The following is a 110,017-nucleotide window of genomic DNA, read 5'->3' on the forward strand; positions in this document are numbered from 1 at the left end:
CGAACAACTCGAGATGCAGCCTGAGGACCTCGAGACGGACCTTGAACAGGATCGTGCAAAGGCGGATGCCGCCGCTTCCAGGACCACGGTCACGGCATTCGAACGCGGCCGCCCGGCCCGCAAGCCGTTCCCGGATCATCTGCCCCGTGAGCGCGTGGTGGTCGAGGCCCCGACCTGCTGCACCCGGCTCGTGGATCTGCGCGCATCGTGAAGATGGGCGAGGACATCACCGAGGCGCTGGAGGTGATTCCCCGGCAGTGGAAGGTGATCCAGACCGTCCGCGAGAAGTTCACCTGCCGCGACTGCGAGAAGATCAGCCAGCCGCCGGCACCGTTCCATCCGACACCGCGGGGCTGGGCCGGTCCCAATCTGCTGGCCATGGTGCTGTTCGAGATCGAGCCATGGGAACGCCACTGGTCCGAGGGACCACGGCGAGGCGGCCAGCACCAACCCCTGAACAGACAGGCCGAACGCTACGCGAAGGAGGGCGTCGAGATCAGCCTGTCCACCCTCGCCGATCAGGTCGGCTGCAACCCCTCCACGATCTGATCCGTGCCCATGTTCTCGGGGCGGAACGATTGCATGCCGATGACACAACCGTGCCGCTGATGGCCAGGGGTGGCACGCAGACTGCCCGGCTCCGGACCTGTCTACGTGACGACCGGCCCTTTGCAGGCGGGGCGCCGCCAGCGGCGCTCTATTACTTCTCCACTGATCGCAGGATGGACCATCCGACCCGGCATCTGGACGGCTGGACCGGCATTCTGCAGGCCGATGCCTGCGGCGGATACAACGGCGTCTACGACACGGCCCGCAAACCCGCGCCCGTGCGCAGCGCATTGTGCTGGTCACATGCCCGCCGCAAGTTCTTCGAACTGGCCGACATCAAGGCCACAGCCCGCAAGGGCAGAAGGCAGCCGAGGAGAGCTCGCCCATCGCGCTGGAAACGGTCAGACGCTTCGACACCATCTTCGACGCCGAGCGCGAGATCACCGGCCTGAGCGCCGAGACCCGTCATGATGTCCGTCAGCGCATCCTGCGCCCGATGGTCCAGGAGCTGCATGATTGGCTGCGGACCGAACGCGGCAGGATGTCGAAGCACAATCCGGTCGCCAAGGCCATCAACTACATGTTCGAGGAGCACGGCCGCTGGGAAGCCTTCACTCGCTTCCTCGATGACGGCCACATCTGCCTTACCGACAATGCCGCCGAACGTGCTCTGCGCGATATCGCCCTCGGCCGGAAGGCCTGGCTCTTCGCCGGTTCTCCCCGGGGCGGCGCCGCGCCGCTTTCATGTATTCCCTGATCGTCACCGCGAAAATGAACGACGTCGATCCTCAAGCCTGGCTGGCTGATGTCCTGGCACGACTGGCAGACACGCCTCTGTCTCGCCTGCCAGAATTACTGCCTTGGAACTGGAAGCGCGAAATTACCGCAAAAGCTGCTGTCTGCAATACCGACATTCTAGCGCCGCCAAAATTGCTGCTGGCTTCCAAGTTTAGCCTCATCCGCGCGACACTTTAACAACAACGTGGCGATTCTGTATCGACCCAGTGGAAATCTGCTCATGCTACAAGGAGTAAAACGTAGCGATGAGGGGACCATTGGAAGACGCCGTCAAACGGCCAAGCGCAAGTCGGCGCTGGTCATCGAGATCGTTCAGGACAAGACGACAGTGGCGGAAGCCGTCGCGGCTATGATCTTTCCCATCCGAGATCGAGGGGTGGGTCGATGATGCGTCGTGGCATGGAGAATGCGTTGCGGGCGAACCCGCTCGATGTCCGGCAGGAATACGAGAAGCAGCTGCGCGGCCTGCAGGAGGCCTACGGCGAGGCCATGCTGGAACTGCTTGCGCGAAAAAAGTTGGCGGACGGGATCCGAGTGTCGCTGGTGAATCTCTGCGCATGGTTCGGCGTGCCGCGACGGACCGTCGACTACAAGCCGACCAAGGCCGCCCCGAAGATCAATCCTGGCTTCGCCGAGCCGATCAAAGCCATGATCGAGGAGAACCCCTCCTTCGGCTACCGCACGGTGGCGTTCCTGCTGGGCTTCAACAAGAACACCGTGCAGCGGATCTTCCAATTGAAGCACTGGCAGGTCCACAAACGCCCCATCGGCATGCGGCCCCGCAGCCGAGCGCTGCCATCAGTCGCCACGGCGCTGAACGAGCGCTGGTCGACCGATCTCTGCCGGATCTGGGCCGGCAAGGACGGGTGGACCTCGTGGCCCTGGTCATCGACTGTCACGCGCATGAACTTCTCGGCTGGCACCTGTCGCGCACCGGCAAGGTGACCACGGCTGCCAGCGCGCTGGAGCACGTCCTGATCAGCCGTTTTGGCACCCTCGGCCGCGTCAATCACGAGTTCCTGTTGCGGTCGGACAATGGCCTGGTTTTTGCCAGTCGCCACTACACGGCTTTGGTCCGAAACTACGGCCTGAAGCAGGAGTTCATCACCCCGCATCGTCCGCAGCAGAACGGCATGGTCGAACGCGTCATCCGGACGCTGAAAGAGCAGTGCGTGCATCGCCATCGCTTCGAAAGCATCCAGCACGCCGCCCACGTCATCGGTGACTGGATCCGGTTCTACAACAACCGCCGTCCGCGTCACCGGCCCGACCCTGACCGACCTGTTCAAAGCTTGGGAAAAGGACGCCAGGTCCAAGGGTGCTGCGACCACCACCCTCCGGAACCTCCGGCAGAAGCTGGGAAACCTGTTCGCCTTCATAGGCCATGACCGGATCGGGACATGACCCCGCAAGACATCGCGACATGGACCGACCACCTGCGGGACGAACGGGGACTGACCAACCTGTTCGAGGCGTGGAAGAAGGATGCCGAGGTTTCTGCCAAAACCGTCCGGGACTTCCTGGACCTCGGCCCTTCCATCGCGCCGGTCGTCGGCTCCACGTTTCCCGGCGGCACCACCTTCCGCTAGGTGCATCTGGCCTGCGAGCTTCTGCACGAATCCGGGCTGATGACTTCGCTGAGCCCGGCCAAGTTGAATCCCCTCCTAGACGAGCGCACTGATGGGTGGACCTTGTCGGCTCGCCGATAGGGCGCAAGGTCTTCGACCAGCCGATGCGCAGCTGCTGACCTGACAAGCCTTGCCAATCGCCGCACCGCCCGCTAGCCAATCGGGCAGCGCGGGCGTGGCGGAATGGTAGACGCATGGGACTTAAACTCCCTGGGGCGCAAGCCTGTGCGGGTTCAAGTCCCGCCGCCCGCACCAGCCGTGCCGCAAAGGCCCTCACGCCGGGACCGCAGGCAGCCATTCCCGGGGAATGGCCACCCGCGACCGCTGAGAAAGGGCAAGGAAAGGTGCACCGGTTCACCCTTCCTTTCACCCGGAACGCCCTCACCACCACGCTTGGGCCATCCGGGGGCTGCTGCCCTTTCACGGCCAGAACTGCTTATCCCGGCGCGCGATTCGCCGCAAATATCAACCGCCCGCGTTTTTAAACAAATCTCCTTGGTTCACCCGCCGGGCTCGGCTAGGTTCGCGCCGAAATCGAACCCAGGAGAACGTCATGGCGCAGCGCCTGCACCTCGTCTTCGGCGGCGAGCTCGTCGATCCGGCCCGCACCGAATTCCGCGATACCAAGGACATCCATATCGTCGGCGTCTTCCCCGACTACGCCCAAGCCCATGCCGCCTGGAAGGCCGAGGCGCAACGCACCGTCGACAGCGCCCATACCCGCTATTTCATCGCCCACCTGCACCGGCTGCGCGACGAGGAACGCGAGGTCAGCCCGACCGAGGAACTGGGAGCCTAGGGCCCGGGGCGCGCGCGGCTGATGCTGCCCTCGCAGGCGACCGCCTCGCTGGCGCTGTGGCTGCATCTGCGCCGCCGCGCCGCGCTTGGCACCGGACCGGCCCCGGCACTGGAGCCGCCCCCGGGCCAGGGGCCGCTGCTGATCGTCCACCTGTCCGAACGCGCCGAGGAGCCGGCACCGGCCGCTGCCATGGTGCGCGCCATCCTGGCGCGCCGGCCCGGGCTGCGGCTGGCCTTTACCGGCGCGGCGCCGCCGCCCGGGGCGCTGCCGCCGGACCTGCCGGCCATCCACCTGCCCCGCCCCGCCGATCCGGCCAGCGCCCAGCACCTGGTCGAGGCGCTGGCGCCGCGCGCGCTGCTGATCCTGGGCGACCAGTTGCCGGCCTCGCTGATCACCGCCATGGCCGAGGCCCGGCTGCCGGTGATCCTGGCCGAGGCGCGGTTGGTCGCCTATACGCGGCGCGGCTCGTGGCGCGGTGCGATCAATCGCGGGCTGATGCGGCGCGTGACCCGCATCCTGGCCCCCGACCTGACCGCCGGCGCCGCCGCGCGGCAGCTGGGCGCGCGCCCGGACCGGATCGAGCTGACCGGCCCGGTGACCGAGACCCGCCCCCCGCTGGCCGCCAACGAGGCCGAGCGCCGGGCGCTGGCGCATATCCTGGCCGGCCGGCCGATCTGGCTTGCCGCCTGCCCGACCCTGCCCGAAGCCAAGGCCGCGCTGGCCGCGCATCAGGCGACGCTGCACCACAACCACCGCGCGCTGCTGATCCTCGCCGGCCTGCCGGGGTCGCTGATCCCCGAGATCCTGGCCGAGGTCGAGGCGCTCGGCCTCGCCGCCATCCTGCGCTCCGAGGACGACGACCCCTCGCCCGACGACCATGTGCTGATCGCCGAGGACGACCACGAGATGGGCCTGTGGTACCGTCTGGCGCCGGTCTGCTTCATGGGCGGCACGCTGCTCAACGGCCCCGGCAGTCCGCCGCGCCATCCGTTCGAGCCGGCAGCCCTGGGTTCGGCCATCATCCACGGCCCGATCACCGATCCGCACGGGCCGGAATGGGTGCAGCTGGACGGCGCCTCGGCGGCGCGGCTCGTCACCGATGCGCCCGCGCTGTCGCGGGCGGTGGCCGATCTCTCGGCCCCGGACCAGGCGGCGATGCTGGCCGGCAACGCCTGGTCGGTCAGCACCGGCGGCGCCGCCGTGCTGCGCCGCATCGCCGACACCGTCATCGAGGCGATGGAGAACGGGGCATGAGCCGCCGCGCCCCCGATTTCTGGTTCCGCCCGCCGGGCACGCTGGCCCGGGCGCTGGCACCGCTCGGCGCGCTCTATGCCGCCGCCACCGCCCGCCGGCTGGCGCGCGGGCCCCGCGAACGCCTGCCCGTGCCGGTGATCTGCGTCGGCAACCTGAACGCCGGCGGCACCGGCAAGACCCCGACCACGATCATGCTGGCCCAACTGCTGCAATCGCGCGGGGTGGCGGTGCATGTCGTCTCGCGCGGCTATGGCGGGACCGAGAAAGGCCCGCTTCGGGTCGAGGAAAGCCGCCACAGCGCCGCCCAGGTCGGCGATGAGCCGCTGCTGATGGCGGCCTTCGCGCCGGTCTGGGTCGCGGCAGACCGGCGCGAGGGCGCGCGGGCGGCCGTGGCCGCGGGGGCGCAGGCGATCCTGCTCGACGACGGCTTCCAGGATCCGGCGCTGGCGCATGACCTGGCCCTGGTGGTGGTCGATGCGGCCAAAGGGTTCGGCAACGGGCTGTGCCTGCCGGCCGGTCCGCTGCGCGAGCCGGTCGCGCGCGGCCTCGCCCGGGCCGACCTGCTTCTGTCGATCGGCCCGCCCGCCGCGCAGACCGGCTTTGCCGCCCGGCTGCACGCTCGGGTCCCGCATCTGACCGGCGCGCTCGCGCCGCTGCAGACCGGCATGGACTGGCAGGGCCAGCGCGTCATGGCCTTCGCCGGCATCGGCCACCCCGAGAAATTCTTCGCCACCCTGCGCGACCTTGGCGCCGATCTGGTCCGCGCCGAGGCGCTCGAGGATCACCAGCCCTTCACCCCGCAACTGCTGACCCGGCTCGAGGCCGAATCGCGGCTGGTCGGGGCGCAGATGGTGACGACGGAAAAGGACGCCGCCCGGCTGCCGCGCAGCTTCCGGCCCAAGGTGCTGGCGCTGCCGGTGCGGCTGCAACTGGACGACCCCGCGCCGCTGCTCGTCCGGCTGGCAAGCCTCGGCCTGTAAGAAGGCCCCGAAGGCGACAACGCCCCGGAGCCTTCGGCTTTCTCTGTTTTTCAAATACCCTGCGGCGCTGCCGCCAGGCGCTCAGCCCTTGGCGGCCAGCTTGGCGTCGATGATCTTCTTCATCTCGTCCCAGGGCTGGTTCGAGACCTTCTCGCCGTCGATGACGAAGCTGGGCGTGCCCTCGACCTTGTCGGCGGTGGCATGGGTCTGGAAGGTGGTCACCAGGTCCGCGACCTTCTGCTTGTCGTTCCAGCAGGTGTCCATCTGCTCGGGCGTCATGCCGGCCTTGGCGCCGACCTTGCGCAGGTTGGCCGAGATGGCGTCCATGGTCTTGCCATCCAGCCAGGTCTTCTGCTCGCTCATCAACAGGTCCGCGACGGCGTAATACCTGTCGTCGCCGCCGCAGCGGGCCAGGATCCCGGCCCAAAGCCCGACCGCATCGAAATAGACGTCGCGCTGGATGAACTTCACCTTGCCGGTGTCGATGTATTCCGCCTTGAGCTTGGGCAGGTTCTCGTCATGGAAGGCGGCGCAATGCGGGCAGGTGAAGCTCGCATATTCGACGATGGTGACCGGGGCATCGGCCTGGCCCAGCACGATGTCGGACAGCACCTTGCCCTGTGGCATCTGCTCGGCGGTCTGGGCGTTCTCGGCCGGGGCGGGCGTCGCCTCCTGCGCCAGCGCGGGCAGCGCGGAGACGGTCAGCGCGGCCGTGGCGGCGGCGATGAAAGAGCGGCGGAACAGCGTCATGGATTGGCCTTTCGGTCGTTGATGTCCCGGCGGGACAGGATGTTCAGCGCCAGCTGCCGCATGGCGGCGGAAAGCGCGGGATTGTCGAAGCCTTCGGCGATGCCCTCGGCCTGCGCGACCCGGGCCGGGTCGGGCGGCGCGGCGCGGCGCGGCGCCGGGGTGAATTCGGCCTGGCCCTCGGCGAAACCCGTCGGCGCGGTCTGGGTCAGCACGATGCGCGCCACGGCGTTGAAGCCGTAGCAGGCATTCACCTTGTCGCGGATCTGTTCCAGCTGCATCTGCACCAGCGGCGCGCGCGCCCCGGTCACCAGCAGCGTCAGCGTGGCGCCGAAGCCCTTGCCATGGCTGATGCGGACCGGGCGGCTGTGGGCGGCGAACTCGGGACCGACCACCTCGGCCCAATGCGTCAGCAGCCGCGCCACGGCAAAGCCGCGGCTCTCGCCCACGGTCTTCACGCGGGCGGCGACCAGCTGGGCTGCGGGCTCGAAGCCGCGCATCCGGCGCTTGGGCTTGCTGTCGGGTCTGCTCTGGGCCATCTTGCGACGCTTGGTTCAACTTCGGCGCAGTCTGACCTGCGACGCGCCCGGACGCCAGAGAGATGAGGCTGAAAATTGCGTGACATGGCGGTGATCCCGCAGGAGCTGCTGGCCTGGTACGACCGCCATGCCCGCGTGCTGCCCTGGCGCACGCCGCCCGGCGGCGCCGGCGCCGACCCCTATCGCGTCTGGCTGTCCGAGGTCATGCTGCAACAGACCACCGTGGCGGCGGTGAAAGCCTATTTCGAACGCTTCACCACGCTCTGGCCCACGGTCCACGACCTGGCCGCGGCCGAGGATGCGCAGGTCATGGCGGAATGGGCGGGCCTGGGCTATTACGCCCGCGCCCGCAACCTGCTGGCCTGCGCCCGCACTGTCGCGGGCCTGGGCGCCTTCCCGGACACCCGCGAAGGATTGGCGGCGCTGCCCGGCATCGGCGCCTATACCTCGGCCGCCATCGCCGCCATCGCCTTCGACCGGCCGGAAACCGTGGTCGACGGCAATGTCGAGCGCGTCGTCGCCCGGCTTTTCGCAGTCGAAACGCCGCTGCCCACGGCCAAGCCCGAACTCACCGCCCTGGCCGCCCGCCTGACCCCGCAGAAGCGTCCCGGCGACTTCGCCCAGGCCATGATGGACCTGGGCGCCACCATCTGCACGCCGCGCAGCCCGGCCTGCGGCATCTGCCCGGTGATCCCGCATTGCGCGGCCCGCGCCCGGGGCATCGCCGCGGACCTGCCGCGCAAGGCACCGAAAAAGGCCAAGCCGCAGCGCCGGGGCACGGTCTGGATCGGCCTGACCGAGGATGCCGTGCTGGTCGAGACCCGGCCGGACAAGGGCCTCTTGGGCGGCACGCTGGCCTTCCCCTCGACCGGCTGGGACGGCTCCGACCTGCCGCCGCCCGCGCCGGCGGACTGGCAGGAACTGGGGCTGGTGCGCCATGTCTTCACCCATTTCGCGCTGGACCTGACCGTTGCGACCGGCCGGTTGACCGCACCGCCGCAACGCGGCAATCTGGTGCCGCTCGGCCAGTTCGACCCCAGCGCCCTGCCCGGCCTGATGCGCAAGGCCTGGGCCCTCGCCCAGAACCCGTTCCCGGCCACAGCCCGCGACAACGCGCCGCCATGGCAAACCCCCGCAACACGCGATAGTTGAACCCATGCAGACCGCCTTCCGTTCCCGCCTGATCGACGCCCTGCCCTTCTGGCTGTCGCTGGGCATGGTGCCGCTGTTCCTGGTCGCGCTGCGCTGGGGCGGCTGGTGGTTCGCGCTGATGCCGCTCTACGCCTGGTATCTGATGACCATGCTGGACGCGGTGCTGGGCCTGAACGAGGAAAACCCCGACACCGAGACACCCGAATCGCAGCTGATCTGGTATCGCGCCATCACCGTGATCTGGTTCCCGATCCAGGCGGCGATGATCTTCGGCGGCATCTGGTTCGCCACGCGCGGCGGGCTTTCGGGCTGGGAAAAGGCCGGGCTGTTCTTCGGCATCGGCGTCGCCTCGGGCACCATCGGCATCGTCTATGCCCATGAGCTGCTGCACCAGAGAAACAAGCTGGAGCGCTGGCTGGGCGATCTGCTGCTGGCCTCGACGCTCTATTCGCATTTCCGCACCGAGCACCTGCTGGTGCATCATTCCTGGGTGGCGACGCCGCGCGACGCGGTCTCGGCCCGCTACAACGAGGGCTTCTTCCGCTTCTTCCTGCGCGTGCTGATCGAGTGCCCGGCCAGCGCCTGGGCGGCCGAGACGCGGCGGCTGACCCGCTCGGGCCGCTCGAAATTCGACCGCCGCAACCCGTTCTGGCGCTACGGCGCCTTGCAACTGGCGATGCTGGCGCTGGCGGCCGGCTTGGGCGGCTGGCAGGGGCTGCTGCTGTTCGTCTGGCAGGCCTTCGTCGCCGTCTGGCAGCTGGAGCTGACCAATTACGTCGAACATTACGGGCTGACCCGGAAATACCTGGGCAATGGCCGCTACGAACACGTCCTGCCGCGGCACAGCTGGAATTCCTCGCATACCGCGACGAACTGGCTGCTGATCAACCTGCAGCGCCATTCCGACCACCATTACAAGCCCGACCGGCGCTTTCCCTTGCTGCAAACCTATTCGCAGGAAGAGGCGCCGCAGCTGCCGATGGGCTATCCGGCCATGACCTTCCTCGCCATGGTCCCGCCCCTGTGGCGGCGACGGATGAACCCGCGCGTGCGCGCCTGGCGCAAGCAGTTCTACCCCGAGATCACCGACTGGCAGCCCTATACCAAGGGCCAGAACCCACCCCCGCGCGGCGCGCTTTAAGCCAAAAGGCCCCGCCCGGCGCAAGGCCGAACGGGGCAAGGCGGTCCCGGCCGCGCCAGAGCTCGCGGAACGTCGGGACTTGGCGAACCGGGAAACTCAGTGCGGGCGGGTCTCGTCGCCCTCCATCTCGGCGCGGATCTGCTGGCGCAGGATGTCGATGGGGATCATCTTGCCCTCGCGGCGGAAGTGCCAATAGGTCCAGCCGTTGCAGCTGGGCGCGCCTTCCAGCGCCGCGCCGACCTGGTGGATCGAGCCCTTGACGTCATTGCCGATCAGGCTGCCGTCGGCGCGCACCTTGGCCTTGTGGCGGCTGTTCATCGAGAAAAGTTCCTCGCCCGGGCGCAGCATGCCGCGCTCGATGACCTGGCCGAAGGGCACGCGCGGCTCGGCGCGCTTGGGTTTGGTGGTGGCGATGGCCTCGCTGTCGAAGCGGCGCACGCGGGCCAGCCGCTTCTCGGCCACCTCGCGATAACCCGCCTCGCGCTCGATGCCGATGAAGTCGCGGCCCAGCATCTTGGCCACGGCGCCGGTGGTGCCGGTGCCGAAGAACGGGTCCAGCACCACGTCGCCGGGGTTCGTGGACCCGACCAGGATGCGGTGCAAGAGCGATTCCGGCTTTTGCGTCGGATGCGCCTTGGCGCCACCCGCATCCTTCAGCCGCTCGCCGCCGGTGCAGATCGGCAGCACCCAGTCCGAGCGCATCTGCACGCCTTCGTTCAGCGATTTCAGCGCCTCGTAGTTGAAGGTGTATTTCGCGCCCTCGGACTTCGAGGCCCAGATCATCGTCTCATGCGCGTTGGTCAGCCGCTTGCCGCGGAAGTTCGGCATCGGGTTGGCCTTGCGCCAGACCACGTCGTTCAGGATCCAGTAGCCCTGGTTCTGCAGCTCGGCGCCGACGCGGAAGATGTTGTGATAGCTGCCGATCACCCAGATCGCCCCGTCGGGCTTCAGGATGCGGCGGGCGGCGGCCAGCCAGTCGCGGGTGAACTGGTCATAGGCGGCAAAGCCAGAAAACTGGTCCCAATGGTCGTCGACGGCATCGACGCGGCTGTTGTCGGGACGGTGCAGCTCGCCCTTCAATTGCAGGTTATAGGGCGGGTCGGCAAAGATCAGATCGACGCTGTTTTCCGGCAGCGCGTTCATCACCGCGACGCAGTCGCCGGCGAGAATCTGGTTCAGCGGAAGGGGACGCGCCGAAGCGCGGGATTTGGTGTCTTGCTTGCTCATCACTGCCTCGGGTTTCGGCCGTTTGGTCGCCGATTGATTGAGGCGATAATGATTCAGACCCGATTCGCCGTCAAATTCTTTTTCGAATCAATAACTTGTGGTTTGATCTTTACACAAGATATTGTGGACGGGGGCAAAGCTGCGCCTATGATGTGGGGTTATCCCCAGATCTAGCAGCGCCTGGCGATGCGCCGGAGTCGGATAGCCCGCGTTCATTTCCCAGCCATAGCCGGGGTGCTGTTGCGCCAAATCCACCATGATGCGATCGCGCAACAGTTTCGCCACGATCGAGGCCGCGGCGATGGAAAGGCAACGCGCATCGCCGCCGATCACCGCCTGCCCCGGCAGGTCCAACTCGCGCGGCAGCATATTGCCGTCGACCAGCGCCAGGCAGGGCCGGCGCCGCAGCCCGGCCAGCGCCCGGCACATCGCCAGATGCGAAGCGCGCAGGATGTTCAGCCGGTCGATCTCCTCGACGCTGGCATGGCCTACGGCCCAATCGCAGCGCGCCATGATCTCGGCCGCCAGCGCTTCGCGCCGCTTCGCGGCCAGCTTCTTGGAATCGTCCAGCCCCTCGGGGATGCAGGTCACGTCCAGCACCACCGCCGCCGCGGTCACCGGCCCGGCCAAGGGCCCGCGCCCGACCTCGTCCACGCCGGCGACGATGCGCGCGCCGGCCCGCAGCGCCGCGCTTTCGAAACTGTAGTCCGGCAGGCTCATGCCTCGACGGTCACCGGGGCGATGGCGACCTCTTCCAGATTCACGCCGCCGCCCTCGCGATCCACGACCAGGAAATCGGCGGCCCGGTCCAGCGGCGTCAGCACGCCATGCCAGACCCCGGCGCGCAGGTTCACCCCCATGCCCGCGGGCACCAGGAAGGCCAGTGGTGCGCCGGGCCTGCCGCCCTCGTCCGGGGCGACGATGGACAGCCACGGGTCCGGCCCCAGCGGCACGAAGGCTTGCGAGCCCAAGGGATGACGCTCCAGCAGCGTGCAGTCATAGGGCAGGCTGACCGGCTCCGAGCGGAAGATCGAGATGATCGCCTCGCCGTCGCCGCGCTCGACGGTCGCCAGCGCATGATGCCGCTCGCAGCGGCCGGCGTTGATCATCTTCGAGGGCGCCTCGCGCGGGGTCAGCACATCGCCGAAGGGCGCGAAAGCCTCGGGGGTGATCGGCTGCATCCTGATCTTGCTCATCTTCCCTGCTTCTTTCTTGTCGAAATATCCTGGGGGTGTGGGGGCAAAGCCCCCGCCCGCGGCCGTCACATCCGCCGCATGCGCGGCAGAAAGATCGTAAGCAGCCCCATCAGCGGCAGGTAGGCACAGATTCTATAAACATATTCAATGCCCCGCGCATCGGCGATCACCCCCAGCACGGCAGCGGCGATGCCGCCCATGCCGAAGGCGAAGCCGAAGAAGATGCCGGCGATCATGCCGGTCCGTCCCGGCACCAGCTCCTGGGCAAAGACCACGATGGCCGGAAAGGCCGAGGCGAGGATCAGCCCGATCACCACCGTCAGCACCCCGGTCGCGGCCAGCCCGACATAGGGCAGCGCCAGGGTGAAGGGCAGGATGCCCAGGATCGAGAACCAGATCACCTTCAGCGGCCCGACCCGGTCGCCGATCAGCCCGCCCAGCATGACGCCGCCGGCCATGCCGCCCAGGAACAGGAACAGCATCAGCTGCGCCTGCTGGGTGTTCAACCCGAACTTCTCGATCAGGAAGAAGGTGTAATAGCTCGACAGGCTGGCGGTATAGATGTTCTTGGTAAAGGTCAGCAGCGCCAGCACCACGATCGCCACCGTCACCCGCCGCCGCGAATAGGGCGAGACCGGCACGGCGCGCGCGCCCGCCGCCTTGCGCCGGCCCTCGGCCCAGCTGCCGACCTGCCAGAGCGCGGCCGAGCCGATCATTGCCATGATCGAAAAGATCGCGACCGAGGGCCGGCCCAGCGGCACGACGATGAAGGCCGCCAGCAGCGGCCCCAGCGCCTGGCCGAAATTCCCGCCCAGCTGGAACAGCGATTGCGCGGTGCCGAAGCGGCCGCCCGAGGCGATGCGCGCCACGCGCGAGCTTTCGGGATGGAACACCGCCGAGCCGACGCCGATCAGCATGGCCCCGGCCAGCAGCACCCAATATTCATGCGCCAGGGCCAGCAGAAGCACGCCGAAGACCGTCGAGGCCATGCCGACCGACAGCGAGCGCGGCATCGGCTTTCTGTCCGTCACCATCCCCACCAGCGGCTGCAACAGCGAGGCCGTGACCTGGAAGGCGAAGGTCATCAGCCCGATCTGCCAATAGGACAGGGTGAACTCCTGCTGAAGCAGCGGATAGATCGCCGCCAGCATGGATTGCATGATGTCATTGACCATATGACACAGGCTGATCGCGATCAGCACCGTCCAGGCGGTGGCCGGGATGGCGGGACCGCGGATTGACGTCGCTTCCGACACGGGCATCACCTCTTGCGAATTGCCCAGCGTTGTCCCGCCCGCGCCCGGCTTTGTCAACATCCGCCGCCGCTGCCCGGCGAAACGAAGGGGCTTGACCGCAGTGCGAATTTCCTCTCAAACCTGAACTGACGAGTTTACTTGAGTGTCCGGTTTCACGTCCGCCCAACCGGCACATCGCGGCATCGCGGCAAGCCGCCGTTATCGAGTGCCCAATTCAACCTCCCCTCGATAAAGATCGCCCGATTATTGATATGATGGAACTTCCCAAACCCGTGGCCCAAGCCCTCGCCGCAGAAGAACAGGGCCGCAAGCGGCGCAACATGACCTGGCAAAGCGTGCAGGAAGAGGTGCTCAACCGCATCCGCAACGGCACCTGGCCCGAGGGCGAGCTGATCCCGACCGAGGCCGAGCTGGCCGCGGAATTCAGCTGCGCCCGCGCCACCGTCAACCGGGCGCTGCAAGCCCTGGCGCAAAGCGGCGTGCTGGAACGGCGCCGCAAGGTCGGCACCCGGGTCGCGGCCCATCCGCGCGTGCAGGCGGTCCGCTTCCTGCTGCGCCGCGAGATCGAGGCGGCGGGCAAGGTCTATGGCTACACGCTGCTCGACTATCGCCAGCAACACCCGCCCGCCGACATCGCCCAAGCGATGCTGCTGCACAGCGATGAGCTGCTCTTGCGCATCCGCTCGCGCTTCACCGCCGATGGCGCGCTCTATTGCTGCGAGGAGCGCTGGGTGAACGATTTCGCCGCCCCGGGCCTGACCCGCGAGGCGCTGCAACATCTCAGCCCCTGCGAATGGCTGCTGGGCCATGTCCCGGTCAACCGCGGCAGCATGGCGATGGCGGCCACCCTGGCCTCCGAGGGCTTCGTCTCCGAGGCGATGGGCCTGGCCCCCGAGGCGCCGGTGCTAATGATGGAGCGCATGGACTGGCTCGACAACATGCCGATCTCGCTGACCCGCAGCTATTATCCCGAGGAACATCGGATGACCGCGACGATCTGACGGATCAAGCCGAGTTGACCGCTGATTGCTTGCCAAGGCCTGCGCATTTGGCCAAACATGCCGGCAAAACGACAAGACAACTGGCAAACAGACCGGACCCGAGCATGTTCCCGACCCGCCCGAACCTGGCGTCCCTGGCGCTGGCCGCCGCCGCGCTTATCCCGGCCCTCGGCCCCGTGCCGGCGCAGGCCCAGGCCCCTGCCGTCGCGCCCACCGCGCCGCCCAAGCCCAAGGCGCTGACCTCGATCAGCCGCGACCAGATCGAGGCCGCGCAATTCGATGGCACCGACCTGCCGGCCGGGCAGTCGGCGCTGACGGTCAAGGCGCAGATCCTGCTGGACCGCTCGGGCATCTCGCCCGGCGTGGTGGACGGCTGGCGCGGCGGCATGAGCGAAAGCGCGATCAAGGCCTTCCAGCGCCGTGCCGGCCTGCCGATGACCGGGCGCATGGACCATGCCGTCTGGGAGCTGCTGCAAGGCTATGCCGCGGCGCCCTTGACCATGGACTATACCATCACCGAGGAGGACGCGACCGGGCTCGTCGACCGCATTCCCTCGGATTATGCCGAAAAGGCGGCGATGACCTCGCAGGGCTATACCAGCGTGCTGGAAAAGCTGGCCGAGCGTTTCCACATGGACGAGAAGTTCCTGGCCAAGATGAACCCCGGCGCGGCTTTCCAGCCCGGCGAGACGATCCATGTCACCGTGCCGGCGCAGCCGATCCGCGCCACCGTGACCCGGATCATCGTCGACAAGGCCACCCGCCGCGTCGCCGCCTATGACGCCAAGGGCAAGATGGTCGCGGATTACCCGGCCACGGTCGGCTCGTCCGACACGCCCTCGCCGCATGGCAACCACCTGGTCGACGCGGTGGCGCTGAACCCGACCTATACCTACAACCCGATGCGCAACTTCAAGCAGGGCGAGAACGACCGCGTGCTGATCGTGCCGCCAGGGCCGAACGCGCCGGTCGGCAATGTCTGGATCGACCTGTCCGAGCCCAGCTATGGCATCCACGGAACCGCCACGCCCTCGCAGCTGTTCCTCAACCAGTCGCATGGCTGCGTGCGGCTGACCAACTGGGACGCATGGGAGCTGGCGCATATGGTCAAGGCCAAGGTGACGACGGTCGAGTTTCTGGACCCGGGCGTCAGCATCGCCGATGTGACCGGCATCGCGGCGGTGACCTCGGCGACCCAGGCCGCGGCGGTGACGCTGGCCGCGACCCGGCCGCCGGCGCGCGGTGACCGCCTACCGCCGGTCGTGGCCGCCGGGGCGGTGACGGGTGCGGTGGCGGAGAATGTGATGGGGGCCGTGGCCCAGGCTGCCTCGACCGGCACCGCCGCAGCTGTCGCCAGCACGGTCGCAAGCCCGGCGCCGCTGGTGGTGACGCCCGAGGCGCCCTCGACCGAGCCGCTGGTGCCGGCGACCCCGCTTCCCGCGGGCGCGATGGACGAGCCCGAATATCCCTCGGACGTGGGGCTGCCCGAAACCCTGCCGGGCAATCCGGCGGGCAGCGTGACGCTCTATGCCCCGACGGCGCAGCCCTGAGATGCGCGCCCTGCTGCTGGCGCTGCTGCTCTTGCCCGGGCTGGCGCTGGCACAGGATCCTCCTGCCCCGCGCCCCATGGCACCGGCCGAGGAACGCCCGGCCCCGCGTCCCGCAGCGGAGCCCGCCGTGCCCGCCGCGAGGCCCGAGCCGCAGGGCGAGACGCCTGGGCCCGAGGCGCCAAAGCCGCAGGAGGGCCAGCCCGCGCCCGAGCCCGTGGAACCCGCCGGCCCGCCGGTCCACACCACGCTGCGGGAAAGCGACTTCGACCATTCCGCCTGCCTGCTGGAGCTGACCCTGCTCGGCGCCGACTATGCGCCGCAAGCGCCGCTCACCGACCCGGACCAGCCCGATTGCGGCATCGACCGGCCGATCCTGCTGCATGCGCCCCTGCCCGGCATCGAGATCCCAGGCGGCGCGCCGATGCGCTGCGACACGGCGCGGCAACTCGCGCATTGGCTGCGGGATTTCGTGCGCCCGGCCTCGGCGCTGCTGCCGGGCCAGCCGCGGCTGATGGCGCTGGAGCCGGGCTCGACCTATCAATGCCGGGCGACGGTCGGCAATGACGGCACCGGCCTGTCCGAGCACGCATTCGGCAATGCCTTCGACATCGCCGCCTTCCGCTTCGACGACGGCAGCCGCTTCGCCGTCGAGCCGCGCGCGGACAAGGGCGATCTGGCCGAGGCCTTCCAGCGCGCCGTGCGCGGCGCGGCTTGCCTCTATTTCACCACCGTGCTGGGGCCGGGCGCCAATGCGGCGCATGACAACCACCTGCATCTGGACATCAAGGCGCGGCGCGGCGGCTGGCGACTGTGCCAGTAATCAGCGCCGCACCCGGTCCAGCTCCAGATAATCCGGGTTGAAGCGCGCCAGACGCGCCAGCCCCTGCCAGTCCAGGATCTCGACCTCGCTGCCCTGCCAGCGGATCAGCCCGCCGGCCCGCAGGTCGCGCACCGCGCGGTTCACATGGATCGGCGTATAACCCAGGATATCCGCCAGTTCCTTTTGCAGCAGCGGCAGGGTGAAGCGATAGGCCTGGGCCGCGCCCACGCTGGCCAGCCGGGTGCAGAGTTCGCACAGCAGATGCGCCAGATGCGCGCTGGAGCGCAGCGAGGCCGCCGCGACCAGCCATTGCCGGTGAATCGAGGCGTCGATCGCCGTCGACATCCACAGCAGCCGGGTCAGGTGCGGGAAATTGGCGGTGATCTCGCGCAGCTCGTCATGGTCGACGAATTCGACCTCGGCCTCGCCCACGGCGACCACGTCATGCTCCAGCCCCGCCAGCACGAAGCCGTGCAGGTCGACGAAATCGCCGGGAACATGCAGGGCGGTGATCACCCGCTCGGCCGGGCGGCCGACGATGGAATGCTGGCGCGCCGACATGCCGCGCAGCATCATGCAGCTGCGGCTGGCCAGCCGGCCGCGCGGCACAATGACCTCGCCGGGGCGAAAGGCGACATGGCAGGTGCGCACCGCGCGCAGGCGGTCGATGTCGCCGGCGCACAGCAGATCCCGTCGTTGCAGATAGCGAACGAAATACTCGGTTATGGCCATGATGCTCCTCGGGAAGACCGCGGGAGATTGTCAACTCTGCCCGGGACGTGCAATGACCCGGGAAGCCGGGTTAACTTTCATCAATCTTGCCATAAATCCGCGGGATTCCTAGACTTCCCGGCGATCAGGCCGCCCGTGCGGGCGCGGCGCCCAAGGCCTCGGCCAGAAGCGCGAAACTTTGCCGGGCATGCGGGCTTTGCCGGGTGAAGAACTGGTCCAGCGCCGGGTAAAGCCGCACCGCCTCGTCCAGCCGCGCGTCCGAGCCCTGCGAATACAGCCCGGCGCGAATCATCAGCTCGGATTCGGCATAGGTGCCCAGCAGCGCCCGCGCCCGCGCGATCAGCAGGTTTTCCGGCGCGCTGGCCGCCTGCGGCAGCGAGCGCGAGACCGAGCGCAGCACATCGACCGCCGGATAGCGCCCGCGCTCGGCAATGGCGCGGTCCAGCACGACATGGCCGTCCAGCGTGCCGCGCAGGATGTCGGCGACCGGCTCCTCCATGTCCGAACCGGCGACCAGCACGCTGAAGATCGCCGTGATATCGCCCGCCCCCTGCGGCCCCGGCCCCGAGCGCTCCGCCAGCGCCATGATCAGCTGCGAGACCGAGGGCGGAAAGCCGCGGTAGCTGGGGCTTTCGCCGGCCGCGAGCGCGATCTCGCGATGCGCCTCGGCAAAGCGGGTGATCGAATCGGCCAGGAACAGCACGTGCCGGCCCTGGTCGCGGAAATGCTCGGCCACGGTCATCGCCGCCCAAGCGCAGCGCCGGCGCATCAAGGGCGACTGGTCCGAGGTCGCGGCCACCACGACGGAACGCGCCATGCCCTCCTCGCCCAGGGTTTCCTCGACGAATTCGCGCAGCTCGCGGCCGCGCTCGCCCACCAGCGCGATCACCACGACATCGGCCGAAACCCCCTTGGCGAGCGCCGAAAGCAGCGTCGATTTCCCGACGCCCGAGCCCGCGAACAGCCCCATGCGTTGGCCGCGCACCAAGGGCAGGATGGTGTCGAAGACCGCAAGCCCGGTGTCCAGCCGCGCGCCCAGCCGGTTGCGCGAGGCGGCCGGCGGCGGGGCCGGTCGAAAGCCGCGCTCCTCGCCGCCGGCCAGGATGGGGCGGCCGTCCAGCGGCTGGCCGAAGGGGTCGATGATTCGCCCGATCCAGGAATTCGCCGGCGCCAGCGCGGGCGCAAAGACCAGCTCGACGCGGGCGCCGATCGACAGCCCGTCCATCGGCCCCTCGGGCAGGATCGCCGCCTGGTCGCTGTGCAAGGCCACGATCTCTCCGCTGAGTTTGTCGCCGGAACGCCTTGAAAAGACGACGCGATCTCCAAGAGACGCATGGCTGTTCAGCCCGGCCGCCAGGATCACCCCGCCCTGGATGGCGCTGACCTGGCCGTAATGCCGCGTCATGCCCAGCCCGCGCATCCGCGCCGCGATGGCCTGCATTTTATCCATTCCGAGCTCCGCTTTTTTCGCGCAGGGCCTGCGCCTCGAAAGGGTTTCTAAACCTATTGGGGTTAAGACCGGGTTTATCGGAACAGAGGAGATGCCTCGATGTTTGACCGGATCGAAACCCTGCGGATGGCCGGCGCGCTGACCGCACATGCGGCGGAACGGCAGAAGCTGATCGCCCGGAACGTGGCCAATGCGGACACGCCCGGCTTTCGCTCGCGCGATCTGGCCGGATTCGCCGAAACCTATCGCTCGCAGCCCGCGGCCGAGATGCGCGCCTCGCGTCCCGGCCATGTCACCGGGGTCAGCTGGGGCAGCGGCGCCGAGCGTGCGCTGGACGCCGGCGGCGAGCCGGCGCCGAACGGTAACACCGTCTCGATCGAGGACGAGATGTTCCGCAGCGCCGCGGCCAAGCGGGAATTCGACATCTCGCTGGCGGTGACGAAATCCTCGCTGTCGCTCTTGCGCACCAGCATCGGCCGGCGCGGCTAGGGGGACGAGCGATGACCGAACCGCTTTCCGCCGTCGAACTGGCCGTCTCGGGGATGAAATCGCAATCCGTGCGGCTGCGCCACATCTCGGAAAACATCGCCAATGCCGACACGCCCGGCTACCGCCGCAAGACGGTGGCCTTCCAGGAGCAGATGGATTTCGGCCGCCCGACCGGCGCCGTGGCCCCGGGTCCGACGCGGCTCGATCGGCGCGACCTGCCCGAGATCTATGATCCCGCGCATCCGATGGCCAATGACGAGGGCTATTACGCCGGCTCGAACGTCGACCTGGTGGTCGAGATCGCCGATTCCAAGGAGGCCAGCCGCAGCTACGAGGCCAACCTCCGTGTCTTTGAACAATCCCGTCAGATGGGCAGCTCGCTGCTGGATCTGATCCGCCGTTAAGGGGTATCGCCATGATTTCTTCGATAATTGCCGCCACTGCCTATGACCGCGCCCGCAATGCCGTGACCCCGGCCGAAGGCCTGCCGCAGGGCGTGACCAATGCCGCCGCGGATTTCGCCAAGGTCATGGACCAGGTGGACATTGCCGCCACCGGCAGCATGGCCGGCAAGACCGACACGCATGAGCTGGTGCAAAGCATCGCCCAGGCCGAGATCGCGCTCGAGACCGTGGTCGCCATCCGCGATAAGGTGGTCGAGGCCTATCAGGAAATCCTGCGGATGCCGGTTTGAGGTCGGGCGATGGACGAGAACCTGATTTTCGACCTGACCCGGCAGGCGCTGTGGATCGCGGTGCGCATGTCGGCGCCGCTGCTGATCGTGGCGCTGGTCGCCGGGGTGGTGATCGGCCTGTTCCAGGCGCTGACCTCGATCCAGGAGATGACGCTGACCTTCGTGCCGAAGATCGGGCTGATGCTGGTGGTGTTCTGGGTCAGCATGAGCTTCATGACGGCAACCCTGGCGAGCTTCTTCACCGACCAGTTGCTGCCGCAGATCGCGGGGTCCTAGGCCATGGACAACGCGATCTATGCCGCCCTGACCCGCCAGTCCGGCCTGATGCGCGAGATGCGCAGCGTGGCCAACAATATCGCCAATGCCAATACCACCGGCTTCCGGCGCGAGGGCGTGGTGTTTTCGGAATACATGGTGCCGCTGGACCGGCGGGGCGAGACGCTGGCCATGGCCAATGGCCGCGGCCGCATGGTCGACCTGCGCCCGGGCGGCATGACCCAGACCAACGGCCAATACGACCTGGCGCTGGAGGGCGACGGCTTCCTGATGGTGCAGACGCCGCAGGGCAACCGCCTGACCCGCGCCGGCGCCTTCATGACCAATGCCGAGGGCGAGCTGGTGAACGGCGACGGCTACCAGCTGCTGGACGACGGCCAGGCGCCGATCGTGATCCCGGCCGGGGTGCGCAGCGTCGGCATCGGCACAGACGGCACCGTCTCGGCCGACGGCAACCCGGTCGGCCGCGTCGGCATCTTCGCTAGCCCCGATCCCGCGAAGCTGCAGCACGAGGCCGGCACGCTCTTCGACCCCGGCGGCGCCGTCGAGCCGCTCGAGGAAGCCAGGCTGCGTCAGGGCTTCCTGGAGGATTCCAACGTCGACCCGGTGCTGGAGCTGTCGCGCATGATCGAGGTCCAGCGCGCCTATGAGCTGGGCCAGAGCTTCCTCGACCAGGAAGACCAGCGCATCCGCCTGACCATCACCTCGCTGACCCGCTGAAAGGACAGACCATGAGAGCACTTCAGATCGCGGCAACCGGGATGAGCGCGCAGCAGATGCGCGTCGAGGTCATCTCGAACAACCTCGCGAACATGTCGACGACCGGCTACAACCCGCGCCGGGCGGAATTCGCCGACCTGCAATACCAGCAGGTCACCCGGCCCGGCACCCTGACCGCCACCAATGGCGCCATGGTCCCGGCCGGCGTGCAGCTGGGCCTGGGCGTGCGCCCGGCCAGCGTCACGGTGATGCTGGGCCAAGGCCCGCTGAGCCAGACCAATGGCGACCTCGATGTCGCCGTGGACGGCACCGGCTATCTCGAGGTGACGCTGCCCTCGGGGATTTCGGCCTATACCCGCGACGGCAGCCTGAAACGCTCGGCCGAGGGCCAGGTGGTGACCTCGGAAGGCTATCCGCTGGTCCCCGACATCACCATCCCCGAGGATGCGCGCAGCATCTCGATCAATACCAACGGCGAGGTCTTCGCCTATTTCGACGACCGCGTCGAACCCGAGAACCTGGGCCAGATCACGCTGGCAAGCTTCATCAACGAAAAGGGCCTCGAGGCCAGCGGCTCGAACCTGTTCCTGGAAACCGTCGCCTCGGGTCCGCCGCGTATCGCCACGCCGGGGCAAGAGGGGCTTGGCACGCTGCGCGGCGGCTTCCTGGAGGAAAGCGCCGTGGATCCGGTGCGCGAGATCGCCGAGCTGATCAAGGCGCAGCGCGGCTACGAGCTGAACTCCAAGGTCATCACCGCCGCCGACCAGATGCTGGGCACCACGGTGCAGGTGCGGTGATGCGCTATCTTGCCCTGCTGCTTCTGGCCCTGCCGCAGCCCTGCCTTGCCGACGCGCTGCTCGCGACCCGCACCCTGCCCGTCGGCACGGTGATCTCGGCCGAGGATGTCACGCTGTCGGCCGAGGCCGAGGGCATCGCGCCGGATGTCTCGCAGGTGGTGGGCCTGCAATTGCGGGCGATGGTCTATCAGGGCCGCAGGATCGACCCTTCGCAACTGTCCGCCCCGACCCTGGTCGACCGCAACCAGCTCGTCACCCTTGCCTATGAGCGCTCTGCCCTGCGGATCGAGGCCGAGGGCCGCGCCCTGTCCGCCGGCAGCGCCGGGCAGGTCATCCGCGTCATGAACAGCGCATCGCGCGTCACCGTTTCCGGGCGCGTCGCCCCGGACGGCACCGTGATCGTCATGCAAAACTGAAGGATCCAGCCATGACCACCTCCATGCCATCGCGCCCCGTCCTGTTGCTTGGCGCGGCCAGCATCGCCCTTTCGCTGACCGGCTGCGGCCGCGTCGCGCAGGTCGGCCAAGTGCCGGACATGACCCAGCCCGAAAGCAGCGTCGAATTCCAAGCCATGACCTCGCAAGGCTATGGCGCGCAGGAGCTGCCCGATCGCATGGACAGCACAGCCTCGCTGTGGACGACCGCGCAGAACTCGCTGGTGGCGGACCGGCGCGCCGCCAATCGCGGCGACATCCTGACCGTGGTGATCGAGATCGACGACCGGGCCGAGATCCAGAACAGCTCGGGCCGCAGCCGCAGTTCGGCCGACAAGGTCAGCATTCCCGGCATGGCCGGTCTGCCGCAACGCATCGACAAGATCCTGCCCGAGGGCGCCAGCATGGACGAGCTTGCCGAGGCCAAGGCCTCGTCCAGCTACAAGGGCAGCGGCAATATCTCGCGCCGGGACAAGATGACCCTGCGCGTCGCCGCCACGGTCGTCGAGCGCCTGCCGAACGGTGTCCTGCGCATCCAGGGCACGCAAGAGGTGCGGGTGAACTACGAGATCCGCGAGCTGACGGTCAGCGGCTTCGTGCGCCCCTCGGACATCGGCCGGCGCAACGAGATCTCGTATGACCGGATCGCCGGGGCGCGCATCTCTTATGGCGGGCGCGGCCAGATCAGCGACGTGCAGCAGCCGCGCTATGGCCAGCAGATCGCCGACATCGTGCTTCCCTATTGAGGCTGCCGCTCGTGAAGAAGATCGTTCTTTTGCTTGTTCCCCTGCTGGCTTTCATCGCCAGCGCCTTCGGCGGCGACATGCTGCAGGCCGGCAAGAAACCCGAAAGCGCCCAGGCCACCGGCGACGAGAGCCATGAAACCGCCGAGCCGGCCAAAGCCGGACCCGAGCCCGCCGCAGAGGGCCATGACGCGCCCGCGGCCGATGCGGGCCATGGCGACGCCGGTCACGGCGAGGCTACCGAGGGCGAAGGCCAGCTCGACTGGTTCAAATTCCCCAGCCAGTTCTTCGTCCCGATCCTGCGCAACGGCACGCCGACGGCGATCATGGTCCTGACGCTGACGGTCGAGATGCCCTCCTCGGCGCGCCCGCGCATCGAAGCGCAGGAACACCGCCTGCGCGATGCGCTGCTGAATGCCTTGCTGATCGAGGCCAATACCGGCGGCTTCGACGGCAACTTCACCGCCGACCCGGCCCAGCAGCGACTGCGCAGCGCGCTTCTGGCGGCAGCCCAGGCGGCGGCCGGCAGCGACGTGCAGCGCATCCTGATCGAGGACATCGGCCGGCAAGAGCAATAGCGGAACGTCGCAAGCCTGTTCACCAGGGCTTCCCGCGGCACGCCGCCGCCATCACAGGCTGCCTGGCCCTTGGTCGACAGGCGGCAAGTCCTTGCACCGACAGTCTAGCGCCGGCCGTCCATGCGGGTGAAATCCATCACGCTGCCCTCGCCCGGGCGCAGTTGCGACCAATCGTCGATCTGGAAATCCACCACCAGCGTCGCGGCGGTCGGATAGCGGCGAAAGTCCGGGTCCAGCGGCGCCCGCGCCGGCAAGGTGGCGGCGAATTCGGCGATGCCGGGGTTGTGGCCGATCATCATCACCGTCGGCGCCGAAGCCGTGCGCAGAATCGCCAGCATCTTCTCGGGCGTCGCCTGATAAAGCCCCGGCTCGTAGCGGATATGCGGCCGCACCTCCAGCGGCGCCAGCGCGATGCGGGACCAGGTTTCGCGCGTGCGCTCGGCGGTCGAGCACAGCACCTCCTCGGGCTCGTAGCCGCGGCTCGCCAGCCAGTCGCCCAGCTCGCGGGCCGAGCGGCAGCCGCGGTCGTTCAGCGGCCGGTCGTGGTCCGGCTGCGCCGGATCATCCCAGGAGGATTTCGCGTGCCGAGTCAGGATCAGGCGACAGTGTCCGAGAGGGGTCATCGAATTGCCTTTTCGGCCATGCGGTTTAGTTTACGCAACGGACCCCGAGCCTGCCACAGCTGCCGGCGCGCCGGCAAGCACTCTCTTGGCCCGCCCGCGCCTAGAGTTCGCTGTCGCCCTGGCGCAAGCCGCGCGGCTTGACCCGCGGTTCGGTCGAGCGGATCAGCGAGCCGGCGCCATGTTCGGTGAAGAGCTCCAGAAGCGAGGCATTGGCCACCCGCCCGTCCAGGATCACCACGGCGCGCACCCCCTCGTCGAGCGCCTTCAGCGCCGTCTCGGTCTTGGGGATCATGCCGCCGGCGATGGTGCCGTCGGCGATCATGGCGCGGACCTGGTCGGGGTGGATCTGGGTCAGAACCTCGCCCGAGGCGTCCTTGACGCCCGAGACATCGGTCAGGAGCAGCAGCCGGTCGGCCTTCAGCGCGCCGGCGATGGCACCGGCGGCGGTATCGCCATTGACGTTGAAGGTCTCGTTATCCTCCATCCCCGTCGCCACCGGGGCGATGACCGGGATCAGCCCGGCATTGTAGAGGTCGCGGATGATCTGCACGTTCATCTCGACCGGGCGGCCGACGAAGCCCAGCTCGGGGTCGTCGGGCTCGCAGACCATCAGGTCGTCGTCCTTGCCCGAAATGCCAACCGCGCGGCCGCCGGCGTCGTTGATCGCCTGCACAATGCGCTTGTTCACCAGGCCCGACAGCACCATTTCCACCACCTCGACCGTCTCGCGGGTGGTGACGCGCTTGCCGCGCACGAAATGGCTCTCGATGCCCAGCTTCTTCAGCAATTCGTTGATCATCGGGCCGCCGCCGTGACAGACGACCGGATGGATGCCGACCTGCTTCATCAGCACCATGTCGCGGGCGAATTCGGCCATGGCCTCATCGTCGCCCATGGCATTGCCGCCGAATTTCACCACCACCACCGCGCCGGAATAGCGCTGCATATAGGGCAGTGCTTCCGAAAGGGTGCGGGCGGTGGCAATCCAGTCACGGTTCATGTTCTGCGTTCTCATCCAAAGGCCCCTGTTCGTCGGGCGCAGCCTAGGGCGCCGGCGCCGCCCCGTCCAGACCGCCTAGTCCAGGCCGGCGATGATGCTGCGCAGCGTGGCAATGCCCTGCCCCTTGTCCGAGCTTGTGATCACAAGTTCGGGGTAGGCGGCGGGATGCTTCTGCAGCGCCTCCTGCACCTGGGCGACGGTGGCCTGCATGGCCTGCGGGCCGATCTTGTCGCCCTTGGTCAACACCACCTGGAAGGGCACGGCGGAGCGGTCGAGCAGCTTCATGATCTCGTGATCGACATCCTTCACGCCATGGCGCGAATCGATCAGCGCGAAGGCGCGGCGCAGGGTCGGCCGCCCCGAGAGATAGGCTTTCAGCAGCGCCTGCCATTTCGCCACGACGGCGACCGGCGCCTTGGCGAAACCATAGCCCGGCAGGTCGACCAGATAGGCTTGTTCGCCTAAGGTGAAATAGTTGATTTCCTGCGTGCGGCCCGGGGTATTCGAGGCGCGCGCGAGCCCGTTCCGCCCGGTCAGGGCGTTGATCAGGCTGGACTTTCCGACATTCGAGCGGCCGGCGAAGCAGACCTCGGGCCGGTCGGCGGGCGGCAATCCGTCCATGGCGACGACGCCCTTGAGGAAATCCACCGGGCCGGCGAACAGCTTGCGGGCGGCCTCGGCGGCCTCGGGATCGGGCTCGGGGGCGACGGGAAAGGCGACCTTCATGCGCGCACCTCATTGCCCAAGGCGATCTCGCCACCGGTGACCACCTCGGCATAGATGCCGAAATCGGAATGGCCGAATTGCGCGGCCAGCGCCTCGGGCATGTCCAGGTCGATCTGGCCGGTGGCGGTGTCGGCGCTGGTCGCAGCGCAGCGGCCGATGGTCTCGGTCACCCGCAGCTCCAGGCCGCCGATGGTCAGGATATGGCCGATCAGGTCGCGTTCGGCATAGGGCGCCCAGCCGTCCAGCCACAGGTTCGCGCGCCAGCGCTCGACGCCCAGCGGCTGGCCCAGCCGCGTTTCCAGATCGGCCAGGCTCGAGAGCGACAGGATCGAGATCCAGGGCTGGCTGACATCGGTCCAGCCGGTCGGGCCCTGCACCAGCCGGGTCGGCGCCGGCTTGTCCGCGGGCCAGAGCGGACGGACCCAGTCCACCAGCCGCTGGCTCTCGGTTTCCGGGTCGAAGGCCAGGTCGGGCAGGTCGGGATGGCGCAGGCGGATCGGTCCGCCCGGCGCGCCCTCGCCCCAGCCGCCCTGCACCGCCTGCAAGCCGGCGGCGGCCGCGCCGCGCAGGAAGCAGGATTTCGGCAGCCAGCGCTCGGGACGCGCGCCCGCGCCGGCGTGGCGCTCGCCGCCCTCGGTCAGGAGCGCCCAGTGCCGATCGCCCGGCAGGCGCCGCGCCGCATCCAGACGGGTGCGGGCGATGTCCTCGCCGCCGATCGACTTGATCGGGTGGCGCCGGATCCGGGCGATGCGGGCGATCATTTGCCGCCCTTTTCCTTGGGCTTGGCCTCGGCCTTGCCGCGCGCGGGCAGGCTGGAGCGGATGTTGCCGAACAGGTCGGGCCGGTGGCCGTGCATCGACATGATCGTGTACTGCTGGATGATGGTGATGGTATTGTTGGTGATCCAGTACAGCACCAGCCCCGAGGCGAAGCCGCCCAGCATGAACATGAAGATCCAGGGCATCCAGGCGAAGATCATCTTCTGCGCCGGATCGGCCGGGGCCGGGTTCAACCGCTGCTGCATCCACATCGAGATGCCCAGCACGATGGCCAGCGCCGGCAGGGTGAAGCTGTGCAGGAAGCTGCCCTGGCCCGGCGTCGTCCAGGGCAGCAGGCCGAACAGGTTCCACAGGCTGGACGGATCGGGCGCCGAGAGGTCGCGGATCCAGCCGATCCAGGGCGCGTGCCGCAGCTCGATGGTGACGAAGATCACCTTGTAGAGCGAGAAGAAGATCGGGATCTGCAGCAGCACCGGCAAACAGCCCGCGGCGGGGTTCACCTTTTCGCGCTTGTAGAGCTCCATCACCTCTTTCTGGTATTTCATCCGGTCGTCGCCGGTGCGTTCCTTCAGCGCCTCCATCTGCGGCTGCAATTCCTTCATCTTGGCCATCGAGATGTAGGATTTGCGCGCCAGCGGGAAGACCAGCAGCTTCAGGATGAAGGTCAGGCCGATGATCGACCAGCCCATGTTGCCGATGAAGCCGTGCAGCCAGTGCAGCAGGCGGAAGATCGGCTTGGTCAGGAAGTAGAACCAGCCCCAGTCGATGGAATCGACGAAACGGTCGATGCCGGGGGTCTGCTGGTAGCCGTTGATCGTCTCCCAGACCTTGGCGCCGGCGAAGAGATAGCTGGACGAGGTGCCGGTCGCGCCCGGGGCCACGGTCTGCATCGGCATCCGGGTCTCGGTCTGATAGATGTCGGCGCCGGGGGCGTATTTCACCACGGCGGTGAAGGCGTTGCCCGGCGCGGGCGCCAGCGTGGTCATCCAGTATTTGTCGGTGAAGCCGACCCAGCCGTTTTCCTGGACCTCGATCAGCTGCGCCGGGCCTTCGCCGGCCACGGGGGCCAGGTCGGGCAGGTTCTTGTATTTCTCCTCGAGCAGCTTGCCGTCGGTCATGCCGACGACGCCCTCGTGCAGGACGAAGAAGTTCTGGGTGTCCGGCTTGCCGTGGCGCGCAAGAATGCCATAGGGCGCGGCGGCGAAGGGCGCGGTGCCGGTGTTCTCGACCGATTGGGTGACGGTGAACAGGAACTTGTCGTCAAGCTCATAGACCCGGCGGAAGATCTGGCCGGCGCCATTGTCCCAAGCCAGCGTGACCGGCTGGCCCGGCGCCAGGGTGGTGCCGGATTCGACCTGCCACAGCGTTGCCGGTCCGGGCACCAGGGCGGGGTCGGTGCCGGGGCCGGGCATCCAGCCATAGACCGCGTAATAGGGTTTCTGCACCGCCGGCTGCAGGCCGCCGCCGGGGGCGACCGGGCTGCCCTCGGCCTTCAGCGCGGGCATGGTCGTGGGCGACAGCAGCCGGACGAAGGGCGAATTCGGATCCAGCGTCTCATGATAGCCGGTCAGCTCCAGATCGTCGATCCGGCCCCCGGCCAGCGAGATCGAGCCGGCGAGCGAGGGGGATTCGATCTTGAGCCGCTGGGCCTGGGCCGAGGGATCGCTGCTGGCCGCGTCGGCGGTCGCGAGCGCGGGGGCGGCGCCTTGGGTGCTGCCGGCCGGAGCGCCGGGCTGCGCCGCGCCATCCTGGGCCGCACCGCCCTGGGCCGAGCTTTGCGCCGGCTCCTGCGCCGGGGGCGCGGGCTCGGGGGCGAAAAAGATCGACCAGACGAGCATGACGAGGGCCGAAAGCACCATCGCCAGGATGAGGTTGCGATTGTTGTCTTGCATTCCGGACCAGCCCTTCGTCTTGACCCCAGCCAGAGGGTTCGGGCCGCTTCAACAGAAGCGACCGGCAAAGGTCAAGGGAATTTGCCCGAAACCGCCGGAACGCGGCCCTCGGGCAGAGGCCGCGGGCGGCGCCCGGGCGCACGCGACAGGGTCGGCCTTGGCCTGGATCGCTTGCGTTGATCGAGCAGCGCAAAAGGTGGAGCGGCCCGGTGGACAAGCCGGCGAGAGCCTTTGCCGCCGGATGCTCCGGGGCGTGGCCTGCGCAAGAAAGATGCGCCGGAACGCAACCCATGGGCAGATCCAGCGGTCCGCACCTGACCGCATCGCGACAGGGGCCAACTTCGGCCTGGATCGCGTGCATCGGAACGCGGCGCCGGATCAACTGAGGGAGCGCGGCGGCTCGGGAGACGCCTTGGCAGCCGTGGCCGGCGGAGAGCGCGCTTGTCGACGGCTGGTCCGCAGCGGCCGGCGCAGAAGGGATGCAAGCGAGCATGTCTTTTGGTCAACGAGCGCCTTCATCGAGGCGCGGGGACCTTTCTGCTGCATCCCCTCAAGCAGCGAGATCTGCGCGTCCCGGCTGCCGCGGCATGTTCCGAGCATAAAGGAAGATCCGCCCTTGCGCCGGTGGCCGCAGGCGACGCTCGAATCGGCCCGAACGGCCAGCCTTCGGGCGGCGCGAGAGGCAAAGCGTTCCGACTGGCGTGCCGATACCTGAGCTGGTCGGGGCATGGCGCCCCGACGAAAGGAGGCATTCAGCCTCTGCGGCGCAGGTCGAAGGCCAGCGGTAGCGAGCGGCCGTGCTCCAGCAGGAAATCATCGACATCGGCCGCCGACATCGGCGGCGCCACCGCCGGTCCCTGCACGGCAGCAAAGCCGATCTGGGCCAGGAAGGCGTTCTCGTCCTGCGTCGCCACCCCGTCGGCCAGGGTCGCCAGCCGCAGATGCTCGGCCAGGGCCAGGATGGCCAGGATCATGCGCTGCTGGTCGGCGCGGCGGTCGCAATCGGCGACGAATTCGCGGCCGATGCGGACGCGGCCAACACCGAAGCGGCGCAGGTCGCCAAGGCCGGCGCTGCCGGTGCCGAAATCCCCCAGCGCCAGCGCGCAGCCCGCCGCCGCCAGCCGGTGCAGGCAGGCCGTCACCGGCACCCGGCCGCCGCTGCGGCCGATCGGCTCGCAAAGCTCGATCTCCAGCCGGCCGGGCAGCAGGTCGTGGCGGTCCAGCTCCCACAGGATCGAGTCGGCCAGCAGGGGATCGGCCAGCATCCGGTCCGAAAACGGCAGCGTCAGCCGCGGCACCGCCGCGCCCATGCGGTCCCAGCCCTTCAGGCAATCCAGCGCCTGGCGCAGGACATGGGTCGCGACATGGCTCAGCGTCTCGTCGTCGAGCCGGGGCTCGATCTCGTCGAGGTCGCGGCTTTCCGCATTGTCCATGCGCAGCCGCGTCAGCACGCGCAGCCCCAGCACCGCGCCGGTGTCGCAGCAGATCTGCGGCTGGAAGAGCAGGCCGATGCGGTCCAGCGTCAGCGCCGGCGCGGCGGCCGGAGCGGGCTCGGCGCCCGGAACCGGCATCTCGACGAACCGCAGCTGGCCGGCCGGCGACAGCGGGTCGCAGCCCTGCAAGGCCGCGCGGCCATGGGCGTAAAGCGCCGCCGGATCGGCCGCGCCGGTCTCGTCGCCGACGATGACCGCATTCACCACCGGGCAGATGCGCAGGTCGGGCAACTCGACCCCCCGGCCGCAGATCGCCTGCAACCGGGCCAAAAGCCCGGGCACGGCCTGCTGGCGACCGATGGCGAAAAGGCCCAGCACCTCGGCCGAGCCGGGGCTGCGCAGCTGCGGCAGCAGCCGCATCTCGGCCACCAGCCGGCGGGTCAGCTGGTCCAGCAGCAGCTCCATGACCTGCGGGCCAAGGCCGCCGCGCAGCGTATCGACATTCTCGAGCCGCAGCACCAGGGCCAGCCGCGTCCGATGCGGTGCCCCGCCATCGCCCTTGACCAGCCGTGCCAGACGCGCCGCCGCCGCCCCGATTCCGTAAGCCATTCCCCAGTCCCGAATCTTGTTCTCCAGGGACCAGTCTAGGCCGCGAAGTTTTTCGTTCGGTTAATGTTCGCGCAGCCGCGGCACGTCTTTTTCATTAAAATCCGACATATCCGGGCTGAGCGCGGTGAAATCGAACAGCGCCGGGTCCGGCAGATGCGAGGGGCGCACGTTCATCAGCGCCCGGAACATCACCTGGCGGCGGCCCGGGCTGCGCGTCTCCCATTCGTCCAACAGCTTCTTCACCTGCATGCGCTGCAAGCCCTCCTGGCTGCCGCAAAGATCGCAGGGGATCACCGGATAGTGCATCGCCCGGGCAAAGCGGTCGCAATCGGCCTCGGCCACGAAGGCCAGCGGGCGCAGCACGTTCAGGTCGCCCTCTTCGTTCAGCAGCTTCGGCGGCATCGAGGCCAGCCGTCCGCCGTGGAACAGGTTCATGAAGAAGGTTTCCAGGATGTCGTCGCGGTGATGGCCCAGCACCACGGCCTGGCAGCCCTCTTCGCGCGCGATGCGATATAGATTGCCGCGCCGCAGCCGCGAACACAGCGCGCAATAGGTCCGGCCGGCCGGCACCTTTTCCTTCACGATGGAATAGGTGTCCTGGTATTCGATGCGATGCGCGACCTGCCGGTCGGTCAGGAATTCGGGCAGCACCGTCGCCGGAAAGCCGGGCTGGCCCTGGTCGAGGTTGCAGGCCAGCAGCTCGACCGGCAAAAGCCCGCGCCATTTCAGCTCGTGCAGCACCGCGAGCAGCGTGTAGCTGTCCTTGCCGCCCGAGAGGCAGACCAGCCAGCGGTCGCCGGGGCGGATCATGTCATAGGTCTCGATGGCGGCGCGGGTTTCGCGCACCAGGCGCTTTCTCAGCTTGCGGAACTCGGTCGAGGACGGGGCGCCGCGAAACAGCGGGTGGATGTCCTCGGGGCCGTCGAAGGCCTCGGTCTCGTCGGAGAGCTGGTCCCGCATGATGTCCTCGTCGCGCCTTGGCGCCTTGAATAGCATGAAACCGCCGCGGGGTCAGTCCCGCGGTTGCGCCTTTGCCCCCGGCACCGGGTCGAAGCCGTGCCCGCCCCAGGGATGGCAGCGGCAGATGCGCCGCGCGGCCAGGAAGCCGCCCTTGATGCCGCCGTGCAGCTCCAGCGCCTCGAGCGCATAGGCCGAGCAGGTCGGCTGGAAGCGGCAGCCATGCCCGACCCAGGGGCTGGCGACCAGGCGATAGCCGCGCACCGGCAGCGCCAGCAGCCGGGCCAGCGGGGTCATTTGCCGTGCACCCGCGCCAGCGCGGATGCCAGATCGGCGCGCAGCTCGGCGAAGTCGCGGCTGACGGTGGCGCCCGGACGCCCGACCAGCACATAGTCCCAGCCGGGACGCGCCGCGGCCGGCAGGACCTCGCGCGCCAGCGCCCGCAGCCGGCGCTTGGCGCGGTTGCGGGTCACGGCATTGCCGATCTTCTTGGAGCAGGTGAAGCCGACGCGGATGCCCTGCCCCGCCTCGTCCGCCTCGCGGTGGCGGGCCTGCAGCAGGAAGCCCGGCATGCCCTGGCGGCGGGCCGAGGCCGCGCGCAGGAAATCCGCCCGCTTGCGCAGCACCTCGAGCGCGAAAACGCCAGAAGCCGCCCTGTCCGGGATCGCATCGGCGACGGTCCGGCCAGCGGCGGCGACTTCGTGGGTGCTGTCCATCAGGGAAAGCCCGCGCCGTGGCGCGCGTCAGGGCTTACGCGCTGAGCGACTTGCGGCCCTTGGCGCGGCGGGCGTTCAGCACGCGGCGGCCGCCTTTGGTCGCCATGCGCGCGCGGAAGCCGTGGCGACGGGCGCGAACCAGGTTCGACGGCTGGTAGGTGCGTTTCGACATCTTTCAACTCCGGGTCAGGGCGTGTCAGGGTATGGGCAGCCGGCCCACGCAGGACGCGCCGGTCATTCGAGGCCCGCTGGATAGTCGCCCCCGCCCGCCAAGTCAACCACAATAGCGGCATTTTCGGCGCGCTCTCGCCGCGGGGGCCGGCCGATGGAACCCGGGCAATGTCACGCATGTTTGAACTGCACGGCCTTTGCCATTATGTGAAGCAGCGAGCGCCGAGACGAGGGGAAACGCGAAACCTGCCATGGCCCTGAACACGCTTTCCGGCCGATTCGCCCTGCTGACGGGCATTTTCGTGCTGCTGGCCGAATTGCTGATCCTGCTGCCCTCGCTTGCGAACTACCGGCTGGATTTCCTGGAATCGCGCCTGGAGCGGGCGCAGATCGCCAGCCTTGCGCTGCTGGCGACCGACGAATCGCTGGCCTCGGAGCTGGAATCGGAACTGCTGGAGAACGCCGGCGTCTTCAACGTGGTGCTGCGCCGGAACGACGTGCGCCAGCTGGTGCTGTCCTCGCCGATTCCGGGGCCGATCTCGGCCACCTACGACCTGCGCGAGCAGCCGTTCTGGAGCTCGGCGCGCGATGCGCTGGCCCAGCTTTTCGATCCGCAGAACAAGGTGATCCGCATCATCGGCGCTCCGGTCAACCAGGCCGGCCAGCTGATCGAGATCACCATGGACACGGCCCGGCTGCGCACCGAGATGATCGACTACGGGTTGCGGCTGCTGGCGATCTCGGCCGCTTTCTCGATCCTGACGGCGCTGCTTCTGAACATCGCGGCGCAAAGGCTGCTGCTGGTGCCGATCCGGCGCGTCATCAGCCACATGACTGCCTATGCCGGCGCGCCCGAGGACGCCCGCGCCATCATCACCCCCACCGCCCGCCTGGCCGAGTTGAACGAGGCCGAGACGGCGCTGGCCGCCATGCAGCGCACCGTGACCTCGGCCCTGAAGCAGAAGGACCGGCTGGCGCAGCTGGGCCAGGCGGTGGCGCGCATCAGCCACGACCTGCGCAATATCCTGACCACGGCGCAGATCTTTGCCGACCGGCTGGAGACCAGCGCCGACCCCGCCGTGCGCCGCGCCGCGCCCAAGCTGGTCAACTCGATCAGCCGCGCGGTGAATCTGTGCGAGACCACGCTGGCCTTCGGCAAGGCCGAGGAGCCGGCGCCGTCGCTGTCGCGTTTCAACCTTTCCGCGCTGGTGACCGAGGTGACCGAGGGCGAGGCGCTGGCCGCCGACCGGCTGGACGGGGCCGAGCCCATCGAGTTCCTGACCGACGTGCCGCCCGGCCTGTCGGTCAGGGCCGACCGCGACCAGCTGTTTCGGGTGCTGTCGAACCTGGTGCGCAATGCCCGCCAGGCCATCGAGGCCACGCGCCAGCCCGGCACCATCGAGATCGGCGCCGGCGAGGACGAGCAGGAATGGTGGATCCGCATCGGCGACACCGGCCCCGGCCTGCCGAAGAAGGCGCGCGACTTCCTGTTCCAGCCCTTCTCGGGCGGCTCGCGCAAGGGCGGCACCGGGCTGGGGCTGGCCATCGCCGCCGACCTGGTGCGCAACCACGGCGGCCGGTTGGAGCTTCTGCGCAGCGACGAGGACGGCACCCAGTTCATCCTGCACCTGCCGCGCGAGCTGGCGATCCCGGTGTCGCGGGCCGAAATCGCCTGAAACCACGGGCATTCGCGGGGGTGCGGAAAAAGATTTCCGAAAAGGCGATTTTGGCCTTGCACCCCCCCGGAGCTATCTCTAGATAACCGCCTCACAGCGGACCCGTAGCTCAGCTGGATAGAGCACCAGACTACGAATCTGGGGGTCGGGCGTTCGAATCGCTCCGGGTCCGCCATTTATCCCATTGAAGATGCTAAGCAATTAGAGCGCCTCCTGGCTGGGGGATACGGTGGTTTGCAGCCGGTTTGCAAGGCTGTTCTCAATGCCAGATCGCCGCCTTGGATAGCGCCGGGGTCATGGCCGGAATTTCTCCAGAATGCGCGTGGCCGATTGCAACATGTGGCCGGTGGCGGCGCAAATCTGCGGGAGGGCGTTGTGTGTCCGACCACCACGCTAGACACGTCCAGAATGTAGTTTCGCGTGCCGCTGCCACCGAAGACCGCCGCGTTCGGTATAAATTTGGTGGCGTCCAGGATATCCCCATCCGATCGACACCGTGGATCGGAGTCTTTGATGACCCTGCCCTTCGGCCCGCCCCCGGGGTATTTCTGCAACAAAGTAGATGCGCCTTTCCCCCCTGGCACGGTTTCTTCGTTCTGAAAATACCCCGGCGTTACGGGACATCTGATTTGAAGGCTGCGGGATATCCGGTTGAGGGCGGGACAGGCGGAAAATCCCACGATTGCGAGGGTTTCTCAGCCGCGGCCAGGAAGAGCGGCGGGGACAACAGGATCGAAGGGTCGCGCGAAAGCCATCGCGCGCCGATTTGGCCGATCTGAAGAGCGGCTTTGTGAAGTCCTTGCGAGGCTTTCGTGAACGTTCCAAGACCCTGCGACTACCGGCCCTCCGCGACGGGGAGCCGGCTTCTCTCGGCGAGGTATGCGCCATTCCCTGATATATCCGGGGCGGCGCGCATCGGCCGCGGCACGCGGTCGAAGACACAGAACAGGATGCCGCGCTGCTGATCGAACGGCACGTTGCGCAGCTCGACCACCAGCTGGATCCGCCGCGTCAGGGCCGGCTCTTGCGAAGCGATCAGGATGCCGGTCGCGTCGCCCGACCGCGCGAAGTCCTCGCTGGCATGACTGCGGCGCAGCGGTTGAGCTTGCCAGGACCGACTTCAATCTGTGGTTGCACCATACCTTCGCGGCGCCTCGCGGCGGCTCTTGGGGCAGGTTTCGGAAATCGCCGCCGCAGGTCCAGCGCAGGAACAGGATGCGATTTCCATGCGGTTTTCGATCTGCGCCCGGGTCGGCGCCGCACCCTCGGCTTCGGCCGGAACCGCGTCCAGCTCCTGGCGCATGGCGGCGGTGCGCGTGCCATAGGATGGGCGGATCTCCCATTCCGCCCGGCCTCGGGCGTCCAGTGCTTTCCCTTCATAGTGAAGGCGCACTTGAGTCCAGAAATCCCGTGCCCGTCATCGAGCCCTACGCCGGACGAACCAGCCGACCGCATCGAACAGCTGGATTTCGGCCCGAGCGTTGCATGCTGTCGCAGCGGATGCTCGAGCGTGGCGCCATGTTCAAGGATATGAAGGAAGGGCGGCTGCCGCCGACATGAGCTTTAATCCACGACGCCGAGGGCAGGCTGGACCGCTGCGCTGCAGAAATCGCTGAACGGCAAGTTCGTCTTCCTGAAATCAATCCGGCCTGCAACCGATGCGTTGCAGGGTGCACGCTGGCTGCAGCTGCGATGAAGATGAGGGCGGACGGACGCAATCCCGTCATGGGACCATGCCCAGTGATGCTGGCTCGCCCTCATGGGGAAATATGCGCCAGTATCCGCCGAAATCAAGCGCCCGCGAGTTGCCCTGCGATTGCCTTTCAAAGCGCGACGAAAGGGCTTGGCAGAGATCGCAATCGTGCGCGCGGCCGAGCTGCGCGACGAGGGTATCCGAGCGCGGACCGACTGGGCCGGCATGGGCCAGCGGCAAAGTCGCGGCGCGGGAATACCAGGGCATTTTCTGCCGATTCTGTCGCCCAGGACTTTCCATCAGACCCCGCTTCACGGGGAGCCCGCAGGGCGGAGCCCAGCCGCCGCGCGCGGGGCGCGGTCGCAGGGGTATCGGGAAAACGGTGAAAGCGCGCCGTCAGCCGTTTTCGCGCAGCACCTGGCCCGCGAGATAGAGCGAGCCGCAGATCAGAATGCGCGCGCCGGGGTGGGCGGCGGCGAGGTCGCGCACCGCGGTAAGCGCATCGGCGGCGGTGCAGGCCGAGAGGCCGACGGAGTGCGCGGCGGCGGCGGTTTCCTCGGCCGGCAGGGTGTTCGGCTCGCCCGGGATCGCCACGGCGGTCAGGCTTTGCGCGACGCCGGCCAACGGGCGCATGTAGCCGGCCACGTCCTTGGTGTTCAGCATGCCGCAGACCAGATGCGTGGGCTTCTTCGCCATGGCCGAAAGCGTCGCCGCCACCGCCTCGCCGCCGGCGGGGTTGTGGCCGCCGTCGAGCCAGAGCTCGCAAGCCCCGGCCGCATCGACCAGCGGGCCGTGCGCCAGGCGCTGCATGCGGGCCGGCCATTCCGTCTCGGTCACCGCGGCGCGGGCCTCGATTCGGCCGAAGCCGAGTTCGCGCAGCGCGGCAATGGCGGTGCCGGCGTTCTGGATCTGGTGCGGCCCCGGCAGCGCCGGCAGCGGCAGGTCCATCAGCCCGTGGTCGTCCTGGTAGATCAGCGCATCGCCCTCGCGCCGGCTGTCCCAGTCCTGGCGGGCGATGCGCAGCGGCGCGAAAAGCCGCTCGGCCTTCTGCTCGATCACGGCGCGGGCGGCGGGTTCCTGCGGCGCGACGATGCAGGGCACGCGGCGCTTGAGGATGCCGGCCTTTTCGCCGGCGATCAGCTCCAGCATCTCGCCCAGGTATTGCGTGTGGTCGATGCTGATGGGCGTGATGACGGTCAGGGCCGGGCTGTCGATCACATTGGTCGCGTCCAGCCGGCCGCCGAGGCCGACTTCCAGCAGCGTATAGTCGGCGGGCGTGCGCGAGAAGGCCAGGAAGGCCGCAGCGGTGGTGATCTCGAAGAAGGTGATCGGCGCGCCGGCGTTCGCGGCCTCGCATTCCTCGAGCACCGCTGCCAGTTCGGCCTCGGGGATCAGCTCGCCCGCCAGGCGGATGCGTTCGTGGAACTGCGCCAGATGCGGCGAGGTATAGGCGTGGACGCGCAGGCCTGCCGATTCCAGCCCGGCGCGGATCATGGCCTGGGTCGAGCCCTTGCCATTGGTGCCGGCGATGTGGATCGCCGGCGGGATGCGGCGTTCCGGGTTGCCCAGCGCTTCCAGGATGCGGTGCATCCGGTCCAGCGACAGGTCGATGACCTTGGGGTGCAGCTGCATCAGCCGCGCGAGAATGGCGTCCGAACCGGTCATGGCGCCGCGCTCAGGCCGGTGTCGCGGCGGGGGCGGGCCTTTCGGCATGCGCGGTCGCGATATGGCCCGGGGCGGGCAGGTCGCCCACCACCGGCGCCGGCAGGCCGCCCAGCATGCGCAGGATCGAGATCAGCTCCTCGCGCAGCTTCTTGCGATGCGTCACCCGGTCCAGCATGCCGTGTTCCAGCAGGTATTCGGCGCGCTGGAAGCCCTCGGGCAGCTTCTCGCGGATGGTCTGCTCGATCACGCGCGGGCCGGCGAAGCAGATCAGCGCGTTCGGCTCGGCGATCTGGATGTCGCCCAACATGGCATAGCTGGCGGTGACGCCGCCGGTCGTGGGATGGGTCAGCACCACGACATAGGGCAGCCTGGCCTCTTTCAGCATCTCGACCGCGACGGTGGTGCGCGGCATCTGCATCAGCGACAGGATGCCTTCCTGCATGCGCGCCCCGCCGGCGGCCGAGAACAGCACCAGCGGCCGCTTCAGCTTCACCGCGCGTTCGGCGGCGGCGATGATGGCATTGCCGACATACATGCCCATCGAACCGCCCATGAAGGAGAAGTCCTGCGCGGCGGCGACGATCGGGGTGCGGCCCATCTCGCCCTCGGCGACCAGCATCGCCTCTTTCTCGCCGGTGGATTTCTGCGCGGCCTTCATGCGCTCGGGGTATTTCTTCTGGTCGCGGAATTGCAGCGGGTCGGCGATGGGCTCGGGGACCTTGACCTCGACGAAGACGCCGCCGTCGAACAGCGCGGCGAAGCGCGCGCGCGGGCTGATCGCCAGGTGGTGGTCGCAATTGGTGCAGACGTTCAGGTTGTCGGCCAGTTCGCGGTGAAACAGCATGGTGCCGCATTCCGGGCATTTGGTCCAAAGGTTCTCGGGCACTTCGCGGCGCGAGAACAGCGAATTGATGCGCGGACGCACATAATTGGTGATCCAGTTCATCGGCGGCCCCCTTGGTGCTGCGGTCTGGGGCTGACTTAGGCAAAACCGGGCGGAATTGCAATTCCGCGCGGGCCGGGGTTTCATGCGCCGCATGTGGACGCAGATCGCCGTGTTTCTTCATTACGCAGTCGCGCTGGCGGTGTCGGTGCGGGTGCTTCTGCGCCCCCGGCTGGAGCCGACGGTGCGCCTCAGCTGGATCCTGGTGATCGAGCTGGTGCCCCTGGTCGGCATCATCGCCTATATCCTGTTCGGCGAGATCCGCCTGCGCGGCGCCGAGGTCGAGACCATGGCCAGCGTGCGCTCGCGCCTGTCGGGCCTGTGGCAGCCCAGCCCCGAGGCGGTGCGCCAGCCGCCGAAATTCGCCGCGCCGGTGATCGCGGCGAATCGCGCCACCACCGGCTTCGGCGCCGTGGCCGGCAACCGCGCCACGCTGCTGGCCGAGGACGACAGCGCCATCGCCGATCTGGTCGCGGCCATCGACGGCGCGCGCGAGCATCTGCACATGCTGTTCTATATCTGGCTTGACGATGCCGCCGGCCGTTCGGTGGCCGAGGCGGCGATCCGCGCCGCCGGGCGCGGCGTCAAGGTGCGCGCGGTGATCGACGCCTTCGGCTCGCGCGCCTTCGGCCGGTCCGAGGCCTGGGCGGCGATGCGGGCGGCCGGCTGCGAATGCGTCGAGGCGCTGCCCATGGGCCTGCCGCTGCTTGGCGCGCTGTTCCAGCGCATGGACCTGCGCAACCACCGCAAGATCGTGGTCATCGACCACCTGCTGGGCTTTACCGGCAGCCGCAACTGCTCGGACAGGGCCTTTGCCATCAAGCCGCGATTCGCGCCCTGGATCGACGTGTTCCTGCGCATCGAGGGGCCGGTCGTGCGCCAGATGCAGGCGGTCTTCCTGCAGGACTGGATGAGCTACACCGGCGAGGACCTGGGCGACATGCTGCGCATGGTGCCGCCGGTGATGGCGCCGGGCGTGATCGGCCAGGTGGTGGCGACCGGGCCGGACGACCGCCAGGGCTCGCTGTCGGATTGCATGGCGACGATGATCTATGCCGCGCGCGAGCGGCTGGTCATCACCACGCCTTATTACGTGCCCGACGCCTCGCTTGATTCGGCGATCCGCACGGCGGCGCGGCGCGGGGTGGACGTGACCATGATCGTGCCGGCGATCAACGACTCGCTGGTGGTGCAGGCCACCTCCGAGGGGTTCTATTACGGCCTGGTGTCGGCCGGGGTGAAGCTGATGCTGTTCCGGGGCGGGCTTCTGCATGCCAAGATCATCACCGCCGACGGCGAGATGGCGATGATCGGCAGCGCCAACATGGATCGCCGCAGCTTCCAGCTGAATTATGAGATGAACATGCTGCTGATCGGCCCCGAGGTGACCGGGGTGCTGGACGAGCGCCAGGAAAGCTATATCGCCCGCGCCACGCCGATCACGCTGGCCGAGATCCGCGCTTGGTCGCTGCGTCGGCGGCTGCGCAACAACCTTTTGGCGCTGGCCGCGCCGATCCTGTGAGGAGGATGCCATGACCGGACTGGCCGAGGGAAAGATCGTCGACGGCGCCCCGGCGCTGCCTGAGCCAGAGCTGCGCGCGGCGCTGGCCGGCCTGCCCGGCTGGGTGCTGGCCGAGGACGGGCGCTCGATTCGCCGTGAATGGCGCTTCAAGTCGTTCAAGGCGGCGGCGCAGCTTGCCAACCTGGCCGCCTGGCAGGCCGAGGCGGCCAATCACCACCCCGACATCGCCTTCGGCTGGGGCTTTGCCCGCGTCAGCTTCTCGACCCATTCGGCGGGCGGCGTGACCATGAACGACCTGGTCATGGCGGCGCGGCTGGACGCGGTGGCGGGCTGATCCGCAACCGCTGCGTGTTTCGTCCGCAGCCGACCTTGCCCCCGCCGCGGTCCGGCCCTATCCAGTTCCTGCGGCGCCAAGGGGCGCAGGCGGGCAACAGGGACACGGCATGGCGATGCGTCCTCGCAAGTGGATCGAACGGAAAACCCGCGAGGGTGCCCTGCGGCAATGGACGGCGCTGGCCGACCAGGCCGAGGGCCTGGGCCCGAGCCGGCTGCGCAACCTGCGCGACGAGGCGCTTGGCCTGCGCGCCAGCCTCGACCGTTTCCTGATCCGCGCCGACCGGCGTGCGGCGCGCTCGCGCGCGGCGCTGGATGCGCTGCACCTGCCGGGCGGCACCGACTGGCGCTGGCGTCCCGCCTTCATGGCCGGGCAGATCTCGCCCCGCGGCGTCGCCGGCCCCGAGCCGGGCGGCATGCTGGGTGAGGGCGCGGCGCTGTGGCACGATTGCGCCGAGCGGGCGCTGATCCTGGAGCAGGTCGGCAATGCCGCCGCGACCGACCTGTCGCCCTTCGGCATAAGGCTCGAGGTCTTCGGCTTTTCCGGCAGCTTCCTGTCGCTGTCGATCGACCTGCCGACCAGCGCGCTCTCCGGCCTGACTCGCAGCCATGTGCTGCGGCTGGAAACCGGCATCCTGGCCGAGCGCGCGATCAACGTCTATGCCCGGCTCAACATCGGCCATGGCCCGAACATCGACGAGATGACCCTGGCGCTGCAGGGCTTCCAGCCCGGTCAGCCCAGCCAGCAGGTGACCGAATTCGACCTGGCCTATACCCAGATGAACGAGAAGCGGCTGGAAAAGATCTGGCTCGACCTGATCTTCGAGCAGCCGCGCATGAACGCGGTCCAGATCCGCGAGCTGTTCCTGTCGCGCCACCTGCGGGCAGAGCTGTGATGCAAGGAAGCAAGATGAGCGACTTCGAATCCCTGGGCCTGCGCAGCGGCATCTGGCAGGGCGTGCTGCGCCGCGACGCGGCTCCCGGACGGCTGGTGCTGGTGCATATGGGCAGCCGCCTGGCCGAGGCCCATGCCACCGAGGAGCCGGGCGGGGGCTGGCGCATCGCCGCCGCTATCCCGCCCGAGCGGCTGTCGGACGGGGTGCAGAGCTTCCTGCTGGTCGAGGATCAGGGCGCCGAGGGCGAGGCCCCGCAGCCTGGCGCGCAACGCCTGGGCAGCCTGACGCTGATCGCCGGCGAATTGCTGGACGACGACCTGCGCGCCGAGCTGACCCTGATGCGGGCCGAGCTGGAACTGGTCAAGAAGGAGCTGCGCCGGCTCGCCGCCGCGGTGGCGGGCTGAGGGTTCAGTCCCGGCTCCAATAGCCGTAGCCGCCGAGTTCGGCGAAACCCAGCCGGTCGTAAAGCGCGCAGGCGGCGGTGTTCGCACGGCTGACCGCCAGGGCCAGCCGGGTCGCGCCCTGCGCCTGCGCCCATTCCGCCGCCCGCCCGATCAGCCAGCCCGCGACGCCCTGGCGGCGCAGCGCCGGCACCACCTCGATGGCATGGATCATGCCGACCGGCCCGTCCACTGCCACGAAGGCGGCGCCGGCGGCGCGGTCCTGCACCCGGCCCAGCAGCGCGGTATGAGGCAGGGTGACGCGCCGCATCGCCGCCTGCCGGCTTTCCGGGATGGCACCGGCGGCCCAGATGTCGGCCTGGATCGCCAGCGGCGGCCAGATGTCGAAGGAACTCAGCCGCGGCCGCGCCGCCCGGGCCAGCATGGCGCAATCGGCGGCCATGACCGCGGTGGGGCTGCCGTGGCGAAAGCCCTCGGCCGCTAAGGCCTGCTCCAGCGCCGCGTCGCCGTCGGCGACGCGAAACAGCGGCCGCTCGCCCCAGCCGCGCTGGATATCGGCGATTTCGGCGATGGCGGGCGCGTCCCAAACCGGTCCCAGCGCCCGGGCCGAGCTGACCCGGCCGCCGCCGCCCTGGCCGCGCCCGACGCGAAAGCCGCCGGCCTCGGCATATTCGGCGGCGGGCCAACTCGTCTCGAAGACGCGGGCGATCTCGGCGTCGGCGATCACAGCGCGAGCCTTTCGCGCAGCGCGGTCATGGCATCGGTGACGCGCTTGCCGTCCAGCCCGCGGATCACCAGGCTGGTGCCGTAACGCTGGCCGCGCTGGAACGGATAGGAGCCCAGCGACAGGTCCGGAAAGGACTCGGCCACCTCGCGCAGCCCGTCGGCCACGTCGGATTCCGGCCGCAGCACCTCCAGCGCCTCGCTGACCGAGGGCCGGCCGGTCGGCAGCCCGTCCACGATGGCCTCGACCATGGCGCGGAACACGTCGGGCACGCCGGCCATGACATAGGTATTGCCGATGTGGAAGCCGGGCGCGGCGGAATGGGCGTTGGGGATCAGCGCTGCGCCCAGCGGGATGCGGGCCATGCGCAGCCGGTTGCCGGTGACCTCGACGCCGCGCGCCTCCCAGCGCTCGACCATGACGCGGCGCGCTTCCTCGTTGATCTCGATGCCGACGCCAAAAGCGTCGGCCACCGCGTCTGCGGTGATGTCGTCATGCGTCGGGCCGATGCCGCCACTGGTGAAGAGCATGTCCCAGGCCCCGCCCAACGCCTTGTCCAGCGCCCGGATCGAGGCCACGATCTGGTCGTGGTCGTCGCCGACGATGCGCACCTCGCGCAAGTCGAGGCCGATGCTGTTCAAGACCTGCGACAGGTAATGGGCATTGCCCTCGCGCGTGCGGCCGGACAGGATCTCGTCCCCGATGACCAGGATGGCGGCGGTGGGATTGTCGGATTGCATCGGCGCTCCTCGCGTTTTCGGCTGTCGGCCAATGTATAGGTCCGCGCACGGGGCTGGAACAAGTGGCGCCATGGGACTATCTGTGGGGGACAGGAACACGAGGACGCCATGAACGACGCACGCCAGACCCGCGAGGGGATCCGCATCCACGACCCGCAGGACTTTGCCGGCATGCGCGCGGCGGGCCGGATCGCGGCGCAGATCCTCGACGAGGTCGGCCCGCTGGTCCAACCCGGCACCACCACCGGGGCGCTGGACGATTTCATCCGCAACCGCGTGACCGAGCTTGGCACGATCAGCGCCACCATCGGCTATCGCGGCTACCAGCACGCCAGCTGCATCAGCGTGAACCATGTCGTCTGCCATGGCATCCCCGGCGACAAGATCCTGGCCGACGGCGACATCCTCAACATCGACGTGACGGTGATCCTGGACGGCTGGTATGGCGACAGCTCGCGCATGTATGTCGCGGGCAAACCCAGCGTAAAGGCCAAGCGCCTGATCCAGGTCACCCATGACAGCCTGATGAAGGGCATCGAGGCGGTCCGCCCCGGCGCCACCTTCGGCGACATCGGCTGGGCGATCCAGAGCTATGTCGAGGCGAACCGCATGTCGGTGGTGCGCGACTTCTGCGGCCACGGCCTTGGCCGCACCTTCCACGCGCCGCCGAACGTTTTGCACTTCGGCCGCCCCGGCAAGGGCCCGGTGCTGGAAGAGGGCATGTTCTTCACCATCGAGCCGATGGTGAACCTGGGCCGCCCCGAGACCAAGATCCTGGCCGACGACTGGACAGCGGTCACCCGCGACAAGTCGCTCTCGGCCCAGTTCGAGCATTCCATCGGCGTCACCGCCAGCGGGGCCGAGATCTTTACCCTGTCCCCGGGCGAGCTGTTCTTCCCCAGCTTCGACTGAGGCGAGGCAGGGACGTTTCGCGCCCTGGGCTTCTTTGCTCCTCAAATACCCATGCGGCAGCGCAACCGTCGCTGTCGCATGAGTATTTGGGAAACGGTGAAGGCGCAGCACATCGCGCGGGCGCCCAAACCGGCGCCGGTTTCACCGTTTTTCAAATACTCCGGCAACGCCGCGCGCGAGCAGCAGCCTCAGCGTTTGCGGATGGTCTCGCCCGGCATGATCGTCGGCGCCAGGGCGACGATGCCGCTCTCGGGCGCCGGCTCCTTGCCCGCGACGATGCGCGCCGCGCGCCGGCCGATGTCGATGCGCCGGGCGTCGGTTGTGGTGAGCCGCATCGGCAGACCGTCCAGCAGCTCGACACCGTTGAAACCCGCGAGCCCCAGCTTTCCCGGGATGTCATAGCCCTTCTCCATGCACCACAGAAGCCCGCCGGCCCCGATCATGTCATTGGAGAAATACAGGAAATCCAGGTCGGGTTCCCGCGCCAGGATGCGCTCGGTCAGCTCGCGGCCCTTGTGCAGTGACGAGCCGCCCTGGTAATATTCCCGCGCCGCCAGCTGCAGGCCCTCCTCGGCCAGCCGGGCCTCGAAGCCGGCCAGGCGTTTGCGGGCGCGGTGATCCTCGGGCATATGCGTGCCGATGAAGCCGATGCGGCGATAGCCGGCGGCGAGGATCTCCTCGGCCATCTCGGCCCCGGCGCGGCGATGGCTGATGCCGACCGCGGTGTCGATAGGATCGCCGTCCACGTCCATGATCTCAACCACCGGCAGGCCGGCATTGTCCAGCATCGCCCGCGCCGCCTTGCTATGCTCGAGCCCGGCCAGGATCACCCCTGAGGGCCGCCAACTCAGCATGTCGTAAAGCACCGTATCCTCGCGCGAGGGGCTGTAGTTCGTCACCCCCACCACCGGCTGCAGCCCGGTATCGTCGAGCTCGGCCGAGATCCCGCCCAGGACGTCGGGGAACACCATGTTCGACAGCGAGGGGATGATGACCGCGACCAGGTTCACCCGCTGGCTGGCCAGCCCGCCGGCGATCTTGTTCGGGACATAGCCCAGGGTGCGGGCGGCGGTCAGCACCTTCTCGCGCGTCGCGGCCGAGACGTCGCCGCGGTTGCGCAGCACGCGGCTGACGGTCATCTCGGACACGCCCGAGGCTTCCGAAACGTCGCGCAGGGTCAGGGGGCGGCGGGGTCTTTTCGTATTCATGACAACTACCGGAACGCAATCATGTTACCGTTATCGCGTCCGGCGCATGACGGCAACCTTGCCATTTCCGAGATCTGCGGGCAAAAGAGGCGGCGGCGGCCCCGTGGCTCAACTGGATAGAGCAGCCCCCTCCTAAGGGGCAGGTTGCAGGTTCAAGTCCTGCCGGGGTCACCATAAAAATCAGCATGTTGTTAACGAGGCATAAGAGTGGCTCTGTTGCACAAATCGCGTGAGGGATTCATCTCGCGAATCCAGGGTGGTAGCTGGGATGCATGAGCAGACCCATACCCCCGACCTACAAGACCAGGAACTGGCCAGCCTACAATGAAGCACTCAAGCGCCGGGGCTCGCTGACGATCTGGTTTGACCCCGAGATGAGCTGGGATGCCGCGCCGACAGGCAGGCGTGGCCGCCAGCAGACCTACAGCGATGCCGCTATCCAGACGTGCCTCTCGATGAAAGTGCTGTTCGGCATGGCGCTCCGGCAGACGACCGGGTTCGTCGAGAGCCTGCTACGGCTGGTCGGCCTGAACTGGACGGTGCCCGACTTCAGCACGCTATCTCGCCGCCAGAAGACCTTGGCCGTGAACATCCCCTACCGCGGCTCCAAGGGGCCGTTGCACCTGCTGGTCGACAGCACCGGGATCAAGGTCGAAGGTGAAGGCGAGTGGCACGCACGCAAGCATGGCGGCCCGAAACGGCGCGTCTGGCGCAAGCTCCACCTTGGGATCGATGAAGAAACGTTGGAGATCCGGGCCGTCGAAGTCACCGGGAGCCACATCGGTGATGCGCCCATCCTACCCCACCTTCTCGACCAAATCCCGCAGGACCAGGAAATCGGTAGCGTTACGGCTGATGGCGCCTACGACACGCGCAAATGCCACGATGCGATTGCAGATCGCGGTGCCCATGCCGTCATCCCGCCCCGCAAGAACGCGAAGCCCTGGAAGACGATCACCGCCGGAGCCGTGGCCCGAAATGAGGCCCTGCGCGCGGCGAAATACCTGGGCCGCGCGCTCTGGCGACGATGGTGTGGATACCACCGCCGAAGCCGCGTCGAGACAAAGATGCATTGTATCAAGTTGCTGGGCCAGCGGCTCATGGCACGGGACTTCGACCGACAGGTCGCCGAACTCCAGGTCCGCATCGCCGTCCTGAACGGCTACACCGCGCTCGGAATACCCGTCACGGAAGCTGTGGGATAAGTCCGTCCGGGGAAAGGGGAACCTCGGCCTTAAGCCGATTTGTGCAACAGAGCCACGCTCAGACATAACGCAATCCTTCGCTGAAGCCTGCGGCGCGCACTTCGCTGCGGGAAACCAGCTCCAGGTCCAGCGCCATGCGGACCTGTCCAACGCTCAGAATCCGGCACAGGGGGTGACGGGATTTGATCCAGTCGGCAGTTTTTGCCGCATGCGCCGGGGTCGGTTTCTGAGGCGGTTCCGGCTCGTCCCCGATGTAATCGCGCCAGCGGCCCACCCTGAACCAGTTATCCGAGAAGCAGACCTTTGAGCGCGTATAGCCTGCGGTCTCCAGCGCATAGCACTTGCCCGACCTCCTGCATGGCAGCCTCGACGTGGTGCAGGCAGGCCGCTTCATTGCGGCATCGGTCGGCGGGATAGGCCTTCAATATCTCCAGAGATTCCGCCGCCGCCTCGCGTGCACGCGCGCGCGAAGGTGGTTTATGGATGGTTTCAGGATGGTTTGGGGTCCGCTGTGGACGGGGTACCGGGTCCGCAGCGGACCCCGTTCCGGGTTCACGGCAGACCCCGTCCTCTGTGTACCCCGTCTCATCATCGGGTTCGGCAATGCCCTCCAGGGTGCGGACGGCGGCAAGAGGTCAAGCCGCAAAACTGCGGGACACCTGCGTCATAACCTATTGATTTGCATGTTACCGCATTGCACGAATGCGGGACACCACTTCGTTGATTTCGTTCAGTTTTCAGAAGAAGTGGTGGGCGACCCTGGAATCGAACCAGGCATGGGTCTCCCCGGCGGAGTTACAGTCCGCTGCCGCACCTTGCAGCACGTCGCCCGCCGAACGCTTCCGGCGTGTGGAGCGGTGATTAGCCGCCCGCGCCACGGGCGTCAAGCGGTCAGCGCCGGAAAAATCCGCGCCGCCCACACCCCGCCGCGAAACTTGCAATCCCCGGCGATTTCTGCGCTACCAGAAGCCCAAGGATAGGTGCGCCATGGCCGAGAAACCGCAGAAAACCAAGAAACCCACCTGGGTCATCGACAAGGAACGCGCGCGCCGCGCCGCGGCGGCGGAAACCGTCTGGCTGTTCGGCCTGCATGCGGTGCGCGATGCGCTGGCCAATCCGGCGCGGGAAAGGCTGCGGCTGGTGGTGACCCAGAACGCGCTGGACCGGCTGGGCGCCCTGCCCCCCGGCATCGAACCCGAGATCACCGACGCCCGCACCTTCGACCGCCATGTGCCGCTGCCGCCCGAAAGCGTGCACCAGGGCGCGGCGCTGGAGGTGAAGCCGCTGAAATGGGGAGGCCTGGCCGACCTGGCGCTGTCGGGGCCTGGCAAGCCGCTGCTGGTGGCGCTGGACCGCGTCACCGACCCGCATAACGTCGGCGCCATTCTGCGCTCGGCCGAGGTCTTCGGCGCCCGCGCCGTCATCGCCCCCGCCCGCCACAGCGCCCCCGAGACCGGGGCGCTGGCCAAGACCGCCTCGGGCGCACTGGAGCGCCAGCCCTATCTGCGCGTCACCAACCTGGCCGATGCGCTGATCGAATTGCAGGGCATGGGCTATGTGGTGATCGGCCTCGACGGCACCGGCGAGGAGGTCCTGCCCGACGCCCTGGCGCAGGTCTCGGGCCGGCCGCTGTGTCTGGTCCTGGGCGCCGAGGGCCCCGGTTTGCGCGACCGTACGCGCGAGACCTGCGACCGCATCGCCCGCATCCCCTTCGCGGCGGATTTCGGCTCGCTCAATGTCTCGAACGCGGCGGCGGTGGCGCTTTACGCGGTCTCACGCGGCTGAGCACGGCGCGGGGCATCGGGATCACATTGGCGCTAGAAAATCGCCGCCTCGGTTGAGAATCGCCGGGCGATTTGCCAGATCCTAGGCATCTTCCCATCGCCCGTGCCCATGATGATTCGCGCCCTGCTGACCAGCCTCCTGCTTCTTCCGCCCATTTCGCCGGCATTGGCGCAGAATTGGGCATTGGACGGCATGGACCCGGTGTCCTATGGCACCGACAATGCGGCGGTGCCGGGGCGCAGCGACCTGGTGACGCTGTGGCGCGGCAAGGCCTGGCATTTCGCCAGCGAGCAGAACCGCAATCTTTTCGAGGCGAATCCGGGTGCCTATGCGCCGGGGCTGGGCGGGCTATGCGTCGTCGCCCTGTCCGAGGGCCGTTCCGAGCCCGGCAATCCGCGCTATTTCGTGGTGATCGGCCAGCGCACCTATTTCCTGCGCTCGGAACGCGCGCGCGAGCGGCTTCTGGCCGATCCGCAGCGGGTGCTGATGCGCGCCAAGGCCTTCTGGGCCCGAATGAATCCCTGAGATCCTCACTTTTTCGTGAACATGGTGGAACTTTTTGGCCACGGTTCCCATTTATTTAGGGAACTTGACCACGGAACGGTCTTGTTCAGATCACTGTCCCTCGTTCCGCGACTTGCGCCCGGCCAGAACACTGGACCGGGCGCTTTTTACGTGCCACTCTAAGTTGAGATCTGGGGGAGGATCAGATGAACCTGGCTATTCTTCGCGACATCGGCTCATCGCCGGCCGATGACGACATCGCGCGTATTGCCCGCTCGACCCGCTGCATCGCCATCATCGGCCTGTCTCCGAATGAGGCAAGACCGTCTTGGGGCGTAGCGCGCTATTTGAAATCGCAGGGTTTTCGCGTGATTCCGGTCAATCCCGGCCATGCCGGCAGCATGATGCTGGACGAACATGTCTATCCCGACCTGGCCTCGATTCCGCCCGAGGCGGGCGTGGACATGGTCGACATCTTCCGCCGGGCCGAGGCGGTGCCGGGGGTCGTGGAGCAGGCCATGGCGCATCTGCCGCGCCTGCGCACGGTCTGGATGCAGCTGGGAATCAGTCATCCGCAGGCGGCGAATCGGGCCCGCGCCCGCGGGCTGACGGTGATCGAGGACCGCTGCCCCAAGATCGAGTTCCCGCGCTTCCTGTGAGCCCATGAAAAAGGCCCCGGACCTTGCGGCCGGGGCCCGTAATCGCACCGACGGCCTGCTCAGGCGCCGGTATAGAGGCCTTCGTAGATCGGCCCCAGGGTCTCGATCTCGAAGAGCGAGCTGACCGAGGTGCCGTTCCAGATGTTCAGGATCGCCTGGGCGAACATCGGCGCCGTCGGCACGATGCGGATGTTCGAGGCGGATTTCACCTTGTCGGTCGGCTCGATCGAATCGGTGATGACCAGCGATTTCATCACCGATTTCTGCACCCGCTCGACCGCCGGGCCGCTCAAGACGCCATGGGTGATATAGGCGTGGACCTCGACGGCGCCGTGCTGCATCAGCACCTCGGCCGCCTTGCAGAGCGTGCCGGCGGTGTCGCAGATGTCGTCGACGATGATGCAGGTCTTGCCGGTCACCTCGCCGATCACGGTCATCTCGGCCACTTCGCCGGCTTTCTCGCGGCGCTTGTCCACGATGGCCAGCGGCGCGCCGATGCGCTGCGCCAGTTCGCGCGCCCGCGCCACGCCGCCCACGTCGGGCGAGATCACCATCAGGTCCGACAGCCGGTCGCGGAAGTGATGCTTCACGTCCAGCGCAAAGACCGGCGCGGCATAGAGGTTGTCCACCGGAATGTCGAAGAAGCCCTGGATCTGCGCCGCATGCAGGTCCAGCGTCAGCACGCGGTCCACGCCGGCCTCGGTCAGCAGGTTCGCGACCAGCTTGGCGCTGATCGGCGTGCGCGCCTTGGCGCGGCGGTCCTGGCGGGCATAGCCGAAATAGGGGATGACGGCGGTGATCCTGTCGGCCGACGAACGCTTCAGCGCGTCGGTCATGATCAGCAGTTCCATCAGGTTGTCGTTCGCCGGGTTCGAGGTCGGCTGGATGATGAACATGTCCTCGCCGCGGACGTTCTCATAGACCTCGACGAAGATCTCCTGGTCGTTGAACCGCTCGACGCGGGCTTCGATGGGGGCGACATTCATCCCGCGATGCATCGACATGCGCCGCGCGATGGCATTGGCCAGCGGTCGGTTCGCATTCCCCGCGATCAGCTTCGGTTCGGTCATGGCCGGCATGGCTGGCTCCGTAAGGGTGGATTCGTGTGATTGCACCCCGCTTAGCACCGGGCTAGCTTGCCCGCAAACCCCGGAGGCCCCGCCATGGCGCATATCGACTATTACCTGAGCACGCAGAGCCCTTGGTGCTATCTGGCCGGCGACCGGCTGGAGCAGCTCGCGGCCCGGCATGGCGCCTCGGTCACCTACAAGCCGCTGGATGCCTGGCAGCTTTTCGACCGCACCGGCGGCGTGCGCCCGGCCGACCGCCATCCGAACCGGCTGCAGTACCGCGACCAGGAACTGGCCCGCTGGGCCGAATGGCTGGACCTGCCGCTGACGCCCAAGCCGGCCTTCTTCCCGGTCAATACCGCGCCCTCCTCCTATGCGATCATCGCGGCGCAGGAGGCCGGCGGCGGCGACCTGGGCGGGCTGGTGCAGCGTTTCCTGCGCGCGGTCTGGGCGGATGGGGAGAACATCGCCGAGGACGCGGTGATCCGCGCCAAGCTCTCGGCCTCGGGCTTCGACCCGGACCTGGCCGACAAGGGGCTGTTCCTGGGCGCCGAGACCTATGGCCGCAACCTGGAACAGGCGGCCGAGGCCGGCGCCTTCGGTGTGCCCTTCTATGTCGTGCGCGAGAGCGGCCAGCGGTTCTGGGGCCAGGACCGGCTGGACTTCCTGGACCGGCACCTGGCCAGCCTGTGAGCCCTTCCGTGAGCGGGCTGCATCTGCGGGAATGGCCGGGCCAAGCCGAGCGGCCGGCGCTGGCGCTGCATTGCATGATGGGCAACGCCTCCTATTGGCGGCCGATCGCGCATGCGCTGCGCGACCGCATCCAGGTCACCGCGCCCGACCTGCCCGGCCACGGCCTCAGCCCCGGTTGGGACGGCGGGCCGCCGGATTACCACACCGCCGTCACCCGGGCGGTGGCCGGGCTGGTGACGCGGCCGCTGGACCTGATCGGCCACAGCATGGGCGCGACCGTGGCCCTGCGCATCGCCGTCGCCGCGCCCGAGGCGGTGCGCAGCCTGACGCTGGTTGAGCCGGTGCTGTTCGCGGCCGCCCCCGACGCGGCGCATGACGCGCTGCTGGACCGCATCGACGCGCAGCTGGCCCAGGGCGACGAGATCGAGGCGACGCGCGCCTTCCTCTCGGTCTGGGGCGGTATCGACTGGCAGGCCCAGACCCCGACCGCCAAGGCGCGGCTGGTCCGGCAGATCCGGCTGGTGCAGGCCAGCAACGAAGCCCTGCGCAGCGACAGCGCCAATATCCTGCGCGAAGGCGGGCTCGAGGCCATCGACGCCCCGGTGCTGATCGTCATGGGCGCGGATTCGCCCCCGGTGATCCCGGCCATCGCCGATGCGCTGGCGGCGCGGCTGCCGGACGTGGGCCGCGCCCGGGTGCCGGGCGCCGGGCACATGCTGCCGATCACCCATCCGCAGCAACTGGCCGAGCTGATCGGGCTGAACCTCGACCGCGCCTGAGCCGGCCGGGTCGGGATTGCGACGCGGCGCGAACGGCCTGGGACGATGGCGGATGTCTCTTCGGTTCGCACCTCGCCCGGGCTTGGCGGGCGCTGGCGGAGCTCTGCTGCCTGTTCGCCATTCCGCACAGCACGCGCTTCCCGCATCCTCGCGGGAGAGCGGGAGAGCGGGTGTTACGGGACATCAGTTTTGAATAATGCGGGAATATCCGGTTGAGGGCGGGGACAGGCGAAAAAGACCACAAACACGAGGGGTTGCGTGGGTTCGTCGGTCTTGGCCCGGAAGGGCGCCGGGGACAACAGGATTGAAGGGTCGTGCGAAAAGTTGTCGCGACGCGCTGGCCTGGCCGATTTGAAGGGCGGCTTCGAAAGACGCTTTCGAGGCTTTCGAGAAGCTCTCCAAACCCTGCAAATGCTGGGCCTCCGCCACGGGGGTCCTTTTCAAATCGGGCTGCCGCAGGGCCGATCCGAGGGCCGCGAACAATGAAGTGACTTCATTGTTTGGCGAAAGGCCCATCGAAGGGGCGCAAACCCAGCAAAACAAGGGCGATCCGCGATGTCAGCGCCGCGCCGAGGCGCCCCCGAACAATGAAGTGAATTTCGGTGCTGCCATGCGGATCTTCAGCGCCATGTGCTGTGCCCCTCTACAGGGTCGACCATGGCCATGCTCTGCCAGATCACCTCGCCGAGGATGCGCTTGCGGTCGGACAGCAGGGTCAGAGAATAGGCCGGATTGTCTGCCCGCACCACGATCTTGCCATCGACCGGTTCCAGGCGTCGCAGGTTCAGGCCACCGTCCTCTCTGCGCAATGCGAAGACGCCATCCGGTCGCGGATCCCGGCGCTGCTGGTCGATCAGGACGATAGCCCCGGCGCGGATGGTCGGCTCCATCTCATTGCCGTAGGTGCGGAACAGGTAGCACTCGCCCGGCGACGTCGTGTAGCGGCGCAGCCAGGAACTGTGAAAGGCGAACTCGCCGATCTCCTCGAGGGCATCGTGCCGGCCTTTCGGCCACGCCCGCACCTGGACGAAGTCCGCCATCGGGACGCCGAGCATGCTGCGATCGACGGGCGGGGCCGATCGTTCGCCCGTGAGGATGTAAGCTACGTCGGCGCCGAATCCTGCAATAGCTGACAAATAGTCGGCCGTGGGCGCGCTGCCCTTTTCATAGAGTATTTGCGAACCCTTCGACACGCCGCCGACCTCTGCCAGCTGCGGTTGGGTCAACCCCAAACGGTTGCGTTCCTCTAACAAACGCGCGCCACGTTCAGAATTTTGCACCTTGCTGGTGACCGGTTCAAGATCTTGCACCATGATTGATCTAAGAGAAAAAGGCAGCATCTTTCATTGGAGGCAACATGTCAGAAAAGACAGCCCCTTTCCAGCCGGGGGCCATGCTTCACGACGCCATCTTTGGTGCGTTCCGCGCCTCGGGTGGCAGTTGCGAGCGCTGGTGCACGGAAAACAAAGTCACCCCCACGAATGCGCGCAACGCGACGTACGGGATCATGAAGGGCGCGCGCGGCAAGGAATTGCTGGCCCGCCTGATCGAGGCCGCGGGGCCCGAAGTGGCGCGGGCGGGCTATGGCGCCCGGCTGCGCGACCACGCTGCCACCTTCCGGGGGGCCGCGTGATGTCGATCTTCCCTAATGTCGAGCTGTATCTCTGCAATGTCAGCCCCTTCGTTAAGCGCGAGTTCGGTTCGACCAACGTCTTGCGGCATAGGCCCCGACCGGAGGAGGCTCGCGACTTTCGGATTGGCATGGTCGAAGCCTGTACCGCGACCGACGAGGAGATCGAGGAGCGTGCATCGGCCGGCGAATTCGGCTTCGACGTGATTGACGAGCACATGAGCCGGATCTGGTTTTGTGACCGCGAGAGCTTTCGGGCGGCATGGCGTGTCGCGCGACTGATCTGCAATCGCAACGTCAAGCTCAAGGGGATCGATGCTGATGAGGCATACGCCGTCAAGGAGATTGACGGTCAGGCAATCTTCGGCCTCTGCATATCGGCCTCCGAACACCATGTTGGGAAAGCCGCGATGCCGCGCCCCGCCCATGATGCCGCCGAGCTGGCGCGGCCCTGCTGGCGGAACTGCCGCCGGCCGAGCGCGCCGAGCTGCTGACCGAGCAACTGGTCAAGATCGGCGACCTGCGCGCCCTGACCACCGCCCGCAACATTCTGACCGGCGAAATCGACGATCTGATCGTCGCCCAATACGGAGCCCCGGAATGATGCCCCCTCTTTTCTTCCTGGCTGCTGGATCGCTCGCAGCGGCCTGCGCCTGGGCGCTGTTCAACGTGATCTGCATCTGCACCGACCCGCGCGAGCACGTTCGGCTTGCGTCGGGCTGGTGGGTCGGCCCGTTCGCCATCGCCGGCGTCTCGCTTATCGCCATGGTGATTGCCGGGGTGCTGTCGTGATCGCCCTGGCGCGCCGTTTCTCGCAGGCGTGGATGCGCTTTGAAAGCACCGGCTGGGCCGACGCCCTGGGCGCGGCGGCGGTCTGGGGCACGCTGGCCGCCGGGCTGTTCATCGTCCTGGGCTTCGGCGGCTGGGGGCCGCTGGACTGAAGCATCGCACGGCCAATCAATGGCCGGCGCAATTTTCTCTACCGGAAGTTCGAGGGAACCGAATTGATCTCCCCAAATGCCACCTTCCAGGAAATCCGCCTGGACATGATCGAGGCGGACGAGGTCCGTGCCCGCTTTCGGAACCCCGCGCGAGTGATGCGGCTGGCCGACAATATCGAAGAGGTCGGGCTGCTGAACCCGATCACCGTGCGTCCGTCCAAGGACGGCAAGCGCTTCCTGCTGGTCTGCGGCGGGCATCGTCTGGCTGCTTTCGAGGAGCTGAAGCGCGAAACCATTCCGGCCTTCGTGCGGCAGCTTACGGATGAACAGGCGCGGCAGGTTGAGGTTCAGGAAAACCTTGTCCGCGAAGACCTGACCGTCCTTGACCGGGCGCTGCATCTGGCGACCGAGAAGGCGATCTATGAGGTCAGGAACCCGGTCGCGAAGCGTGGCGGCGACAGGAAGAGCGATCAAATCCGCAACAATGCGTATTTGATTTCGAACCGCTTCACGCTGGAAATGGCGGAGGCCCTGGATTGCAGCGAGGACACGATCAGTCGCACGATCCAGATCGCTAAGGGGGTGACGCCGGAGCTTCAGGCTGAGATCACGGGAACCGATCTGGCGAACAACCAGGCGCAGCTGCTGAAGTGGTGAAATACCCCGAAGCCCGCCGCCCGCTGCTGGCGCGGATCATGCGCGAGGAAGGCCATGGCAAGGTCTCGGATGCCGACCAGCATGCCGAGGGCCGGCGCCCGAAGGCCAAGCCCAGCCAGTCCGACAAAGAGATCTGGATGCGCAAGATCCATGCCCTTTGGGCGCATGGTCGCAAGCACTGGCAGGACGATTTCCTGACCCTGATCGACGCCGTCCGCAAGGAGAAGGGCGGCGAGTGATGCAGGAATGGTATTCGATCAGCGAACTGCTGGCCCTGAAGGTCCGGGGCTGCCTGCCAGCCGCCGAGGTCTGCTTGACCTCGCCAAGGCCGGGCGCTGGGACGCGGACGAACGCTATTGCCGCAAGCGCGACGGGCGCGGCGGTGGGAACGAGTACCATATCCGGCTGCTGCCGATCCACGTCCAGCGCCAGCTATCCCGGCAGGCCTATGTCGAAGAGGTGAACGCGCCGCCGCAGCCGGAAGCGCTGGATGACACGCGCCGCGACACGCTCTGGAACGCCTATGGGGCAGCGACCGACAAGCAGAAGCAGACCGCGCAGGAGCGCCTGGAACTGGTGCGCCTGGTCGACGGGCATATGGAAGAGATGGCACTGGCGCCGGCCTGCGATCTGGTCGCGCGGGAAAAGGGCACGCCCTCGGCCACCTTGCAACGCTGGATGCGGATGGTTCGTCCGCATCCGCGTTGCGACTGGCTGGCCGTTCTGGTGCCCCAGCATTCCGGCGGCACCCGTCGCGTCACCTGTGATCCGCGCGCCTGGGAATTTGTCGTCGGTGATCACCCTTCCGGCCCACGTCCGAACTGGTGCCCGGCTTCAACATCCAGCGCCCCGCCGCCGCCGGCGGCGCCGGCGCCGCGACCGCTGGCGCAACCGCGGCGCCCGTGAAGGTCGAGGAGACGATCAACCACGACTACAAGAGCGAGCACACGGTCACCGTCACCGTACCGGTCACCATTCGCTAGGAGATCAAGCGCGATGCAGGCGCGATCTCGCGCGACATCGGCGCCCGGACCGAGCGTGAGGTCCGCAAGGCTCTGTCCGATGCCTCTATCCCGGAGTGATCCATGCTGATGGCCCTCGGCCCCTTCCGCTTTTCCCTGGACCTCGTGCCGCTGGAAAGCATGACTGACCGCGAAACCGCGCGGATCGAACAGATGCAGCGGGCCAAGGTCATGCCCACGCCTCAATTCCTCGGCCCGGGCGACCGCACCCTGACGATCAACGCGGTGATCTATAAGGAGGTGCTGTCGCCCGGCGGGCCGCTTCAGGTCGACCTCATGCGCCTCGCCATTCGCAAGGGGACCCGCCTGCCGCTGATCTCGCGTGCGGGCGGTTTCTACGGGTTCTTCCTGATCCAGTCTCTGGCGGTCGAGAAAACGCATGTCCTGCCCAACGGCACCTTCCAGAAGATGGAAGTCGAGCTGCAACTGATTCGCTCGCCCAGCAGTCTGTCGCTGGCCGGCATCCAGCTATTCTGAAGGGAGCGCCATGGCGACCTACACCACCGCAGGCGGCGAGATGATCGACCAGATCACCTGGCGCTATTACGGCCACCAGATCGGCACCACAGAGGCCGTCCTGGCGGCCAATCCGGGGCTCGCAGCCGCGCCCAGCCTCTGGGGCCGGGCCTGGTCATCGAACTGCCGGTGATCGCGGCAAGCTCCGAAACGACCCGACCGGTGAAGCTCTATGACTGATGGCCGCTTTCCCGCCTTCAGGCTCACGGCTGATGGTGCGCCCTTTGCACCCGAGCGCGTGCTGTCCATAACGATTTCCGATGAGGCCGGGTTCGAGAGCGACGAACTGGTCATCATCCTGGACGATGCCGATCCGCAAATCGCGCGGCCACGGCAAGGCGCGCTCCTGACGATTGCCCTTGGCTATGACGGCGCGGCACTGACCGAGTTCGGAACCTACACCGTCGAGGAGGTCGAGCGCAGCGGCTGGCCCCGCCGGCTGACGCTCACGGCGAAAGCGGCCGACCACGCCAAGGCCATGAAGGAGCCGAAGACCCGCGCCTGGGAGGACAAGACGCTTGGCGACCTCGTGAAAGCCATCGCGGGGGAGCACGGACTGAAGGCCGAGATCAGCAGCGCCCTGGCTTCAGTGAAACTGCCCTACATCGCACAGACCGAGGAGAGCGATCAGCACCTGCTGACCCGCATCGGCAAGCGCGTGGGGACGGTGATCGCGCCCAAGGATCAGCGCCTCCTGGTGACTGCCCGGCACTCGGGCAAGACGGTCAGCGGCCAATCCATGCCCGAGGTCAAGGTGACGGCCGACATGCTGGTGGACATGGACGGCTACCGGATCGGATCGCGCCCGCGCGGGCGGTTCGGATCGGTCAGGACGCGGTGGCGCGACAGGCAGGCCGGCCTGACACGCAACGTCGATGTTTCAACCGGCCTCGAAGGGCCGCGAAAGACCTTCGAGAGGTCTATCAGGACGAGGCCGAAGCCCGCCGCGCTGCCGACGCCGCGGTGCGGGAGATCAAGGCCGGCGAGGGTGACATGCGGCTTCTGCTGGTCGGATACCCGCTGGCGCGGGCCGAGGCCCCGATCGTCGTCGAGGGCGTCAGCCTTGATTTGGATGGCCGATGGATCGCGACTCGTGTTAACCACGAATGGAACTTCGAAAGCGGCGGGGCCACAACCGAGATCATCGCGGAGTTCGGGGCGGACGATGACGATGCAGCGGCATCCTGAAGATCAAATCGGCAGAAAAAATTTTCTGCCAAACCTGTTGTCCCGAGACTTCAAAACGGATGTCCCGCTTCAGCGGCAGAGCGGCAGAGCGGCAGAGCGGCAGAGCGGCAGAGCGGCAGAGCGGTAGAGCGGCAGAGCGGCAGAGCGGCAGAGCGGCAGAGCGGCAGAGCGGCAGAGCGGCAGAGCGGCAGAGCGGCAGAGCGGCAGAGCGGCAGAGCGGCAGAGCGGCAGAGCGGCGCAAGATCACGGAACCATGGTGGGCGTCAACGCCGGGATGCGCCGCCACAGCCTTGGTCGCGGCATCGCATCACGCACGGCTCAGCCGGCGTCGAAATCGTCCTCGTGGCGCACCGGGCCAATGGCCAGCCAGCTGGCCCGCACCCGCGCGACGCGGGTATCGCCCCAGGTGCGGAATTGCAGCTCGAACCCCTGCGTGGTGACCTGCACCGCCTGGATATCGGCGCGCTGGTTGGCGTTGCGGTCCACGTCCCACATGCTGAGCGCGACATGCACCACCGGCGGCTCGGCGAAGCCTTCATCGAAATCCACGCGCTGCACCTCGAGCCGCGGCCCGTGCCCGGTCCACATCGGACCGCCGCTTTCGAAGGCCGAGAACATCTCGACCGAGCCCTGCTCGACCCCGACAGCAAAATGTCCGAAACGCCGCAAATTCCGCCTTCCCCTCGTCGAATGCCCCGCATCCTGATGATAAAAGGTTGAGAAACAATTGAGAAAGCCCCGGAATTTCCGGGGCTTGCTGTCTTTTTCGCCAGATGCCCGCGCTTAGTGCGGGAAATTCGAGTGGTTCGGGTCCAATCCGATATGGGTGCCAAGGGCCTCCATATCCGCCAGCAGCTTGACGGCGGCGGCGACGATTTCCTCGCCGGCCGAGTCGCGCTCCTTGGCGGATTGCACGCGGCGATGGGCTTGCGCCATCATCTCGTTGAAGACCTCTTGCGTCATCTCGGCCCGCGGATGGCCACGTTCGGCCAGCAGGGTGACGGAGTCGTTGTTGATCTCGGCGAAGCCGCCGGTCACCGCGAATTCCGTCTGGCTGCCGTCCGCCGCGACCACGGTCACCAGGCCGGGGCGCAGGTTGACGATGGCCGGCGCATGGCCGGGCATCGCCGTCAGGTCGCCGTCGGCGCCGGGCAGGCGCACCTCGCGCACCGGGACGGACACCAGGTTCCGCTCCGGCGACACCAGGTCGAACTGCATCGTGTCGGCCATGTCGCCCCCTTACGCCGCGTCAGCGGCAAGGCGCGCGGCCTTGGCTTTCACGTCCTCGATGCCGCCGACCATGTAGAAGGCCGCTTCCGGCAGGTGGTCGTATTCGCCGGCCACCACCGCCTTGAACGACTTGATCGTGTCCTCCAGCGGCACCTGAACGCCGTCCGAGCCGGTGAAGACCTTGGCGACGTCGAAGGGCTGCGACAGGAAGCGCTGGATCTTGCGGGCCCGGGCCACGGTCAGCTTGTCCTCTTCGGACAGCTCGTCCATGCCGAGGATGGCGATGATGTCCTGCAGCGACTTGTATTTCTGCAGGATGCCCTGCACCGCGCGGGCGGTGTTGTAGTGATCCTCGCCCACGACGGCCGGGTCCAGGATCCGGCTGTTCGAGTCGAGCGGGTCCACGGCCGGGTAGATGCCCAGTTCCGAGATCGCGCGCGACAGAACCGTCGTGGCGTCGAGGTGCGCGAAGGTCGTGGCCGGCGCCGGGTCGGTCAGGTCGTCGGCCGGAACGTAGACGGCCTGGATCGAGGTGATCGAGCCGTTCTTGGTCGAGGTGATGCGTTCCTGCATCGCGCCCATGTCGGTGGCCAGCGTCGGCTGATAGCCCACGGCGGAGGGGATGCGGCCCAGGAGCGCCGACACTTCCGAACCGGCCTGGGTGAAGCGGAAGATGTTGTCGACGAAGAACAGAACGTCGGTGCCGGTGGCGTCGCGGAACTGCTCGGCCACGGTCAGGCCGGTCAGCGCCACGCGCATCCGCGCCCCCGGAGGCTCGTTCATCTGGCCGTAAACCAGCGCCACCTGCGACTTCGACAGATCGTCGGGCTTGATGACGCCCGATTCCACCATCTCGTGGTAGAGGTCGTTGCCTTCACGGGTCCGCTCGCCGACGCCCGCGAACACCGAGTAACCCGAGTGCACCTTGGCGATGTTGTTGATCAGTTCCATGATGAGAACGGTCTTGCCCACGCCGGCGCCGCCGAACAGGCCGATCTTGCCGCCCTTGGAATAGGGCGCCAGCAGGTCGATGACCTTGATGCCAGTGACCAGGATCTCGGAGGCGGTCGCCTGCTGGGCGAAGTCCGGGGCCGGCTGGTGGATGGCGCGGCGGTCGGTGACGGTCAGCGGCGCACCCTCGTCCACCGGCTCGCCGACGACGTTCAGGATGCGGCCCAGCGTCACGTCGCCCACCGGAACGGTGATCGGCGCGCCGGTGTCGGTCACGGGCAGGCCGCGGACCAGACCTTCGGTCGCGTCCATGGCGATGGTGCGGACGGTGTTCTCGCCCAGGTGCTGGGCGACTTCCAGCACCAGGCGCTTGCCGTTGTTCTCGGTTTCCAGAGCGTTCAGAATCGCGGGCAGCTGGCCCTCGAACTGCACGTCCACCACGGCGCCGATCACCTGCGTGATTTTTCCTTTGGCCTCTGCCATGTGTTTAACCCCTACGTGTCAGAGCGCCTCTGCGCCCGAGATGATTTCGATAAGTTCCTTGGTGATCGCCGCCTGACGTGTCCGGTTGTATTCGGTGGTCAGCTTGTTGATCATGTCGCCGGCGTTGCGGGTCGCGTTGTCCATCGCGCTCATCCGGGCACCCTGTTCGGAGGCCGCGTTCTCCAGCAGCGCCGCGAAGACCTGGGTCGCCACGGAACGCGGCAAGAGGTCGTTCAGGATCGCGTGCTCATCCGGTTCGTAGTCGTAAAGCGACGAGGCACCGGCCTCGGCGCCTTCCTCGACCACGGCGGGGATGATCTGGCGTGCGGTCGGAACCTGGCTGATGACCGATTCGAAGCGGTTGTAGAACAGCGTCGCCACGTCGAACTGGCCGGCGTCGAAACGGTCCAGGATTTCGTCGGCGATGCCGCGCGCGTTCTCATAGCCGATGCGCTTCACCTCGCTCATGTCCACGTGATGGACGAAATATTGCGAGTATTCGCGCTTCAGCTGCTCGCGGCCCTTCTTGCCGACGGTCAGCAGCTCGACCTGCTTGCCCTGGGCTTGCAGCTCGGCCATGCGCTGGCGGGCCAGCTTGACGATGGACGAGTTGAAGCCGCCGGCAAGCCCGCGCTCCGAGGTCATCACCACCAGGAGGTGGCGGCGATCCTCGCCGGTGCCGGCCAACAGGCGCGGCGCGTTGTCCGAGCCGGCCGCCGCAGCGGTCAGCCCGGCCATCACGCTGGCCATGCGGTCGGCATAGGGACGCGCAGCCTCGGCCGCTTCCTGCGCGCGGCGCAGTTTCGCGGCGGCGACCATCTGCATCGCCTTGGTGATCTTGCGCGTGTTCTTGACGCTGCCGATCCGGTTTTTCAGATCCTTGAGGCTGGGCATCTAAAGCTCCCCTCTCAGGCGTAGGTCTTGGAGTAACCGTCCAGCGTCGCCTTGATCGCATCTTCCAGCTCGCCCGCGATCTTGCGGTCGTTGCGGGTCATGTCGTCAAGCAGGTCGGCCTTCTGGTTGCGCAGATACTGGATCAGGCCCTGTTCCCATTTGGTCACATCGGCGACCGGGATGCTGTCCAGATAGCCTTTGGTGCCCGCATAGATCACGATGACGATCTCGGCGTTGGTCAGAGGCGAATATTGCGGCTGCTTCATCAGCTCGGTCAGACGTGCCCCGCGGTTCAGCAGCTTTTGCGTCGCCGCGTCGAGGTCCGAGCCGAACTGCGCAAAGGCCGCCATCTCGCGATACTGGGCCAGTTCCAGCTTGACCGGGCCGGCGACGGATTTCATCGCCTTGGTCTGGGCGGCCGAACCGACGCGCGACACCGACAGACCGGTGTTCACGGCCGGGCGGATGCCCTGGAAGAACAGTTCCGTTTCCAGGAAGATCTGGCCGTCGGTGATCGAGATCACGTTGGTCGGGATATAGGCCGACACGTCACCCGCCTGGGTTTCGATGATCGGCAGCGCGGTCAGCGAGCCGGCGCCATGCGATTCGTTCAGCTTGGCCGAACGCTCCAGCAGGCGCGAGTGCAGGTAGAACACGTCGCCCGGATAGGCTTCGCGCCCCGGCGGACGGCGCAGCAGCAGCGACATCTGGCGATAAGCCACGGCCTGTTTCGACAGGTCGTCATAGATGATCAGCGCATCCATGCCGTTGTCGCGGAAATATTCGCCCATCGCGGTCGCCGAATAGGGCGCCAGATACTGCATCGGCGCCGGGTCCGAGGCGGTCGCGGCCACCACGGTGGTGTAGGCCATGGCGCCGGTCTCTTCCAGCTTCTTCACCAGCTGGGCCACGGTCGAGCGCTTCTGGCCGACGGCGACATAGATGCAGTGCAGGGTCTTCATGCCATCGGCCTCGCGGCCGTTGTAGTTCTGCTGGTTCAGGATGGTGTCCAGCGCGATGGCGGTCTTGCCGGTCTGGCGGTCGCCGATGATCAGCTCGCGCTGGCCGCGGCCGACGGGAATCATCGCGTCCACCGACTTCAGGCCAGTCGCCATCGGCTCGTGCACCGATTTGCGCGGCATGATGCCCGGGGCTTTCACGTCGGCGATGGCCATGACCGGGTCGGCGATCGGGCCCTTGCCGTCGATCGGGTTGCCCAGCGCGTCGACGACGCGGCCCAGCAGGCCCTTGCCGGTCGGGACTTCCACGATGGCGCCGGTGCGCTTGACGGTGTCGCCTTCCTTGATCGAACGGTCGTCGCCGAAGATCACGACGCCGACGTTGTCGGTTTCAAGGTTCAGCACCATGCCGCGGATGCCGCCCGGGAATTCGACCATCTCGCCGGCCTGAACCTTGTCCAGACCGTAGACGCGGGCGATGCCGTCCCCGACGGACAGCACCTGCCCGACCTCGGCCACCTCGGCGTCCTGACCGAAATTCTTGATCTGATCCTTAAGGATGGCCGAGATTTCGGCAGCCTGGATTCCCATTATCCGACCTCTTTCATAGCATTCTGGAGGGAGGCGAGCTTGGAGCGGATCGAGCTGTCGATCATCTGCGAGCCCAGTTTGACGATCATGCCGCCGATGAGGCTTTCATCGACGCGCGCGTTCAGTTTCACCTTCTTGCCCGATTTCGCGGCCAGCGCGTCGGTCAGGCGGGACTTCTGGTCGTCGCTCAGCGCCTGGGCGCTGACCACGTCGGCGGTGACCTCGCCCTTCGCATCGGCGATCAGGCCGCGCAGCTTGGCGATCAGTTGCGGCAGCGCGAACAGCCGGCGGTTCCGGGCCATCAGGCGCAGGACATTCGCCAGCTCGGACGAAAGACCCATCTTGTCGGCCAGGGCGCCGATGGCAGCCTCCTGTTGGCGGCGGTCGTAGAGGGGCGAGACGGTCAGATCGCGCAGATCCGCGCTGGCGTCATAGGCCGAGGCCAGGTCGTCGATCTGGGCTGAAAGGGTGTCGATCCCTCCCGCGTCCCGGACCAGATCGAACAGGGCCTGCGCATAACGCCCGGCGATATCAGCGGAAATCGAAGCGGAATTGGCCACGGTCATCCTTCCGGTTAGCGCAAGCTCCGCAGGCGGGCCGGCGTTCGGGCCGGTCTGTCGCGGAGCGCGGGTCAAATGGGGGCCATGGCACGGCGGGCTAGGGCCTTCCCGAAATCTGCGGCGTCTCTAGCAGGTGCTTTTCGCTGCCGCAACCGCCTTGAACACGGAAATGCGAGGGTTTGCGGCCCTTGCAGCGCCCATGTGCCGCCGGTCCCGACCCCGATTGCGCAAACAGTCGCCGAGCCGCCCCGCCTCGCGCGCGCGAAGCTAATTCCGGCCCGGCTCCGCGGCGGGGGATCGCGCCGCAGATTCGGGCTGCGTGCGGCCGCGCACCGTGCGCCCCGCGCCCTGCCCCGCCGGCCGCGGCCGGGCGATGCCTTCCAGCACGGCCAGCGGGCTCGGCACGCTGACCTTGCGGCCGCGCCCGACCGGGGCCTGCACCTGCTTGCTGAACTCGGACAGCACCACGCCCGCCACCAGCACCTGGCTGATGCGCAGCCCCGCCCGCTCCCACATCTGGGCGCTTTTCAGCCAGAAGCGCCGGTCCGAGGGCGGGATGTAGAGCGCCGCCCCGGTGCCCTCGGCGACGAAGCCCGCCGCGCGGGCCTGCGCATCGAGCTGCCCGGCGGTATAGCTGCGGCCGAAGCCGAAGGGCGTCGTCTCGGACCGCGCCCAGAGGCCGGCGCGGTTCGGCACCATGACCAGCATCCGCCCGCCCGGTCCCAGCACCCGCCAGGCCTCGTCCATCAGCGCCGCCGGATGGTCGGCGGTCTCGAGCGCATGCAGCAGCACCAGCCGGTCGACGCTGCCGGTGTCCAGCGGCCAGGCCGTCTCCTCGCACAGCGCCGAGCAATTCGGCAGCCCCGCCGGCCAGGCCATCACCCCCTGCGGCCCCGGCATCAGCGAGATCACCCGCCGCGCCCGCCCCAGCCAAGGCCGCAGCAGCGGCACCGCGAAGCCGTAGCCGGCGACGGTCATGCCCTGGGTCTGCTCGGGCGGCCACATCCCGCTCAGCCGGTCGCGCAGCACGCGCTGCACCACCCGGCCCAGCGCGCGGGTATAGTAGAACTTCCGTAGCTCATAGACGTCGTGATGCATTGCGTCCCCCGCTTCGCCCGGCCAGACTGCGGCAAAGAGAGGATTTTGCCAATGCCGCTGGAACTGGTCCCCGTCCGCTGCCTGACCGACAACTATGCCTGGCTGCTCAACGGCAATGGCCAGACCACGCTGATCGACGCCCCCGAGGCCGCGCCGATCCTGGCAGAACTGGCCGCGCGCGGCTGGACGCTGGACCTGATCGCGCTGACCCATCACCACGCCGACCATATCCAGGCCGTGCCCGAACTGGTCCGGATGACCGGCGCCCGCGTCATGGGCAATGCAGAGGACGCCGCCCGCCTGCCGCCGCTGGACCTGGCCGTCCGACCCGGCGAGACGGCGCGGATCTGCGGCGAGCCGGCCGAGGTCATCGACGTGCCCGGCCACACCATCGGCCATATCGCCTTCCACCTGCCAGAATCGGCCATGGTCTTTACCGCCGACAGCCTGATGGCGCTGGGATGCGGCCGGCTGTTCGAGGGCGACGCCGAGACGATGTGGGACTCGCTCTCGCGCCTGAATGCGCTGCCAGGGGAAACGCTGGTCTGTTCCGGCCACGATTATTGCCGCGGCAACGGCGCCTTCGCGCTTTCGGTCGAGCCGGACAATGCCGCATTGCAGAAGCGGCTGGCGGAAACCGCGGCGGGGGCGCGGCCCTGCGCACCTTCGACCCTGGTCGAGGAACGGGCAACGAATCCCTTCCTGCGCGTGGCGGAACTGCGGGATTTCCTGGGCTTGCAGGGCCAATCCGATGCCCGCGTCTTTGCCGAGCTGCGCCGGCGCAAGGACGTGTTCTGAGATGTTTCTGCAACGCGACAAGAGAATTCGAATGGCATCCCGTCCTTGTGGCGCCGGGGCGCCGCTGGCGGGCGGGCTGCTTGAAATTTCGCCTGCCGATCATCACATCTGCCTCAGCCGCGGGAAATTCGGCATGAGCGGAAGCAAATACCGCTTGAATTGCGCGAAAATCCACCAATTCTTAACTGTATCGTGACAGTCTGGTCAGGTGGACCGCTAGATATGGCGGCCCAAACCGCCAGCCGACTGACAGGAGCTTGAAGTGCCTTCCTTTTCGACCTCGCTGGAACAGGCCATCCATGGCGCCCTCGCGCTGGCCAACGACCATCGCCATGAGCTTGCCACGCTCGAGCACCTGCTGCTTGCGCTGACGGAAGAGCCCGATGCCGTGAAGGTGATGCGGGCCTGCAACGTCGATCTGGACGAATTGCGCCGGATGCTGGTCGAGTTCATCGAAGACGACCTGTCGACCCTCATCACCGATGTCGAGGGATCCGAGGCCGTTCCGACCGCCGCCTTCCAGCGCGTGATCCAGCGCGCGGCGATCCATGTGCAAAGCTCGGGCCGGACCGAGGTGACGGGCGCGAACGTGCTGGTCGCCATCTTCGCCGAGCGGGAATCGAACGCCGCCTTCTTCCTGCAGGAACTGGACATGACCCGCTATGACGCGGTGAACTTCATCGCCCATGGCGTCGCCAAGAATCCCTCCTTCTCGGAGAACCGCCCGGTCCAGGGTGCCGAGCACCAGGGCGAGCAGGCCCAGGCCGAGCCCGCCCCCAAGGACGAAACCGCGCTGGCGAAATATTGCGTGGACCTGAACCGCAAGGCCGCCAAGGGCGACGTCGATCCGCTGATCGGCCGCGCCGACGAGGTCGAGCGCTGCATCCAGGTGCTGTGCCGCCGGCGCAAGAACAACCCGCTGCTGGTGGGCGATCCGGGCGTCGGCAAGACCGCCATCGCCGAGGGCCTGGCGCTGAAGATCACCCGGGGCGAGACCCCGGACGTGCTGGCCGGCTCGACCATCTTCTCGCTCGACATGGGCGCGCTGCTGGCCGGCACCCGCTATCGCGGCGATTTCGAGGAGCGGCTGAAGGCCGTGGTCAAGGAGCTGGAAGAGCATCCTGACGCGATCCTGTTCATCGACGAGATCCATACCGTGATCGGCGCCGGCGCCACCTCGGGCGGGGCGATGGACGCCTCGAACCTGCTGAAGCCGGCTCTGGCCGGCGGCAAGCTGCGCTGCATGGGCTCGACCACCTACAAGGAGTTCCGCCAGCATTTCGAAAAGGACCGCGCCCTGTCGCGGCGCTTCCAGAAGATCGACGTGAACGAGCCGAACGTGCCCGACGCGATCAAGATCCTGATGGGGCTGAAGCCCAGCTTCGAAAAGCACCACGACCTGCGCTATACCAATGACGCGATCAAGTCGGCGGTGGAACTGGCCAGCCGCTACATCAACGACCGCAAGCTGCCCGACAGCGCTATCGACGTGATCGACGAGGCCGGCGCCGCTCAGCACCTGGTCAGCGAAAGCAAGCGCCGCAAGACCATCGGCCCGAAAGAGATCGAGGCGGTCGTCGCCAAGATCGCCCGCATTCCGCCGAAAAGCGTCTCCAAGGACGATGCGGCGGTGCTGAAGGACCTGGACGCGACGCTGAAGCGGCTGGTCTTCGGCCAGGACGCGGCGATCGAGGCCCTGGCCTCGGCGATCAAGCTGGCCCGCGCGGGCCTGCGCGAACCGGAAAAGCCGATCGGCAACTACCTGTTTGCCGGCCCGACCGGCGTCGGCAAGACCGAGGTGGCCAAGCAACTCGCCAGCACGCTGGGCGTGGAGCTGCTGCGCTTCGACATGTCGGAATACATGGAGAAGCATGCGGTCAGCCGCCTGATCGGCGCGCCTCCGGGCTATGTCGGCTTCGACCAGGGCGGTCTGCTGACCGATGGCGTCGACCAGCATCCGCATTGCGTGCTGCTGCTCGACGAGATCGAAAAGGCGCATCCGGATGTCTACAACATCCTCTTGCAGGTGATGGACCACGGCAAGCTGACCGATCACAACGGCCGGCAGGTGGATTTCCGCAACGTGATCCTGATCATGACCTCGAACGCCGGCGCCTCGGACATGCAGAAGGCCGCCATCGGCTTCGGCCGCGAGAAGCGCGAGGGCGAGGATACCGCCGCCATCGAGCGCACCTTCACGCCCGAGTTCCGCAACCGTCTTGACGCGATCATCAGCTTCGCCGCCCTCTCGCGCGAGGTGGTGGTCCATGTGGTCGAGAAATTCGTGCTGCAACTGGAAGCGCAGCTGATCGACCGCGGCGTCCATATCGAGCTGACCTCCGAAGCCGCCGACTGGCTGGCCGAAAAGGGCTATGACGAAAAGATGGGTGCCCGGCCGCTGGGTCGCGTGATCCAGGAAACGATCAAGAAGCCGCTGGCCGAGGAACTGCTGTTCGGTCGCCTGACCAAGGGCGGGATCGTGCGGGTGCGGATCGAGGACGACAAGCCCGTCTTCGACATCACCGGCCCTGAAACGCCCAAGATCAGCAATTCGAAGCCGCCGCTGCTGACGGCCGATTGATCCTGCGTCCTGTGAAAGAAGGCGGCACTCGGTGCCGCCTTTTTCACTTGCAAAGGCTCTATTGCGCAAAAATCTTTGGATTATTTCCGTTAGTCAAAGTGATGACCTGTCCTCGTATCAGACCGACAAGAGAAGATGACTGACCAACTCACAATCAAGCGCCAAGGCGCCATCCCGCACTGCTCCCCGATATGGAACGCCGCCCCGACGGGCCGTCGGGGCCGACAGCAGATCTATGGCGATACGCCCCGCAGATATGCCTGCCGGTGAAGGCGCTGTTCGGCATGGTCTTGCGCTCGACTGGACGGTGCCCGACATCAGCAGGGTCGCGCCGCCAGAAGGCGCTCGCCTTAACCATCGCGTATCGCCGCTTTGGAGACCGCTGCGTCTGCTGATCGACAGCATGCAGGCAAGCATGGTGGCGCCATTAGGCTCAAGGGATAGCGAGGGAACCCCGGATATCAAGGCTGCTGAAGATTACCGGATGTCCCATAGGCGGCACCTGTCTTTCTCACCTGCTAGGCAAAACCCGGTGACCAAGAAATCGGAAGTGTAACCGCAGACGGCACTTATCACACTCATGGTGCGTCGCCGAGCGCAGACCCGCCTTATCATCCCGCCGCGCAAGAATGCCAAGCCGTGGAAGACCAGCATTGCCGGCACGGTCACAGGAAATGCAGCGCTGCGCAGAGCGCGATTGCCTTGCCGGAGCGCTGTGGCGACGATGGTGCCACTGGTGCCGCGTCAAACGAAGATGGGCTGCGTGGAACTGCCGGGTCAGGGCCTCATGACCCAGGGCTTCGGCCGTCAAATTCCCGGTCCCCTTAGTCGCCTAACGGCGATCCGCGTTCAGAAATCCGTCGCCGAGCCTACGGGCACATATGCGCAACATGTGTAACCGCCCCAAGCGCAAGGGGGTTTTTGAAGCTGATTTTGGCGCGTCATCGGGTGCTGACATGTGTCCGGCCTCGTGATGCGGCGCGATACATGCCGCAGGGCCCGTATGGTGTCCGAAGGTCGGGTCCAGATCAAAGCCGCGTGCTCATAGGCACTCTGTTGCACCCTGGTTTTCCCGATCCCGTCTCACGATCGTTGCGCCAAACTGCTCCTTGCCCTCTTCCGCTCCGACGTCCTCGCGATCTGCGGCGGCTTACGCTGCCGCGACCGGAGACTGGCAGATGCCGCCCCGAGCCATCAGGGCCCAGACCATGCGCGCCATCTTGTTCGCCAATGCTACCCGCACCAGCATCGGTGGCTTGCGCAACAGCAGGCTGCCCAGCCATGTTCCGGGCTGCGCTTCCTTGTGAACGTTACGTTTGATCACCACGTTGTTGGCGCCGATGATCAGCAGGCGTCGCAAGGATCGTTCGCCCGTTCTGGTCGTCGCGCCGAGACGTTGCTTGCCCGTCGAATGTTGCCGGGGCGTCAGACCCAGCCAGGCGGCAAAGTCACGTGCCTTGCGGAACGTCTCGGGTGGCGGAGCCAGAGCAGCAATGGCCGTGGCGATCAGCGCCCCGATGCCGGGCACCGTCATCAGACGCCGGGCTACGTCATTCTCCTTGGCGCGACGGGCGATCTCCGCATCGAGCTTCCTGATCTCTGCCTCCAGATGCGCAAGTGCCGCGATCAAAGTCTTCAGCGTGGGGATGGCATCGGCAGGCAGAATGCCATCCGGATCTTCCACGATCGCGATCAGCCGCGTGGCATCGGGTGCCCCTTGTGGCACGATCTGGCCGAATTCGGCCAGATGGCCGCGCAAGGCGTTGATCGCCTGCGTGCGCTGCCGGATCAGCAGCTCGCGCACGCGGAAGACCATTGCCGCGCCTTGGGTCTCCTCGCTCTTGACCGGAACAAAGCGCATCGTCGGGCGCATTGCCGCCTCGCAGATGGCCTCTGCATCGGCGGCATCGTTCTTCTGGCGCTTTACGAAGGGCTTCACATAGGCAGGCGGGATCGGCCGCACCTCATGGCCCAGCTTGCCGATCTCGCGGCCCCAAAAATGGGCACCGCCACAGGCTTCCATCGCGACAACGCAGGCCGGAAGCTGTCCGAAGAATTGCTGGTCTCTTCTCAGCTTCTGGCGCAGCACCGCCCGGCCCGCAGCCTCGGCCTCGTGAACCTGAAACACATTCTTCGCCAAATCGAATCCGACCGTGATAATCTCCGACATGACCGCTCTCCTTTGTGGATCATTGCAGACCCACCTTGGCACACAGATGCCGTCGGGGGCGGTCACAGCATCAAGGCCCCAAAAGCGCATTGGATGAAGCACCAGCCAGCGTCATGGCTCGAACCGCCCAACCCCAGCACACCCGGCCCGATTGACGAATCTTCCGCGCAGATTTAGAACAAACAAGGAACATCGTGAACGAGCCATGACCGCCCACCCTTTCCTGCGCGGGGTGACGCCTTTCGGACGGGCGCCAGCCCCCGCGGTGCCGCGCATTGCCACCGCCACCCTGTCCGAGGCCTTCGATTCCCGGCACCCCTTGGATGCCGCGGCGGCGGGATTCGTGCTGGCGGCGCTGCCGCCGGGGCGGGTGCTCTGGGCGCAGGACCGGCTCAGCCGGGCCGAATTCGGCGCCCCCTTCCTGCCCGGCACCGGCCGGGCGCTGCTGCGGCTGGACCTGACGCGCCCCGCCGACGTGCTGGCCGCGTTGGAGGATGGCCTGCGCAGCCGCGCCCTGGCCGCCGTGGTCGGAGAGATCCATGGCGCGCCCCCGGCGCTGAGCTTTACCGCCAGCCGCCGCCTGGCCCTGCGTGCCGAAACGGCCGGCCTGCCCTGCTGGCTGATCCGCCATGCCGCCCGGCCCGATGCCAGCGCGGCGCGGATGCGCTGGCGGCTGTCGGCCCTGCCCTCGGCCCCCGACCCCGACGACCCCAAGGCGCCCGGCGATCCGCGCTGGCTCGCCGAGCTGTTCCGGGCGCGCGGCCAGCCGCCCTCGACCTGGGTGGCGCGCCATGACCGGGCGGCGGATCGTCTCGATCTTTCTGCCCCGCCTCGCGATCGAGAGCTGGCTGCACCGGCGCGCGCGGCAGGGCGCGGCCTGGCCTGACACCGTGCCGCTGGCGCTGGCCGCGCCCGGGCCGCATGGGCCCGTCATCCATGCCGCGAACCGGGCCGGCGAAGAGGTTGGCGCCCGGCCCGGCGCCCGCGTCGTCGATTGCCGCAGCATCTGCCCCGAGTTGCGGGTCGAGGATGCCCAGCCCGCCCAGGAGGCCGCCCGGCTGGCCCGCCTGACCTTCTGGATCCGGCGCTGGGGGCCGTTCAGCGCCGTGGACGGTGCGGACGGGCTGATCCTCGACACCACCGGCACCGCGCATCTGTTCGGCGGCGAGCCCGCGCTGCTGACGGACATCCAGGCCGGATTCGCCCGCGCCGGGTTGACCTGCCGGCTGGCGCTGGCACCGACGCGCGGCGCGGCCTGGGCGCTGGCCCGCTTTGGCCCCGAACGCGCGATCTGCACCGATCCGCTGCCCGCGCTGGCGCCCCTGCCGGTGGCGGCGCTGCGGCTTTCACCCGAAACCCTGCTGCTCCTGCACCGGCTGGGGCTGAAGACCATCGGCGATCTGGCCGCGATTCTGCGTCTGCCGCTGATGCGCCGTTTCGCCCGGACTGCGCCGGCCGACAACCCGCTGATCCGGCTCGACCAGGCGCTGGGACGCGCGGCGGAACCGCTGGACGCACCCGAGCCGCCGGCCGAATTCGCCGCCGAGGCCCGGCTGGCCGAGCCGGTCATGGACCCCTCGGACTGGCTGCCCGGCCTGACGGAGCAGCTTTGCGCCGGCATGGCGGCGCAGGATCGCGGCTGCCGGCGGCTCTGCCTGTCGGTGTTCCGCGTCGATGGCGAGCGGCGCGACATCCGCGTCGCGCTGGCCGCCCCGGCCCGCGATCCCGCGCATCTGCTGCGGCTGTTCCAGGGCCGGCTGGACCGGCTGGATCCCGGCTATGGCTTCGACCTGATCCAGCTTGCAGCCGAGGCGGTCGAACCCCTGGCCCAGGCCCAGCCCGCCCTGGACGGCAGCGCCCCCGAGGCGCTGGCGCTGTCGCGCCTGGTCGACCGGCTGGTCGCGCGCTTTGGCGCCGCCGCGATCAGCCGGCCGCTGCCGCAGGACAGCCATATCCCCGAACGCTCGGAAATCCCCGGCCCGCCGCTGGACGACAGCCCGGCGCCCCCGGCCCGGCCCGACCGCCCGCTGCGCCTGCTGACCCCGCCCGAGGAGATCCAGGTGCTTTACGCCATCCCCGAGGGCCCGCCGGCGCAATTCATCTGGCGCCGCCAGACCCTGCGCGTCGCCCGCCACGCCGGGCCGGAACGCATCGCGCCGGAGTGGTGGCAGGACCGCCCCGGCACCAGGCTGCGCGACTATTTCCGCATCGAGGACGACAGCGGCCGCCGGCTGTGGATCTATCGCGAGGGGCTGGCCCAAGACGGCCGCGGCGGCGCCCCGCGCTGGTTCCTGCACGGGATCTTCGCCTGATGCCCGACAGCCATCCCCGCAGCGCCCTGAAACTGCCCGAGGTGGCGGCGCCGAACCCGGCCTCGGCCTATGTCGAGCTGGGCGTGACCAGCGCCTTCAGCTTCCTGCACGGCGCCTCGCAGCCCAGCGAACTGGCCTTGGCGGCGCATCTGCTGGGCTATGACGCGCTGGGGATCGCCGACATCAACAGCCTGGCCGGCGTGGTGCGGCTGCATGCGGCGGCGCGCCAGCTGCACCTGCGGCCGCTGATCGGGGCGCGGATCGTGCTGGCGGATGGCACCGGCTTCCTGGCCTATCCGACCGACCGCGCCGCCTATGGCCGGCTGGCCACGCTGATCACCAAGGGCCGCCGCGCCGACCTGGAGGGGGCTTGGCAGAAGAAGGGCCGCTGCGACCTCAGCCTCGACGACCTCGCCGCCCATGCCGAAGGACTGCGGCTGATCTGGCTGCCGGGCGACGACCTGTCGCCCCTGCCCGATCTGGCCGCGCGGCTGCCGCAGCTGTCCCATGTCGCGGCCAGCTGGCTTTATCGCGGCGACGACCGGGCGCGGATCAACCGGCTGGACCGGGCGGCGCGGGCGGCGGGGCTCTCGATCGTCGCCACCAACGACGTGCATTACCACGCCCCCGACCGCCGCCCGCTGCAGGACGTGATGACCTGCATCCGCGAGGGCACCACCATCGCGAAAGCGGGCCTGCTGCTGTCGCAGAACGCCGAGCGGTACCTGAAATCCCCCGCGCAGATGCAGCGCCTGTTTGCCGACTGGCCGCACGCCATCCGCGCCACGCGCGAGATCGCCGACAGCTGCCGCTTTTCGCTGGACGAGCTGAAATACGAATATCCGCACGAAACCGTGCCCGAGGGTCTGACCCCACAGCAGCATCTTCAGGCGCTGACCTGGGCTTGCGCCGGCGAACGCTATCCCGACGGCATCCCGCCGCAGGTGCGGGCCACGCTGCGCAAGGAACTGGACCTGATCGGGCGCAAGGAATATGCGCCCTATTTCCTGACCATCCACGAGATCGTGAATTTCGCCGAGGAAAAGCAGATCCTGCACCAGGGCCGCGGCTCGGCCGCCAATTCCGCGGTCTGCTACGTGCTGGGCATCACCCCGGTCGATCCCGCCAAGCACCAGCTGCTGTTCGAGCGTTTCCTCAGCGACACCCGCAAGGAGCCGCCCGACATCGACGTGGACTTCGAGCATGAGCGCCGCGAGGAGGTCATCCAGCACATCTATGACAAATACGGCCGCCATCGCGCCGGGCTCTGCGCCACGGTGATCCATTACCGCCCGCGCAGCGCCATCCGCGAGGTCGGCAAGGTCATGGGCCTGTCCGAGGACGTGACGCAGGCGCTCGCCAATACCGTCTGGGGCAGCTGGGGCAATGACATGTCCGCCGCCTCGACCGATCAGGCGGGGCTCGACCTGCGCGACCCCCTGCTGCGGCGCACGGTGAAGCTGGCCGAGGAAATGATCGGCATGCCGCGCCACCTGTCCCAGCATGTCGGCGGCTTCATCCTGACCGAGGGGCCGCTGTCGGAAACCGTGCCCATCGGCAATGCCGCCATGCCCGAGCGCAGCTTCATCGAATGGGACAAGGACGACATCGACGCGCTGGGGATCCTCAAGGTCGACGTGCTGGCGCTGGGGATGCTGACCTGCATCCGCAAATGCTTTGCGCTGATCGGGACGCATTACGGCCGCGCGCTGACGCTTGCGGATTTCGACGACCACGACGAGCCGACCTTCGAGATGCTGCGGCGGGGCGACAGCCTGGGCACCTTCCAGGTCGAAAGCCGGGCGCAGATGAACATGCTGCCGCGCCTGCGGCCCCAGGAGTTCTACGACCTGGTGATCCAGGTCGCCATCGTCCGCCCGGGCCCGATCCAGGGCAATATGGTTCACCCCTATCTGCGCCGCCGCAACGGCGAGTCGGTGGATTATCCCTTTCCCAAAGGCGGCGACCCGGATGAGCTGAAATCCATCCTGGAACGCACCCTGGGCGTGCCGATCTTCCAGGAACAGGCGATGAAGATCGCCATGGTCGCGGCCGAGTTCAAGCCCGACGAGCTGGACGAGCTGCGCAAGGCCATGGCCACCTTCCGCTCGCGCGGCACCATCGAGCAATTGCAGGACAAGATGGTCGGCCGCATGGTCAGGCGCGGCTATGACCGCGAATTCGCCGAGCGTTGCTTCAACCAGATCAAGGGCTTCGGCGACTACGGCTTTCCCGAAAGCCATGCCGCGGCCTTTGCCCATCTGGCCTATGTCTCGTCCTGGCTGAAATGCCATTACCCGGCGGCCTTTGCGGCGGCGCTGCTGAACAGCCAGCCGATGGGCTTCTATGCGCCCGCCCAGATCGTGCGCGATGCGCGCGACCATGGCGTGACGGTGCTGCCGGTGGATGTGAATGCCAGCACCTGGGACAACCGGCTGGAGGCCGGGGCCGAGGGCATCGCCCTGCGACTGGGCCTGCGCCAGGTCGAGGGGCTGGGCGAGACGGCCGGCGACAGGATCGCCAGGCGGCGCGGGGCGGCGCCCTATGCCTCGCTGGCCGCAATGAAGGCCCGCGCCGGGCTCGACGCGCGCGCGATCCGGGTGATCGCGGCGGCGGATGCGCTGCGCTCGATGGGTCTCGACCGGCGGGCGGCACTGTGGCAGGCGCGCGCGCTGCGCGATGCGCCGGACCTGCCGCTGTTCGGGACCCGCGACGAGGGCGCCGAGCCCGCCGTCGCCCTGCCCGTGATGCCGCTCTCCGAGCAGGTGACCGCCGATTACCAGACCCAGCGCCTGTCGCTGAAGGCGCATCCCATGGCCTTCCTGCGTCGCTCGATGCAGGCGCAGGGCTATGTCAGCGCCGCCGGGCTGGCCGATCTGCCGAACCGCGCGCCCCTGCGCATGGCCGGGATCGTGCTGGTGCGCCAGCGCCCGGGCAGCGCCAAGGGCGTCTGCTTCGTCACGCTGGAGGACGAAACCGGCGTCGCCAACCTGGTGCTGTGGGAGAATGTCTTCGCCCGCTTCCGCCGCGTGACGATGACCGCCCGCCTGCTCGAGGTGCATGGCCAGGTCCAGCGCGCCGAGGGCGTCACCCATGTCGTTGCGCAATGGCTGGGCGACCGTTCGGATGCGCTGCTGCGGCTGGCGGGCGAAAGCCCGCGTGACCTGCCCGCACCCCGGCCGCAGCATCCGCGCCAGGTCAGGATGCTGCCGAAGTCGCGGGATTTCCATTGAGTTGCGCAGGAACGCGCCGGCAGCCTGCCTCAAACCCGCCGGCCCTGCCCGCATGGCAAAGGCCGCGTCCCTTTCCGGGGACGCGGCCTTGGCTGTTCGTCGCGAAGGGCAGATCTTACTTGATCTTGCCTTCCTTGTATTCGACATGCTTGCGGGCAACCGGGTCGTATTTGTTGACCGTCATCTTTTCGGTCATCGTGCGGGCGTTCTTCTTGGTCACGTAGAAATGCCCGGTCCCGGCGCTCGAGTTCAGGCGGATCTTGATGGTGGTCGGCTTCGCCATTGTCTTGCTCCTGCTGCGGGGACAGACGCTTCGCTCGCGAACCCCGTGGAATCTCTTGGAAGCCGCCTTTTAGCCGCCATGCGGGCGAAGTCAACCGGGAATCGCCGGATTTCGCCGGCACGGGCAGCGGATATGCGCGGATGGCCTGTAAGCCGGATTTTGTCCAGGGGTCGCCCCCATGGATGACCATTCCTCTGGCCCCGCCGTTGCCGACGGGATCTAGCTGCCAACCCGGACCTGCTGGGGCGAAGATGGCCCTGTCTTGCGACGCGCGGTCCCTATTCGGCATTGCTCCCGGTGGGGCTTGCCGTGCCGGTCCTGTTGCCAGGCCCGCGGTGGGCTCTTACCCCACCGTTTCACCCTTACCCGTGCAGGCACGGGCGGTCTCATCTCTGTGGCGCTTTCCCTGGGGTTGCCCCCGCCGGGCGTTACCCGGCACCGTATCTTCATGGAGTCCGGACTTTCCTCGACGTTGCCGCCGCGGTCATCCGGCCATCCGCGCGAGGCTCAGATAGGCCCTGGCGCGCGAGGGGTCAAGCGCCGGGGTGGCGGCACGGGTGCCGGGGTATTTGAGGAGCAAAGAAGCCATGGGCGCCGCGCCCTGCTTCTTCGTTCTTCAAATACCCATCTCGCGGCATCTGCCACCCGGCGATCCGGTCAAGGATCCGGCCAGTTGCGGGCGATGCTGGGCAGGCTGTCCTCGATCCAGTCGAGCAGCGCACCGACGCGCGCCGCCGCCTGCTGGCCCAGCGGCGTCAGTTCGTATTCCACATGCGGCGGCACGGTGCCGAAGTCGCGGCGCAGCACCATGCCGTCGGTTTCCAGCCCCTGCAGGGTCTGCGCCAGCATCCGTTCGCTGACGCCGCCGATGCGCTTGCGCAAGCCGCCGAAGCGTTGCGGGCCGGCGCTCAGCGCCCACAGCACCAGCATGCCCCAGCGCCCGGTCAGGCGCCGCAGCACGTCCCGCGACGGGCAGGCCGCCGCCAGCAGGTTTCCGCGCTGGAGGTTTTGCATACTAACATTTCCGTTCGTACTTACGGTTCGTAAGTTAGGCGCCTATCTTGCCCGGCACAAGAAGGAGAAACCCCATGACCATTGCCGTCACCGGAGCCACCGGCCAGCTGGGCCGCCTGACCATCGAGAAGCTGAAGACCCTGCTGCCCGCGGGCGAGATCGTCGCCCTGGCGCGCTCGCCGGAAAAGGCCGAGCTGGGCGTCGAGACCCGCGCCTTCGACTATGACCGGCCCGAGACGCTGGCGCCGGCGCTGGCCGGCGTCGCGCGGCTGGTGCTGATTTCCTCGAGCGAGGTCGGCAAGCGCGAAGCGCAGCACCGCGCCGTGATCGCGGCGGCCAAGGCCGCCGGCGTCGGGCAGATCGTCTATACCAGCCTGCTGCATGCCGACCGCTCGCCGCTGTCGCTGGCGGGCGAGCATGTGGCGACCGAGGCGGCGCTCGTGGAATCCGGCATTCCGCATGTGATCCTGCGCAATGGCTGGTATGCCGAGAACTATACCGGCGCGGTTCCGGCCGCCTTGCAGCACGGCGCACTGATCGGGGCGGCGGGCCCGGGCCGGATCTCGGGCGCGGCGCGGGCGGATTATGCCGATGCCGCGGCGATCGTGGCCGCGGATGGCAGCCACGCCGGCAAGACCCATGAGCTGGCAGCCGACGATGCCTGGACGCTGGCGGATCTGGCGGCCGAGGTCTCGCGCCAGAGCGGCAAGGACATCCCCTATCGCAACCTTTCCGAGGCGGATTATGCCGCGGCGCTGGTCGGAGCCGGGCTGCCGGAAGGGCTGGCGGCGGCGATCGCAAGCTGGGACGTGGGCGCCAGCCAGGGCGCGCTGTTCGACGACGGCCGGCAGTTGTCGGCGCTGATCGGACGGCCGACCACGCCCTTGGCGGATGTGGTCCGGGCCGCGCTCTAGAACGGCACGTCGTCGGTGGACGCGCCCGACGAGGCACCCGAGGCGGGCTGCACATAGCCCGCCTTGATGGTCTTGAAGCCGGTCGGGAATTCGACGGTCAGCGTGTCCTCGGCGATGCCCATCACCGTGCCATTGCCGAATTTCTGGTGGAACACCCGGTCGCCGACGGCAAAGCGCGCGGCCGGCTCGGCGTCGATGATGACCGGCGTGCGGTGCACGGGCTGTGTACGCGCGGTGGACCGTTCCTGCATGCGCTTCCAGCCCGGAGAATTGTAGACATCGGCCTTGGCGGCGCGGTCGTGCATGGACGACGCCGCGAAAGCCGCCGCCGCGCCATAGCCGCCGCCATAGAGGCCGGGGGGCGTCAGCACCTCGACGTGCTCCTCGGGCAATTCGTCGATGAAACGCGAGGGCAGCGAGGATTGCCATTGCCCATACATGCGGCGGTTGCCGGCAAAGGTGATGGTGGCCAGCTCCTCGGCCCGGGTGATGCCGACATAGGCCAGCCGGCGCTCCTCCTCGAGGCCCTTCATGCCGGATTCGTCCATGCTGCGCTGGCTGGGGAACAGCCCGTCCTCCCAGCCCGGCAGGAAGACGATGGGGTATTCCAGCCCCTTGGCGGCGTGCAGCGTCATGATGCTGACCTGCTCGGCCTGCTCGCCCTTGTCATTGTCCATGACCAGCGCGACGTGTTCCAGGAAACCTTGCAGGTTTTCGAACTCCTCCAGCGCCTTGACCAATTCCTTGAGGTTGTCGAGCCGGCCCGGCGCGTCGGGCGATTTGTCGTTCTGCCACATCGCGGTATAGCCGGATTCGTCCAGGATGCGCTCGGCCAGCTCGACGTGGTTCACGCGGGCGTCCAGCGCGTCGGCGTGCCAGCGGCCCATGGCTTGCGTGAACTGGCGCAGGGCGCCGGCGCCCTTGCCGCCCAGCGCGCCCACCGCCACCGCCGAGGCGGCGCCTTCCAGCAGCGACAGGCCGCGCTCGCGCGCCTCGGCCTGGATGGTCTGCACCGCCTTGTCGCCCAGGCCGCGCTTCGGCACGTTCACGATGCGCTCGAACGCGAGGTCGTCGGTGGGGCTGACCGCCAGCCGGAAATAGGCCATGGCGTCGCGGATTTCCTGGCGTTCGTAGAAGCGCGGCCCGCCGATCACCCGATAGGGCAGGCCGATGGTCATGAAGCGGTCCTCGAAGGCGCGCATCTGGTGGCTGGCGCGCACGAGAATGGCGATGTCGTTCAGGCTGCGCCGGCCGACGCTGTGGCGGTGGCCGCCGTGGAAGGCCTCGATCTCCTCGCCGATCCAGCGCGCCTCGGCCTCGCTGTCCCAATGGCCGATCAGGCGCACCGGCTCGCCGCCCTCGGCATCGGTCCAGAGCGTCTTGCCCAGCCGCCCCTTGTTCGACGCGATCAGCCCCGAGGCCGCGGCCAGGATATGCGGGGTCGAGCGATAGTTCTGCTCCAGCCGGATCACCTGGGCGCCGGGGAAATCGCTTTCGAAGCGCAGGATGTTGCCGACCTCGGCGCCGCGCCAGCCATAGATCGACTGGTCGTCGTCGCCGACGCAGCAGATGTTGCGATGCGCCTGGGCCAGCAGCCGCAGCCACATGTATTGCGCGACGTTGGTGTCCTGGTATTCGTCGACGAGGATATAGCGGAACCGCTCCTGCCACTGGCGCAGCACGTCCGGGTGGGCCTGGAAGATGGTGACGCAATGCATTAGCAGGTCGCCGAAATCGACGGCGTTCAGCTCGAGGAGCCGGCGCTGATAGGCGGCATAGAGCTTGCCGCCCCAGCCGTCGAAGGCACGTTCCTCGCCCTTGGGCAGCCGGGCGGGGGTGATGCAGCGGTTCTTCCAGCCGTCGATCAGCCCGGCCAGTTGCCGCGCCGGCCAGCGCTTTTCGTCGATGTTCTCGGCCGCGATCAGCTGCTTCATCAGCCGGATCTGGTCGTCGGTGTCGAGGATGGTGAAGCTGGGCTTCAGGTGCAATTCGGCGTCGCCGACCAGCTCGGCATGGCGGCGCAGGATCTTGACGCTGACGCTGTGGAAGGTGCCGAGCCAGGGCATGCCCTCGACCATCTCGCCCAGCAGGCGGCCGATGCGATCCTTCATCTCGCGCGCGGCCTTGTTGGTGAAGGTCACGGCCAAGATCTGCCCCGGCCGCGCGCGGCCCAGGGTCAGCAGATGCGCGATGCGGGTGGTCAGCGCCCGGGTCTTGCCGGTCCCTGCCCCGGCCAACAGCAGGACGGGGCCGTCCAGCGCCTCGACCGCCGCGCGTTGCGCCGCGTTCAACCCCTCCAGATAGGGCGCCGGCCGCGCCGACATGGCGCGCTGCGAAAGCGGCACCGGGGCGGCGGCGGCCTCGAAGGCGTCGGAATCGTCGAAATCGCTCATGCCGGCAGCATAGCGACGACGGGCCGCCGAGGGAAGCCCGTGTTCACGGCTTGTTCACGCCCGCAGCCCGGCAAAGATCGACGGATCCAGGCTGACCTGCGCGAAGGTCTCGCCCTGGGTCAGCACCGAGACCGCGTCATGCGAATGCAGCGATTCCTGGTGGCTGGCGACGACGCGGAAATCGCCGATGCGCGGCTCGGCCATCAGTTCGCCGGCAAAGGCGCGCACGGCATCCTCGACGAAGATCGGGTTCGCCGCGTTCAGCTCGGCAAAGGCCTGCTCGTCCTCGCGTTTCACCATGACCTGGGTTTCCGTGGCGACGGCGCGGCGGCAGAGGTCGACCATATCCTCGAACCACAGCGTATCGCCATGCATCACCACCGAGATGCGCGCCACCGAACGCTGCGAATGCGGCGTCGCCAACTGGCCGCGCATCTGGCGGGCATGTTCGCTGAGCTCCAGCGAGCAGGGGCAGGTCGAGGAATAGACATAGTCGAAATGCATGATGCGCAGCCGGTGGCCGGCGCGCTCGACCAGCTCCAGCGCCACGTCGTAATACTGCCAGCCCGACAGGCCCGAACGCAGCGATTCGACCCGGATCGGGTAGCTGAGCCGCATCTGGATGCGGGCATCGAAACTGTCCAGGTCGGACTTGTAGTCGTCCAGCGCCGCCTGCAGCACCCGCATCGAGAACTGCTTTTCGGCATGGGCATAGAACGAGCGCATGATGCGGCTCATGTTGATGCCCTTGCGGTCGGCCTCCAGGCTGACGGTACCGGTGACGCTGGTTTCCAGCGTGATGTCGCCGCCCAGATGCGTCGAATCGGGCCGGGTCTCGTAGCGGATCGGCAGGCGGAAGTTCGAGATGCCGACATGCTGGATCGGCGCGCGGGCGCCCACGATCAGGCTGGCCGGACCATTCTGCAGGTCCGGCAGGCTGGCCTTGTAGGCGTCGTCCACGCGGAAATCACTGGGGTATTCGCGCGACAGCGCCGGATAGGCGCGTTCGGTGGCGACGGGGCGGGCCTCGGTCATCGTCGTCTCCCTGGGGCAGGTCCGGCTGCAATGTGGGCATTATACAGCCAAAACAAAAGGGGCGTCCGACTTAATGCGGATGCACCCGGGTTCAGGCCAGCGCCTGACGCAGATCGTCGATCAGATCGTCGGCATGTTCCAGCCCGACCGACAGCCGCAGCAGGCCCGGGGTGATGCCCAGGCCCTCGCGCACCTCGGGGGTCAGGCGCGAATGCGTCGTGGTTGCGGGATGGGTGACGATCGACTTGGCATCGCCGAGGTTGTTCGAGATCTCGAAGACCCGCAGCCGGTCCATGGCGGCGAAGGCGGCCTCCTTGCTGCCGACATCGGCGGCGATCATCGTGCCGCCCGCCCCCATCTGGCGCTGCACCAGATCGAATTGCGGATGGTCGGGCAGGCCCGGATAGACCACCCGGGTCACGCCGGCCATGTCCTGCAGCGCCCGGGCCAGCGCCAGGGCGCTGTCGGTCTGGGCCCGGACCCGCAGGTCCAGCGTGTTCAGCCCGTTCAGCATCAGCCAGGCGTTGAAGGGGCTGATCGCGGCGCCGGTGTGTTTCAGATAGGGCTCGGCCACCTCGCGCACGAATTGCCGGGTGCCGCAGATCACGCCGCCCAGGCAGCGCCCCGAGCCGTCGATGTGCTTGGTCGTGGAATAGACCACCACGTCGGCGCCCTGCTCGACCGCGCGGCTGTAGACCGGGGTGGCGAAGACGTTGTCGACCACGACCAGCGCGCCCACGGCCCGGGCCAGCGCGGCGACGCCCGCGATATCGACCACCTCCAGCGTCGGGTTCGAGACCGATTCGAAGAACACCGCACGGGTGTCGGGCCTGATCGCCGCACGCCACTGGTCAAGGTCGGTGCCGTCGACATAGCTCACCTCGACGCCGAAGCGGGTCAGCACGTCGAGCACATAGAGACACGAGCCGAACAGCGCCCGGGAGGACACGATATGGTCGCCGGGCTTGGCGAAGCACATCAGCGCGCCATTCACCGCCGCCATGCCCGAGGCGGTGGCAAAGGCGTCCTCGGTGCCTTCCAGGCTGGCGATCCGGTCCTCGAACATGCGCGAGGTCGGGTTGCCGTAGCGGGCATAGATGAATTCGTCCGGGCCGGCCTTGATGAAGCGCGCTTCGGCCTGCTCGGCGCTGTCATAGGCAAAGCCCTGGGTCATGAACAGCGCCTCGGCCATCTCGCCATATTGGCTGCGGCGGATGCCGTGGTGGATGGCGCGGGTGCGGGGGTGCAGGGACTTGTCAGACATGGCGCGGACTCCTTGGGGCTGAATCCCCGATACGCCCCCGCCGCCGGCCGATCAAGGCGTCACTGATCCCCGGGCAGGGCGTAGCGTTCGAAAAGCCGGGCGTTCAGCACGAAGAAGGCCACCATGATCGCCGGCAGGCCGAAGGTCTTGAAGTTGACCCAGGCGGTTTCCGACATCAGCCGCCAGACCAGTTCGTTGGCAAGCGCCAGGCCCAGGAACAGCGCCACCATGCGGATGGTCAGGATGCGCCAGCCCTCGGCGCGCATCGGCAGCGCCTCGGACATGACCAGTTGCAGCCAGTTGCGGCCCAGCGCCAGGCTGATGCCCAGGAGACCCGCGAAGAGCAGGTAGATCAGCGTCGGCTTCATCTTGAAGAATTTCGGGTCGTTGAGCCAGACCGATAGCCCGCCGAAGACCACGACCAGCGCCAGCGTCGCGATCTGCATCGGCGCCAGCTTGCCGGTCAGCCGCCACAGCACCAGGGTCGAGGCGACCAGAACCGGGATGAAGACCAGCGTCGCCAGGATGAAGCCGGAATAGTCCCGTCCGCCAAAGCTGACCACGTGGTCGCGAAAGCGCGAGAAGACCAGGAAGAACAGGATCAGCGGCCCGAATTCCAGCGCGGCCTTGAGCCAGGGGTTGATCTTGCGGGCGTCGGACTTGCGGGCATCGGACACGGGCAGAGGTTCCTTTCATCGGCGGGATGCGCGCTTGTGCCCCGGATGGCGGGTTCAGTCCAGCCGGATCGCGGCCAGGATCGGGCCGCTGGCGGCGCGCGGGTCGCCCTCGCCCAGCTCCTGCGCCAGGATGGCATGGCGGGTGTCGGTGGGGAAGGCGTCGCCGCTTTGCGGATCGGGCTTCACGGTCATGCGCAGCGGCGCGCGGCCATCCCATTCGGCGACGCGCTCGGCCGCCAGGACGACATTGCGATAGTTCAGCGCCACGCCGCGGTTCTCGCCGGCCTTGATCGTGACCTTGCGGGCCGGGGCATAGCGCACCAGGATGATCGCCACCCGGTCGCGGATCGCGCCGCGCGGCGTCAGCTCGATGCGATAGCCTTCCGCCTGCTGGCTGGACGAGACCATGACCATGGGCGGGCGCGCCATCTGGCCCTGCACCAGCCCCATCAGCTCGGCCGGGCGCAGCGCGATCAGCGTGTCGCTGCCGCCGACGATCATCTGCGGGGTATAGATCGCCCGCTCGCCCGACTGATGCGCATAGGCCTGCTGGCGGCGGGTGAATTCGGGCCGGGCGAATTCGTCCGCCCAGCCGAGATAATCCCAGTAATCGACATGCCAGGACAGTGCCAGCACGTCGTCGCGGTCAGCCAGATCGCCCAGCATCTCGTCCGCGGGGGGGCAGGACGAACAGCCCTGCGAGGTGAAAAGCTCGACCACCACCGGCGGATGATCGATCGGGCCCAGCATGCGGCGGGCCTGCACCTCGGCGAAGGCGGCGACGCCGGGACCGGCCAGGTCCACGGGTTGCATCGGCGGCAGCAGGTCGGCGGGCAGGCCCGGCTCGCCCTCGGGCGCCGGGATCAGGCCGATGATGCCGTCATCCTCGGGCTCGGCGGGGGCGGAGGGTTCGGGACCGTCCGCGAGAGCGGCATCGGTCGGCGCGTCCATCGGCGCGGCGGGCGCCGTGCCCATCGGCGCCGAGGGCGGGTCCGACAGGGTCGAGACGCCGACATGATCCGCACCCATCCCCATGCCGCCGGCGACATTTTCGCCCGGGCCGCCACCCATGCCGCCACCGTCCTGCGCCAGCGCCGGCACCCCGGCCGCCAGCGCCAGGACCAGCGCCAGGATCCGCGTCCCGCCCGCCAGGCCCGGCACCCGGGCACGGGGTTTCCCGGACTCCGGTCCTGTCCTGTTGTCGCGAGTCTTCGGCATTGTCCTGTGCATTCCCGGCCCTTCCGATGCGGGTCAGCTAACCCGGCCGGGGCACGGACGACAAATCAATGCTTTGTTAGCGCCCCGTTCCGGCGCCGTGACCGTGTTGCAAATCCCACAACCCCGTCCCGCCGGCGGCCAAATCGGTATACTTTAGCATACAATTCGGCGCCGCCCCTCTTGAACCGCTCCGGGAAAAGGCGCACATGGTCAGTAAGCACCGCCATCAGCCACCTTTTTTCAGAAGATAGGGAGCCGGGACATGCCCATCGAAACAGGAACCGACACCGCCGGGACGCGCCGCCAGCTTCAGGTCGGCGGCGCGAATGTCGCCTATTACTCCATCGCCGCCGCGACCGAGGCCGGCCTGGGCGACTTTTCGCGCCTGCCCGCCTCGCTGAAGGTGGTGCTGGAAAACCTGCTGCGCTTCGAGGACGGCGGCCGCACGGTCAGCGTCGATGACATCAGGGCCTTCGCCGAATGGGCGGAAAAAGGCGGCCAGAACCCGCGCGAGATCGCCTATCGCCCGGCCCGCGTGCTGATGCAGGACTTCACCGGCGTGCCGGCCGTGGTCGACCTGGCCGCGATGCGCGACGGCATCAAGGCGCTGGGCGGCAACCCGCAGCGGATCAACCCGCTGAACCCGGTTGACCTGGTCATCGACCACTCGGTCATGGTCGACGAATTCGGCACGCCCCGCGCCTTCCAGATGAACGTCGACCTGGAATATCAGCGCAACATGGAGCGCTATACCTTCCTGAAATGGGGGCAGAACGCCTTCAACAATTTCCGCGTGGTGCCGCCGGGCACCGGCATCTGCCATCAGGTGAACCTGGAATACCTGGCGCAGACGGTCTGGACCGACACCGACCAGAACGGTGTCGAGGTGGCCTATCCCGACACGCTGGTCGGCACCGACTCGCATACGACGATGGTGAACGGCCTTGCCGTGCTGGGCTGGGGCGTCGGCGGCATCGAGGCCGAGGCGGCCATGCTGGGCCAGCCGATCTCGATGCTGATCCCCGAGGTCGTCGGCTTCAAGATCACCGGCGCGCTGCGCGAGGGCGTGACCGCCACCGACCTGGTGCTGAAGGTGGTGCAGATGCTGCGCAAGCACGGCGTCGTCGGCAAGTTCGTGGAATTCTACGGCGACGGGCTGGACCACATGCCGCTGCCCGACCGCGCCACCATCGCCAACATGGCCCCCGAATACGGCGCCACCTGCGGCTTCTTCCCGATCGACAACGAAACCCTGCGCTATCTGCGCCAGACCGGCCGCGACGAATCGCGCATCGCCCTGGTCGAGGCCTATGCCAAGGAGAACGGCTTCTGGCGGACGCCGGATTACGCGCCGGTCTACAGCTCGACGCTGGAACTGGACCAGGCCGACGTCGTTCCGGCGATCTCGGGCCCGAAACGGCCGCAGGACCACGTCGCGCTGACCGATTCGGCCAAGGCGTTCCGCGACTATATCCTGGGCATGCGCCCGGCACCCTCGGCCCCCAAGGCCGAGAAAGAGCTGATGACCCGCGAAGGCGGCGCCCCCGATCCCAAACCGTCCGAGATTCCGGGCGGCCATCACGGCCACCTGAACACCGGCACCGTCGAGGGCCAGGACTATACCCTGCGCGACGGCTCGGTGGTGATCGCGGCGATCACCTCCTGCACCAATACCTCGAACCCCTATGTGCTGATGGCGGCGGGCCTCGTCGCCCGCAAGGCGCGCGCGCTTGGCCTGACCAGCAAGCCCTGGGTCAAGACCTCGCTGGCGCCCGGCAGCCAGGTGGTCGAGGAATACCTGAAGGCGGCGGAGCTGCAGGACGACCTGGATGCACTGGGCTTCAACCTAGTCGGCTTCGGCTGCACCACCTGCATCGGCAACTCCGGCCCGCTGGCGCCCGAGATCTCGAAATCGATCAACGAAAACGACCTGGTCGCGGTCTCGGTCCTGTCCGGCAACCGCAACTTCGAGGGCCGGATTTCGCCCGACGTGCGCGCCAACTACCTGGCCTCGCCGCCGCTGGTCGTGGCCTATGCCATCGCCGGCGACATGAACATCGACCTGACCACCCAGCCGCTGGCCCATACGCCCGAAGGCCAGCCGGTGTTCCTGAAGGACATCTGGCCGACATCGAAAGAGGTCGCGGAGCTGGTCGAAAGCATCGTCACCCGCGAGATGTTCCAGCAGAAATACGCCGACGTGTTCAGGGGCGACGCGCGCTGGCAGGCGGTCGAGGTGACCGACAGCGAGACCTACGACTGGCCGCCGAGCTCGACCTATATCCGCAACCCGCCCTATTTCCAGGGCATGGGCCCGCAGAAGGGCCGGATCCACAATATCGACGGCGCCCGCATCCTGGCGCTGCTGGGCGACATGATCACCACCGACCACATCTCGCCGGCCGGCTCCTTCAAGCCGACCACGCCGGCCGGGAAATACCTGACCGAGCACCAGGTCGCGCCGCGCGACTTCAACAGCTACGGCTCGCGCCGGGGCAACCACGAGGTCATGATGCGCGGCACCTTCGCCAATATCCGCATCCGCAACGAGATGCTGGAGGGCGTCGAGGGCGGCTATTCCAAGGGACCGGACGGCCAGCAGACCTCGATCTACGACGCGGCCATGGCCTACAAGGACGCGGGCATCCCGCTGGTGGTGATCGGCGGCATCGAATATGGCGCGGGCTCCAGCCGCGACTGGGCGGCCAAGGGCACCAACCTGCTGGGCGTCAAGGCGGTCATCGCCGAGAGCTTCGAGCGCATCCACCGCTCGAACCTGGTCGGCATGGGCGTGATCCCCTTCGAGTTCACCGGCGGCGACAACCGCAAGTCCCTGGGGCTGACCGGCGACGAGGTGATCTCGATCGACGGCCTGGAAGGCGACTTCAAGCCGCTGTCGCTGGTCCCGGCGACGATCCGCTATGCCGACGGCACCGTGAAGGTGATCCAGCTCAAGGCCCGCGTCGATACCGAGGTCGAGATCGAATATCTCGAAAACGGCGGCGTGCTGCATTACGTGCTGCGCAATCTGGCGAAAGCCTGAGCCGCGAAAGGCCCCGGGAAACCGGGGCCTTTTCCTTCAATGCGCCTGCATCTCCTCGACGATCTGCCGCGGCGTCAGCGCGGCCGGGTAATAGGTCGGCCAGTTCGTCACCTCCTCCAGCAGCTTCGCCCGGTCGTTGCCCATGTAGAGGTGGTAGTGATCGGCCTTGGCCGGCGCGATCTTGTGGTCGCTGAACTGGAACCAGCCCGGCGCGTCCGCATCGCCCGAAACCTTCCTGAAGATGAAGCGCACGCCTCGGTTGCCCTTGGCATAGGTCAGGATCTCGTGCCCGTCCGAGGCATATTGCCCGGTCAGGACCTCGTCGCCGGCATGGAAGCTGACGGTGTCGCCGTGGATCTCGATCCGCTCGACCTCGGTGCGATAGCCGGTGTCGTAATAGGCCTTGTATTCGGCGGCGGTCTTGTCGCCATGCTCGGCCTTGTGCGCCATCACCGGGTCCAGCGTGCCGTCCTGCAGCAGCGGATAGACCGACTGCCAGTCGCCCTCCCAGTCCGACAGCGGCCGGTCGGCGACCTGGGCATCCTCGAAATAGCCCTTCTCGATCTGGGCCTGCTGCGGGTCGCCATGGCTGTGGTCATGGCCATGCTCGTGGCTGTGCCCCTTGCCCTGCTCGGCCATGCCCGGCCCTGCCGCCAGCAGCAGCGCCAAGGCCGCCGCACCCCATCCGATCCCTCGCATCGTCTCGCTCCATTTAGTTACGTTATTACATAACTAAATGGCTGCGGCACCCGGCGCAAGCCCCGAAAAGCAAAAGGCCGCACGCCTGCGCGCACGGCCCCCGAACCCCGCTGCGCGCGAAGCCCTATTCCTCGGCGCAATACCACATTGTGCCGCTCACCGCGGCCGAGCCGATCACCATCGACCCCACCGCGACCGGCGAGGCCGCGACGCCCATCGCCGCCGCCCCCGCCGCCTCCAGCGTGCCGACCATCGAGCCCGAGGTCGCGGCCAGGATCGTCGCCCCGGGCCGCTGCGTCACCGCGTCATAGCCGGCGACGGCCAGCGCATTGGCATTGCGGAAGGTCGCCTGCCGGGTCGAATTCACCCGCTCGCAGAAGGTCTTGCGGCACAGCGCATTGCCCTTGCGCGCGCCCTTCTGCGCCCCGATGTAGGTGTCCCCGGCCTTGTCCCACAACAGGCAATAGCTGCCGTCGTCGGCCATCTGGTTGCGGCGCAGGATCTCGCGCAGGGTGACGTAGCCCGGGCAGGAAATCCGCCCCCAGCCCGAGAGATTCTTCTCGAGCCGCCCGACATTCTCGCGGAATTCGGCGTCGCGGACATAGTTGATCTCGGTCTTCTCGCCCGCGATCGAGGTCTCGCAGGTCCAGAGCTTCTCCTCGGCCGCAGGCTTCTCCTGCGCCGCCGCCGGCAGTGCCAGCACCGCCATCAAAACCGCCACAAGCCGCATCGCATCCTCCGAGATCTGTCCGCGCAGCCCCTCATTCCAGACCGCGGGCCGAGGCCGCAATCCACGGGATCGTTACCAGCCCCGGCTGTGGCCCTGGGGGCACGGCCCCCGCTTCTTTGCTCCCGAAATACCCCCGCGACCGTGCCGCAAAACGAAAAGGCCGCCCCCGAAGGGACGGCCCTGCAACCCGTCTGACCCGAAAGGATCAGTTCTTGGCGTAGAACTCGACGACCAGGTTCGGTTCCATCTGCACGGCATAGGGCACGTCGCCCAAGGCCGGCTGGCGCACGAAATTCGCGGTCATCTTGTTGTGGTCGACTTCCAGATAGTCAGGCACGTCACGCTCGGTCAGCGCGACGGCTTCCAGCACGATGGCCAGCTGGCGCGAACGCTCGCGGATCGAGATCACGTCGCCTTCCTTGACGCGGTAGGAGGCGATGTTCACGCGCTTGCCGTTCACTTCCACGTGGCCGTGGTTCACGAACTGGCGGGCGGCAAAGATGGTCGGCACGAACTTGGCGCGATAGACCACGGCGTCCAGGCGGCGCTCCAGCAGGCCGATCAGGTTCTCGCCGGTGTCGCCCTTGACGCGCTCGGCTTCCGCATAGATGCGGCGGAACTGCTTCTCGGTCAGGTCGCCGTAATAGCCTTTCAGCTTCTGCTTGGCGCGCAGCTGGGTGCCGAAGTCCGACAGCTTGCCCTTGCGGCGCTGGCCGTGCTGGCCCGGGCCGTATTCGCGCTTGTTCAGCGGCGACTTGGCGCGGCCCCAGATGTTTTCGCCCATGCGGCGGTCGATCTTGTACTTGGCAGCGGTGCGTTTGGTCATCGCTGATCTCCTTCTTTCACGTTGTCGAAGGGCGTTGTCCTTTGGCATAATGCCCGACAGGGTTCCCCTTGCGGGGTCCACCAACACCAATGAAGCGGCGCTTATAGCCGCCCCGCGACCAGAGTCAAGCACCCCTTGAGCGGCAGCCCCGACGCCCCTAGATAAAGGGCAGCGAACAAGGAAGTCCCCGATGTTTTCCATCCCCGGCAAAAGTCCCGTCACCATCACCCAAGCGGCCGAGCGCCAGATCGCCCGGCTGATGGCCGCGAAATCCGCCAGCGGGCTGCGCATCGGCCTGAAGAAGGGCGGCTGCGCCGGCATGGAATACACCATGGAACTGGCCGAGACCGCCTCGCCCGGCGACGAGGTCGTCGAACAGGGCGCGGCGCGGGTGCTGATCGCCCCCACCGCGCAGATGTATCTGTTCGGGACCGAGATCGACTACGAGACCGGCATGCTCGAATCCGGCTTCAGGTTCCGCAATCCGAACGTCACCGACGCCTGCGGCTGTGGCGAATCGGTCAGCTTCGCCATCGCCGGCAACACCGCGGGTGCCGCGCCAAAGCTCTAGCGTGCCGGGCGTTAGCGCAGACATCCTTGATCCGCCCCGGCAGCCGGCCTAATCCCCTGGCAGCACAACAAGGGAGAGGCTGATGGCCCCGCGCAAACTCGCCGCCGGCAATTGGAAGATGAACGGAACCCTGGCCGCGCTGGCCGAGATCGACGCCATCCTGGCGCAACCGGCGGGCTGCGACGTGCTGATCTGCCCGCCCGCGGTGCTGGTCCAGGCCGTGGCCGCCAAGGGCATCGCCACCGGCGGCCAGGACTGCCATGCGAAAGCCTCGGGCGCCCATACCGGCGACATCGCCGCCCAGCAGCTGAAGGACGTGGGCGCGAGCCACGTCATCCTCGGCCATTCCGAGCGCCGCACCGACCATGCCGAGACCGACGCCCAGGTCGCCGCCAAAGCCGTCGCCGCGCATGAGGCCGGCCTGGTCGCGGTGATCTGCGTCGGCGAGACCGAGGCGCAGCGCGACGCGGGCCAGACGCTGGACGTGATCTCGGCCCAGCTCGCCGGTTCGGTGCCCGACTGCGCCACGGCGGCGAACACGGTGATCGCCTATGAGCCGGTCTGGGCCATCGGCACCGGCCGCACCCCGACGAACGACCAGATCGCCGAGGTCCATGCCCTGATGCGCGACCGCCTGGCCGCGCGCTTCGCCGACGGCGCCGACTTCGCCCTGCTCTATGGCGGTTCGGTCAAGCCGGGCAATGCGGCGGAAATCTTCGCCATCCCGCATGTGAACGGCGCGCTGGTCGGCGGCGCCAGCCTCAAGGCCAGCGACTTCGGCCCCATCGTCGCCGCGCTTTCCGCAGCGTAATCCCCGCGAAAGGAACGCCATTCCACCACCCGGGCCGGGTTTGGAATGGCATTGCCCCTTTGCGCGTCCCCTGCCCCTTGCCAAGCCCGGCCCGCCGGGCATAGGTCTGCGGCTGACATTCAAGGCACCGGGGCAGATGGCAGAGCCGGCAATCTCATTCCAGGGCGTGACGCGCCGCTATCCGCAAAAGGGCGGCAGCGACGTGGTGGCGCTGCACGACATCTGGCTGGACGTGCCGCAGGGCGCGATCACCGGCATCATCGGCCGCTCGGGCGCCGGCAAGTCGACGCTCTTGCGCATGGTGAACGGGCTGGAACGCCCCAGCTCGGGCAAGGTGATCGTCAACGACCACGACGTCGGCGCCGCCACCGGCACCGCGCTGCGTCGCGTCCGGCGCGAAGTCGGGATGATCTTCCAGCATTTCAACCTGCTCGCCAGCCGAACCGTCAGCGAAAACATCGCCCTGCCGCTGGAGATCGCCGGGGTCGATGCCGCAAAGATCGCCCCGCGCGCCGCCGAGTTGACCGAGCGCGTCGGCCTGACCGCCCAGGCGAACCGCTATCCGGCCGAGCTCTCGGGCGGGCAGAAGCAGCGGGTCGGCATCGCCCGGGCGCTCGCCACCGGCCCGCGCGTGCTGTTGTCGGACGAGGCGACCTCGGCCTTGGACCCCGACACCACCCGACAGGTGCTGGAGCTCTTGCAGGCGATCAACCGCGACCTCGGCCTGACCATCCTGCTGATCACCCATGAAATGGCGGTGGTGCGCGACATCTGCAGCCATGTCGCGGTGATCGAGGCCGGCCGCATCGTCGAGACGGGCGAGACCTACGACGTATTCTCGAAGCCCGCCCATGCCACCACGCGCTCGTTCCTGACCGGGGTGACCGGCGTCGCGGTGCCGCAATTCGTCGCCGGCCAGATGCGGGAGGCGCCGCAGGGCGCCGACGCGCAGGCGGTGGTGCAGATCACCTTCATCGGCGCCCATGCCACCGACCCGATGCTGGCGCGGCTGACCGCCGAACGCGGCGTCGGCGTCAACATCCTGGCCGGCGCCATCGAGGAAATCGGCGCCCGCCCCTTCGGCAGCCTGATCGTCGGCCTGCCCGCCGCGCGGCTGGACGAATCGCAGGCCTTCCTCGAGGAACACGGGCTTCTGACCGAGGTGCTGGGCTATGTCGGCTAACCTGATCCCGATCCTGTGGGAAGCCACGCTGCAGACGCTCTACATGGTCGCCATGTCGACGCTGCTCGGCACGCTGATCGGCGGGCCGCTGGGCGTGTTCCTGGCCACCTCGCGCCGGGGCGAGCTGCTGTCCGCGCCCTGGCTGAACACGGTGCTGGGCCTCGTGGTGAATGCGGCGCGCTCGACGCCCTTCATCATCCTGGTGGTGGCGATCATCCCCTTCACCCGGATGATCGCCGGCACCTCGATCGGGACCACGGCGGCCATCGTGCCCTTGACCATCGCGGCCGCCCCTTTCATCGCCCGGCTGATCGAAACCGCGATCCGCGAGGTCGATGCCGGCCTGATCGAGGCCGCCCGCGCCATGGGCGCCACGCCGGGCCAGATCGTCCGCAAGGTGCTGATCCCCGAGGCCATGCCCGGCATCATCCTGGGCCTGACGCTCGCCGTGGTCAGCCTGATCGGCTATTCCGCCATGGTCGGCGCGGTCGGCGGCGAAGGCCTGGGCGATCTCGGCATCCGCTACGGCTACCAGCGCTTCATGCCCGAGGTCATGCTGGCGGTGGTCGTCATCCTGATCGTGCTGGTGCAACTGGTGCAAAGCTGCGGCGAATGGATCGCCTCCCGCTTCGACAAACGCGCCCCGCGCAACCGGGGCCAATAACCGAAAGGACATATGATGCGTAAGATCGCCCTTCTCGCTTCGGCATTCGCGCTGACGGCCGCCATGGCCTCGGCCGAGGAAATCAAGGTCGGCGTCTCGGTCGGCGAGCATGCCGAGATCATGGAAGAGGTGGCCAAGGTCGCTGCCGCCAAGGGGCTGACCATCGACATCGTCGAGTTCACCGATTACGTGGTGCCGAACCAGGCGCTGAACGACGGCGACCTGAGCGCCAACAGCTTCCAGCACCAGCCCTATCTGGACAACCAGATCAAGGACCGCGGCTTCGATCTGGTGACCATCGGCAAGACCATCACCACGCCGATGGGGGTCTATTCCGAAAAGCTGAAATCGCTGGACGATCTGCCCGAGGGCGCCAAGGTGGCGATCCCGAACGACCCGACCAACGGCGGCCGCGCCCTGCTGATCCTGCAGGCCAAGGGGCTGATCAAGCTGGCCGAGGGCACCGGGCTGACGCCCTCGCCGCTGGATGTCTCCGAGAACCCGAAGAACCTGAAGTTCCTGGAACTCGAGGCCGCGCAACTGCCGCGCACCCTTGCCGATGCCGACATCGCCGTCATCAACACCAATTACGCGCTGGACGCCGGGTTGAACCCCAACGAGGACGCCATCGCCATGGAACAGGCCGACAGCCCCTATGCCAATGTCATCGTGGTGCGCAAGGCCGACGAGAATGCGGATTGGGCCAAGGAGCTGGTCGAGGCCTATCACGATCCGGCGGTGAAGACCTTCATCGAGGAGAAATACCAAGGCGCCGTCATCCCGGCCTGGTGAGCTTCTTTGTTCTGAAAATACCCCGGGGGACGCCGATCCGACCCCATCGAGGGGTCGGATCGGCGGGGGGCAGAGCCCCCGCCACCGCCTGACACGCAACGCGCCCGCGCAGGATCGCCGGGCGCGTCTGCCTTATTCCGGCCTCATGCTGCCGGTGCGGCGCAGCCGATCGTGCCAGCTCAGCGCCTCCTCGATCACATGCGGCGTATGCCCGCCGCGCGCCAGCGCCCGCGCGTGGTAATCCGCCAGCGCGTCGCGCCATTCGGGGCCCACGCAATGGGCCAGGATCACCCGCGCCCGCTCGCGCGGGGCAAGGCCGCGCAGATCGGCCAGCCCCTGCTCGGTCACCAGGATATCCACGTCATGCTCGGTATGGTCAACATGGCTGACCATCGGCACCACCGAGGAGATCCGCCCGCCCTTGGCCATGGATTTCGTCACGAAGACCGACAGATAGGCATTCCGCGCGAAATCGCCCGAGCCGCCGATGCCGTTCATCATCTGCGTGCCCATGACATGGGTCGAGTTCACATTGCCGTAGAGGTCGAACTCCAGCGCCGTGTTGATGCAGATCAGCCCCAGCCGCCGCACCACCTCGGGGTGGTTCGAGATCTCCTGCGGCCGCAGCACCAGCCTGGGCTTGTAGTCCTGGAACCGCGCCATCACCTCGGCATATTTCGGCGCCGACAGCGTGATGGACGAGCCCGAGGCAAAGACCATCTTGCCCGCATCCATCAGGTCGAAGGTCGAATCCTGCAAGACCTCGCTATACATCGTCAGGTCGTGGAACGGGCTGTCGATGAAGCCGTGCAGCACCGCATTGGCAATGGTGCCGATGCCGGCCTGCAAGGGATGCAGATGGCCGGGCATCCGGGAATGCGCCACCTCGTTCTTCAGGAACTCGGTCAGGTGGCCGGCGATGGCGCGGGTCTCGGCGTCCGGGTCCAGCACGGTCGAGGACGAGTCGAGCTTGGTCGAGACGACGATGGCCGCGATGCGCTCGGGCGGCACCGGGATGAAGGGATAGCCGACCCGGCTTTCCGGCGCCACGACTGGGATCGGCGTCCGGGTCGGGCGATAGGTCGGGATATAGATGTCGTGCAGCCCCTCCAGCGTCTCGGGCTGGCTCAGGTTGATCTCGACGATGACCTTGTCGGCCAGCAGCGCGAAACTGGCCGAATTGCCGACCGAGGTGGTGGGCACGATGCCGCCCTGCTCGGTGATCGCCACCGCCTCGATGATGGCGATGTCCACCGGCGGCAGCTGGCAGGTGCGCAGCTGCTCGACCGTCTCGGACAGGTGCTGGTCGATATACATCACCTCGCCCGCATTGATGGCGCGGCGCAGGGCCGGGTCGGACATGAAGGGGATGCGGCGCGACAGGAGATGCGCCTCGGCCATGGTCTTGTCGAGGTCGTTGCCAAGCGAGGCCCCGGTCATCAGCGTGACCTTCATCGGCTCACGCTTCGCGCGCTCGGCCAGGGCCATCGGCACCGCCTTGGCCTCGCCCGCGCGGGTAAAGCCGGACATGCCCAGCACCATGCCGTCGCGGATCAGGCCGGCGGCCGCCTCGGCGCTGACCACGCGGTCGCGCAAACCGGCGTGGCGGATACGATGCAGATAATCCTGGTTCATGAGCCCCTCCCTGATGCCGCGATGCTTAGGCTCAAACGGCTGCAACGACAAATCAACCCTGCCATGCGCGCAGGGAAAAGGCCGGCCCCGGGGCCGGCCTTCGCAGCAAGATTGCGCAGGCGTTACGAAACCGATTCAGCGGCGCTTGCCCAGCGACCAGGCCCCGTCGCCCAGCAGCGCCAGCGCCAGCATGGTCACGGCCCAGAACACCGGGTACTCCCAGCCGCCGCCCGGGTTGCCGAAGCCGAAGCCGTTCGCCGCATGGCCGAACCAGGCCGCACCCAGCAGCACCGCCGCCAGGACCAGCGCGACATGGCGCGTCGCAATGCCGGCGATCAGCGCCAGGCCGCCGGCGATCTCCAGCACCATGGTCAGATATCCCAGCGCGCCGGGCAGGCCCAGCGACTGGAAATAGCCCGCCGTGCCCGCCGGGGTGAAGACCAGGAGCTTGGTCAGCCCGTGGACCAGGAACCAGGCCCCGGCCAGCAGGCGCAGCAGCAGGGCGGCCAGGTCGGCCCGGTTTTCGCTGGCGGCCAAGCCGCCGTGGTTGAGGGTGCTCATCGCGATTGTCCTTGAAACCTGTTCACTGCCGGCAAGATAGCGCTTGGCCATTTTCGCAGAAATGGCCATATTCATGGAAACATTGTCGCCATGACGGGGATTTCATGGACAGGATCGACGGCATCCGCGCCTTCGTCGCCGTGGTGGACGCGGGCTCGTTCACCCGGGCCGGCGAAAGGCTGGGGATCTCGAACAAGCTGGTCAGCAAATATGTCGCGGCGCTGGAGGGGCAGCAGGGCGTGACGCTGCTGAACCGCACCACCCGCGCGCTGTCGCTGACGCCTTCGGGCGAGCGTTACCTGATCGCCGCGCGCCGGGTGCTGGCCGCGATGGAGGAGCTCGACGCCCAGGCCAGCGCCGAGGAGGGCATGCTGACCGGCCGGCTGCGCATCACCGCCCCGGTCACATTTGGCGAGATGTTCGTGACGCAGCTGACCCGCGACTTCACCCGCGCGCATCCGGGCATCAGCATCGACCTGCATCTCAGCGACCGCTACGTCGATCTTGCGGCCGAGGGCTTCGATCTGGCGCTGCGCATCGGGCAATTGCCCGATTCCAGCCTGATCGGCCGCCGCATCGGCCAGACCGAGGCCTGGGCCGTCGCCAGCCCCGCCTATCTGGCCCGCCATTCGCGCCCGACCCATCCCGAGGCGCTGCGCGACCACGTCTGCATCCGCGACAGCAATGCCCAGTCGCCCGGCCGTGCCGCCTTCCTGATCGAGGGCAAGGCGGTCAGCGTCGCCCTGCCCGGCCAGATCACCGTGAACAGCGCCCAGGCCGTGCGCCGGCTGGTGCTGGAGGGCGAGGGGCTGGGGCTGATCCCCGGCTTCGTCGTGGCCGAGGACGTCGCCGCCGGCCGGCTGGAACGGCTGCTGCCGGGCTACGGGCGGCCGCAGCTGGACATCCAGGCCCTGTATCTGCCGCAACCCTTCATCGCGCCGCGGCTCTCGGCCTATCTCGACCACCTGCGCGCGGCGCTTACGCCGCTGCTGAAAGCACCGCCCCCGGGTTCATGATGCCCAAGGGATCCAGCGCCTGCTTGATCGCCCGCATCGCCGCCAGCCGCGCCGGGTCGCCCCAGCGCTCCAATTCGCCGACCTTCAGCCGGCCGACGCCATGCTCGGCCGAGAAGGAGCCGCCGCGCGCCACCACCATCTCATGCACCAGCGCCGACAGCGCCTTGCGGCGGTCGTCGTATTCTCCGCGCTGGCGGCCGGGCGCCGGGAACAGGTTGTAATGCAGGTTGCCGTCGCCGAGATGGCCGAAGCAGTTGATCCGCACCCCCTCGCCCGCCAAGGCCGCGCCGGCATCGCGGATGAAGCCGGCGATCTCCGACAGCGGCAGGCTGATGTCATGGCTGGCGATGGCGCCGATGCGGCGGTTCGCCTCGGGGATATGCTCGCGCAGGTGCCAGAAATCCGCCGCCTGCTGACCCGACTGGGCGATCACGCCGTCCAGCACCAGCCCGCGCTCCATGGCCTCGATCAGCAGCCCCTCCAGCGCCTCGTCCGGGGCCAGCCCGGCGGGCAGGCCGACCTCGACCAGCACCGACCAAGGGACGCCCGGCAGCGGCTGGCGGATCTCGGGCAGCACCTCGGACAGGAAGGCCAGCCCCTGCCCGCCGATCAGCTCGAAGGCGGTGACGCCGCCGGCCATGCGGCCCTCGGCCAGCGACAGAAGCGTCAGCGCCGCCTCGGGGCCCGGCACCTGCAGCATGGCAAGGCCCTGGTTCGGCGGCGGCACCACCAGCTTCAGGCTGGCGGCGGTGACGATGCCCAGCGTGCCCTCGGCGCCGATCAAAAGGTCGCGGATGTCGTAGCCGGTGTTGTCCTTGCGCAGCCGCTTCAGATCGTGGACGATGGACCCGTCGGGCAGCACCGCCTCGACCCCCAGGCACAGCGCCCGCGCGGTGCCATAGCGCAGCGCGGTGACGCCGCCGGCATTGGTCGCAAGGCAGCCGCCGATGGCCGCCGTGCCCTGGCTGGCCAGCGACAGCGGGAACAGCCGACCCGCGCCCGCCGCCGCGTCGCGCACGGCTTGCAGCGTCATGCCGGCCTCGGCGACCAGCACGTTTTCCTCGGGCCAGATGCCGCGCAACGCGGTCATGCGTTCCAGCGACAGGATCAGCGGCGCCGGCCCCTCGGGCATGACCTGACCCGAGACCAGCCCGGTGCCGCCGCCGCGCGGCACGATGCCGACCCGCGCCGCGGCGCAGGCGCGCACCACGGCCGCGACCTCATCGGTGTTGCGCGGCGCGGCAACCAGGCCGGCCCGGCCGAAATAGCGGCCGCGCGGCTCTTCCAGATAGGCCGGAGCGACCGGGCGCAGCACGCCATCGGGCAGGCGCGCGGCCAGCGTTTCGTCGGCGGGATTGAGCATCAGCGCACCTCGGTCTTGCCGCGCCGGTCGTGGCGCAGGTTGGAATACAGCACATGGTTGCGCCAGCGGCCGTTGATCTGCAGATAGCTTTGCGCCACGCCCTCGTATTTGAAGCCGGCGCGTTCCAGCACCCCGCGCGAGGGCGTGTTCTCGGGCAGGCAGGCGGCCTCGATCCGGCTGAGGTCCATCTGCGAAAACGCATGGTTGACCAGCGCGCCGATGGCCTCGCGCATGTAGCCCTGGCGGGCGAAGGACTGGCCGATCCAATAGCCGATGGTGGCCGATTGCGCCGGGCCGCGGCGAATGTTGTCCAGCGTGATCGCACCCAGCAGCGTGCCGTCGCGGCGGATCAGGAACAGCGGCAGCGCGGTGCCGTTGCGGCTGGCGCGCAGCGCCCAATAGACCCGGTTGGTGAAGCTGCGCTTCGACAAGTGGTCGGCGGCCCAGACCGGCTCCCACGGCGTCAGGAAGGCGCGGCTTTCCACGCGCAGCGCCACCCAGGGGCCGAAATCCTGATGTGCGGGCAGGCGCAGCAGCATCCGCTCGGTCTCGAGACTGGGCGGACGCCTTCGGCCGAACATCAGGCGGCAAGCCTCGCGGCCAGTTCCTCGCGCGTGGGCGCCGCCTTGACCGGGCCGTAAAGCGCCAGCGCCGGGCGGGCATTGCCCAGCAGTTGCCGGGCATGGCCGCGGATCTGCGCCACGGTCACGGCGTCGATGCGCTCGGCCACCTCGGCGGCATCGGGCACCCGGCCCCAGATCGCCAGCGACCGCGCCATGCGCTCGGCCTGGCCGGTCGGGCTTTCCAGCCCCATCAGCAGCCCGGCCTTCATCTGCGCCCGAGCGCGGGCGATCTCGGCCTCGGTCATGTCATCGGCCGAGCGTTTCAGCTCGTCCACGGTCAGCATGGCCAGATCCGCCACCTGGTCGCCCGAGGTGCCCGCATAGATCGTCACCATGCCGGTGTCGTCGTGGAAACCGGACTGCGCGAAGATCGAATAGCACAGGCCCTTTTCCTCGCGGATCTTCTGGAACAGGCGCGAGGACATGCCGCCCCCCAGGGCCGAGGTCCAGATCTGCGCCGCGTAGAAATCGGCGTCCTGATAGCCCGGCCCCTCGAAACCCAGGGCGAAATGCGCCTGTTCCAGCTTCTTGACGCGCCGCGCCTCGGCGCCCTGCCAGCGGGCGGGCTCGCGCGTGGTGCCGGCGCGGGTGGCCAGGCCGCCGAAGATCGCCTCGACCTGGCGCAGGATGCGGTCGTGGTCCACGGCGCCGGCGGCGGCGACGATCATGCGTTCCGGCCCGTAATGCTCGCCGATGAAGCGCGAGAGGTCGTCGCGGGTGAAATGGCTGACCCGCTCGGCCGGGCCCAGGATGGTGCGGCCCATGGGCTGGTCGGGATAGGCCGCCTCTTGCAGCCAGTCGAAGATCACGTCGTCGGGCGTGTCCAGCGACTGGCCGATCTCTTGCAGGATCACGCCGCGTTCGACCTCGATCTCGCGCGGCTCGAAGACCGGGTTCAGCACGATGTCGGAGATCACGTCCAGCGCCAGCGACACATCGCCCGCCAGCACCCGCACGTAATAGCTGGTCACGTCGCGCGAGGTATAGGCGTTGATATAGCCGCCGACATTCTCGATGGTCTCGACGATTTCCAGGGCCGAGCGCGTGGCCGTGCCCTTGAAGGCCATGTGTTCCAGGAAATGCGCGATGCCGTTCTGTTCGGCGCGTTCGTCGCGGCAACCCGCGTTGACCCAGATGCCGATGGCGGCGGAATGCAGGCCGGGCATGTCGCGGGTGACGACGCGCAGGCCATTCGGCAAGGTGCTGATGCGGGGTTCGGTCAAGCTGCTCTCCGTTCAAGGATCAGCGATTTAAGCCTATCCGCGTCGTTTTCAATACGGGTGATGCGTTCGGCGCGCTCGAACAGGTCGGCCATCTGCGGCGGCAGGCCCGGGCGGAAGCCGATGGCCTGTTCCACCGCATCGGGGAACTTCGCCGGATGCGCCGTCGCCAGCGTCACCATGGGCACGCCGGGGCGCAGGTTCTCGCGGCCGATTTTCACGCCGACGGCGGTATGCGGGCAGATCACCTCGCCGGTCTCGGCGCGGATGGTGGCGATCATGGCCAGCGTTTCCGCTTCGGACACGCGGCCCGAGGCATAGGTCTCGCGCAGCGCCTGCAGCGCGCCCTGGCTGATGGCGAAGCCGCCGGATTTCAGCTCGTCCATCAGCTGCGAGATGGCGCCGCCGTCGCGGCCGTAGGCCAGCCACAGCGCGCGTTCGAAGTTCGAGCTGACCTGGATATCCATCGACGGGCTGATCGAGGGCTGCGCCTCGCCGACCCGGTATTCGCCGGTCGAAAGCGCCCGGTGCAGGATGTCGTTCTGGTTCACGGCCGCGACCAGCCGGCCGATGGGCAGGCCCATCTGCTTGGCGATGGAGCCGGCGAAGATGTCGCCGAAATTCCCGGTCGGCACGCTGAAGTCCACCTCGCGCCCCGGTGCGCCCAAGCTGACGGCGGCGGTGAAGTAATAGACGATCTGCGCCAGCACCCGCGCCCAGTTGATCGAGTTGACGCCCGCCAGCCCCACCGCGTCGCGGAAGGCGTGGTCGTTGAACAGATCCTTCAGCCGCGCCTGGCAATCGTCGAAGGTGCCGTCGACGGCCAGCGCATGCACATTGGCTTCCGAAGGCGTGGACATCTGCCGGCGCTGCACCTCGCTGACGCGGCCATGCGGATACATGATGAACACGTCGACATTCGGCAGGCCCCGGAACGCCTCGATCGCGGCCGAGCCGGTGTCGCCGGAGGTTGCGCCCAGGATCGTCACCCGGCTGCCCGACCGCGCCAGCGCCAGCTGGAACAGCTGGCCGATCAGCTGCATGGCGAAGTCCTTGAAGGCGATGGTCGGCCCGTGGAACAGTTCCAGCAGGTGATGGCCCGGCGCCAGCTGCACCAGCGGCGCGCGGGCGACATGGTCGAAGCCGGCATAGGCCCGCGCGATGGCGCCCTTCAGCTCGTCCTGCGAAAAGCTGTCGCCGACGAAGGGGGTAACGATGCGCAGCGCGACGTCCTCATAGGGCAGCCCTTCGAGCGCGGCGATCTCGTCGGCCGAGAACATCGGCATGGCCTCGGGCAGATACAGCCCGCCGTCGCGCGCGAGGCCGGTCATCATCGCCTGTTCGAAGTCCAAGACCGGAGCCCGCCCCCGGGTAGATACGTAACGCATCGCGTCCCCCTAGAATTTCCGCTGCCTGATACGCCAGATCAGGGCGACTGTCATCCCTGCCCAGACCGCGGCGAACATGAACCATTGCACGGCATAGCCCAGGTGGTTGTTCGGGATGCCCTCGACCGCGACCGGGATCGGCGCGACACCCTGCGCGTCGCCCCGCACCTCGGCCGCGACGACCAGCACCGGCGCGGTCCCGAGCTGCGCCGCCATGGCGGGCACGTCGCGGGCGAACCAGATGTTCTCGGACAGGTTCGGCGCGGGCGTGGCGCTGCCCTTTTCCTCGGGCCAATGCAGGTTGCCGGCGACCTCCAGCCGCACCGGCGGGCGCGGGTCGCGCTTGTGGTCCTGGTCGATGAAGCCGCGGTCCACGAGGATGCGGCGCCCGTCATCCAGCACGAAGCCCGAGACGACCTGGTAGCCGCCGCCGGATTCGCGGGTGCCGGACAGCACGTCGATCTCTTCCCCCGTGGTCCGGCCCGAGACCAGCACCGGCATGTATTTCATCGTGGGATCGACGGCGGCGGGCAAGGGCACGGCCTGGCCGTGGATGCCGCTTTCGATGCGGGCGATCATGCCCTCTTTCCACTCCAGCCGCTTGAGCTGCCACAGGCCCAGCGAGATCAGGATGGCGCAGCCGAGCACACCGACGATCAGCGGAAAGACATAGCGGCGCATCGGGGTCTCCAACGAAAAACGGCGCGGGACCGGGCCCCGCGCCGCCAGATTGCCGCCGGGCTCAGCGGCCCCAGATATAGATCACGACGAAGAGGAACAGCCAGACCACGTCGACGAAGTGCCAGTACCAGGCCGCGGCCTCGAAGCCGACATGCTGCTGCTGCGTCATCTGGCCGCGGATCAGCCGGATCAGGCAGACGAACAGGAAGATGGTGCCGATGATGACATGGGCGCCGTGGAAGCCGGTCGCCATGAAGAAGGTGCCGGCATAGACCGTGTCGGCCATGCCGAAGGCGGCGTGGCTGTATTCATAGGCCTGCAGCCCGGTGAAGCACAGGCCTAGGATGACGGCGACGATCAGCCCGTTGATGGTGGTCTTGCGGTCGCCCTCATGCACGAAGGCATGGTGCGCCCAGGTCACGGCGACGCCCGACAGAAGCAGGATCAGCGTGTTGATCAGCGGCAGGTGCCAGGGATCGAAGGTCACGATGCCTTCCGGCGGCCAGACGCCGTCCTTGATCGGGCTGTCCGGCCCCATCGGATAGAGCGCGTTCTTGATGAAGGCCCAGAACCAGGCGACGAAGAACATCACCTCGGACATGATGAACAGGATGAAGCCGTATTGCAGGCCGATGCGCACGACCGGGGTATGCTCGCCCGACTCGCCTTCCTTCACCACGTCGGCCCACCAGCCGAACATGACATAGAGCACGGCCACGAAGCCGATCAGGAACATCCAGGGCCCCTCGACCGGGGCACCGAAGACGGTGATGCCCTTCATCCAGGCCACCGCGCCGGTCAGCATGACGAAGGCGGCGATCGCGCCGAGGAACGGCCAGATCGAGGGTGGCAGGATCTGATAGTCGTGGTTCTTTACATGGGCCATGGCTGCGTTCCCGGCTGTTGCTGCTGGTTCTTGTTGCTCAGTTTACGGTCGGTCGGTTTCCGGCGTCCAGCGCCGCCTGCTGGGGCGCCGGCGGCTCGGTCCGGTGGAAGGTATAGGACAGGGTGATGTCGCGGATGCGCCCGGCGTCGCGGTCGGTGACGATCTCGGGATCGACATAGAAGCTGACCGGCATCTCGACCCGCTCACCGGGTTGCAGGGTCTGCTCGGTAAAGCAGAAGCACTCGATCTTGTTGAAGAAATAGCCGGCGGCATCGGGGGCGACGTTATAGCTCGCCGTGCCGGTGATCGGCTGGTCGGTGGTGTTGACCGCCTCGTAGAAGGCGATGGCGTTCTCGCCGATGCGCAGCTCCATTTCGCGCTGCAGCGGGCGGAAGGTCCAGCCCATGTCCGGATCGACGTTGGAATCGAAGCGCACGCGGACCTTTTCATCCAGCACGGTGTCCGAGGTCGCGGTCGCGACATTGGTGGTGCCGGCAAAGCCGGTGACGCGGCAGAACCAGGAATAGAACGGCACCGCCGCCCAGCTGAGCGCGCCCATGACCAGGACCACGGAAACCAGCTTCAGCACGGTGCGCCCGTTCGAGCGTTGCTCGGTCATGGCTCTGCCCCCTGCTCGGCGCCGGGCGTGCCGGGCGCCGCGACCGGGGCCGGATTGGCCGCCGGCGGGTTCGGGTCCTTCGGCAACATCGAGGCCTGCGGCCGGTGGTCATAGCCCTGCATCATGTCGCCCTGGGTGATCTTGACCACCGAGAGGCCGAAGACCAGCGCCACGAAGGCCGCCAACACCACCGCGAGGCCGATGTTGCGCGAGCGCCGGCGCTTGTGCAGCTCATGTTCGACATGCAGCGCCATCACCATCCTCCGATCCCGTGCTGAACCAGCAGCGCCAGGAAATGCAGGAACAGGTAATAGAGCGACAGCCGGAAATAGCGCTTCTCGACGCGGTAGCCGTCGGCTTGGGCCTGTTCCTCGTCCCGGCGCAGGATCTGCCAGCCGCCGGCGATGAAGAGCCCGTTCAGCACCGCCGAGACCGCGAGATACAGCGGCCCGCCGACCGAGGTGAAGCCCAGCCAGAGCGCGAAGGGCGCCAGCACCAGCGTATAGATGAAGATGTGCCGGCGCGTGACCTTGCGGCCATGCGTCACGGTCAGCATCGGCACGCCGGCCTTGGAATAGTCGTCCTTCATGAACAGCGCCAGCGCCCAGAAATGCGGCGGCGTCCAGAAGAAGATCAGTGCGAACATCAAGAGCGATTCGATGCCGATGCCGCCGGTGGCGCAGGCCCAGCCGATCATCGGCGGGAAGGCCCCGGCCGCGCCGCCGATGACGATGTTCTGCGGCGTCGAGCGCTTCAGCCAAATCGTGTAGACCACGGCATAGAAGAAGATGGTGAAGGCCAGGAAGCCCGCCGCGAACCAGTTCGCCGCCAGGCCCAGCATCATCACCGACAGGCCGGACAGCGCGATGCCCAGACCCAGCGCCTCGCCCGAGGCGACGCGCCCCGAGGGCACCGGCCGGCCGGCCGTTCGCTTCATCACCGCGTCGATATCGGCGTCGTACCACATGTTCAGCGCGCCCGAGGCCCCGCCGCCCAGCGCGATGAACAGCACCGCGCAGAAGGCCACGAAGGGGTTCACCGGCAGCGGCGCGATCCACAGGCCGACGAAGGCGGTGAACACCACCAGCGACATGACCCGCGGCTTCAGCAGCGCGACGTAATCGCCGAAGCCCGCCTCGGCGGGCCCCTCATATGCGTTGATGTCGGTCACGGCCCTTACTCGGCCGAGGCCAGCTTGACCGGGCTGGCGGGCAGGTAATCCGAGGCGTCGGCGGCGAACTCCTCCTTCGCGCCGGCCAGCCAGGCGTCGTATTTCTCTTGGCTGACGGCCTTGACCACGATGGGCATATAGGCGTGGTTGATGCCGCAAAGCTCCGAGCACTGGCCGAAATAGACGCCTTCCTTGTCGACCTCGAACCACAGCTGCGCGATACGGCCCGGCACGGCGTCCTGTTTCACGGCAAAGGCCGGCACGGTCCAGCTGTGGATCACGTCGGTCGCGGTGACCTGCACCAGCACCTTCTTGCCGACCGGCACCACGACCGGGTTGTCGGTGGCGAGCAGGTATTCGTCCTCGCTGTAGCCGGCGTCGGCCAGGGCGTCCTTCTCCAGCAGCAGCGCGTCGAAGGCGATGGCGTCGTTCGGATATTCATAGGACCAGTACCACTGGTGACCGATGGCCTTGATGACCAGGTCCGGGTCGTTCGGCATTTCCTGGCTGCGGAACAGCGCCGGCAGCGAGAAGGCGCCGATGGAAACCAGGATCAGCACCGGTACCAGCGTCCAGACCACCTCGACCGGAGTGTTGTGGGTAAAGCGCGCCGGGACGGGGTTCACGCGGCGGTTGAAGCGGACGATGCAGATCAGCAGCAGCAGGCAGACGAAGATCGTCACCGCCGTGATGATGTAGAGCACGAAATGATCCAGCCACTGCTGGTCATGCGCCAGCGGGCTCGACGCGGGCTGGAAGCCCATGCCGCCATTGTGCGGCTTGCCGATCACGGGCAGGTCGCCCAGCACGTCCTGCGCCAGCGCCGGCACGGCCGTCAGCCCAGCAAAACCAAGACCCGTAGCCGCCATTACCCCGCGGCGCATCGTCGCAATTGCCATCTTCCCATCCCGTTGCCTATCATGCCGCCGGCAGGGCCCTGTCTCCTCGGGCTGCCGGCATTCGGTCCTGAACCAGAACCATATCTTACCCCTACGGGCAAGCCATAGCTATCGACTTACGACCAAAAAACCCCTAGTCGAGGCTTCCAGGTCAGGAGCGATGACATGCCGGACGCAGCCTTTTCCCCGTTTCAAACCCATCTCGACCAGGATCGCGCGCTGCGTGTCCTGCAATCGGCGCTTGCAGGGGCGGATGATGGCGAGCTGTATCTGGAACGCTCCCGCTCGGAGGCGCTGGTCTTCGACGACGGCCGGCTGCGCACGGCAAGCTATGACGCCGAGCAGGGCTTCGGCCTGCGCGCAGTGCGCGGCGACGTGACCGGCTATGCCCATTCCACCGAGATCGGCGAAACAGCCTTGCGCAAGGCGGCGGAAACCGTGCGGCTGGCCGTCGGCGACGGCGGCGGCACGCTGGCCCTGCCGCCCGTGGCCGAGATCCGCCCGCTTTACGCCGCGATCGACCCGGCGGAATCGGTGCCCTTCGGCGCCCGCGTCGCGCTCTTGCGCGAGATCGACGCCTTCGCCCGCGACCTCGACCCGCGGGTGGTGCAGGTCTCGGCCAGCATCTCGACCTCGGTGCAGGAGGTGGCGATCCTGCGCCCCGAAGGCGGGCTTTCGACCGACATCCGGCCGATGGCGCGCATCAACGTCTCGGTCATCGTGGAATCGAACAGCCGCCGCGAATCGGGCAATGCCGGCGGCGGCGGCCGCGTGGCGCTGGACGGGCTGATCGCGCCCGAGCACTGGCAGGCCCAGGTGCGCGAGGCGCTGCGCATCGCCCTGGTCAACCTGCGCTCGGTCCCCGCCCCTGCCGGCGTCATGGACGTGGTGCTGGGCCCGGGCTGGCCGGGGATCCTGCTGCACGAGGCGGTGGGCCATGGGCTGGAAGGCGACTTCAACCGCAAGGGCCATTCCGCCTTTGCCGGGCTGCTGGGCAGCCGCGTGGCCGCGCCCGGCGTCACCGTGGTCGATGACGGCACCATCCCCGACCGGCGCGGCTCGATCTCGGTCGATGATGAGGGCACGGCGCCGGCCCGCAACGTGCTGATCGAGGACGGCGTGCTGACCGGCTATATGCAGGACCGCCAGAACGCCCGGCTGATGGGGGTCGCGCCGACCGGCAACGGCCGCCGGCAAAGCTATGCCCATGCGCCGATGCCGCGCATGACCAATACCTTCATGCTGGCGGGGTCCGAGGATCCGGCCGCAATCCTCGCCGGGCTGGAAGACGGCATCTATGCCGTGGGTTTCGGCGGCGGCCAGGTCGATATCACGAACGGCAAGTTCGTGTTCTCCTGCACCGAGGCCTATCGCGTGAAGAACGGCCAGGTCGGCGACCCGATCCGCGGCGCGACGCTGATCGGCGACGGCGCCACCGCGCTGCAACAGATCCGCGCCATCGGCAACGACCTGTCGCTGGACCCGGGAATCGGCAACTGCGGCAAGCAGGGACAATGGGTTCCGGTCGGCGTCGGCCTGCCCACCCTGCGCATCGGCGGGCTGACCATCGGCGGCTCGGCGGCCTGATTTCCGGCAAATTCAAGGGGTTGGCGGAATCTTTTCGCGGCTAACGCATTCTTAACCATTGCCATGGCATGACTCGTCCTGCGGATGAGGCAAAGGCAATGATGATGGCAAGACCGCTTCCTTTCGAACCCCACCACACCTCGCTCACACCGATGGGGGACGGGATCGCCTGCCTGCGACTCATCCGCTCGCGCCGGGTCGGACCGGCGACATTCCACCGGTTGCTTGCCGAACATGGCAGCGCCGAGGCGGCGCTGGCCGCCCTGCCCGCGATCGCCCGCGCCGCCGGGATCGAGGATTACGCCCCCTGCCCGCTGGCCGTGGTCCATGCCGAGCTCGAGGCCGGTCGCCGCGCCGGTGCCCGGCTGCTGACCTGGGACGACCCCGCCTATCCGGCCCTGCTGCGCGAGGTGGCCGAGGCGCCGGCGGCGCTGTGGCTGCGCGGCGATCTTGCGGTGCTGGACCGGCTGCCGGTGGCGGTGATCGGGGCGCGCAACGCCTCGTCGCTGGGGCTGCGCATGGCGCGCGGCATGGCGCTGGGCCTGTCGCAGACCGGCGCTGCGGTGGTCGCGGGCCTGGCGCGCGGCATCGACACCGTCGCGCATGAGGCATCTCTGCATGGCGGCACCATCGCCGTGATGGCCGGCGGCATCGACATGATCTATCCGGCAGAGAACGCCGCCCTGGCCGAATCGATCTGCGACACCGGCCTGTTGATGACCGAGCAGCCCCCAGGGGTCGAGCCGGTGGCGCGGCACTTCCCGGCCCGCAACCGCATCATCTCGGGCCTGTCGCGCGCCGTGGTGGTGGTCGAGGCGGCGCATCGCTCGGGCAGCCTGATCACCGCGCGTTGCGCGCTGGACCAGGGGCGCGAGGTGATGGCGGTTCCCGGCCATCCGATGGATGCCCGCGCCAGCGGCTGCAACAGCCTGATCCGCGACGGCGCGACGCTGGTGCGCAATTCGGCCGATGTGCTGGCGGCCCTGCAATCGAACGGCACCCCGGTCGAGACGGCCGCGCCCGCCCGGCTGCCGCAACCGGCGCCCCCGGTGGCCGAGCCCGCCCGTCCCGGCATGGCCCGGACCCTGCAACCCGCCGCCGTGGCCCGCCGGCTGGCCGAGATGGGCCACGGGCTGCGCCGCCGGCCCGGCCCCGAAACCCGCCAGGCGCAGGGCGGCCCGGTCAATCTCGAGGCGCGGATCCTGGCCAAGCTCGGCCCCAGCCCGACCGAGGAAAACCTGCTGATCCGCGACCTGGGCGTCCCGGCAGCGGTCATTGCCCCGGCGATCCTGGCGCTGGAACTGGCCGGGCGCGTGCAGCGCATGTCCGGCGGCCGGCTGGCCCTGCTGGGTTAGATCCCACCAGCGTCCGGACGGCGGCAATCCGCCGGCCGATGCGCACCGCCTGCGATCACGTGCTTGTGGGGGAACCTCGGCATTTCGCCGGGGTTTTTCCGATCATCACGCGACATTCGGAAGGGACCGACATGCGCCGCATCTTCAAGACCACAACCGCGCTTGTGGCTTGCCTGTCCATCATCACCCCGCAGCTTGCCCTGGCCCAGGACCAGCAAGCGCAGGACGGCCAGCAACTGATCCTGCCCAAGCAGAAGAAAAACCAGTCCGAGGAAGGCCAGGCGCAAAAGCCCGAACAACAGCAGCAAAACCAGCAGCCCCAGCAAAAGCCCCGCGCCGAGCGGCAGGCCAAGGAGCAGCCGCAGCAGCAAGAACCCGCCCAGGCCGAGCAGCAGCAGGAGCCGCGCCGGCAGGTCCAGCCCCGGCAGGAAGAGCCGCAGCCTGGAAAGCCCGCCGCAGGGCAGGACGCCCCGCAGGCCAAGCAGCAGCAGGCCGCCGAACCGGCCCGGGCGCCTGAGGAGAAGCCCGCCGTGACTCAGGCGCAGGAACCCGCTCCGAAACCGCCGGTGGTCGAGGCCGAGACGCCCCGAGCCAAGCCGGCCGATGCCGATCAGGCCGCCGGCCGCGCCGAGCAATTGCGCGAGGACGCCCAGAAGCAACCCGCGACCAAGCCCGACAGTGCCAAGTCCGTGACCACCGCCGACCCCGCCCCCGACCGCAAACCGGACGAGCCGCAACGCGACCAGCCCTCGGTCCAGGCCCGGCAACCGGCGGCCGAGTCCAAGGACATGCCTGACGCGGCGGCGTTGAAGGAACGGCTGGAAGCGCGCGACCAGGACCAGCCCGCTCCCGGCCAGCCCCAACCCGGCGAGGCCGCGCAAAAGCCCGAACCGCGCCGCCAGCAGGCCGATGGCGAGCAGCAGCGCCGGCAGGACGGTCAGCAGCAGACCGGCGAGGATCAGCCGCGCCAGGAGCAGGCCAGCGACCAGCAGCAGCGCCGGCAGGACGACCCGCAGCAGGCCGGCCAGGACACGCCCGCGGCTCCCGGTGCGGCCGAACTCGCCCGGCGCCTGCAAGAGCAGCAGCAGGATCAAGCAAGCGGCCAGCAACAGGACCAGCAGGGCCAACCCGGCCAGCCGCAACCTGGCGAGGTCCAGGCGCCCGAGGCCCGGGTGACCCCGAACGAGGTCGCCAAGCGCGCCGCCGAGAATCCGCCGC

At 67.9% G+C, this 110,017-nt stretch carries 114 protein-coding genes, 4 tRNA genes, 1 other RNA gene and 3 pseudogenes (2 of these 122 only partly in view); 63 read left to right on the forward strand and 59 right to left on the reverse strand.

The genetic code is table 11. The features are described from left to right. From tnpC to lpxK, 8 genes and pseudogenes are all read left to right on the forward strand, one after another. Positions 1-1,440 (forward strand): annotated as a pseudogene (gene tnpC, locus ASV56_RS05035) (IS66 family transposase); its annotated part reaches 226 nt to the left of the window's first position; the annotation flags it as partial. A gap of 291 nt (positions 1,441-1,731) precedes the next feature. Continuing rightward, positions 1,732-2,292: a hypothetical protein gene (locus ASV56_RS24345; protein WP_253879868.1), complete on the forward strand. Its 561-nt coding sequence runs from the start codon at positions 1,732-1,734 to the stop codon at positions 2,290-2,292. Beyond that, the gene (locus tag ASV56_RS23940) at positions 2,223-2,735 is read left to right on the forward strand and encodes an integrase core domain-containing protein (protein ID WP_172823708.1); all 513 of its coding nucleotides are present in this window, start codon (positions 2,223-2,225) and stop codon (positions 2,733-2,735) included. Before ASV56_RS24345 ends, ASV56_RS23940 begins: the two co-directional genes overlap by 70 nt. A gap of 126 nt (positions 2,736-2,861) precedes the next feature. Continuing rightward, positions 2,862-3,094: pseudogene (locus ASV56_RS22570) on the forward strand (arginase family protein); the annotation flags it as partial. Positions 3,095-3,144: 50 nt separating this feature from the next. Further along, a tRNA-Leu gene (locus ASV56_RS05050) sits at positions 3,145-3,230 on the forward strand. 298 nt (positions 3,231-3,528) lie between these two features. Next, on the forward strand, positions 3,529-3,774 hold the full coding sequence (locus ASV56_RS05055) for a DUF4170 domain-containing protein (RefSeq protein ID WP_017998198.1): 246 nt from the start codon (positions 3,529-3,531) through the stop codon (positions 3,772-3,774). A gap of 21 nt (positions 3,775-3,795) precedes the next feature. Continuing rightward, positions 3,796-5,028, forward strand: a complete 1,233-nt coding sequence (locus ASV56_RS05060; protein WP_062561044.1) for a 3-deoxy-D-manno-octulosonic acid transferase — start codon at positions 3,796-3,798, stop codon at positions 5,026-5,028. Further along, on the forward strand, positions 5,025-6,008 hold the full coding sequence (lpxK, locus tag ASV56_RS05065) for a tetraacyldisaccharide 4'-kinase (protein ID WP_062561045.1): 984 nt from the start codon (positions 5,025-5,027) through the stop codon (positions 6,006-6,008). The genes ASV56_RS05060 and lpxK overlap by 4 nt, the downstream gene beginning before the upstream one ends. Positions 6,009-6,089: 81 nt before the next feature. On the opposite strand, the gene ASV56_RS05070 is transcribed toward lpxK, so the two are convergent. Beyond that, complete coding sequence (locus ASV56_RS05070) at positions 6,090-6,758, reverse strand: DsbA family protein (protein ID WP_062561046.1); 669 nt, start codon at positions 6,756-6,758, stop codon at positions 6,090-6,092. Further along, complete coding sequence (locus ASV56_RS05075; protein ID WP_062561047.1) at positions 6,755-7,294, reverse strand: DUF721 domain-containing protein; 540 nt, start codon at positions 7,292-7,294, stop codon at positions 6,755-6,757. Before ASV56_RS05075 ends, ASV56_RS05070 begins: the two co-directional genes overlap by 4 nt. 84 nt (positions 7,295-7,378) lie before the next feature. Here ASV56_RS05075 and ASV56_RS05080 point away from each other — a divergent pair, with 84 nt between their 5' ends. Both ASV56_RS05080 and ASV56_RS05085 read left to right on the forward strand, forming a co-directional pair. Next, the gene (locus ASV56_RS05080) at positions 7,379-8,446 is read left to right on the forward strand and encodes an A/G-specific adenine glycosylase (protein ID WP_062561048.1); all 1,068 of its coding nucleotides are present in this window, start codon (positions 7,379-7,381) and stop codon (positions 8,444-8,446) included. Positions 8,447-8,450: 4 nt separating this feature from the next. After that, positions 8,451-9,587 carry an alkane 1-monooxygenase gene (locus ASV56_RS05085; protein WP_062561049.1) on the forward strand — a complete coding sequence of 379 codons (1,137 nt, stop codon included), beginning with the start codon at positions 8,451-8,453 and terminating at the stop codon, positions 9,585-9,587. Between the two features lie 96 nt (positions 9,588-9,683). Here ASV56_RS05085 and ASV56_RS05090 read toward each other — a convergent pair whose 3' ends face one another. From ASV56_RS05090 to ASV56_RS05105, 4 genes are all read right to left on the reverse strand, one after another. Continuing rightward, positions 9,684-10,814, reverse strand: a complete 1,131-nt coding sequence (locus tag ASV56_RS05090; RefSeq protein ID WP_062561050.1) for a site-specific DNA-methyltransferase — start codon at positions 10,812-10,814, stop codon at positions 9,684-9,686. A gap of 87 nt (positions 10,815-10,901) precedes the next feature. After that, complete coding sequence (locus ASV56_RS05095) at positions 10,902-11,534, reverse strand: ribonuclease HII (RefSeq protein WP_062561051.1); 633 nt, start codon at positions 11,532-11,534, stop codon at positions 10,902-10,904. Continuing rightward, entirely contained in the window at positions 11,531-12,010 is a 480-nt protein-coding gene (locus ASV56_RS05100) for an ureidoglycolate lyase (protein WP_062561052.1), read from the reverse strand. Before ASV56_RS05100 ends, ASV56_RS05095 begins: the two co-directional genes overlap by 4 nt. Before the next feature lie 65 nt (positions 12,011-12,075). Continuing rightward, positions 12,076-13,272 carry an MFS transporter gene (locus ASV56_RS05105; protein ID WP_062561053.1) on the reverse strand — a complete coding sequence of 399 codons (1,197 nt, stop codon included), beginning with the start codon at positions 13,270-13,272 and terminating at the stop codon, positions 12,076-12,078. 314 nt (positions 13,273-13,586) lie between these two features. Between ASV56_RS05105 and ASV56_RS05110 the strand changes: the two genes are divergently transcribed. The 3 genes from ASV56_RS05110 (at position 13,587) to ASV56_RS05120 (ending at position 16,637) form a co-directional block, all read left to right on the forward strand. After that, entirely contained in the window at positions 13,587-14,267 is a 681-nt protein-coding gene (locus ASV56_RS05110) for a GntR family transcriptional regulator (RefSeq protein ID WP_253879869.1), read from the forward strand. A 104-nt stretch (positions 14,268-14,371) separates the two neighbouring features. Next, positions 14,372-15,817 carry a L,D-transpeptidase family protein gene (locus ASV56_RS05115; protein ID WP_062561055.1) on the forward strand — a complete coding sequence of 482 codons (1,446 nt, stop codon included), beginning with the start codon at positions 14,372-14,374 and terminating at the stop codon, positions 15,815-15,817. 1 nt (position 15,818) lies between these two features. Continuing rightward, entirely contained in the window at positions 15,819-16,637 is an 819-nt protein-coding gene (locus tag ASV56_RS05120; protein ID WP_062561056.1) for an extensin-like domain-containing protein, read from the forward strand. Here ASV56_RS05120 and ASV56_RS05125 read toward each other — a convergent pair whose 3' ends face one another. Next, the gene (locus ASV56_RS05125; protein WP_062561057.1) at positions 16,638-17,369 is read right to left on the reverse strand and encodes a Crp/Fnr family transcriptional regulator; all 732 of its coding nucleotides are present in this window, start codon (positions 17,367-17,369) and stop codon (positions 16,638-16,640) included. 124 nt (positions 17,370-17,493) lie between these two features. After that, positions 17,494-18,810 carry a FliI/YscN family ATPase gene (locus tag ASV56_RS05130; RefSeq protein ID WP_062561058.1) on the reverse strand — a complete coding sequence of 439 codons (1,317 nt, stop codon included), beginning with the start codon at positions 18,808-18,810 and terminating at the stop codon, positions 17,494-17,496. A 108-nt stretch (positions 18,811-18,918) separates the two neighbouring features. Here ASV56_RS05130 and ASV56_RS05135 point away from each other — a divergent pair, with 108 nt between their 5' ends. Genes ASV56_RS05135 through ASV56_RS05175 form a run of 9 tightly spaced genes read left to right on the forward strand, consistent with a single transcriptional unit; the run spans position 18,919 to position 23,550 of the window. Then, the gene (locus ASV56_RS05135) at positions 18,919-19,308 is read left to right on the forward strand and encodes a FlgB family protein (RefSeq protein ID WP_017998214.1); all 390 of its coding nucleotides are present in this window, start codon (positions 18,919-18,921) and stop codon (positions 19,306-19,308) included. A gap of 11 nt (positions 19,309-19,319) precedes the next feature. After that, positions 19,320-19,712, forward strand: a complete 393-nt coding sequence (gene flgC / locus ASV56_RS05140; protein WP_017998215.1) for a flagellar basal body rod protein FlgC — start codon at positions 19,320-19,322, stop codon at positions 19,710-19,712. 11 nt (positions 19,713-19,723) lie between these two features. Then, positions 19,724-20,002 (forward strand): flagellar hook-basal body complex protein FliE, encoded by a 279-nt coding sequence (locus ASV56_RS05145; protein ID WP_062561059.1) that lies wholly within the window; start codon positions 19,724-19,726, stop codon positions 20,000-20,002. A gap of 9 nt (positions 20,003-20,011) precedes the next feature. Continuing rightward, positions 20,012-20,278, forward strand: coding sequence for a flagellar biosynthetic protein FliQ (locus ASV56_RS05150; RefSeq protein ID WP_062561060.1), 267 nt, complete (start codon positions 20,012-20,014; stop codon positions 20,276-20,278). A gap of 3 nt (positions 20,279-20,281) precedes the next feature. Further along, positions 20,282-20,998, forward strand: coding sequence for a flagellar hook-basal body complex protein (locus tag ASV56_RS05155; protein ID WP_062561061.1), 717 nt, complete (start codon positions 20,282-20,284; stop codon positions 20,996-20,998). A gap of 11 nt (positions 20,999-21,009) precedes the next feature. Further along, complete coding sequence (flgG, locus tag ASV56_RS05160) at positions 21,010-21,795, forward strand: flagellar basal-body rod protein FlgG (protein ID WP_062561062.1); 786 nt, start codon at positions 21,010-21,012, stop codon at positions 21,793-21,795. Next, on the forward strand, positions 21,795-22,211 hold the full coding sequence (gene flgA, locus ASV56_RS05165) for a flagellar basal body P-ring formation chaperone FlgA (RefSeq protein ID WP_062561063.1): 417 nt from the start codon (positions 21,795-21,797) through the stop codon (positions 22,209-22,211). Before flgG ends, flgA begins: the two co-directional genes overlap by 1 nt. Before the next feature lie 11 nt (positions 22,212-22,222). Next, a complete protein-coding gene (gene flgH / locus ASV56_RS05170) occupies positions 22,223-22,975 on the forward strand; it encodes a flagellar basal body L-ring protein FlgH (protein WP_062561064.1) in 753 nt (250 codons plus the stop codon). 11 nt (positions 22,976-22,986) lie between these two features. Continuing rightward, positions 22,987-23,550, forward strand: a complete 564-nt coding sequence (locus tag ASV56_RS05175; RefSeq protein ID WP_253879870.1) for a hypothetical protein — start codon at positions 22,987-22,989, stop codon at positions 23,548-23,550. A 104-nt stretch (positions 23,551-23,654) separates the two neighbouring features. On the opposite strand, the gene ASV56_RS05180 is transcribed toward ASV56_RS05175, so the two are convergent. The 10 genes from ASV56_RS05180 to rpmH all read right to left on the reverse strand — a co-directional run bounded on the left by ASV56_RS05180 (position 23,655) and on the right by rpmH (position 32,457). Further along, entirely contained in the window at positions 23,655-24,173 is a 519-nt protein-coding gene (locus tag ASV56_RS05180) for a SixA phosphatase family protein (protein ID WP_017998223.1), read from the reverse strand. Positions 24,174-24,273: 100 nt separating this feature from the next. Next, on the reverse strand, positions 24,274-25,173 hold the full coding sequence (argB, locus tag ASV56_RS05185) for an acetylglutamate kinase (protein ID WP_062561066.1): 900 nt from the start codon (positions 25,171-25,173) through the stop codon (positions 24,274-24,276). Positions 25,174-25,248: 75 nt separating this feature from the next. Continuing rightward, positions 25,249-25,899 carry a ribosome biogenesis GTP-binding protein YihA/YsxC gene (yihA, locus tag ASV56_RS05190; RefSeq protein WP_062561067.1) on the reverse strand — a complete coding sequence of 217 codons (651 nt, stop codon included), beginning with the start codon at positions 25,897-25,899 and terminating at the stop codon, positions 25,249-25,251. Beyond that, a complete protein-coding gene (locus ASV56_RS05195; protein WP_062561068.1) occupies positions 25,896-26,660 on the reverse strand; it encodes an MOSC domain-containing protein in 765 nt (254 codons plus the stop codon). Before ASV56_RS05195 ends, yihA begins: the two co-directional genes overlap by 4 nt. Beyond that, positions 26,657-28,570 carry a membrane protein insertase YidC gene (yidC, locus tag ASV56_RS05200; RefSeq protein ID WP_062561069.1) on the reverse strand — a complete coding sequence of 638 codons (1,914 nt, stop codon included), beginning with the start codon at positions 28,568-28,570 and terminating at the stop codon, positions 26,657-26,659. Before yidC ends, ASV56_RS05195 begins: the two co-directional genes overlap by 4 nt. 752 nt (positions 28,571-29,322) lie before the next feature. Further along, positions 29,323-30,612, reverse strand: a complete 1,290-nt coding sequence (locus ASV56_RS05205; protein WP_062561070.1) for an EAL domain-containing protein — start codon at positions 30,610-30,612, stop codon at positions 29,323-29,325. 60 nt (positions 30,613-30,672) lie between these two features. Beyond that, complete coding sequence (gene ttcA, locus ASV56_RS05210; protein WP_062562239.1) at positions 30,673-31,572, reverse strand: tRNA 2-thiocytidine(32) synthetase TtcA; 900 nt, start codon at positions 31,570-31,572, stop codon at positions 30,673-30,675. A 51-nt stretch (positions 31,573-31,623) separates the two neighbouring features. Next, entirely contained in the window at positions 31,624-31,866 is a 243-nt protein-coding gene (gene yidD, locus ASV56_RS05215; RefSeq protein ID WP_062561071.1) for a membrane protein insertion efficiency factor YidD, read from the reverse strand. Continuing rightward, positions 31,863-32,285, reverse strand: a complete 423-nt coding sequence (gene rnpA / locus ASV56_RS05220; RefSeq protein ID WP_062561072.1) for a ribonuclease P protein component — start codon at positions 32,283-32,285, stop codon at positions 31,863-31,865. The genes yidD and rnpA overlap by 4 nt, the downstream gene beginning before the upstream one ends. A 34-nt stretch (positions 32,286-32,319) precedes the next feature. Beyond that, positions 32,320-32,457 carry a 50S ribosomal protein L34 gene (gene rpmH, locus ASV56_RS05225; protein ID WP_017998233.1) on the reverse strand — a complete coding sequence of 46 codons (138 nt, stop codon included), beginning with the start codon at positions 32,455-32,457 and terminating at the stop codon, positions 32,320-32,322. Positions 32,458-32,707: 250 nt separating this feature from the next. Here rpmH and ASV56_RS05230 point away from each other — a divergent pair, with 250 nt between their 5' ends. Next, entirely contained in the window at positions 32,708-34,132 is a 1,425-nt protein-coding gene (locus ASV56_RS05230; protein WP_062561073.1) for a sensor histidine kinase, read from the forward strand. A gap of 98 nt (positions 34,133-34,230) precedes the next feature. Next, positions 34,231-34,307: transfer RNA gene (locus ASV56_RS05235), tRNA-Arg, on the forward strand. A gap of 660 nt (positions 34,308-34,967) precedes the next feature. Here ASV56_RS05235 and ASV56_RS23450 read toward each other — a convergent pair. The 3 genes from ASV56_RS23450 to accD form a co-directional block, all read right to left on the reverse strand. Beyond that, the gene (locus tag ASV56_RS23450; RefSeq protein ID WP_156429079.1) at positions 34,968-35,126 is read right to left on the reverse strand and encodes a hypothetical protein; all 159 of its coding nucleotides are present in this window, start codon (positions 35,124-35,126) and stop codon (positions 34,968-34,970) included. Positions 35,127-36,221: 1,095 nt separating this feature from the next. Beyond that, the gene (locus tag ASV56_RS05240; RefSeq protein WP_062561074.1) at positions 36,222-37,490 is read right to left on the reverse strand and encodes a bifunctional folylpolyglutamate synthase/dihydrofolate synthase; all 1,269 of its coding nucleotides are present in this window, start codon (positions 37,488-37,490) and stop codon (positions 36,222-36,224) included. 10 nt (positions 37,491-37,500) lie between these two features. After that, complete coding sequence (gene accD / locus ASV56_RS05245) at positions 37,501-38,436, reverse strand: acetyl-CoA carboxylase, carboxyltransferase subunit beta (protein WP_062561075.1); 936 nt, start codon at positions 38,434-38,436, stop codon at positions 37,501-37,503. Between the two features lie 82 nt (positions 38,437-38,518). Between accD and cls the strand changes: the two genes are divergently transcribed. The 4 genes from cls to ASV56_RS05265 all read left to right on the forward strand — a co-directional run bounded on the left by cls (position 38,519) and on the right by ASV56_RS05265 (position 41,588). Then, positions 38,519-39,955: a cardiolipin synthase gene (cls, locus tag ASV56_RS05250; RefSeq protein WP_253879871.1), complete on the forward strand. Its 1,437-nt coding sequence runs from the start codon at positions 38,519-38,521 to the stop codon at positions 39,953-39,955. Positions 39,956-39,965: 10 nt separating this feature from the next. After that, a complete protein-coding gene (locus tag ASV56_RS05255; protein ID WP_062561076.1) occupies positions 39,966-40,289 on the forward strand; it encodes a 4a-hydroxytetrahydrobiopterin dehydratase in 324 nt (107 codons plus the stop codon). A 109-nt stretch (positions 40,290-40,398) separates the two neighbouring features. Further along, complete coding sequence (locus ASV56_RS05260) at positions 40,399-41,184, forward strand: DUF6478 family protein (RefSeq protein ID WP_062561077.1); 786 nt, start codon at positions 40,399-40,401, stop codon at positions 41,182-41,184. 14 nt (positions 41,185-41,198) lie between these two features. Then, positions 41,199-41,588, forward strand: a complete 390-nt coding sequence (locus ASV56_RS05265; protein ID WP_062561078.1) for a hypothetical protein — start codon at positions 41,199-41,201, stop codon at positions 41,586-41,588. A gap of 4 nt (positions 41,589-41,592) precedes the next feature. Here ASV56_RS05265 and ASV56_RS05270 read toward each other — a convergent pair whose 3' ends face one another. Both ASV56_RS05270 and ASV56_RS05275 read right to left on the reverse strand, forming a co-directional pair. Beyond that, the gene (locus tag ASV56_RS05270; RefSeq protein WP_062561079.1) at positions 41,593-42,312 is read right to left on the reverse strand and encodes a GNAT family N-acetyltransferase; all 720 of its coding nucleotides are present in this window, start codon (positions 42,310-42,312) and stop codon (positions 41,593-41,595) included. Beyond that, positions 42,309-43,049, reverse strand: coding sequence for a competence/damage-inducible protein A (locus tag ASV56_RS05275; RefSeq protein WP_062561080.1), 741 nt, complete (start codon positions 43,047-43,049; stop codon positions 42,309-42,311). The genes ASV56_RS05270 and ASV56_RS05275 overlap by 4 nt, the downstream gene beginning before the upstream one ends. A gap of 108 nt (positions 43,050-43,157) precedes the next feature. Here ASV56_RS05275 and map point away from each other — a divergent pair, with 108 nt between their 5' ends. Then, a complete protein-coding gene (map, locus tag ASV56_RS05280) occupies positions 43,158-43,961 on the forward strand; it encodes a type I methionyl aminopeptidase (protein WP_062561081.1) in 804 nt (267 codons plus the stop codon). Positions 43,962-44,149: 188 nt separating this feature from the next. On the opposite strand, the gene ASV56_RS05285 is transcribed toward map, so the two are convergent. Next, positions 44,150-45,169 carry a LacI family DNA-binding transcriptional regulator gene (locus ASV56_RS05285; RefSeq protein WP_062561082.1) on the reverse strand — a complete coding sequence of 340 codons (1,020 nt, stop codon included), beginning with the start codon at positions 45,167-45,169 and terminating at the stop codon, positions 44,150-44,152. Positions 45,170-45,266: 97 nt separating this feature from the next. Here ASV56_RS05285 and ASV56_RS05290 point away from each other — a divergent pair. After that, positions 45,267-45,343 (forward strand) — tRNA-Arg (locus ASV56_RS05290). A gap of 98 nt (positions 45,344-45,441) precedes the next feature. After that, positions 45,442-46,374, forward strand: a complete 933-nt coding sequence (locus tag ASV56_RS05295) for an IS5 family transposase (RefSeq protein WP_062560474.1) — start codon at positions 45,442-45,444, stop codon at positions 46,372-46,374. Positions 46,375-46,432: 58 nt separating this feature from the next. Here ASV56_RS05295 and ASV56_RS24350 read toward each other — a convergent pair whose 3' ends face one another. Both ASV56_RS24350 and ASV56_RS05300 read right to left on the reverse strand, forming a co-directional pair. Then, positions 46,433-46,768 (reverse strand): hypothetical protein, encoded by a 336-nt coding sequence (locus tag ASV56_RS24350; protein WP_253879873.1) that lies wholly within the window; start codon positions 46,766-46,768, stop codon positions 46,433-46,435. A gap of 353 nt (positions 46,769-47,121) precedes the next feature. Next, positions 47,122-47,205: transfer RNA gene (locus tag ASV56_RS05300), tRNA-Tyr, on the reverse strand. Between the two features lie 156 nt (positions 47,206-47,361). On the opposite strand from ASV56_RS05300, the gene rlmB reads away from it, so the two are divergent. The 3 genes from rlmB to ASV56_RS05315 all read left to right on the forward strand — a co-directional run bounded on the left by rlmB (position 47,362) and on the right by ASV56_RS05315 (position 49,322). Further along, positions 47,362-48,159 carry a 23S rRNA (guanosine(2251)-2'-O)-methyltransferase RlmB gene (rlmB, locus tag ASV56_RS05305; protein ID WP_062561083.1) on the forward strand — a complete coding sequence of 266 codons (798 nt, stop codon included), beginning with the start codon at positions 47,362-47,364 and terminating at the stop codon, positions 48,157-48,159. A 183-nt stretch (positions 48,160-48,342) separates the two neighbouring features. Next, positions 48,343-48,684, forward strand: a complete 342-nt coding sequence (locus ASV56_RS05310; protein ID WP_301336092.1) for a YHS domain-containing (seleno)protein — start codon at positions 48,343-48,345, stop codon at positions 48,682-48,684. A gap of 185 nt (positions 48,685-48,869) precedes the next feature. Beyond that, complete coding sequence (locus ASV56_RS05315; protein WP_062561084.1) at positions 48,870-49,322, forward strand: CoA-binding protein; 453 nt, start codon at positions 48,870-48,872, stop codon at positions 49,320-49,322. 59 nt (positions 49,323-49,381) lie between these two features. Here ASV56_RS05315 and ASV56_RS05320 read toward each other — a convergent pair whose 3' ends face one another. Then, positions 49,382-50,401, reverse strand: a complete 1,020-nt coding sequence (locus ASV56_RS05320; RefSeq protein ID WP_062561085.1) for a ribose-phosphate pyrophosphokinase — start codon at positions 50,399-50,401, stop codon at positions 49,382-49,384. 84 nt (positions 50,402-50,485) lie between these two features. On the opposite strand from ASV56_RS05320, the gene ASV56_RS05325 reads away from it, so the two are divergent. Continuing rightward, positions 50,486-51,085 (forward strand): 2-hydroxychromene-2-carboxylate isomerase, encoded by a 600-nt coding sequence (locus tag ASV56_RS05325; protein WP_062561086.1) that lies wholly within the window; start codon positions 50,486-50,488, stop codon positions 51,083-51,085. Between the two features lie 8 nt (positions 51,086-51,093). Next, positions 51,094-51,864 carry an alpha/beta fold hydrolase gene (locus ASV56_RS05330; RefSeq protein WP_062561087.1) on the forward strand — a complete coding sequence of 257 codons (771 nt, stop codon included), beginning with the start codon at positions 51,094-51,096 and terminating at the stop codon, positions 51,862-51,864. Between the two features lie 620 nt (positions 51,865-52,484). Here ASV56_RS05330 and ASV56_RS05335 read toward each other — a convergent pair. After that, entirely contained in the window at positions 52,485-53,204 is a 720-nt protein-coding gene (locus ASV56_RS05335; RefSeq protein ID WP_156429080.1) for an XRE family transcriptional regulator, read from the reverse strand. Between the two features lie 53 nt (positions 53,205-53,257). On the opposite strand from ASV56_RS05335, the gene ASV56_RS05340 reads away from it, so the two are divergent. The 9 genes from ASV56_RS05340 (at position 53,258) to ASV56_RS05375 (ending at position 57,945) form a co-directional block, all read left to right on the forward strand. Further along, entirely contained in the window at positions 53,258-53,497 is a 240-nt protein-coding gene (locus ASV56_RS05340; protein ID WP_253879876.1) for a hypothetical protein, read from the forward strand. Beyond that, the gene (locus ASV56_RS05345) at positions 53,497-53,988 is read left to right on the forward strand and encodes a hypothetical protein (RefSeq protein ID WP_156429081.1); all 492 of its coding nucleotides are present in this window, start codon (positions 53,497-53,499) and stop codon (positions 53,986-53,988) included. Before ASV56_RS05340 ends, ASV56_RS05345 begins: the two co-directional genes overlap by 1 nt. Positions 53,989-54,094: 106 nt before the next feature. Then, positions 54,095-54,286: a hypothetical protein gene (locus ASV56_RS05350; protein ID WP_062561091.1), complete on the forward strand. Its 192-nt coding sequence runs from the start codon at positions 54,095-54,097 to the stop codon at positions 54,284-54,286. Between the two features lie 212 nt (positions 54,287-54,498). Next, positions 54,499-55,092: a ParB/RepB/Spo0J family partition protein gene (locus tag ASV56_RS05355; RefSeq protein ID WP_062561092.1), complete on the forward strand. Its 594-nt coding sequence runs from the start codon at positions 54,499-54,501 to the stop codon at positions 55,090-55,092. Then, a complete protein-coding gene (locus ASV56_RS05360; protein WP_156429083.1) occupies positions 55,089-55,331 on the forward strand; it encodes a hypothetical protein in 243 nt (80 codons plus the stop codon). The genes ASV56_RS05355 and ASV56_RS05360 overlap by 4 nt, the downstream gene beginning before the upstream one ends. 7 nt (positions 55,332-55,338) lie before the next feature. Then, entirely contained in the window at positions 55,339-55,998 is a 660-nt protein-coding gene (locus ASV56_RS05365; RefSeq protein ID WP_062561094.1) for a DNA-binding protein, read from the forward strand. Positions 55,999-56,177: 179 nt separating this feature from the next. Then, complete coding sequence (locus tag ASV56_RS05370; protein WP_062561095.1) at positions 56,178-56,591, forward strand: phage tail protein; 414 nt, start codon at positions 56,178-56,180, stop codon at positions 56,589-56,591. A gap of 10 nt (positions 56,592-56,601) precedes the next feature. Beyond that, positions 56,602-56,763, forward strand: a complete 162-nt coding sequence (locus tag ASV56_RS22580) for a tail protein X (protein ID WP_082724739.1) — start codon at positions 56,602-56,604, stop codon at positions 56,761-56,763. Positions 56,764-56,802: 39 nt separating this feature from the next. Continuing rightward, positions 56,803-57,945, forward strand: coding sequence for a contractile injection system protein, VgrG/Pvc8 family (locus tag ASV56_RS05375; RefSeq protein WP_062561096.1), 1,143 nt, complete (start codon positions 56,803-56,805; stop codon positions 57,943-57,945). A gap of 191 nt (positions 57,946-58,136) precedes the next feature. Here ASV56_RS05375 and ASV56_RS05380 read toward each other — a convergent pair whose 3' ends face one another. From ASV56_RS05380 to ASV56_RS05410, 7 genes are all read right to left on the reverse strand, one after another. Continuing rightward, positions 58,137-58,487, reverse strand: coding sequence for an H-type lectin domain-containing protein (locus ASV56_RS05380; protein WP_062561097.1), 351 nt, complete (start codon positions 58,485-58,487; stop codon positions 58,137-58,139). 114 nt (positions 58,488-58,601) lie between these two features. Next, complete coding sequence (locus ASV56_RS05385) at positions 58,602-59,048, reverse strand: F0F1 ATP synthase subunit epsilon (protein ID WP_062561098.1); 447 nt, start codon at positions 59,046-59,048, stop codon at positions 58,602-58,604. A 9-nt stretch (positions 59,049-59,057) separates the two neighbouring features. After that, entirely contained in the window at positions 59,058-60,482 is a 1,425-nt protein-coding gene (atpD, locus tag ASV56_RS05390) for a F0F1 ATP synthase subunit beta (protein ID WP_062561099.1), read from the reverse strand. Positions 60,483-60,500: 18 nt separating this feature from the next. Beyond that, positions 60,501-61,376 carry a F0F1 ATP synthase subunit gamma gene (locus ASV56_RS05395; protein WP_017999839.1) on the reverse strand — a complete coding sequence of 292 codons (876 nt, stop codon included), beginning with the start codon at positions 61,374-61,376 and terminating at the stop codon, positions 60,501-60,503. A gap of 14 nt (positions 61,377-61,390) precedes the next feature. Then, positions 61,391-62,926, reverse strand: a complete 1,536-nt coding sequence (gene atpA, locus ASV56_RS05400) for a F0F1 ATP synthase subunit alpha (RefSeq protein ID WP_062561100.1) — start codon at positions 62,924-62,926, stop codon at positions 61,391-61,393. Beyond that, positions 62,926-63,486 (reverse strand): F0F1 ATP synthase subunit delta, encoded by a 561-nt coding sequence (locus ASV56_RS05405; protein WP_172823758.1) that lies wholly within the window; start codon positions 63,484-63,486, stop codon positions 62,926-62,928. Before ASV56_RS05405 ends, atpA begins: the two co-directional genes overlap by 1 nt. Before the next feature lie 267 nt (positions 63,487-63,753). Beyond that, positions 63,754-64,584, reverse strand: a complete 831-nt coding sequence (locus ASV56_RS05410) for a class I SAM-dependent methyltransferase (RefSeq protein WP_062561102.1) — start codon at positions 64,582-64,584, stop codon at positions 63,754-63,756. Positions 64,585-64,635: 51 nt separating this feature from the next. Here ASV56_RS05410 and gloB point away from each other — a divergent pair, with 51 nt between their 5' ends. The 4 genes and pseudogenes from gloB (at position 64,636) to ASV56_RS25035 (ending at position 68,861) form a co-directional block, all read left to right on the forward strand. Then, positions 64,636-65,382, forward strand: a complete 747-nt coding sequence (gene gloB, locus ASV56_RS05415; RefSeq protein WP_062561103.1) for a hydroxyacylglutathione hydrolase — start codon at positions 64,636-64,638, stop codon at positions 65,380-65,382. 1 nt (position 65,383) lies between these two features. Beyond that, a complete protein-coding gene (locus tag ASV56_RS23455) occupies positions 65,384-65,578 on the forward strand; it encodes a hypothetical protein (protein ID WP_156429084.1) in 195 nt (64 codons plus the stop codon). 66 nt (positions 65,579-65,644) lie between these two features. Then, positions 65,645-67,963: an ATP-dependent Clp protease ATP-binding subunit ClpA gene (gene clpA / locus ASV56_RS05420; RefSeq protein ID WP_062561104.1), complete on the forward strand. Its 2,319-nt coding sequence runs from the start codon at positions 65,645-65,647 to the stop codon at positions 67,961-67,963. Positions 67,964-68,098: 135 nt separating this feature from the next. Continuing rightward, positions 68,099-68,861, forward strand: a pseudogene (locus ASV56_RS25035) (IS5/IS1182 family transposase). A 252-nt stretch (positions 68,862-69,113) separates the two neighbouring features. On the opposite strand, the gene ASV56_RS05425 reads toward ASV56_RS25035, so the two are convergent. Further along, positions 69,114-70,133 carry an IS110 family RNA-guided transposase gene (locus tag ASV56_RS05425; RefSeq protein WP_062561105.1) on the reverse strand — a complete coding sequence of 340 codons (1,020 nt, stop codon included), beginning with the start codon at positions 70,131-70,133 and terminating at the stop codon, positions 69,114-69,116. A 205-nt stretch (positions 70,134-70,338) separates the two neighbouring features. On the opposite strand from ASV56_RS05425, the gene ASV56_RS05430 reads away from it, so the two are divergent. The 3 genes from ASV56_RS05430 to ASV56_RS05440 are packed head-to-tail and all read left to right on the forward strand — an operon-like array spanning position 70,339 to position 75,678. Further along, positions 70,339-71,019, forward strand: coding sequence for a hypothetical protein (locus ASV56_RS05430; protein ID WP_062561106.1), 681 nt, complete (start codon positions 70,339-70,341; stop codon positions 71,017-71,019). After that, positions 70,925-72,445, forward strand: a complete 1,521-nt coding sequence (locus ASV56_RS05435; protein WP_062561107.1) for a Y-family DNA polymerase — start codon at positions 70,925-70,927, stop codon at positions 72,443-72,445. The genes ASV56_RS05430 and ASV56_RS05435 overlap by 95 nt, the downstream gene beginning before the upstream one ends. Continuing rightward, positions 72,445-75,678: an error-prone DNA polymerase gene (locus tag ASV56_RS05440; RefSeq protein ID WP_062561108.1), complete on the forward strand. Its 3,234-nt coding sequence runs from the start codon at positions 72,445-72,447 to the stop codon at positions 75,676-75,678. The genes ASV56_RS05435 and ASV56_RS05440 overlap by 1 nt, the downstream gene beginning before the upstream one ends. Before the next feature lie 115 nt (positions 75,679-75,793). On the opposite strand, the gene rpmG is transcribed toward ASV56_RS05440, so the two are convergent. The 3 genes from rpmG to ASV56_RS05455 form a co-directional block, all read right to left on the reverse strand. Continuing rightward, positions 75,794-75,961: a 50S ribosomal protein L33 gene (rpmG, locus tag ASV56_RS05445; RefSeq protein WP_017999830.1), complete on the reverse strand. Its 168-nt coding sequence runs from the start codon at positions 75,959-75,961 to the stop codon at positions 75,794-75,796. 132 nt (positions 75,962-76,093) lie between these two features. Next, an RNA gene (gene rnpB / locus ASV56_RS05450) (RNase P RNA component class A) lies at positions 76,094-76,461 on the reverse strand. Positions 76,462-76,618: 157 nt separating this feature from the next. Continuing rightward, positions 76,619-76,975, reverse strand: coding sequence for a winged helix-turn-helix transcriptional regulator (locus ASV56_RS05455; protein ID WP_062561109.1), 357 nt, complete (start codon positions 76,973-76,975; stop codon positions 76,619-76,621). Positions 76,976-77,049: 74 nt separating this feature from the next. Here ASV56_RS05455 and ASV56_RS05460 point away from each other — a divergent pair, with 74 nt between their 5' ends. Next, positions 77,050-77,889 (forward strand): NAD(P)H-binding protein, encoded by an 840-nt coding sequence (locus ASV56_RS05460; RefSeq protein ID WP_062561110.1) that lies wholly within the window; start codon positions 77,050-77,052, stop codon positions 77,887-77,889. Here the strand turns inward: ASV56_RS05460 and ASV56_RS05465 are convergent. From ASV56_RS05465 to ASV56_RS05485, 5 genes are all read right to left on the reverse strand, one after another. Beyond that, on the reverse strand, positions 77,886-80,282 hold the full coding sequence (locus ASV56_RS05465; RefSeq protein WP_062561111.1) for an ATP-dependent helicase: 2,397 nt from the start codon (positions 80,280-80,282) through the stop codon (positions 77,886-77,888). The genes ASV56_RS05460 and ASV56_RS05465 overlap by 4 nt on opposite strands. Before the next feature lie 54 nt (positions 80,283-80,336). Further along, a complete protein-coding gene (folE2, locus tag ASV56_RS05470) occupies positions 80,337-81,317 on the reverse strand; it encodes a GTP cyclohydrolase FolE2 (RefSeq protein ID WP_062561112.1) in 981 nt (326 codons plus the stop codon). A 91-nt stretch (positions 81,318-81,408) separates the two neighbouring features. Further along, complete coding sequence (gene metZ / locus ASV56_RS05475; RefSeq protein WP_062561113.1) at positions 81,409-82,581, reverse strand: O-succinylhomoserine sulfhydrylase; 1,173 nt, start codon at positions 82,579-82,581, stop codon at positions 81,409-81,411. Between the two features lie 59 nt (positions 82,582-82,640). Beyond that, positions 82,641-83,258, reverse strand: a complete 618-nt coding sequence (locus ASV56_RS05480; RefSeq protein ID WP_062561114.1) for an inner membrane-spanning protein YciB — start codon at positions 83,256-83,258, stop codon at positions 82,641-82,643. Between the two features lie 54 nt (positions 83,259-83,312). Next, positions 83,313-84,476, reverse strand: a complete 1,164-nt coding sequence (locus ASV56_RS05485) for a DUF1223 domain-containing protein (protein ID WP_253879878.1) — start codon at positions 84,474-84,476, stop codon at positions 83,313-83,315. Between the two features lie 262 nt (positions 84,477-84,738). Between ASV56_RS05485 and acnA the strand changes: the two genes are divergently transcribed. Further along, positions 84,739-87,519 carry an aconitate hydratase AcnA gene (gene acnA / locus ASV56_RS05490; RefSeq protein WP_062561116.1) on the forward strand — a complete coding sequence of 927 codons (2,781 nt, stop codon included), beginning with the start codon at positions 84,739-84,741 and terminating at the stop codon, positions 87,517-87,519. 36 nt (positions 87,520-87,555) lie between these two features. On the opposite strand, the gene ASV56_RS05495 is transcribed toward acnA, so the two are convergent. From ASV56_RS05495 to rpsD, 3 genes are all read right to left on the reverse strand, one after another. After that, positions 87,556-88,218 carry a ZinT family metal-binding protein gene (locus tag ASV56_RS05495; protein WP_062561117.1) on the reverse strand — a complete coding sequence of 221 codons (663 nt, stop codon included), beginning with the start codon at positions 88,216-88,218 and terminating at the stop codon, positions 87,556-87,558. A 124-nt stretch (positions 88,219-88,342) separates the two neighbouring features. Continuing rightward, positions 88,343-88,948: a hypothetical protein gene (locus tag ASV56_RS05500; protein WP_062561118.1), complete on the reverse strand. Its 606-nt coding sequence runs from the start codon at positions 88,946-88,948 to the stop codon at positions 88,343-88,345. Positions 88,949-89,153: 205 nt separating this feature from the next. Then, the gene (rpsD, locus tag ASV56_RS05505; protein ID WP_062561119.1) at positions 89,154-89,774 is read right to left on the reverse strand and encodes a 30S ribosomal protein S4; all 621 of its coding nucleotides are present in this window, start codon (positions 89,772-89,774) and stop codon (positions 89,154-89,156) included. A gap of 190 nt (positions 89,775-89,964) precedes the next feature. Between rpsD and ASV56_RS05510 the strand changes: the two genes are divergently transcribed. The 5 genes from ASV56_RS05510 to ASV56_RS05530 all read left to right on the forward strand — a co-directional run bounded on the left by ASV56_RS05510 (position 89,965) and on the right by ASV56_RS05530 (position 93,795). Then, positions 89,965-90,345 carry a HesB/IscA family protein gene (locus ASV56_RS05510; protein ID WP_062561120.1) on the forward strand — a complete coding sequence of 127 codons (381 nt, stop codon included), beginning with the start codon at positions 89,965-89,967 and terminating at the stop codon, positions 90,343-90,345. 82 nt (positions 90,346-90,427) lie between these two features. After that, entirely contained in the window at positions 90,428-91,156 is a 729-nt protein-coding gene (tpiA, locus tag ASV56_RS05515; protein WP_062561121.1) for a triose-phosphate isomerase, read from the forward strand. A 136-nt stretch (positions 91,157-91,292) separates the two neighbouring features. Continuing rightward, a complete protein-coding gene (locus ASV56_RS05520; RefSeq protein WP_062561122.1) occupies positions 91,293-92,339 on the forward strand; it encodes a methionine ABC transporter ATP-binding protein in 1,047 nt (348 codons plus the stop codon). After that, complete coding sequence (locus tag ASV56_RS05525) at positions 92,329-93,003, forward strand: methionine ABC transporter permease (protein WP_062561123.1); 675 nt, start codon at positions 92,329-92,331, stop codon at positions 93,001-93,003. Before ASV56_RS05520 ends, ASV56_RS05525 begins: the two co-directional genes overlap by 11 nt. A gap of 15 nt (positions 93,004-93,018) precedes the next feature. After that, complete coding sequence (locus ASV56_RS05530; protein WP_062562242.1) at positions 93,019-93,795, forward strand: MetQ/NlpA family ABC transporter substrate-binding protein; 777 nt, start codon at positions 93,019-93,021, stop codon at positions 93,793-93,795. 132 nt (positions 93,796-93,927) lie between these two features. On the opposite strand, the gene ASV56_RS05535 is transcribed toward ASV56_RS05530, so the two are convergent. Further along, positions 93,928-95,430, reverse strand: coding sequence for an acetyl-CoA hydrolase/transferase family protein (locus ASV56_RS05535; protein ID WP_062561124.1), 1,503 nt, complete (start codon positions 95,428-95,430; stop codon positions 93,928-93,930). 135 nt (positions 95,431-95,565) lie between these two features. Beyond that, the gene (locus tag ASV56_RS05540; RefSeq protein WP_082724740.1) at positions 95,566-95,991 is read right to left on the reverse strand and encodes a DoxX family protein; all 426 of its coding nucleotides are present in this window, start codon (positions 95,989-95,991) and stop codon (positions 95,566-95,568) included. A 104-nt stretch (positions 95,992-96,095) separates the two neighbouring features. Here ASV56_RS05540 and ASV56_RS05545 point away from each other — a divergent pair, with 104 nt between their 5' ends. Continuing rightward, on the forward strand, positions 96,096-97,007 hold the full coding sequence (locus ASV56_RS05545) for a LysR family transcriptional regulator (RefSeq protein ID WP_062561125.1): 912 nt from the start codon (positions 96,096-96,098) through the stop codon (positions 97,005-97,007). On the opposite strand, the gene ASV56_RS05550 is transcribed toward ASV56_RS05545, so the two are convergent. The 10 genes from ASV56_RS05550 to coxB all read right to left on the reverse strand — a co-directional run bounded on the left by ASV56_RS05550 (position 96,970) and on the right by coxB (position 105,857). After that, on the reverse strand, positions 96,970-98,370 hold the full coding sequence (locus tag ASV56_RS05550; protein ID WP_062561126.1) for an FAD-binding oxidoreductase: 1,401 nt from the start codon (positions 98,368-98,370) through the stop codon (positions 96,970-96,972). The two genes, ASV56_RS05545 and ASV56_RS05550, sit on opposite strands and share 38 nt — an antisense overlap. Then, positions 98,370-98,951, reverse strand: coding sequence for a GNAT family N-acetyltransferase (locus tag ASV56_RS05555; protein ID WP_062561127.1), 582 nt, complete (start codon positions 98,949-98,951; stop codon positions 98,370-98,372). Before ASV56_RS05555 ends, ASV56_RS05550 begins: the two co-directional genes overlap by 1 nt. Then, positions 98,951-100,216 carry a M16 family metallopeptidase gene (locus tag ASV56_RS05560; RefSeq protein WP_082724741.1) on the reverse strand — a complete coding sequence of 422 codons (1,266 nt, stop codon included), beginning with the start codon at positions 100,214-100,216 and terminating at the stop codon, positions 98,951-98,953. Before ASV56_RS05560 ends, ASV56_RS05555 begins: the two co-directional genes overlap by 1 nt. Next, positions 100,213-101,601 carry a threonine synthase gene (gene thrC / locus ASV56_RS05565; RefSeq protein WP_062561128.1) on the reverse strand — a complete coding sequence of 463 codons (1,389 nt, stop codon included), beginning with the start codon at positions 101,599-101,601 and terminating at the stop codon, positions 100,213-100,215. The genes ASV56_RS05560 and thrC overlap by 4 nt, the downstream gene beginning before the upstream one ends. 9 nt (positions 101,602-101,610) lie before the next feature. Then, complete coding sequence (locus ASV56_RS05570; RefSeq protein ID WP_062561129.1) at positions 101,611-102,282, reverse strand: SURF1 family protein; 672 nt, start codon at positions 102,280-102,282, stop codon at positions 101,611-101,613. Between the two features lie 61 nt (positions 102,283-102,343). Next, on the reverse strand, positions 102,344-103,168 hold the full coding sequence (locus ASV56_RS05575) for a cytochrome c oxidase subunit 3 (RefSeq protein ID WP_062561130.1): 825 nt from the start codon (positions 103,166-103,168) through the stop codon (positions 102,344-102,346). 37 nt (positions 103,169-103,205) lie between these two features. Next, positions 103,206-103,787, reverse strand: a complete 582-nt coding sequence (locus tag ASV56_RS05580; protein WP_062561131.1) for a cytochrome c oxidase assembly protein — start codon at positions 103,785-103,787, stop codon at positions 103,206-103,208. Beyond that, positions 103,784-104,041 carry a hypothetical protein gene (locus ASV56_RS05585; protein WP_062561132.1) on the reverse strand — a complete coding sequence of 86 codons (258 nt, stop codon included), beginning with the start codon at positions 104,039-104,041 and terminating at the stop codon, positions 103,784-103,786. The genes ASV56_RS05580 and ASV56_RS05585 overlap by 4 nt, the downstream gene beginning before the upstream one ends. Further along, complete coding sequence (gene cyoE / locus ASV56_RS05590) at positions 104,041-104,958, reverse strand: heme o synthase (protein WP_017999802.1); 918 nt, start codon at positions 104,956-104,958, stop codon at positions 104,041-104,043. The genes ASV56_RS05585 and cyoE overlap by 1 nt, the downstream gene beginning before the upstream one ends. Before the next feature lie 5 nt (positions 104,959-104,963). Next, complete coding sequence (gene coxB / locus ASV56_RS05595; RefSeq protein WP_062561133.1) at positions 104,964-105,857, reverse strand: cytochrome c oxidase subunit II; 894 nt, start codon at positions 105,855-105,857, stop codon at positions 104,964-104,966. 165 nt (positions 105,858-106,022) lie between these two features. Here coxB and tldD point away from each other — a divergent pair, with 165 nt between their 5' ends. The 3 genes from tldD to ASV56_RS05610 all read left to right on the forward strand — a co-directional run. Next, positions 106,023-107,444 (forward strand): metalloprotease TldD, encoded by a 1,422-nt coding sequence (gene tldD, locus ASV56_RS05600; protein WP_062561134.1) that lies wholly within the window; start codon positions 106,023-106,025, stop codon positions 107,442-107,444. 104 nt (positions 107,445-107,548) lie between these two features. After that, complete coding sequence (dprA, locus tag ASV56_RS05605) at positions 107,549-108,799, forward strand: DNA-processing protein DprA (protein ID WP_437435910.1); 1,251 nt, start codon at positions 107,549-107,551, stop codon at positions 108,797-108,799. Between the two features lie 131 nt (positions 108,800-108,930). Further along, positions 108,931-110,017, forward strand: the 5' portion of a protein-coding gene (locus tag ASV56_RS05610; protein WP_062562246.1) for an OmpA family protein. The gene runs 1,079 nt beyond the window's last position; the window shows 1,087 of its 2,166 coding nt (coding positions 1-1,087); its start codon is at positions 108,931-108,933; its stop codon lies beyond the right edge, outside the window.

Source organism: Paracoccus aminovorans, assembly GCF_001546115.1.
GTDB classification, from domain to species: domain Bacteria; phylum Pseudomonadota; class Alphaproteobacteria; order Rhodobacterales; family Rhodobacteraceae; genus Paracoccus; species Paracoccus aminovorans_B.

Coding starts and splice junctions, on each gene's coding strand:
- ASV56_RS24345 (WP_253879868.1), top strand. CDS start 1,732: ATGATGCGTCGTGGCATGGAGAATGCGTTGCGGGCGAACCCGCTCGAT.
- ASV56_RS05055 (WP_017998198.1), top strand. CDS start 3,529: ATGGCGCAGCGCCTGCACCTCGTCTTCGGCGGCGAGCTCGTCGATCCG.
- ASV56_RS05060 (WP_062561044.1), top strand. CDS start 3,796: ATGCTGCCCTCGCAGGCGACCGCCTCGCTGGCGCTGTGGCTGCATCTG.
- lpxK (WP_062561045.1), top strand. CDS start 5,025: ATGAGCCGCCGCGCCCCCGATTTCTGGTTCCGCCCGCCGGGCACGCTG.
- ASV56_RS05070 (WP_062561046.1), bottom strand. CDS start 6,758: ATGACGCTGTTCCGCCGCTCTTTCATCGCCGCCGCCACGGCCGCGCTG.
- ASV56_RS05075 (WP_062561047.1), bottom strand. CDS start 7,294: ATGGCCCAGAGCAGACCCGACAGCAAGCCCAAGCGCCGGATGCGCGGC.
- ASV56_RS05080 (WP_062561048.1), top strand. CDS start 7,379: ATGGCGGTGATCCCGCAGGAGCTGCTGGCCTGGTACGACCGCCATGCC.
- ASV56_RS05085 (WP_062561049.1), top strand. CDS start 8,451: ATGCAGACCGCCTTCCGTTCCCGCCTGATCGACGCCCTGCCCTTCTGG.
- ASV56_RS05090 (WP_062561050.1), bottom strand. CDS start 10,814: ATGAGCAAGCAAGACACCAAATCCCGCGCTTCGGCGCGTCCCCTTCCG.
- ASV56_RS05095 (WP_062561051.1), bottom strand. CDS start 11,534: ATGAGCCTGCCGGACTACAGTTTCGAAAGCGCGGCGCTGCGGGCCGGC.
- ASV56_RS05100 (WP_062561052.1), bottom strand. CDS start 12,010: ATGAGCAAGATCAGGATGCAGCCGATCACCCCCGAGGCTTTCGCGCCC.
- ASV56_RS05105 (WP_062561053.1), bottom strand. CDS start 13,272: ATGCCCGTGTCGGAAGCGACGTCAATCCGCGGTCCCGCCATCCCGGCC.
- ASV56_RS05110 (WP_253879869.1), top strand. CDS start 13,587: ATGACCTGGCAAAGCGTGCAGGAAGAGGTGCTCAACCGCATCCGCAAC.
- ASV56_RS05115 (WP_062561055.1), top strand. CDS start 14,372: ATGTTCCCGACCCGCCCGAACCTGGCGTCCCTGGCGCTGGCCGCCGCC.
- ASV56_RS05120 (WP_062561056.1), top strand. CDS start 15,819: ATGCGCGCCCTGCTGCTGGCGCTGCTGCTCTTGCCCGGGCTGGCGCTG.
- ASV56_RS05125 (WP_062561057.1), bottom strand. CDS start 17,369: ATGGCCATAACCGAGTATTTCGTTCGCTATCTGCAACGACGGGATCTG.
- ASV56_RS05130 (WP_062561058.1), bottom strand. CDS start 18,810: ATGCAGGCCATCGCGGCGCGGATGCGCGGGCTGGGCATGACGCGGCAT.
- ASV56_RS05135 (WP_017998214.1), top strand. CDS start 18,919: ATGTTTGACCGGATCGAAACCCTGCGGATGGCCGGCGCGCTGACCGCA.
- flgC (WP_017998215.1), top strand. CDS start 19,320: ATGACCGAACCGCTTTCCGCCGTCGAACTGGCCGTCTCGGGGATGAAA.
- ASV56_RS05145 (WP_062561059.1), top strand. CDS start 19,724: ATGATTTCTTCGATAATTGCCGCCACTGCCTATGACCGCGCCCGCAAT.
- ASV56_RS05150 (WP_062561060.1), top strand. CDS start 20,012: ATGGACGAGAACCTGATTTTCGACCTGACCCGGCAGGCGCTGTGGATC.
- ASV56_RS05155 (WP_062561061.1), top strand. CDS start 20,282: ATGGACAACGCGATCTATGCCGCCCTGACCCGCCAGTCCGGCCTGATG.
- flgG (WP_062561062.1), top strand. CDS start 21,010: ATGAGAGCACTTCAGATCGCGGCAACCGGGATGAGCGCGCAGCAGATG.
- flgA (WP_062561063.1), top strand. CDS start 21,795: ATGCGCTATCTTGCCCTGCTGCTTCTGGCCCTGCCGCAGCCCTGCCTT.
- flgH (WP_062561064.1), top strand. CDS start 22,223: ATGACCACCTCCATGCCATCGCGCCCCGTCCTGTTGCTTGGCGCGGCC.
- ASV56_RS05180 (WP_017998223.1), bottom strand. CDS start 24,173: ATGACCCCTCTCGGACACTGTCGCCTGATCCTGACTCGGCACGCGAAA.
- argB (WP_062561066.1), bottom strand. CDS start 25,173: ATGAACCGTGACTGGATTGCCACCGCCCGCACCCTTTCGGAAGCACTG.
- yihA (WP_062561067.1), bottom strand. CDS start 25,899: ATGAAGGTCGCCTTTCCCGTCGCCCCCGAGCCCGATCCCGAGGCCGCC.
- ASV56_RS05195 (WP_062561068.1), bottom strand. CDS start 26,660: ATGATCGCCCGCATCGCCCGGATCCGGCGCCACCCGATCAAGTCGATC.
- yidC (WP_062561069.1), bottom strand. CDS start 28,570: ATGCAAGACAACAATCGCAACCTCATCCTGGCGATGGTGCTTTCGGCC.
- ASV56_RS05205 (WP_062561070.1), bottom strand. CDS start 30,612: ATGGCTTACGGAATCGGGGCGGCGGCGGCGCGTCTGGCACGGCTGGTC.
- ttcA (WP_062562239.1), bottom strand. CDS start 31,572: ATGCGGGACCAGCTCTCCGACGAGACCGAGGCCTTCGACGGCCCCGAG.
- yidD (WP_062561071.1), bottom strand. CDS start 31,866: ATGACCCCGCTGGCCCGGCTGCTGGCGCTGCCGGTGCGCGGCTATCGC.
- rnpA (WP_062561072.1), bottom strand. CDS start 32,285: ATGGACAGCACCCACGAAGTCGCCGCCGCTGGCCGGACCGTCGCCGAT.
- rpmH (WP_017998233.1), bottom strand. CDS start 32,457: ATGTCGAAACGCACCTACCAGCCGTCGAACCTGGTTCGCGCCCGTCGC.
- ASV56_RS05230 (WP_062561073.1), top strand. CDS start 32,708: ATGGCCCTGAACACGCTTTCCGGCCGATTCGCCCTGCTGACGGGCATT.
- ASV56_RS05240 (WP_062561074.1), bottom strand. CDS start 37,490: ATGACCGGTTCGGACGCCATTCTCGCGCGGCTGATGCAGCTGCACCCC.
- accD (WP_062561075.1), bottom strand. CDS start 38,436: ATGAACTGGATCACCAATTATGTGCGTCCGCGCATCAATTCGCTGTTC.
- cls (WP_253879871.1), top strand. CDS start 38,519: ATGCGCCGCATGTGGACGCAGATCGCCGTGTTTCTTCATTACGCAGTC.
- ASV56_RS05255 (WP_062561076.1), top strand. CDS start 39,966: ATGACCGGACTGGCCGAGGGAAAGATCGTCGACGGCGCCCCGGCGCTG.
- ASV56_RS05260 (WP_062561077.1), top strand. CDS start 40,399: ATGGCGATGCGTCCTCGCAAGTGGATCGAACGGAAAACCCGCGAGGGT.
- ASV56_RS05265 (WP_062561078.1), top strand. CDS start 41,199: ATGAGCGACTTCGAATCCCTGGGCCTGCGCAGCGGCATCTGGCAGGGC.
- ASV56_RS05275 (WP_062561080.1), bottom strand. CDS start 43,049: ATGCAATCCGACAATCCCACCGCCGCCATCCTGGTCATCGGGGACGAG.
- map (WP_062561081.1), top strand. CDS start 43,158: ATGAACGACGCACGCCAGACCCGCGAGGGGATCCGCATCCACGACCCG.
- ASV56_RS05285 (WP_062561082.1), bottom strand. CDS start 45,169: ATGAATACGAAAAGACCCCGCCGCCCCCTGACCCTGCGCGACGTTTCG.
- ASV56_RS05295 (WP_062560474.1), top strand. CDS start 45,442: ATGAGCAGACCCATACCCCCGACCTACAAGACCAGGAACTGGCCAGCC.
- ASV56_RS24350 (WP_253879873.1), bottom strand. CDS start 46,768: ATGAAGCGGCCTGCCTGCACCACGTCGAGGCTGCCATGCAGGAGGTCG.
- rlmB (WP_062561083.1), top strand. CDS start 47,362: ATGGCCGAGAAACCGCAGAAAACCAAGAAACCCACCTGGGTCATCGAC.
- ASV56_RS05315 (WP_062561084.1), top strand. CDS start 48,870: ATGAACCTGGCTATTCTTCGCGACATCGGCTCATCGCCGGCCGATGAC.
- ASV56_RS05320 (WP_062561085.1), bottom strand. CDS start 50,401: ATGCCGGCCATGACCGAACCGAAGCTGATCGCGGGGAATGCGAACCGA.
- ASV56_RS05325 (WP_062561086.1), top strand. CDS start 50,486: ATGGCGCATATCGACTATTACCTGAGCACGCAGAGCCCTTGGTGCTAT.
- ASV56_RS05335 (WP_156429080.1), bottom strand. CDS start 53,204: ATGCTGCCTTTTTCTCTTAGATCAATCATGGTGCAAGATCTTGAACCG.
- ASV56_RS05340 (WP_253879876.1), top strand. CDS start 53,258: ATGCTTCACGACGCCATCTTTGGTGCGTTCCGCGCCTCGGGTGGCAGT.
- ASV56_RS05345 (WP_156429081.1), top strand. CDS start 53,497: ATGTCGATCTTCCCTAATGTCGAGCTGTATCTCTGCAATGTCAGCCCC.
- ASV56_RS05350 (WP_062561091.1), top strand. CDS start 54,095: ATGATGCCCCCTCTTTTCTTCCTGGCTGCTGGATCGCTCGCAGCGGCC.
- ASV56_RS05365 (WP_062561094.1), top strand. CDS start 55,339: ATGGTATTCGATCAGCGAACTGCTGGCCCTGAAGGTCCGGGGCTGCCT.
- ASV56_RS05370 (WP_062561095.1), top strand. CDS start 56,178: ATGCTGATGGCCCTCGGCCCCTTCCGCTTTTCCCTGGACCTCGTGCCG.
- ASV56_RS22580 (WP_082724739.1), top strand. CDS start 56,602: ATGGCGACCTACACCACCGCAGGCGGCGAGATGATCGACCAGATCACC.
- ASV56_RS05375 (WP_062561096.1), top strand. CDS start 56,803: ATGACTGATGGCCGCTTTCCCGCCTTCAGGCTCACGGCTGATGGTGCG.
- ASV56_RS05385 (WP_062561098.1), bottom strand. CDS start 59,048: ATGGCCGACACGATGCAGTTCGACCTGGTGTCGCCGGAGCGGAACCTG.
- atpD (WP_062561099.1), bottom strand. CDS start 60,482: ATGGCAGAGGCCAAAGGAAAAATCACGCAGGTGATCGGCGCCGTGGTG.
- ASV56_RS05395 (WP_017999839.1), bottom strand. CDS start 61,376: ATGCCCAGCCTCAAGGATCTGAAAAACCGGATCGGCAGCGTCAAGAAC.
- atpA (WP_062561100.1), bottom strand. CDS start 62,926: ATGGGAATCCAGGCTGCCGAAATCTCGGCCATCCTTAAGGATCAGATC.
- ASV56_RS05410 (WP_062561102.1), bottom strand. CDS start 64,584: ATGCATCACGACGTCTATGAGCTACGGAAGTTCTACTATACCCGCGCG.
- gloB (WP_062561103.1), top strand. CDS start 64,636: ATGCCGCTGGAACTGGTCCCCGTCCGCTGCCTGACCGACAACTATGCC.
- ASV56_RS23455 (WP_156429084.1), top strand. CDS start 65,384: ATGTTTCTGCAACGCGACAAGAGAATTCGAATGGCATCCCGTCCTTGT.
- ASV56_RS05425 (WP_062561105.1), bottom strand. CDS start 70,133: ATGTCGGAGATTATCACGGTCGGATTCGATTTGGCGAAGAATGTGTTT.
- ASV56_RS05430 (WP_062561106.1), top strand. CDS start 70,339: ATGACCGCCCACCCTTTCCTGCGCGGGGTGACGCCTTTCGGACGGGCG.
- ASV56_RS05435 (WP_062561107.1), top strand. CDS start 70,925: ATGACCGGGCGGCGGATCGTCTCGATCTTTCTGCCCCGCCTCGCGATC.
- ASV56_RS05440 (WP_062561108.1), top strand. CDS start 72,445: ATGCCCGACAGCCATCCCCGCAGCGCCCTGAAACTGCCCGAGGTGGCG.
- rpmG (WP_017999830.1), bottom strand. CDS start 75,961: ATGGCGAAGCCGACCACCATCAAGATCCGCCTGAACTCGAGCGCCGGG.
- ASV56_RS05455 (WP_062561109.1), bottom strand. CDS start 76,975: ATGCAAAACCTCCAGCGCGGAAACCTGCTGGCGGCGGCCTGCCCGTCG.
- ASV56_RS05460 (WP_062561110.1), top strand. CDS start 77,050: ATGACCATTGCCGTCACCGGAGCCACCGGCCAGCTGGGCCGCCTGACC.
- ASV56_RS05465 (WP_062561111.1), bottom strand. CDS start 80,282: ATGAGCGATTTCGACGATTCCGACGCCTTCGAGGCCGCCGCCGCCCCG.
- folE2 (WP_062561112.1), bottom strand. CDS start 81,317: ATGACCGAGGCCCGCCCCGTCGCCACCGAACGCGCCTATCCGGCGCTG.
- metZ (WP_062561113.1), bottom strand. CDS start 82,581: ATGTCTGACAAGTCCCTGCACCCCCGCACCCGCGCCATCCACCACGGC.
- ASV56_RS05485 (WP_253879878.1), bottom strand. CDS start 84,476: ATGCCGAAGACTCGCGACAACAGGACAGGACCGGAGTCCGGGAAACCC.
- acnA (WP_062561116.1), top strand. CDS start 84,739: ATGCCCATCGAAACAGGAACCGACACCGCCGGGACGCGCCGCCAGCTT.
- ASV56_RS05495 (WP_062561117.1), bottom strand. CDS start 88,218: ATGCGAGGGATCGGATGGGGTGCGGCGGCCTTGGCGCTGCTGCTGGCG.
- ASV56_RS05500 (WP_062561118.1), bottom strand. CDS start 88,948: ATGCGGCTTGTGGCGGTTTTGATGGCGGTGCTGGCACTGCCGGCGGCG.
- rpsD (WP_062561119.1), bottom strand. CDS start 89,774: ATGACCAAACGCACCGCTGCCAAGTACAAGATCGACCGCCGCATGGGC.
- ASV56_RS05510 (WP_062561120.1), top strand. CDS start 89,965: ATGTTTTCCATCCCCGGCAAAAGTCCCGTCACCATCACCCAAGCGGCC.
- tpiA (WP_062561121.1), top strand. CDS start 90,428: ATGGCCCCGCGCAAACTCGCCGCCGGCAATTGGAAGATGAACGGAACC.
- ASV56_RS05520 (WP_062561122.1), top strand. CDS start 91,293: ATGGCAGAGCCGGCAATCTCATTCCAGGGCGTGACGCGCCGCTATCCG.
- ASV56_RS05525 (WP_062561123.1), top strand. CDS start 92,329: ATGTCGGCTAACCTGATCCCGATCCTGTGGGAAGCCACGCTGCAGACG.
- ASV56_RS05530 (WP_062562242.1), top strand. CDS start 93,019: ATGCGTAAGATCGCCCTTCTCGCTTCGGCATTCGCGCTGACGGCCGCC.
- ASV56_RS05535 (WP_062561124.1), bottom strand. CDS start 95,430: ATGAACCAGGATTATCTGCATCGTATCCGCCACGCCGGTTTGCGCGAC.
- ASV56_RS05540 (WP_082724740.1), bottom strand. CDS start 95,991: ATGAGCACCCTCAACCACGGCGGCTTGGCCGCCAGCGAAAACCGGGCC.
- ASV56_RS05545 (WP_062561125.1), top strand. CDS start 96,096: ATGGACAGGATCGACGGCATCCGCGCCTTCGTCGCCGTGGTGGACGCG.
- ASV56_RS05550 (WP_062561126.1), bottom strand. CDS start 98,370: ATGCTCAATCCCGCCGACGAAACGCTGGCCGCGCGCCTGCCCGATGGC.
- ASV56_RS05555 (WP_062561127.1), bottom strand. CDS start 98,951: ATGTTCGGCCGAAGGCGTCCGCCCAGTCTCGAGACCGAGCGGATGCTG.
- thrC (WP_062561128.1), bottom strand. CDS start 101,601: ATGCGTTACGTATCTACCCGGGGGCGGGCTCCGGTCTTGGACTTCGAA.
- ASV56_RS05570 (WP_062561129.1), bottom strand. CDS start 102,282: ATGCGCCGCTATGTCTTTCCGCTGATCGTCGGTGTGCTCGGCTGCGCC.
- ASV56_RS05575 (WP_062561130.1), bottom strand. CDS start 103,168: ATGGCCCATGTAAAGAACCACGACTATCAGATCCTGCCACCCTCGATC.
- ASV56_RS05580 (WP_062561131.1), bottom strand. CDS start 103,787: ATGACCGAGCAACGCTCGAACGGGCGCACCGTGCTGAAGCTGGTTTCC.
- ASV56_RS05585 (WP_062561132.1), bottom strand. CDS start 104,041: ATGGCGCTGCATGTCGAACATGAGCTGCACAAGCGCCGGCGCTCGCGC.
- coxB (WP_062561133.1), bottom strand. CDS start 105,857: ATGGCAATTGCGACGATGCGCCGCGGGGTAATGGCGGCTACGGGTCTT.
- tldD (WP_062561134.1), top strand. CDS start 106,023: ATGCCGGACGCAGCCTTTTCCCCGTTTCAAACCCATCTCGACCAGGAT.
- dprA (WP_437435910.1), top strand. CDS start 107,549: ATGGCAAGACCGCTTCCTTTCGAACCCCACCACACCTCGCTCACACCG.